The sequence below is a fragment of the Rhodococcus sp. 14-2470-1b genome (assembly GCF_002259415.1).
Taxonomy (GTDB): domain Bacteria; phylum Actinomycetota; class Actinomycetes; order Mycobacteriales; family Mycobacteriaceae; genus Rhodococcoides.
Map to the genome: position 1 here is coordinate 227,504 of NZ_NPFY01000016.1, position 115,343 is coordinate 342,846.

At 64.7% G+C, this 115,343-nt stretch carries 105 protein-coding genes and 2 tRNA genes (2 of these 107 running past the window's edge); 66 read left to right on the plus strand and 41 right to left on the minus strand.

Annotation, left to right across the window (positions count from 1 at the left end; genetic code table 11):
* The 5 genes in view from CH293_RS13195 to CH293_RS13215 are tightly spaced (at most 46 nt apart) and all read right to left on the minus strand, a layout consistent with a single transcriptional unit that may run on beyond the window.
* Positions 1-364: the beginning of an ABC transporter ATP-binding protein gene (locus tag CH293_RS13195; RefSeq protein ID WP_037143211.1), read on the minus strand. 662 nt of this gene lie to the left of the window's left edge; only the first 364 of its 1,026 coding nucleotides appear in the window; it begins with the start codon at positions 362-364; the stop codon falls past the left edge of the window.
* Positions 361-1,461, minus strand: coding sequence for an ABC transporter ATP-binding protein (locus tag CH293_RS13200; RefSeq protein ID WP_052068026.1), 1,101 nt, complete (start codon positions 1,459-1,461; stop codon positions 361-363). The genes CH293_RS13195 and CH293_RS13200 overlap by 4 nt, the downstream gene beginning before the upstream one ends.
* A complete protein-coding gene (locus CH293_RS13205) occupies positions 1,458-2,390 on the minus strand; it encodes an ABC transporter permease (protein WP_037143212.1) in 933 nt (310 codons plus the stop codon). The genes CH293_RS13200 and CH293_RS13205 overlap by 4 nt, the downstream gene beginning before the upstream one ends.
* Positions 2,387-3,319, minus strand: coding sequence for an ABC transporter permease (locus CH293_RS13210; protein ID WP_020111006.1), 933 nt, complete (start codon positions 3,317-3,319; stop codon positions 2,387-2,389). The genes CH293_RS13205 and CH293_RS13210 overlap by 4 nt, the downstream gene beginning before the upstream one ends.
* Positions 3,320-3,365: 46 nt before the next feature.
* Positions 3,366-4,919: an ABC transporter substrate-binding protein gene (locus tag CH293_RS13215; RefSeq protein ID WP_052060071.1), complete on the minus strand. Its 1,554-nt coding sequence runs from the start codon at positions 4,917-4,919 to the stop codon at positions 3,366-3,368.
* Positions 4,920-5,227: 308 nt separating this feature from the next.
* Between CH293_RS13215 and CH293_RS13220 the strand changes: the two genes are divergently transcribed.
* From CH293_RS13220 to CH293_RS13265, 10 genes are all read left to right on the plus strand, one after another.
* A complete protein-coding gene (locus tag CH293_RS13220) occupies positions 5,228-6,400 on the plus strand; it encodes an acyl-CoA dehydrogenase family protein (RefSeq protein WP_094720466.1) in 1,173 nt (390 codons plus the stop codon).
* A gap of 52 nt (positions 6,401-6,452) precedes the next feature.
* Positions 6,453-8,618 (plus strand): acetate--CoA ligase family protein, encoded by a 2,166-nt coding sequence (locus CH293_RS13225; protein ID WP_094720467.1) that lies wholly within the window; start codon positions 6,453-6,455, stop codon positions 8,616-8,618.
* Complete coding sequence (locus tag CH293_RS13230) at positions 8,615-9,544, plus strand: SDR family oxidoreductase (RefSeq protein WP_033190088.1); 930 nt, start codon at positions 8,615-8,617, stop codon at positions 9,542-9,544. Before CH293_RS13225 ends, CH293_RS13230 begins: the two co-directional genes overlap by 4 nt.
* Positions 9,544-10,389 (plus strand): MaoC family dehydratase, encoded by an 846-nt coding sequence (locus CH293_RS13235; RefSeq protein WP_094720468.1) that lies wholly within the window; start codon positions 9,544-9,546, stop codon positions 10,387-10,389. The genes CH293_RS13230 and CH293_RS13235 overlap by 1 nt, the downstream gene beginning before the upstream one ends.
* Positions 10,386-11,192, plus strand: a complete 807-nt coding sequence (locus tag CH293_RS13240) for an acyl-CoA thioesterase domain-containing protein (RefSeq protein ID WP_052068027.1) — start codon at positions 10,386-10,388, stop codon at positions 11,190-11,192. Before CH293_RS13235 ends, CH293_RS13240 begins: the two co-directional genes overlap by 4 nt.
* Positions 11,193-11,229: 37 nt before the next feature.
* Positions 11,230-11,694: a Zn-ribbon domain-containing OB-fold protein gene (locus CH293_RS13245; protein WP_217900762.1), complete on the plus strand. Its 465-nt coding sequence runs from the start codon at positions 11,230-11,232 to the stop codon at positions 11,692-11,694.
* The gene (locus CH293_RS13250; protein WP_037143219.1) at positions 11,691-12,827 is read left to right on the plus strand and encodes a thiolase; all 1,137 of its coding nucleotides are present in this window, start codon (positions 11,691-11,693) and stop codon (positions 12,825-12,827) included. The genes CH293_RS13245 and CH293_RS13250 overlap by 4 nt, the downstream gene beginning before the upstream one ends.
* A 91-nt stretch (positions 12,828-12,918) precedes the next feature.
* Complete coding sequence (locus tag CH293_RS13255) at positions 12,919-13,527, plus strand: TetR/AcrR family transcriptional regulator (RefSeq protein ID WP_020110997.1); 609 nt, start codon at positions 12,919-12,921, stop codon at positions 13,525-13,527.
* Positions 13,528-13,694: 167 nt separating this feature from the next.
* On the plus strand, positions 13,695-14,549 hold the full coding sequence (locus tag CH293_RS13260) for an MBL fold metallo-hydrolase (RefSeq protein WP_052068028.1): 855 nt from the start codon (positions 13,695-13,697) through the stop codon (positions 14,547-14,549).
* Complete coding sequence (locus CH293_RS13265; RefSeq protein ID WP_037143222.1) at positions 14,546-16,048, plus strand: DHA2 family efflux MFS transporter permease subunit; 1,503 nt, start codon at positions 14,546-14,548, stop codon at positions 16,046-16,048. The genes CH293_RS13260 and CH293_RS13265 overlap by 4 nt, the downstream gene beginning before the upstream one ends.
* 19 nt (positions 16,049-16,067) lie before the next feature.
* Here CH293_RS13265 and leuA read toward each other — a convergent pair whose 3' ends face one another.
* The 3 genes from leuA to CH293_RS13280 form a co-directional block, all read right to left on the minus strand.
* Complete coding sequence (gene leuA, locus CH293_RS13270; RefSeq protein WP_037108420.1) at positions 16,068-17,879, minus strand: 2-isopropylmalate synthase; 1,812 nt, start codon at positions 17,877-17,879, stop codon at positions 16,068-16,070.
* A 179-nt stretch (positions 17,880-18,058) separates the two neighbouring features.
* On the minus strand, positions 18,059-18,292 hold the full coding sequence (locus tag CH293_RS13275) for a hypothetical protein (RefSeq protein ID WP_037108810.1): 234 nt from the start codon (positions 18,290-18,292) through the stop codon (positions 18,059-18,061).
* A 108-nt stretch (positions 18,293-18,400) separates the two neighbouring features.
* Positions 18,401-21,055: a LuxR C-terminal-related transcriptional regulator gene (locus CH293_RS13280; RefSeq protein WP_255122840.1), complete on the minus strand. Its 2,655-nt coding sequence runs from the start codon at positions 21,053-21,055 to the stop codon at positions 18,401-18,403.
* 446 nt (positions 21,056-21,501) lie between these two features.
* On the opposite strand from CH293_RS13280, the gene CH293_RS13285 reads away from it, so the two are divergent.
* The 13 genes from CH293_RS13285 to CH293_RS13345 all read left to right on the plus strand — a co-directional run bounded on the left by CH293_RS13285 (position 21,502) and on the right by CH293_RS13345 (position 36,762).
* Positions 21,502-22,767 carry an aspartate kinase gene (locus CH293_RS13285; protein WP_019662923.1) on the plus strand — a complete coding sequence of 422 codons (1,266 nt, stop codon included), beginning with the start codon at positions 21,502-21,504 and terminating at the stop codon, positions 22,765-22,767.
* Positions 22,764-23,786, plus strand: a complete 1,023-nt coding sequence (locus CH293_RS13290) for an aspartate-semialdehyde dehydrogenase (RefSeq protein WP_037108425.1) — start codon at positions 22,764-22,766, stop codon at positions 23,784-23,786. The genes CH293_RS13285 and CH293_RS13290 overlap by 4 nt, the downstream gene beginning before the upstream one ends.
* A 115-nt stretch (positions 23,787-23,901) precedes the next feature.
* The gene (locus tag CH293_RS13295; RefSeq protein WP_255122841.1) at positions 23,902-25,671 is read left to right on the plus strand and encodes a multicopper oxidase family protein; all 1,770 of its coding nucleotides are present in this window, start codon (positions 23,902-23,904) and stop codon (positions 25,669-25,671) included.
* A gap of 90 nt (positions 25,672-25,761) precedes the next feature.
* Complete coding sequence (locus CH293_RS13300) at positions 25,762-26,343, plus strand: TetR/AcrR family transcriptional regulator (protein ID WP_019662926.1); 582 nt, start codon at positions 25,762-25,764, stop codon at positions 26,341-26,343.
* Positions 26,337-27,812 (plus strand): NAD(P)/FAD-dependent oxidoreductase, encoded by a 1,476-nt coding sequence (locus tag CH293_RS13305; RefSeq protein WP_094720471.1) that lies wholly within the window; start codon positions 26,337-26,339, stop codon positions 27,810-27,812. Before CH293_RS13300 ends, CH293_RS13305 begins: the two co-directional genes overlap by 7 nt.
* On the plus strand, positions 27,809-29,497 hold the full coding sequence (locus tag CH293_RS13310) for a GMC oxidoreductase (protein WP_037143227.1): 1,689 nt from the start codon (positions 27,809-27,811) through the stop codon (positions 29,495-29,497). The genes CH293_RS13305 and CH293_RS13310 overlap by 4 nt, the downstream gene beginning before the upstream one ends.
* Before the next feature lie 5 nt (positions 29,498-29,502).
* The gene (locus tag CH293_RS13315) at positions 29,503-30,159 is read left to right on the plus strand and encodes a hypothetical protein (RefSeq protein WP_037108435.1); all 657 of its coding nucleotides are present in this window, start codon (positions 29,503-29,505) and stop codon (positions 30,157-30,159) included.
* Between the two features lie 190 nt (positions 30,160-30,349).
* The gene (locus CH293_RS13320; RefSeq protein WP_037143229.1) at positions 30,350-31,867 is read left to right on the plus strand and encodes a catalase; all 1,518 of its coding nucleotides are present in this window, start codon (positions 30,350-30,352) and stop codon (positions 31,865-31,867) included.
* A 75-nt stretch (positions 31,868-31,942) separates the two neighbouring features.
* On the plus strand, positions 31,943-32,416 hold the full coding sequence (locus tag CH293_RS13325) for a Dps family protein (RefSeq protein ID WP_019662931.1): 474 nt from the start codon (positions 31,943-31,945) through the stop codon (positions 32,414-32,416).
* An 87-nt stretch (positions 32,417-32,503) separates the two neighbouring features.
* Complete coding sequence (locus tag CH293_RS13330; protein ID WP_094720472.1) at positions 32,504-33,181, plus strand: HAD family hydrolase; 678 nt, start codon at positions 32,504-32,506, stop codon at positions 33,179-33,181.
* The gene (locus CH293_RS13335; RefSeq protein WP_094720473.1) at positions 33,178-34,956 is read left to right on the plus strand and encodes a glycoside hydrolase family 15 protein; all 1,779 of its coding nucleotides are present in this window, start codon (positions 33,178-33,180) and stop codon (positions 34,954-34,956) included. The genes CH293_RS13330 and CH293_RS13335 overlap by 4 nt, the downstream gene beginning before the upstream one ends.
* 23 nt (positions 34,957-34,979) lie before the next feature.
* The gene (locus tag CH293_RS13340; protein WP_094720474.1) at positions 34,980-35,780 is read left to right on the plus strand and encodes an SDR family NAD(P)-dependent oxidoreductase; all 801 of its coding nucleotides are present in this window, start codon (positions 34,980-34,982) and stop codon (positions 35,778-35,780) included.
* A 10-nt stretch (positions 35,781-35,790) separates the two neighbouring features.
* The gene (locus CH293_RS13345) at positions 35,791-36,762 is read left to right on the plus strand and encodes an LLM class F420-dependent oxidoreductase (protein WP_037108449.1); all 972 of its coding nucleotides are present in this window, start codon (positions 35,791-35,793) and stop codon (positions 36,760-36,762) included.
* 210 nt (positions 36,763-36,972) lie between these two features.
* Here the strand turns inward: CH293_RS13345 and CH293_RS13350 are convergent.
* Positions 36,973-37,046 (minus strand) — tRNA-Pro (locus CH293_RS13350).
* Between the two features lie 18 nt (positions 37,047-37,064).
* Positions 37,065-38,003, minus strand: a complete 939-nt coding sequence (locus CH293_RS13355) for a metallophosphoesterase (protein ID WP_176460004.1) — start codon at positions 38,001-38,003, stop codon at positions 37,065-37,067.
* 185 nt (positions 38,004-38,188) lie between these two features.
* On the opposite strand from CH293_RS13355, the gene CH293_RS13360 reads away from it, so the two are divergent.
* Complete coding sequence (locus CH293_RS13360) at positions 38,189-38,653, plus strand: GatB/YqeY domain-containing protein (RefSeq protein ID WP_037108454.1); 465 nt, start codon at positions 38,189-38,191, stop codon at positions 38,651-38,653.
* Between the two features lie 131 nt (positions 38,654-38,784).
* On the opposite strand, the gene CH293_RS13365 is transcribed toward CH293_RS13360, so the two are convergent.
* Positions 38,785-41,145 carry a transglycosylase domain-containing protein gene (locus CH293_RS13365; protein WP_037108457.1) on the minus strand — a complete coding sequence of 787 codons (2,361 nt, stop codon included), beginning with the start codon at positions 41,143-41,145 and terminating at the stop codon, positions 38,785-38,787.
* Positions 41,146-41,514: 369 nt separating this feature from the next.
* On the opposite strand from CH293_RS13365, the gene CH293_RS13370 reads away from it, so the two are divergent.
* On the plus strand, positions 41,515-41,838 hold the full coding sequence (locus tag CH293_RS13370; protein WP_026347399.1) for a WhiB family transcriptional regulator: 324 nt from the start codon (positions 41,515-41,517) through the stop codon (positions 41,836-41,838).
* Positions 41,839-41,844: 6 nt separating this feature from the next.
* Here the strand turns inward: CH293_RS13370 and CH293_RS13375 are convergent, their stop codons facing one another.
* The 3 genes from CH293_RS13375 to CH293_RS13385 all read right to left on the minus strand — a co-directional run bounded on the left by CH293_RS13375 (position 41,845) and on the right by CH293_RS13385 (position 45,400).
* Complete coding sequence (locus CH293_RS13375) at positions 41,845-42,969, minus strand: ArsA family ATPase (protein WP_037108459.1); 1,125 nt, start codon at positions 42,967-42,969, stop codon at positions 41,845-41,847.
* Entirely contained in the window at positions 42,966-43,973 is a 1,008-nt protein-coding gene (locus CH293_RS13380) for an ArsA-related P-loop ATPase (protein WP_037108460.1), read from the minus strand. The genes CH293_RS13375 and CH293_RS13380 overlap by 4 nt, the downstream gene beginning before the upstream one ends.
* Positions 43,974-44,038: 65 nt before the next feature.
* Positions 44,039-45,400, minus strand: a complete 1,362-nt coding sequence (locus CH293_RS13385; RefSeq protein ID WP_094720475.1) for a wax ester/triacylglycerol synthase domain-containing protein — start codon at positions 45,398-45,400, stop codon at positions 44,039-44,041.
* 93 nt (positions 45,401-45,493) lie between these two features.
* Between CH293_RS13385 and CH293_RS13390 the strand changes: the two genes are divergently transcribed.
* Together CH293_RS13390 and CH293_RS13395 are read left to right on the plus strand one after the other, a co-directional pair.
* Complete coding sequence (locus tag CH293_RS13390; protein ID WP_094620701.1) at positions 45,494-45,661, plus strand: DUF4177 domain-containing protein; 168 nt, start codon at positions 45,494-45,496, stop codon at positions 45,659-45,661.
* Positions 45,662-45,663: 2 nt separating this feature from the next.
* The gene (locus CH293_RS13395) at positions 45,664-46,116 is read left to right on the plus strand and encodes a RidA family protein (protein WP_037108464.1); all 453 of its coding nucleotides are present in this window, start codon (positions 45,664-45,666) and stop codon (positions 46,114-46,116) included.
* Between the two features lie 4 nt (positions 46,117-46,120).
* Here the strand turns inward: CH293_RS13395 and CH293_RS13400 are convergent, their stop codons facing one another.
* Positions 46,121-46,966 (minus strand): Gfo/Idh/MocA family protein, encoded by an 846-nt coding sequence (locus CH293_RS13400; protein WP_094720476.1) that lies wholly within the window; start codon positions 46,964-46,966, stop codon positions 46,121-46,123.
* A gap of 17 nt (positions 46,967-46,983) precedes the next feature.
* On the opposite strand from CH293_RS13400, the gene CH293_RS13405 reads away from it, so the two are divergent.
* A complete protein-coding gene (locus tag CH293_RS13405) occupies positions 46,984-47,763 on the plus strand; it encodes an MBL fold metallo-hydrolase (RefSeq protein ID WP_094720477.1) in 780 nt (259 codons plus the stop codon).
* On the opposite strand, the gene CH293_RS13410 is transcribed toward CH293_RS13405, so the two are convergent.
* Positions 47,760-48,434 carry a Crp/Fnr family transcriptional regulator gene (locus CH293_RS13410; RefSeq protein ID WP_019662947.1) on the minus strand — a complete coding sequence of 225 codons (675 nt, stop codon included), beginning with the start codon at positions 48,432-48,434 and terminating at the stop codon, positions 47,760-47,762. The two genes, CH293_RS13405 and CH293_RS13410, sit on opposite strands and share 4 nt — an antisense overlap.
* Before the next feature lie 246 nt (positions 48,435-48,680).
* On the minus strand, positions 48,681-48,932 hold the full coding sequence (locus CH293_RS13415; RefSeq protein ID WP_019662949.1) for a hypothetical protein: 252 nt from the start codon (positions 48,930-48,932) through the stop codon (positions 48,681-48,683).
* 80 nt (positions 48,933-49,012) lie between these two features.
* On the opposite strand from CH293_RS13415, the gene nth reads away from it, so the two are divergent.
* The 4 genes from nth to marP are packed head-to-tail and all read left to right on the plus strand — an operon-like array spanning position 49,013 to position 52,396.
* A complete protein-coding gene (gene nth, locus CH293_RS13420; protein ID WP_094720478.1) occupies positions 49,013-49,846 on the plus strand; it encodes an endonuclease III in 834 nt (277 codons plus the stop codon).
* A complete protein-coding gene (locus CH293_RS13425; RefSeq protein WP_037108473.1) occupies positions 49,843-50,502 on the plus strand; it encodes a TlpA disulfide reductase family protein in 660 nt (219 codons plus the stop codon). Before nth ends, CH293_RS13425 begins: the two co-directional genes overlap by 4 nt.
* Entirely contained in the window at positions 50,499-51,209 is a 711-nt protein-coding gene (locus CH293_RS13430; RefSeq protein ID WP_094720479.1) for a CoA pyrophosphatase, read from the plus strand. Before CH293_RS13425 ends, CH293_RS13430 begins: the two co-directional genes overlap by 4 nt.
* Positions 51,206-52,396: an acid resistance serine protease MarP gene (marP, locus tag CH293_RS13435; RefSeq protein WP_037108478.1), complete on the plus strand. Its 1,191-nt coding sequence runs from the start codon at positions 51,206-51,208 to the stop codon at positions 52,394-52,396. Before CH293_RS13430 ends, marP begins: the two co-directional genes overlap by 4 nt.
* Positions 52,397-52,443: 47 nt before the next feature.
* Here marP and CH293_RS13440 read toward each other — a convergent pair whose 3' ends face one another.
* Together CH293_RS13440 and CH293_RS13445 are read right to left on the minus strand one after the other, a co-directional pair.
* Positions 52,444-53,385 (minus strand): alpha/beta fold hydrolase, encoded by a 942-nt coding sequence (locus tag CH293_RS13440; protein WP_094720480.1) that lies wholly within the window; start codon positions 53,383-53,385, stop codon positions 52,444-52,446.
* An 18-nt stretch (positions 53,386-53,403) separates the two neighbouring features.
* The gene (locus CH293_RS13445; protein WP_019662955.1) at positions 53,404-53,925 is read right to left on the minus strand and encodes a phage holin family protein; all 522 of its coding nucleotides are present in this window, start codon (positions 53,923-53,925) and stop codon (positions 53,404-53,406) included.
* A 187-nt stretch (positions 53,926-54,112) separates the two neighbouring features.
* Here CH293_RS13445 and CH293_RS13450 point away from each other — a divergent pair, with 187 nt between their 5' ends.
* Complete coding sequence (locus tag CH293_RS13450; protein WP_176459998.1) at positions 54,113-55,486, plus strand: MFS transporter; 1,374 nt, start codon at positions 54,113-54,115, stop codon at positions 55,484-55,486.
* A 117-nt stretch (positions 55,487-55,603) separates the two neighbouring features.
* Here CH293_RS13450 and acs read toward each other — a convergent pair whose 3' ends face one another.
* Positions 55,604-57,562, minus strand: a complete 1,959-nt coding sequence (acs, locus tag CH293_RS13455; protein ID WP_037108486.1) for an acetate--CoA ligase — start codon at positions 57,560-57,562, stop codon at positions 55,604-55,606.
* Positions 57,563-58,003: 441 nt separating this feature from the next.
* On the opposite strand from acs, the gene CH293_RS13460 reads away from it, so the two are divergent.
* The 5 genes from CH293_RS13460 to CH293_RS13480 all read left to right on the plus strand — a co-directional run bounded on the left by CH293_RS13460 (position 58,004) and on the right by CH293_RS13480 (position 64,254).
* A complete protein-coding gene (locus CH293_RS13460; RefSeq protein WP_037108488.1) occupies positions 58,004-59,632 on the plus strand; it encodes an ABC transporter substrate-binding protein in 1,629 nt (542 codons plus the stop codon).
* A 142-nt stretch (positions 59,633-59,774) separates the two neighbouring features.
* Positions 59,775-60,701, plus strand: a complete 927-nt coding sequence (locus tag CH293_RS13465) for an ABC transporter permease (RefSeq protein WP_019662959.1) — start codon at positions 59,775-59,777, stop codon at positions 60,699-60,701.
* Positions 60,694-61,653, plus strand: coding sequence for an ABC transporter permease (locus CH293_RS13470; protein WP_019662960.1), 960 nt, complete (start codon positions 60,694-60,696; stop codon positions 61,651-61,653). Before CH293_RS13465 ends, CH293_RS13470 begins: the two co-directional genes overlap by 8 nt.
* Positions 61,650-63,395 (plus strand): ABC transporter ATP-binding protein, encoded by a 1,746-nt coding sequence (locus CH293_RS13475; protein ID WP_094720481.1) that lies wholly within the window; start codon positions 61,650-61,652, stop codon positions 63,393-63,395. The genes CH293_RS13470 and CH293_RS13475 overlap by 4 nt, the downstream gene beginning before the upstream one ends.
* Positions 63,396-63,501: 106 nt before the next feature.
* The gene (locus CH293_RS13480) at positions 63,502-64,254 is read left to right on the plus strand and encodes an oxidoreductase (RefSeq protein WP_094720549.1); all 753 of its coding nucleotides are present in this window, start codon (positions 63,502-63,504) and stop codon (positions 64,252-64,254) included.
* 364 nt (positions 64,255-64,618) lie between these two features.
* Here CH293_RS13480 and CH293_RS13485 read toward each other — a convergent pair whose 3' ends face one another.
* The gene (locus tag CH293_RS13485) at positions 64,619-65,452 is read right to left on the minus strand and encodes an HAD-IB family hydrolase (protein ID WP_019662963.1); all 834 of its coding nucleotides are present in this window, start codon (positions 65,450-65,452) and stop codon (positions 64,619-64,621) included.
* Between the two features lie 412 nt (positions 65,453-65,864).
* Here CH293_RS13485 and ssd point away from each other — a divergent pair, with 412 nt between their 5' ends.
* Genes ssd through CH293_RS13520 form a run of 7 tightly spaced genes read left to right on the plus strand, consistent with a single transcriptional unit; the run spans position 65,865 to position 70,434 of the window.
* Positions 65,865-66,980 (plus strand): septum site-determining protein Ssd, encoded by a 1,116-nt coding sequence (gene ssd, locus CH293_RS13490; protein WP_094720482.1) that lies wholly within the window; start codon positions 65,865-65,867, stop codon positions 66,978-66,980.
* A complete protein-coding gene (locus CH293_RS13495) occupies positions 66,977-68,155 on the plus strand; it encodes a TadA family conjugal transfer-associated ATPase (protein WP_094720483.1) in 1,179 nt (392 codons plus the stop codon). The genes ssd and CH293_RS13495 overlap by 4 nt, the downstream gene beginning before the upstream one ends.
* Positions 68,152-68,940 carry a type II secretion system F family protein gene (locus tag CH293_RS13500; protein WP_094720484.1) on the plus strand — a complete coding sequence of 263 codons (789 nt, stop codon included), beginning with the start codon at positions 68,152-68,154 and terminating at the stop codon, positions 68,938-68,940. The genes CH293_RS13495 and CH293_RS13500 overlap by 4 nt, the downstream gene beginning before the upstream one ends.
* On the plus strand, positions 68,931-69,509 hold the full coding sequence (locus CH293_RS13505) for a type II secretion system F family protein (protein ID WP_094720485.1): 579 nt from the start codon (positions 68,931-68,933) through the stop codon (positions 69,507-69,509). The genes CH293_RS13500 and CH293_RS13505 overlap by 10 nt, the downstream gene beginning before the upstream one ends.
* A gap of 60 nt (positions 69,510-69,569) precedes the next feature.
* Complete coding sequence (locus tag CH293_RS13510; protein WP_037108504.1) at positions 69,570-69,770, plus strand: DUF4244 domain-containing protein; 201 nt, start codon at positions 69,570-69,572, stop codon at positions 69,768-69,770.
* A 20-nt stretch (positions 69,771-69,790) separates the two neighbouring features.
* Complete coding sequence (locus CH293_RS13515; RefSeq protein ID WP_094720486.1) at positions 69,791-70,078, plus strand: TadE family type IV pilus minor pilin; 288 nt, start codon at positions 69,791-69,793, stop codon at positions 70,076-70,078.
* Complete coding sequence (locus tag CH293_RS13520; RefSeq protein ID WP_094720487.1) at positions 70,075-70,434, plus strand: Rv3654c family TadE-like protein; 360 nt, start codon at positions 70,075-70,077, stop codon at positions 70,432-70,434. The genes CH293_RS13515 and CH293_RS13520 overlap by 4 nt, the downstream gene beginning before the upstream one ends.
* Positions 70,435-70,462: 28 nt before the next feature.
* Here the strand turns inward: CH293_RS13520 and CH293_RS13525 are convergent, their stop codons facing one another.
* Positions 70,463-71,023, minus strand: coding sequence for a MaoC family dehydratase N-terminal domain-containing protein (locus CH293_RS13525; protein ID WP_255122843.1), 561 nt, complete (start codon positions 71,021-71,023; stop codon positions 70,463-70,465).
* 114 nt (positions 71,024-71,137) lie between these two features.
* Positions 71,138-73,504, minus strand: coding sequence for a DEAD/DEAH box helicase (locus tag CH293_RS13530; protein WP_094720489.1), 2,367 nt, complete (start codon positions 73,502-73,504; stop codon positions 71,138-71,140).
* Between the two features lie 446 nt (positions 73,505-73,950).
* Here CH293_RS13530 and CH293_RS13535 point away from each other — a divergent pair, with 446 nt between their 5' ends.
* From CH293_RS13535 to CH293_RS13560, 6 genes are all read left to right on the plus strand, one after another.
* The gene (locus CH293_RS13535) at positions 73,951-74,154 is read left to right on the plus strand and encodes a cold-shock protein (RefSeq protein ID WP_005248460.1); all 204 of its coding nucleotides are present in this window, start codon (positions 73,951-73,953) and stop codon (positions 74,152-74,154) included.
* Between the two features lie 206 nt (positions 74,155-74,360).
* A complete protein-coding gene (locus CH293_RS13540; RefSeq protein WP_037108517.1) occupies positions 74,361-74,948 on the plus strand; it encodes a hypothetical protein in 588 nt (195 codons plus the stop codon).
* 144 nt (positions 74,949-75,092) lie between these two features.
* On the plus strand, positions 75,093-78,086 hold the full coding sequence (gene topA / locus CH293_RS13545; protein ID WP_094720490.1) for a type I DNA topoisomerase: 2,994 nt from the start codon (positions 75,093-75,095) through the stop codon (positions 78,084-78,086).
* A 204-nt stretch (positions 78,087-78,290) separates the two neighbouring features.
* A complete protein-coding gene (locus CH293_RS13550; RefSeq protein WP_094720491.1) occupies positions 78,291-78,839 on the plus strand; it encodes a hypothetical protein in 549 nt (182 codons plus the stop codon).
* Entirely contained in the window at positions 78,840-79,382 is a 543-nt protein-coding gene (locus tag CH293_RS13555; RefSeq protein ID WP_094720492.1) for a DUF3558 family protein, read from the plus strand.
* 51 nt (positions 79,383-79,433) lie between these two features.
* Positions 79,434-80,621 (plus strand): DNA polymerase III subunit delta', encoded by a 1,188-nt coding sequence (locus CH293_RS13560; protein ID WP_033190109.1) that lies wholly within the window; start codon positions 79,434-79,436, stop codon positions 80,619-80,621.
* Between the two features lie 9 nt (positions 80,622-80,630).
* Here CH293_RS13560 and CH293_RS13565 read toward each other — a convergent pair whose 3' ends face one another.
* Complete coding sequence (locus CH293_RS13565; RefSeq protein ID WP_094720493.1) at positions 80,631-81,149, minus strand: CGNR zinc finger domain-containing protein; 519 nt, start codon at positions 81,147-81,149, stop codon at positions 80,631-80,633.
* An 86-nt stretch (positions 81,150-81,235) separates the two neighbouring features.
* On the opposite strand from CH293_RS13565, the gene CH293_RS13570 reads away from it, so the two are divergent.
* Together CH293_RS13570 and CH293_RS13575 are read left to right on the plus strand one after the other, a co-directional pair.
* The gene (locus CH293_RS13570) at positions 81,236-81,937 is read left to right on the plus strand and encodes an SDR family oxidoreductase (protein ID WP_094720494.1); all 702 of its coding nucleotides are present in this window, start codon (positions 81,236-81,238) and stop codon (positions 81,935-81,937) included.
* A 60-nt stretch (positions 81,938-81,997) separates the two neighbouring features.
* A tRNA-Thr gene (locus CH293_RS13575) sits at positions 81,998-82,070 on the plus strand.
* 64 nt (positions 82,071-82,134) lie between these two features.
* Here the strand turns inward: CH293_RS13575 and CH293_RS13580 are convergent.
* Positions 82,135-82,608, minus strand: coding sequence for a flavodoxin family protein (locus CH293_RS13580; RefSeq protein ID WP_094720495.1), 474 nt, complete (start codon positions 82,606-82,608; stop codon positions 82,135-82,137).
* A gap of 278 nt (positions 82,609-82,886) precedes the next feature.
* Between CH293_RS13580 and CH293_RS13585 the strand changes: the two genes are divergently transcribed.
* From CH293_RS13585 to CH293_RS13600, 4 genes are all read left to right on the plus strand, one after another.
* A complete protein-coding gene (locus tag CH293_RS13585) occupies positions 82,887-83,852 on the plus strand; it encodes a LacI family DNA-binding transcriptional regulator (protein WP_094720496.1) in 966 nt (321 codons plus the stop codon).
* 82 nt (positions 83,853-83,934) lie between these two features.
* Positions 83,935-84,777 carry a class I SAM-dependent methyltransferase gene (locus CH293_RS13590; protein WP_094720497.1) on the plus strand — a complete coding sequence of 281 codons (843 nt, stop codon included), beginning with the start codon at positions 83,935-83,937 and terminating at the stop codon, positions 84,775-84,777.
* A gap of 123 nt (positions 84,778-84,900) precedes the next feature.
* Entirely contained in the window at positions 84,901-86,832 is a 1,932-nt protein-coding gene (locus CH293_RS13595) for a S16 family serine protease (RefSeq protein WP_255122844.1), read from the plus strand.
* Positions 86,833-86,889: 57 nt separating this feature from the next.
* Positions 86,890-87,591, plus strand: coding sequence for a type 1 glutamine amidotransferase domain-containing protein (locus tag CH293_RS13600; protein WP_094720498.1), 702 nt, complete (start codon positions 86,890-86,892; stop codon positions 87,589-87,591).
* A gap of 9 nt (positions 87,592-87,600) precedes the next feature.
* Here CH293_RS13600 and CH293_RS13605 read toward each other — a convergent pair whose 3' ends face one another.
* The 3 genes from CH293_RS13605 to CH293_RS13615 are packed head-to-tail and all read right to left on the minus strand — an operon-like array spanning position 87,601 to position 91,155.
* Positions 87,601-89,025, minus strand: a complete 1,425-nt coding sequence (locus CH293_RS13605; RefSeq protein WP_094720499.1) for a GGDEF domain-containing protein — start codon at positions 89,023-89,025, stop codon at positions 87,601-87,603.
* A gap of 50 nt (positions 89,026-89,075) precedes the next feature.
* A complete protein-coding gene (locus tag CH293_RS13610) occupies positions 89,076-90,746 on the minus strand; it encodes a phospholipase D-like domain-containing protein (protein ID WP_037108557.1) in 1,671 nt (556 codons plus the stop codon).
* A gap of 37 nt (positions 90,747-90,783) precedes the next feature.
* On the minus strand, positions 90,784-91,155 hold the full coding sequence (locus tag CH293_RS13615; RefSeq protein WP_255122845.1) for a nuclear transport factor 2 family protein: 372 nt from the start codon (positions 91,153-91,155) through the stop codon (positions 90,784-90,786).
* Positions 91,156-91,225: 70 nt separating this feature from the next.
* Between CH293_RS13615 and CH293_RS13620 the strand changes: the two genes are divergently transcribed.
* Positions 91,226-92,143: a LysR family transcriptional regulator gene (locus tag CH293_RS13620; RefSeq protein WP_094720500.1), complete on the plus strand. Its 918-nt coding sequence runs from the start codon at positions 91,226-91,228 to the stop codon at positions 92,141-92,143.
* Here the strand turns inward: CH293_RS13620 and CH293_RS13625 are convergent.
* Positions 92,140-93,285, minus strand: coding sequence for an NADH:flavin oxidoreductase (locus tag CH293_RS13625; RefSeq protein ID WP_094653403.1), 1,146 nt, complete (start codon positions 93,283-93,285; stop codon positions 92,140-92,142). The two genes, CH293_RS13620 and CH293_RS13625, sit on opposite strands and share 4 nt — an antisense overlap.
* A gap of 81 nt (positions 93,286-93,366) precedes the next feature.
* On the opposite strand from CH293_RS13625, the gene CH293_RS13630 reads away from it, so the two are divergent.
* Genes CH293_RS13630 through CH293_RS13640 form a run of 3 tightly spaced genes read left to right on the plus strand, consistent with a single transcriptional unit; the run spans position 93,367 to position 96,416 of the window.
* A complete protein-coding gene (locus CH293_RS13630) occupies positions 93,367-94,179 on the plus strand; it encodes an SDR family oxidoreductase (RefSeq protein ID WP_094720501.1) in 813 nt (270 codons plus the stop codon).
* A gap of 8 nt (positions 94,180-94,187) precedes the next feature.
* The gene (locus CH293_RS13635) at positions 94,188-95,393 is read left to right on the plus strand and encodes an acyl-CoA dehydrogenase family protein (RefSeq protein WP_094720502.1); all 1,206 of its coding nucleotides are present in this window, start codon (positions 94,188-94,190) and stop codon (positions 95,391-95,393) included.
* A 33-nt stretch (positions 95,394-95,426) separates the two neighbouring features.
* Positions 95,427-96,416, plus strand: coding sequence for an ABC transporter substrate-binding protein (locus CH293_RS13640; RefSeq protein WP_255122847.1), 990 nt, complete (start codon positions 95,427-95,429; stop codon positions 96,414-96,416).
* Positions 96,417-96,472: 56 nt separating this feature from the next.
* Here the strand turns inward: CH293_RS13640 and CH293_RS13645 are convergent, their stop codons facing one another.
* The 3 genes from CH293_RS13645 to CH293_RS13655 all read right to left on the minus strand — a co-directional run bounded on the left by CH293_RS13645 (position 96,473) and on the right by CH293_RS13655 (position 100,684).
* Positions 96,473-97,582: an NDMA-dependent alcohol dehydrogenase gene (locus tag CH293_RS13645; protein WP_094720504.1), complete on the minus strand. Its 1,110-nt coding sequence runs from the start codon at positions 97,580-97,582 to the stop codon at positions 96,473-96,475.
* Positions 97,583-97,592: 10 nt separating this feature from the next.
* A complete protein-coding gene (locus CH293_RS13650; protein WP_094720505.1) occupies positions 97,593-99,050 on the minus strand; it encodes an aldehyde dehydrogenase in 1,458 nt (485 codons plus the stop codon).
* A gap of 65 nt (positions 99,051-99,115) precedes the next feature.
* Positions 99,116-100,684: a sigma-54-dependent Fis family transcriptional regulator gene (locus tag CH293_RS13655; RefSeq protein ID WP_255122848.1), complete on the minus strand. Its 1,569-nt coding sequence runs from the start codon at positions 100,682-100,684 to the stop codon at positions 99,116-99,118.
* A gap of 75 nt (positions 100,685-100,759) precedes the next feature.
* Between CH293_RS13655 and CH293_RS13660 the strand changes: the two genes are divergently transcribed.
* Entirely contained in the window at positions 100,760-101,764 is a 1,005-nt protein-coding gene (locus tag CH293_RS13660) for an aldo/keto reductase family protein (RefSeq protein WP_037108571.1), read from the plus strand.
* Between the two features lie 5 nt (positions 101,765-101,769).
* Here the strand turns inward: CH293_RS13660 and CH293_RS13665 are convergent, their stop codons facing one another.
* From CH293_RS13665 to CH293_RS13690, 6 genes are read right to left on the minus strand one after another with little or no spacing between them, the layout of a single operon-like run.
* Entirely contained in the window at positions 101,770-102,198 is a 429-nt protein-coding gene (locus tag CH293_RS13665; protein WP_094720507.1) for a nucleoside deaminase, read from the minus strand.
* Positions 102,195-103,172 carry an ornithine cyclodeaminase family protein gene (locus CH293_RS13670; protein ID WP_094720508.1) on the minus strand — a complete coding sequence of 326 codons (978 nt, stop codon included), beginning with the start codon at positions 103,170-103,172 and terminating at the stop codon, positions 102,195-102,197. The genes CH293_RS13665 and CH293_RS13670 overlap by 4 nt, the downstream gene beginning before the upstream one ends.
* A gap of 9 nt (positions 103,173-103,181) precedes the next feature.
* Entirely contained in the window at positions 103,182-104,105 is a 924-nt protein-coding gene (locus CH293_RS13675; RefSeq protein WP_094720509.1) for an ABC transporter permease, read from the minus strand.
* Positions 104,102-105,163: an ABC transporter permease gene (locus tag CH293_RS13680; RefSeq protein WP_094720510.1), complete on the minus strand. Its 1,062-nt coding sequence runs from the start codon at positions 105,161-105,163 to the stop codon at positions 104,102-104,104. The genes CH293_RS13675 and CH293_RS13680 overlap by 4 nt, the downstream gene beginning before the upstream one ends.
* Positions 105,160-106,656, minus strand: a complete 1,497-nt coding sequence (locus CH293_RS13685; protein ID WP_094720511.1) for an ABC transporter ATP-binding protein — start codon at positions 106,654-106,656, stop codon at positions 105,160-105,162. Before CH293_RS13685 ends, CH293_RS13680 begins: the two co-directional genes overlap by 4 nt.
* A 1-nt stretch (position 106,657) precedes the next feature.
* Positions 106,658-107,635: a BMP family protein gene (locus CH293_RS13690; RefSeq protein ID WP_094720512.1), complete on the minus strand. Its 978-nt coding sequence runs from the start codon at positions 107,633-107,635 to the stop codon at positions 106,658-106,660.
* A 149-nt stretch (positions 107,636-107,784) separates the two neighbouring features.
* Between CH293_RS13690 and CH293_RS13695 the strand changes: the two genes are divergently transcribed.
* Entirely contained in the window at positions 107,785-108,498 is a 714-nt protein-coding gene (locus CH293_RS13695; RefSeq protein WP_037108586.1) for a GntR family transcriptional regulator, read from the plus strand.
* Between the two features lie 74 nt (positions 108,499-108,572).
* Here the strand turns inward: CH293_RS13695 and CH293_RS13700 are convergent, their stop codons facing one another.
* Positions 108,573-110,390 (minus strand): NAD(P)-binding domain-containing protein, encoded by a 1,818-nt coding sequence (locus CH293_RS13700; protein ID WP_094720552.1) that lies wholly within the window; start codon positions 110,388-110,390, stop codon positions 108,573-108,575.
* 50 nt (positions 110,391-110,440) lie between these two features.
* Entirely contained in the window at positions 110,441-111,334 is an 894-nt protein-coding gene (locus CH293_RS13705) for an alpha/beta fold hydrolase (RefSeq protein WP_176459999.1), read from the minus strand.
* Positions 111,335-111,373: 39 nt separating this feature from the next.
* Here CH293_RS13705 and CH293_RS13710 point away from each other — a divergent pair, with 39 nt between their 5' ends.
* The 3 genes from CH293_RS13710 to CH293_RS13720 all read left to right on the plus strand — a co-directional run bounded on the left by CH293_RS13710 (position 111,374) and on the right by CH293_RS13720 (position 114,384).
* Positions 111,374-112,162, plus strand: coding sequence for a helix-turn-helix domain-containing protein (locus CH293_RS13710; protein ID WP_176460000.1), 789 nt, complete (start codon positions 111,374-111,376; stop codon positions 112,160-112,162).
* A 94-nt stretch (positions 112,163-112,256) separates the two neighbouring features.
* A complete protein-coding gene (locus tag CH293_RS13715) occupies positions 112,257-113,087 on the plus strand; it encodes an LLM class flavin-dependent oxidoreductase (protein WP_255122849.1) in 831 nt (276 codons plus the stop codon).
* A 19-nt stretch (positions 113,088-113,106) separates the two neighbouring features.
* Complete coding sequence (locus CH293_RS13720; RefSeq protein WP_037108591.1) at positions 113,107-114,384, plus strand: LLM class flavin-dependent oxidoreductase; 1,278 nt, start codon at positions 113,107-113,109, stop codon at positions 114,382-114,384.
* Here CH293_RS13720 and CH293_RS13725 read toward each other — a convergent pair.
* Positions 114,381-115,343: the 3' portion of an acyl-CoA dehydrogenase family protein gene (locus CH293_RS13725; RefSeq protein ID WP_094720516.1), read on the minus strand. Its footprint extends 249 nt past the window's final position; the window shows 963 of its 1,212 coding nt (coding positions 250-1,212); its start codon lies beyond the right edge, outside the window; its stop codon occupies positions 114,381-114,383. The two genes, CH293_RS13720 and CH293_RS13725, sit on opposite strands and share 4 nt — an antisense overlap.

Genomic DNA, 115,343 nt, shown 5'->3' on the forward strand with positions numbered 1-115,343 from the left:
CTGCGATCGCGTTGCCGACGGTCTTGGTCGGGTCCAGCGACGCATACGGGTCCTGGAAGATCATCTGCAGTTCTCGGCGCTTGCGACGTAGTGCTCCGCGTCGGAGGTCGAGAAGGTTCTCACCCTGGTAGAGCACTTCGCCCTGTTCGGGTTCTTCCAAGCGCAGGATCGACCTACCGAGTGTGGATTTGCCGGAGCCCGATTCGCCGACGATGCCGAGTGTCTCACCCGTCCGAACGCTGACGCTGATGTTGCGCACGGCCTGGACCGTCTCGCGTGGCCGGCCGAAGACGTCCCGCGAACGAACGAACGACTTGGACAGGTTTCGCACGTCCAGTAGGACCTGCTTCTCGGGTGCGGTCATCGGATCTCCTCCAGATCGCCGGGGTCGATGGCGGTGGCCGCCGGGACGGCTTCGATAGGAAGTGCAGGCAGGAGGTCTCCGATCTCACCGTCGACGACCCGCACGCACCGTGTGCTTCTTCCGTCGCGGATCTCGATCGACTCCGGATGCATGCTGTCGCATTTTCCTGCCCGAGAATGGCTGCAACGAGGAGCGAAACGGCACCCGGCGGGCATGTTTTCCGGGCGCGGCACCATGCCGGGAATGGCAACGAGGTCGTCGCCGGGTTTGATTCGCTGCGGCAGTGACGCCAACAGTCCCGCGGTATAGGGATGCAGTGGTTCGTCGAACACATCGTCCGCGTGACCGGTTTCCACGGGTTCACCCGCGTACATCACGGTCACCTCGTCGCAGAAGTCCGCCACCACGCCGAGGTCGTGCGTGACCAACAGCACTGCGGTACCGAGGTCGGCCTGCAGCCGTCGGAGAAGTTGGAGAACGCCGGCCTGGACCGTGACGTCCAGCGCCGTCGTCGGCTCGTCGGCGATCAGGAGTTTGGGATCGCAGGCGATGGACATCGCGATCATGGCCCGTTGACGCATGCCGCCGCTGAAGCTGTGCGGATAGTCCTTCGCACGGCGTGCGGCAGCGGGGATGCCTACGAGGTCCAGAACCTCGACTGCTCGTGCCCATGCCTGTTTGCGTGATTTGCCCATGTGCGCGCGAACTGTCTCGGCGATCTGCTCGCCGACGGTGAAGACGGGGTTGAGGCTCGTCATCGGCTCCTGGAAGATCATCGCGATCTCGCGGCCCCTGATGCGGCGCATCTGAGATTCGGTCTTGCCCAGCAGGTCGGTACCGTCGAATTCGATTGCTCCGCCGGTGATCCGGCTGTTGTGCTTGGGGAGCAGTCCGAGCACCGACAACGCGGTGACCGTCTTGCCGGAGCCTGATTCACCGACGAGCGCCCGCGTACCGCCTGGCTCCAGATCGAGCTGAGCTCCGGTGACGACGGGCGTCCACCCGGAGTCCGTTCTGAACTCCACCTGGAGGTCTCGGATGCTGAGCAACCCGTGGCCGGTCCGCTCGGGCTTTCGTAGCGTGTGGGAAGAGGTCATGACTTCCTCCGTTCCTGGCCGACGGCATCGCGGATTCCGTCGCCGAGCATGTTCAGGGACAAGATGGTGAGCATGATCGCGAGACCGGGGGGAACGACCATCCATGGGCTTTGAAAGCGGTTGTCGAATGCGCTGCGCAGCATGGAACCCCAACTTGCAGTCGGCGGTTGAACACCGAGGCCGAGGAAGCTCAGGCCGGCTTCCGCGAGCAACGCCAGCGAGAGCATCAGCGTGATCTGAACCAACAGCGGGCTCCTGACGTTAGGCAGTACGTGCATCAGAACCGTTCGAGGAGTGGAACATCCGACGACCTTGCTCGCCTCGATGTAGGTTTCCTCGCGTACGTTGATGGTGGAACCACGCACCACACGGAACAGTCGGGGCGCCGATGCGGCGCCGACCGCGAGCATCGCGTTGACCAGGCCTGGACCGAAGATGGCAATGATGGCCAGTGCGAGGACCAGTGCGGGAAGAGCGATGAGCGCGTCGGCGATGCGGCCGGTGATCCAATCGAACTTTCCGCCGAGGTAGCCCGCGAGCAGCCCGAGGGGCAGGCCGGTGGCGGCGGCGAACCCGACGGCGATGAGCGGAGCGACCAGCGAGATCTGGGTTGCGTAGATGAGCCGACTCAAGGTGTCGCGTCCCAACTGATCCGTCCCGAGAATGTGACCGTCGGAGAACAGCGGCAGAAATGCCGAAGCCAACTTCTGATAAGCCGGGTCGTACGGGGCGATCCACGGCGCTGCCACGGCGATCACACCGAGAAGGCCGAGGAACGCCAGGCAGACGACGTTCGTACGCGAACGCAGGATTCGACGGACGAAGATCCTGCCCGGCGAGGGGGGTGCGGGCCTCGATTTCGTGCCGGCCGACGAACCGAGACGCCGTCGTGCACCGCTCAGGGGCGCGGAGAGTGGTGTGCTCGTCATGATTGCCTGGCTTTCGGGTTGAAGTACGCGTACGAGATGTCGACGGCGAGGTTGATGACGAGCACGAACAGGGTGATCACGACGACGAACGCTTGGATCACGGGGAAGTCGCGCTCGAGAATGGCCTTCAGTGCCACGGATCCGAGGCCGGGCATCCCGAACACCTGCTCGATGATGACGGCGCCTCCGATGAGGGCGGCCGCCTGAAGCCCGAACACGGTGACGACAGGAACCGCAGCGTTCTTGGACGTGTGCTTGACGATGACCTTCCACCTGGGCAGCCCTTTGGCCGTGGCGGTACGGATGTAGTCCCGTTCGAGCACATCGATGACGCCGGCGCGGGCCTGTCGTGCGATCTCCGCGGCGGTGACGGTTCCCAAGGCGAACGCCGGCAGCGCGAGGTGGGAGAACCATGCCACCACACCTTCGCTGAGCGGTGCGTATCCGGTCGCGGGGAAGAGTCGCAACTGCAGGGAGAAGAAAGTGACGAACAGAAGGCCGAGCCAGAAGCTGGGCATGGAGATTCCCAACGTCGTCAGTCCGGTCAGTGTGCGGTCGATCCACGTCCCTCGGCGCAACCCCGCCATGACACCCGCGAGTACACCGACGACCAGCGACCATGACAGGGCGACGAACGCGAGAGACAGCGTCACGGGCAGTGCTTCGAGTATCGCGTCGATGTTCTTGTGGCTGCTCAGCAGTGACGTTCCGAAGTCGCCGGACATCAGGTTGCCGACCCAGCTGAAGTACTGCACCACGATGTTCTGGTCGAGGCCGAGTTGAGCTCTGGTCTCGGCGATCTGTTCTGCCGTGGCGTTCTCGCCCGCCGCGACCACTGCGGCGTCGCCAGGAATGAGGTGAATCATCGAGAAGCTCAGAACGGTCACGAGAATCAGCACGGGAATCGCGGCGAGTAGTCGTTTGATCATGAATATCAACACAATTGGAACACCTCGTTCGGATCGAAGGTGGATGTCACTTGCTTACGTCCAGGGTCCGCAGACCGGTGCCACCGGTCTTGTAGAACACGTAGTTTCCGATGTTGCCCTGGCTGGCGACCGATGCCACCGAGTGGCAGAGAACGATCTGCGCCGGCCCCATGTCGAATGCCTCGGCAAGAAGGTCTTCGTATGCGGATTTGCGCTCGTCGACGTCGGTGGAGCGGGCCGTTGCGTCGTACAGCTCCGCCATCCGGTCGGTAGTGAGCCTGCCGGGATTGTCACCGCCACCGGGGAGGTACGCCGACTGTGCGTAGAGGCCGGGATCGGTCCCTCCGCCGTACTGGCCGACGAGTGCATCCGCCTCGCCCGTGACGAACCGGGCACGTGCCTGCGTCGCGTCCATCACCTCGATCCGCATGTCGATACCGACATCGGCCAGGTTCTGCTGGACCACCTGGGCGTTGTTCTGGTAGATGGACAAGCTCGGCACCGCTGCGGTGAAGGTGAATCCGTCGGGCAGTCCGGCGTCGTCGAGAAGAGCTCGGGCACGGTCGGGGTCGTAGGAGGACCAGCCGCTGTCGTCCAGTGCGTCGCTGTGCGCGAAGTATCCTTCGGGGTACGGCTGGGCGCCGGGAATGCAGTCGCCGGAGTACAGAACTCGCGAGATGGCTGCGCGGTCGATCGCCAGATTCATCGCTTGTCGCACCTGTTTGTTGCCGAACTCGCTCCTGGCGGAGTTCAGGGAGATCCGGGCCATGCTGGTGCTCGCGCCCTCGGAGGTGAAGACCTGCAGTCCGCCGGCCTTCGCTTCCTCCTTCTGCGGGCCCACCACTCCTGTCATCGTGGACTCTCCCGCCTGGAGCGAGTTCATGCGAGTCGCGGTGTCGAGTTGGATGAGAAAGGTGAGCTTGCTGTACCGATAGGCGTCGTCGTCCCAGTAGTCGGGGCGGCGCTCGAAGTGGTAAGCGGTGCCGGGAATGCTGCTCGTCATCCTGAAAGCGCCTGCGCCGACAGGATTCTGATCCAGGTCGGTGTTTCCGAGCGCCGCGGGTGAGATGAGCATTCCGGGTCGTGACGCCAGAAGCGTCGGCAATGCTCCACCCGGGCCCACCAGGTCGAAGCGGACCGTCGAATCGTCGACGACATCGACGGATCCGATCGTCTTGTCGATCTGTCCCTTGATGGTGGTCTGGGGATCGTTCAGGATTCGGTCGATGTTGACCTTCACGGCTGCAGCATCTACCGGCGTACCGTCCGAGAATGTAGCTCCCGCACGCATTTTCAGGGTGAAAGTAGCGTTCTCCTCGTCCAACTCCCAACTCTCGGCCAGCATGGGTACCGGGTTGCCGTCGGTGTCGACGTCGGTGATCCGATCGTAGATGACGGCAAGTAACGGTAGGTCGTTTTCAGTAACTCCGCGATGTGGATCGAGACTGCTCGGGACGACGATCTGTCCGTACACGACGGTGGCGTCGCGGTCGAGCGCGTTCGCGTCGAATGTCCGCTGGTCGATACCGGCGCATGCCGTCGACACTGCGCACACGGTGAGTATCGCGAGGGCTCGACCGAGAATCGATCTGCGCGACATGTGGAACCTCCGTTTTTCGTAGAGGTGGCCATTCCCCCGGGCTGGGGAGGAAGTGTTCTCGGAAGTTCAGATCGACTGCGAGCCTGAGCTGCCGGGTACTTCGTCGATGTGCCACGCCCCGGGCTGCAGGGCGATTTCTAGAAGGATGTTCTAAAACCTACCCAGTGTCAAGGCTTGGCTCGATCAAGCGATTCGGTCTTGACAAACCGGGCGTGGATACTCCAGGGTCGCACTAGATCGAAGTTCTAGAATGAGATTCGATCCTCCTACGAATCGTAGCTCCGAACTCCTGGAAGGGAAGTCAGGTCATGGTCGATTTCGCCCTGAACGAAGAAGAAGAATTGATGCGCAAGTCGGTGCGCGCATTCCTCGAGAAGGAGGTCATTCCGCTCGAGAGCGAAGTGCTGCGCAACGAGCGCGAAGGTAGGCCGGGCCTAGAGGACGGCGTCGTGAAGGAGCTACGCGCGAAGGCCAAGAAGTCAGGATTCTGGGGGATCAACACACCCGAGGAGTACGGCGGAGCGAACCTCGGCCCGGTGATGAGCGCCATCATCGCTGCCGAGGCAGGCAGGACCTTCGTGCCGTTCTCGTTCGGTGGTTCCGCCGACAACATTCTGTACGGCGCGAACGACGATCAGAAGCAGCGGTATCTGATCCCGACGATCGAAGGCGAACGGCGATCGTGTTTCGCGATAACCGAGCCAGGCGCCGGCTCCGATGCACGAAACATCAAGACCCGCGCGGTCAAGGTCGGATCCGACTGGATCATCAACGGTGAGAAGATCTTCATCACCGGAGGTAACGAGGCCGACTTCGTCATGGTGTTCGCGGTGACCGACAAGGAGAAGGGCGCGAACGGGGGAGTCACGTGTTTCATCGTCGATCGCGACATGGGATGGACGTCTACTCCTATCCCGACGATGGGGCAGTGGGGACCGGCTGCATTGTCCTTCGTCGATGTGCGTGTGCCGGAATCGAACGTCCTCGGCGAGGTCGGCAAAGGATTCGACCTTGCGATGAGTTGGATCGGGCAGGGGCGGTACATGATCCCCGCCCGTGCCATCGGTTCGGCGGAACGGCTTCTCCAGATGGCGATCGAGCACTCGAAGAATCGAGTGTCGATGGGGCACCCGATCGCCGAGTACCAGGCAATCCAGTGGCAGATCGCAGACTCTCACGTCGAGATCGAGTCCACGAAACTGCTCACGCTTCGCGCAGCGTGGGCAGTGGCGCAGGGCGTCGATGCACGTCATGTCTCGTCGGTCGCGAAACTTCACGGGTCGATCACCGCCAACAACGTCGTCGACCGCGTGCTGCAGATCCACGGCGGGATGGGTTACACGAAGGAACTCCCCATCGAACGGTGGTATCGCGAACTGAGGTTGCTTCGAATCTTCGAAGGAACGGACGAGATTCAGCGCCGGACGATCGCGCGGAATCTCATCAAGGGATATGTCAATTCCGACGGCTTCGGGCACTGACGCCGGTGATGCTGGTAATCGAACGCCTCAGTCGAAGACAGGAACTCGTCACATGACCAACCCGACCATCGAAGGCATCGACCTGCGTGCGCTCTTCGAACCCCGATCAATTGCGCTGATCGGGGCGACGGACAAGTCGCCGTGGTCCCTCAACACCTTTCGAAACATCAAGGACAGCGAGTTCGAGGGGAACGTGTACCTCGTCAATCGCCGCAGTGCCGTCGTGCACGGCGAGAAGACCTACTCCGCGCTCGCAGAGTTGCCGGAGGTGGTCGACCTCGTCTTCGTCATGGTTCCCACGACGGTGGTGCTGCCGACGCTGCGCGACGCCGTCGACCAGGGCGTGCGCGCGGCAGTGATCCTGACGTCGGGATTCGGCGAAACGGGCCAGGAAGGCAAAGCGCTCGAAGACGAGATAGTGGCGTTCTCGCGGGCGAGCGGGTTGACGGTGCTGGGTCCGAACGGGAACGGTTTCATCAACGCGGCCGAGGGAATCACTCCCTACGGTCTGCCCATCGGACGCCCGCTCCTGACCGGGTCCGTCGGGTTCGTCCTGCAGAGCGGTGCATTGGCCAGCTCGGTTCTACAGTTCGCGCAGACCAGGAACGTCGGCTTGAGCTTCCTGACCGCCATGGGCAACGAGTCGATGATGTCCGTGACCGACGTGATGGAGTATCTCGTCGACGATCCGGCCACCTCCGTCATCGCGTTGTTCCTGGAATCTGTACGGGATCCGGTCGAGTTCCGTCGGATAGCGCACCGGGCCCTGCAGGCAGGCAAGCCCATCGTCGCACTGAAGATCGGCCGAAGCGCACTGGGCGCGCGGGCTGCACTCGCGCACACCGGGGCACTCGTCGGGGACAACTCCGTCATCGACGCCGCGTTCGAGCAGATGGGCGTCATTCGGGTCAGGTCGTTGGAAGATCTCATCCTCACGGCCGGTCTGATGGCAAGTCTCGGCGGTGGACTGCCCGGACCGCGAATGGGGGTCGTCACGCCCTCCGGTGGGGCCTCGGAAATCATCGCCGATCGCGCCGAGGACGAGGGACTGCAACTACCGACGTTCTCGGCCGACACCACTCACAGGCTGCACGAGATCGTGCCGGACTTCGCCACCGTGCAGAATCCGCTCGATGTGACCGGTTACGTCGTGATCGACCGGACGTTGATGCGCCGCTCGCTCGCGGTGGTCGCGGAGGACGACGACGTCGACTTCGCCGTTCTCCTGTCGGAACTGCCGCGAGTTCCCGGTCCGGACCCGGATGCGGCGTTGACCGCATACGGTGAGTCCGCGAAGAACATTCGCACTACGGCCGTGCCGACGGTCGTGCTCAGCACTGTTCTCACCGACGTCACCGATTACGGCCGGTCGGTGTCGAACTCCGTCGACTTTCCGCATGTGCTCGGCGGCATAGAACACGGTATGACTGCGCTGAGCAACGCTGTTCGCTGGGGGGCGTTGCATCGGGCGACGGTGGCCGAGAACGCCGACGTGGCAGTCGATCCCGTGCCGCTGACGTTCGATCGTGAACCGACGGGCATGTGGACCGAGTATTCGGCAGGCAGACTACTTGCCGAGCAGGGAGTTCCGGTAGTCCCGACGACGCTGGCGTCGACGGCGGAGGAGGCCGTGACTGCGGCAGCCGAGTTCGGTTATCCCGTCGTGCTCAAGGCCGTGGCCGACGGTCTGGGTCACAAGAGCGACATCGGCGGAGTCCGGCTGAACCTGCACGGTCCGGACGCGGTGCGCGACGCTTTCGACTCGGTGACGTCGGCCTTGACCGAACTGGGCTCCCGCGGCGTCGCAACCGTCGTCCAACCCCAACGCAGTATGGACGGAATCGAGATGCTCGTGGGTGTCGTCAGGGACCCGGTGTGGGGGTTGACGCTCGCCGTCGGATTGGGCGGCGTGTGGGTCGAAGTACTTGCGGACGCCGCGGTCAAGGTACTGCCGGTAACGGAGAACGACGTTCGTCAGGCCATCGAGGGCCTACGCGGAATCACCCTGCTGAAGGGTGCACGCGGCACGACCCCGGTCGACCTCGATGCACTCGCTCGCACGGTCAAGACGGTCGCCGACGTCGCGGCCGGGCTCGGCGACCGACTGCAGGCGCTCGAGATCAATCCGCTGATGGTGAACGGTTCGCACTGCGAGGCGCTCGATGCACTCATCACCTGGACGGCGACAGACGAAGAGAAGGACGAGGAGTTTCGATGACAGGGATCTGTGAAGGCAGAGTAGTGATCGTCACCGGGGCCGGACGTGGCATCGGCCGCGGGCATGCGCTCGAGTTCGCGCGTGAAGGGGCGACTGTCGTCGTCAACGACATCGGAGCCGACGTCGACGGAACCGGCAGTGCGGACGGTCCCGCGGGCGACGTGGTCGAGATGATTCGAGCCGAGGGTGGTCGCGCCCGCGTCGACGGTTCCGACGTGTCGGACGAGGAAGGCGCTCGCCGGCTGATAACCGACACCATCGAGGAATACGGTGACCTCCACGTACTCGTCAACAATGCAGGCATCTTGCGAGATCGAATGTTGACCAACATGACTGCGGCGGAGTGGGACGACGTCATCCGGGTGCATCTGCGCGGAACGTTTCTGCCCCTCCACCATGCCGCTCAGTACTGGAAGCGGCAGTCCAAATCGGGCGCGGCAGTGGATGCTCGGGTGATCAACACCTCGTCGTCGTCCGGGATATACGGGAACGTCGGGCAGGGCAACTACGGGGCGGCCAAGGCCGGTATTGCCAGCTTGTCGATCATCGCTTCGATGGAGCTGGCCCGGTACGGCGTCACCGTCAATGCCATCGCACCCGCGGCGCTCACTCGCATGACCGAGAACCTCGGAGGAAATGCCCGACGCGAGAAGCCCGCACCCGGTGAATTCGATCCGTCCGCGGCGGACAACATCGCTCCCCTCGTCGTCTGGTTGGGCAGCGAGCAGTCGAGTGGCATCACCGGGCGAGTGTTCAACGTTCGAGGCGGCCACATCAGCGTCGCCGAAGGCTGGCATGCGGGACCGAGCGAGGACAAGGGCGCGAAGTGGCAACCAGGCGAACTCGGCGAGGTGATTCCTCGGTTGGTCGCCGAGGCCGCGCCGAACGCGGGCATGAACGGGTCGATACCCGAAGGAGTGCGCTGATGCCGCTCGACGAATCCCTTGTCGGCGTACCGAGCGATCCGGCACGTAGGACCTGGGGATCCAAGGATGCCCTCCTGTACGCCGTGGGCGTCGGCGCCGGGCAGGACCACACCCTGCACGAGCTGCCGTTCGTCACCGAGAACTCGGCCCAGGTCGACCAACGCGTGCTCCCCACGTTCGCGGTCCTGGCTACACAGGCCCCGTCCGGACGCAAGCTGGGGAACTTCGATCCCGCCATGCTGGTCCACGCCGAACAGTCGTTCCACATCGACGGGTTGCTACCGGTCGACGGGGACGTACAGGTCACCTCGCGGGTGGTATCCATGCAGGACAAGGGGAGCGGCGCGCTCGTCGTGGTCGAAGCAGATGCCGTCGACGGCGTGACGGGCGCCCCCGTCGCGTCCACTCGCTCGTCGATGTTCATCAGAGGCGAGACGGTCGGCGGTGGACGGGCCCCGAGTCCGGAGGTGGCGCCCATGCCGTCGGGTGCGCCCGACGCGAAGGTGACCTACGCGACGCGGCCGGAACAAGCGCTCGTCTACCGCCTTTCGGGCGATCGAAATCCGCTGCATTCCGATCCGTCGTTCGCGGCACGCGCCGGATTCGACCGGCCGATCCTGCACGGGTTGTGCACGTACGGAATCACCGGTCGTGCCCTGTTGCACGAACTCTGCGGATCCGATCCAGCCAGGCTGCGCTCGATGGAGGGCCGCTTCACCAAGCCGGTTCGCCCCGGTCAGGATCTGATGGTGTCGATCTGGAACACCGCCGACGGCACGCGCTTTCGAACCGAACTGTCGGACGGAACGGTCGTGATCGACCGGGGAACGGTAGTGGTCGCATGACTGCCGGAACCGACGCGGGCCCGACGCCGGCGCCCGCACCGGAACACGATGTCGGCGACGGCGCCGCATTCTTCGACGGCGACGAGGGACGGTACGTGCCGCGACCACATGCGCGTAGTCCCTGGTCGAAGAACCTCGTGCACGGACGACTCGTGTCGGGTCTGATGGCGAGGGAAGTGGAACGTTCGGATCTGGCCGGCCTGCATCCCGCGCGCATGACCACCGACCTGTTTCGGCCGATTCCGATGCAGCCGATAGACATCACCACCTCGGTCCGCCGATCGGGACGACGGGTGCGCATCGTCGAGGTGCTGGCGTCCGTGGACGGAACGCCGGTGGCGCTCGCCAGCGTGCAAGCGCTGCGGTCCGGAGGTGAGGCAGCCCAGGTGGCGTGGGTGCCGGAGCTGTACAAGGCACCGGCGCCCGACTTGCTGCCACCTCCCGAGCGTCGGGCACCACGGCACTTCGGTGAAGTTCGCCGAGGCGGCGACGGTGCACCTACACGGAAGTTCTCGTGGTTCCGCGAGACATGCCCGCTGCTGGAGGGTTCGGCGGATTCTCCGTTCGAGATCGCCGCGATGGCGGCGGACTGGGTCAGTCCGTTCACCAACATGGGTACCGACAGCCTGCAGTTCATCAATGCCGACGTGACGTTGTATCTCAGCCGCCTTCCGATCGGGCCGTGGATCGGTTTCGAGAACCTGGACCACAAGGCGGACAACGGTATAGCGGTGTCGGTGTGCGCTCTCCACGACGTGCACGGCCGCATCGGTACGGCGGCGTCGGCTGCAGTTCCTTACTAACCTCACGAACGTACGACGACCGAGAAAAGAGAAACCGATGACCAGTTCCACGGTCCATGCTCGGCGCATCTCCGCACCCGCTGCGGCCGCGCGCCCCAAAATGGCGCCGAAACCGACGCCCGAGACCGCCCACTTCTGGGCGTGCGCCACCGAGGAACGACTCGTGGTGCAGCGCTGCTCGAAGTGCCACACGACGTACTTCTATCCGCGCGATCTGTGCCCGTCGTGCAGTTCGGAACGGGTCGAGTGGATCGACTGTTCGGGCCGCGCGACCCTGCACACGTACGTCATCGAACACCGGCCGGGACCGGGGTTCGAGAACGATGGTCCGTACGTCGTGGCCGTCGTCGAACTGGAGGAAGGTCCCCGGATGATGACCAACATCGTCGGCGTGGACCCGGACCCGGATTTGCTGCCGCTCGACCTGCCTCTCGTCGTGCAGTTCGAGGACCGCGGCGACGTCAAGGTACCGGTGTTCCGGCCCGAAGGGAGCAACGAATGAGCTCGGGAACGGTCATAGTCGGCGCCGCCGAAACCGATGAAATCGGTGTTCTACCGGACCATTCGACGCTGAAGCTGCATACCGAGGCTGCCCGGAACGCGCTCGCGGACTGCGGCCTGACGATCGACGATGTCGACGGCATCGCTGGAGTGTCCATGCCGGGGCCGTTGTCTGTCGCGCACAGCCTGGGCATCACGCCGCGCTGGATGGACACGACCAGTGTGGGCGGTACGTCCTTTCTGACGCATGTTCGCCATGCGGTGGCCGCGCTCGAATCGGGTCAGTGTTCGGTCGTGCTGATCACCCACGGCGAATCGGGGCGGTCACGAGTCGGTGCACCCGCGTACGCACCGGACCCCGCGTCGCTACCGGGACAGTTCGAGGCGCCCTACGGCGTGACCGGGCCGCCGAGTCGGTTCACCCTCCCCTTCCTGCGTTTCATGAAGGAGACGGGTACCGAGGCGCGTCATCTCGCAGATGTGGCAGTGGCACAACGGAAATGGGCAGGCTTGAACCCCCGTGCGAAGTTCCGTGACCCCATCACCGTCGACGACGTCCAGAATTCTCCGGTCATCGCCTGGCCGTTCCACCTCCTCGAGTGTTGCTTGGTCACCGACGGCGGCGGTGCTCTGGTGTTGACGACCGCGGAGAGAGCGAGGGATCTCGAGGTACGACCCGTGCACGTCCTCGGAACCGGTGAGGGGTACGAAGGACCGGGTATCTCGATGATGGAGGATTTCACGTCGTTCAAGGGCTTCAAGAACTCCGGAGCCGACGCGTTCCGATCCGCCGGCCTGTCGACGTCCGACATAGACCACGTCATGATCTACGACGCCTTCGCCCATCTACCGCTCTACGGGCTCGAGGACCTGGGATTCGTAGGGCGTGGGGATGCCGGAGAATTCGTGCGAGAGGGGAACACCGCTCCCGGAGGAACGTTGCCCGTCAACACCAATGGCGGAGGACTGTCCTACACGCACACCGGAATGTACGGGATGTTCGCGATTCTGGAGTCCGTGCGTCAGTTGCGAGGAACCGCCGCTGCCCAGGTCGACGGCGTACGGACGTCGCTCGTGCAGGGCAACGGAGGTATGTTCGCGGCCGGTGCCACTCTGATACTGGGGGCCGCCTGAGGACATGATCAGGCCGCCTCGACTTGACCGTCCGCCAATTCTAGAATTACGCTCTCCTGACGCAGAAGCGGGACGACGCTGGGGGGACACGATGACCGACAGGGCGGCTTCGGCGACGACGTGGCAGTGGAGCAAGACCGGGGAGACCCAGCGCAAGCTTCTCGACGCCGCGCTGGACGTCTTCGCCGAAGCAGGATTTCTCAACGCCAACATCTCCGACATCGTCGAGCGTGCAGGATCGAGTACCGGCAGTTTGTACCATCACTTCGGCGGTAAGGCCGAGCTGTTCAGTGCCCTGTGGGACAGGCACAATTCGGCGCATCTGGAGCAGGTTCGCTCGTCGGTGCTGGCCGAGCGCAGATCGGGTACGGCAGATCCGTTGGAGCTGTTCTGTATCGGCGCTCGCGCATTCCTCGCGGGAAGTTGGCAACGCCGGGATGTCGCGCTGGTCTTCCTCGATACCGATGGGCCCCCCGGGTTCGAAAAATTGAGGCGTGACAGGAGGATCGAGTGGATTCGACAGAACTCGGCACTTCTCGGCCCGGGCGACGACAGTGAGCACAGGATCGCCCTGGGGGTGTTGACCGACATTATCGTGGAGTCTTCTCGCGAAGTGGTGTTGAACTGCAAAACCAAGAAGCAGGCGAACGCAGTGGCGGACATCATGTGCGACATGATTCGAAGGATTGCCGCACCCTGACACAGCTCGACAACCAGTACGGCCGGCTTGCCTGTTTTCAGGCGGGCCGGCCGTATTCGTGTATGTCGTGAATTCTCTTTCGCTGTAGCAATTTTGGCTATCGTGGCGCTCGAATTCGGATAGATTTTCGAGTACGATTCTAGAAGTTACTTCTGAAAGAGGCCGCGATGTGGATCTCGAACGATGCAGTGTCGAAAGAATCGGTATCGAAGAATGCCGTGCCGGTTCCTGGTGTGGCAACACGGGTGGCGCCGAGGGTCGAGTGGCTTCTCGCCCCGAATGCGGGAGCATGGACCTTCGAGGGCACCAATACGTGGATAGTCGGCGAACCGGACGCCGATGCCTGTGCGGTGATCGACCCCGGACCGAAGGATGCAGACCACATCGAGTCGTTACTTCGGGTCATCGGACGCCGCTCGGTGTCCTACGTGGTGCTGACACACGGTCACAACGATCACGAGGGTGCCGCGAGCGGCATCGTGGATGCCACGGGCGCTCGAATCGTGAGAGCCAGAAAAGAGATGTCTCACAGCAACTTTCCCGACGAACTGGATGACGGAATCGAAGTCCGGTTGCTTCCGACGCCCGGCCACACACGGGATTCACTGTGCGTCTACTTGCCTGCCGACAGAATAGTGTTCACCGGAGACACCCTGCTGGGCAGCGGATCCCCTGTGGTGCACCCGGAACTGCTGCGAGAGATGCTCGACAGTCTGCGAACGTTGCGAGCGCTCGGAGCGTCGACCGCCGTGACCGCACTACCCGGGCACGGTCCCGTTGTCGCGGACTTGGCTGCGTCGGCAGATCGCCGACTGAACGCGCGCAACAGGAGGATTCGACAGGTGCGTGACCTGTTGTCCGAGCGGGAGATGTCCATCGACGAGCTCGTTACCCGGATGTACCCGGAGGTCGAGCACCCCGACGTCCTCTCGGCTGCCCGCAGCTCGATCCTCGCCATGGTCAACTATCTGAACGAGGAATCGGCGCTCGGCCGTACCGTCCTGCAGGACGATGCCCGATGACGGCACGTTCCGATACCGGCGAGGCCGACGCTCGGTGTGAAGCGGAGCAGGACACGCGCCCGGAACGTGAGGTCATGCGCGATGCATGGCGGACGTTGAGTGTGGTCGCCTTCGCGAGCATGGTGATAGGAATGTCCGGTAGCGCACTGAACGTCGCTCTCCCCACGGTCGCACGACATTTCGATGCCAGTAGTCTTGCCGCCAGCTGGATACTCCTCGCCTACATGCTCACCAACACGGTGTTGCTCGTGGCGTTCGGTCGCATGGCGGACATGTTCGGTCGTAGAACGATGTATCTCACCGGGCTCGCGTTCTACACCGTCGGAAGCATCGCGTGCGGGCTCGCTCCCAATGCCTGGTGGTTGGTGGGTTTCCGGGTGATTCAGGCTGCGGGCGGCGCAATGCTGTTGACCAACAGCGCAGCTCTTGTCACTGCGGCCTTTCCGCGCCGTCGACTCGGCGAGGGAATGGGCATCTATCTCGCATCGTTTTCCATCGCTCAGCTCTGCGGACCGACGCTCGGCGGACTGCTCGCTCAACAGGCAGGCTGGCAATGGGTCTTCTGGTTCAACGTTCCGATCGGGATTCTCTGCTTGCTGTGGGGATTCATCGCCCTGAAGCCGTCACCGCGGACCGGTCGTTCGTACTCGCTCGATCTGCGAGGCAACGCCATGATCCTCGTGGCACTGACGTGCGGTCTTGCGGCGCTGTCGCAGGCCACATCGCTCGGATGGTCGCACCCTCTCGTCATCGGCGGGCTGATCGTCAGCGCTGCAATCGTTCCCCTGTTCCTGTGGTTCGAGAAGTCCGTCGACGATCCCTTGATCGATATCCAGTTGTTCAAGCACTGGCCGTTCGGATTCGGACTGCTTGCGTCGTTTCTCAATTCGATTTCGCAGAGTGGCGTCGTACTGCTGATGGCGTTGTACTTCCAAGCGGTTTCGGGGGTCACACCGCTCGTCGCTGGAGTGATGGTGCTGCCGGTGGCCATCGCAGCACTGACGGCATCGCTCAGTTCGGGTCCGTTGCAGCGGATCGTGTCGCCGTCGACCCTCGCCGTGACGGGCAATGTCGTGACAGTCGTGGCGCTCGTTGTTCTGTTCGTGGGAACAACTGGCCGAATGCCGCTCTGGGTACTTCTGGTGGGGTTGGCCATCGCCGGTTTCGGTTCGGGTCTGTTCATGCCGTCCAACGCGACAGCGATCATGGGCGACCTGCCCGACGAAAGACTGGGGATCGCCAACGCGATGCGCCTGTTGCTGCAGACAAGTGGATTCGTCGTCGGCACTGCTGTGATTCTGTCGGTCGTGACGAGTGCGCTACCGCTCGACCTGCGCAAGTTCGTGTTCGCGGGCACGATCAGCGAGATCTCGGACTCGGCTGTCGAGCAACTACTGACCGGATACGGGCGAACAATTATCGCGATGATCGCGGTGGCAATCCTGACAGTCGGAGTCTCACTCTTCGCACGACACTCGCGCACCGCCGGTCGACGATGACCGGCGGTGCAGCGGAGTCCTACTTCAGCGCCCGGTTGACGGCCGAGACGACGGCGCGCAGGGATGCTGTGGTGATCGAGGTCGCGATGCCTGCACCCCAGACGGTGACGGCGGTGCCGTTCGGTCCGGTGACGGAGGCTTCGACGTACGCAGCGGCCTGAGCGTCGTCGCCCGCGGACATGGCGTGCTCGGAGTAATCGAGGACGCTGACGTCGTAACCGACGGTCGACAGGGCGTCGACGAAGGCTGCGAGCGGCCCGTTGCCGGAGCCGGTGATGTCCTGTTCGACACCGTCGAGCTTGACCGTCGCGACGATGTTGTCGGTGCCGCCGTCTGTCTCGGCGGCGATGACGCGCTGCTTGATGCGTTCGAGCGGGCGGATCGGTGACAGGTACTCCTGCGCGAAGACGTCCCACATCTCCTTGGGTGAGACTTCGCCGCCTTCGCCGTCGGTGATGCGCTGCACCGCCTGAGAGAACTCGATCTGCAGTCGACGCGGCAGCGCCAGGCCGTGATCGGACTTCATGATGTACGCGACGCCACCCTTGCCGGACTGCGAGTTGACTCGGATGACGGCCTCGTAGGTGCGACCGACGTCCTTCGGGTCGACGGGCAGGTACGGAACCTGCCAGGTGATCTCGCCGATATCCGAACCCTGCTCGTCCGCAGTGGCTTTCATCGCGTCGAGGCCCTTGTTGATGGCGTCCTGATGGCTTCCGGAGAACGCGGTGTACACCAGGTCGCCGCCGTACGGGTGACGCTCGTGCACGGGCAGCTGGTTGCAGTACTCGACGGTGCGGCGTACCTCGTCGATGTTGGAGAAGTCGATCTGAGGGTCGACGCCACGGGTGAACATGTTGAGCCCCAACGTGACCAGGCAGACGTTGCCGGTGCGCTCACCGTTACCGAACAGGCATCCCTCGATGCGGTCGGCTCCGGCTTGGTAGCCCAATTCGGCTGCAGCGACGCCGGTTCCGCGGTCGTTGTGGGGGTGCAGCGACAAGATGATGCTGTCGCGCCGATCGAGATTGCGGCTCATCCACTCGATGGAGTCGGCGTAGACGTTGGGCGTCGCCATCTCCACCGTTGCGGGCAGGTTCAGGATGATCGGCTTCTCGGGCGTCGGGTCGATGATGTCGACGACGGCGTCGCACACCTCCTTGGCGTACGCGAGCTCGGTTCCGGTGTAGGACTCCGGCGAGTACTCGTACCGCCAGTCGGTGTCCGGGTAGTTCGCGGCGACCTCGAGGCATTTGCGGGCACCGTCGGTGGCGATCTTCTTGATCACGTCACGGTCGGCGCGGAAGACGACGCGCCGCTGCAGAATGGACGTCGAGTTGTAGAAATGGACGATCACGTTCTTCGCGCCCTCGCAGGCGAGGTACGTGCGCTCGATCAGTTCCGGCCTGCACTGGGTCAGGACCTGGATGGTCACGTCGTCGGGAATCGCGCCGTCTTCGATGATCTCGCGAACGAAGTCGAAGTCGGTCTGACTCGCGGAGGGGAACCCGACCTCGATCTGCTTGTAACCCATACGAACCAGCAGATCGAACATACGACGCTTGCGTGCTGGGCTCATCGGGTCGATGAGAGCCTGATTGCCGTCACGCAGGTCGACGGCACACCACTGCGGTGTTCGGTCGATGACCTTGTCCGGCCACGTGCGGTCGGGGAGCGTGATGGGCTCGACTTCTTCGGCGAACGGGCGGTACCGGTACGTCGGCATCGACGAGTTCTTCTGGGTGTTCCATACGGGCTGATCGCTGGGAGCGGGCCGCGACGGAGGAGTGATGGTGCGCGATCCGGATGTGAAAGCGTCGGCTGGTGACATTGGTGTGATCTCCGAGGTTACTGGCTGTACTTGGATATCGACCGGCGCGATGAAACCCCGCGACGGGAAGCCAGTCTGGATCAGACCCCGTCGCGGCGATCGAGGAGAAGCGCGCGCTGCATGAATGCGAGTGTACTACCGCACCTCCACCTCTCACGGCCGGGTTCACCGATCTCGGGTCAGTCGGGTAGACGACGCAATTCGACGACGGTCAGGCCCAGGGCATCGAAGCGGGCCAACATGCCGCGCAGGGCCGTGTCGTCGTCGATCGGTCCGAACATGCGAGTGAACGTAGCGGGGACACGTGTGATCGACAGATCGGGGAACGCAGCTTTCGCACGGTCGGACAGGTCGCCTTCGACGACGAACTCGTACCGGATTCCGTGCGTTACGCCGCCAGCGGGTTGAGCCATGTGTCCTCGCTCCACGAAGAGAAATCGATGCTTCTCCACCAGCGTCCGCGCCCGGGTGACCCACTGCATCACCCGTAGCAGATGAATGAATCGCAAGGGGAGTTCCGGTCAGAGCAGCCCGAGTTCGTGGGCGGCGGCGATGGCGTCACGACGGGAGCGGACTTCGAGCTTGCGGTAGATGCCGCGCAGATGTGTCTTGATGGTGTTGACGGAGACGAAGTGGTCCGCGGCTATCTGCTCGGCCGTCCGCCATGACGGGAGTTCGCGCAGCAGTTCCAGCTCGCGGCGGGTCAGTGCGGCATTCGGTGATCGGTCGGCGCCCGCTCCGGCATGTGGAACGGAGGCGCGGGCGAGGTCCGCGAAGGGCTCGAGCAGCCCGAACCTGCCGTGGTTGTGTGTCAGAACGTCGCGCACCGGGGCGCCCGCTTCTGCGAACGGAAGCAGTATCGACTCCGGTTGCGCGGCGGTGAGGGCTGCGACGATGGAGTCGAAGGCGCGTACCGGATTCTTCCGTTCGACGGCGACAGCGGCGGCTGCGAGCAGGGCGCGGATCGAGTTCACCGGGTTCAGGCAGCGCTTGGTGCCGTCGACGACACGGGTCAGTTCGGTGTCGGCGGCGTCGAGGCGTCCGGCTCGTCGGTGCAGTTCGGCCGCCAGGAGGTGGACTTCGCCGATCGGACCGAGCCTTCGGGCTGTGAGGTCGACGAACTCCGCGGCGCGATGAAGTTCTCCCTGTGCGAGGTATCGACGTTGGATCATCGGGGCGAGCAAGGCTTCGAATCCGGGTAGCGCGGGCCGTTCCAGTTCGGCCCGATCGCGCTCGTTCGGTGCGGAACGGCCCGGGTCGTCGGATGCGCCGAGGGCCCATCGCGCTCGGCGTCCGTAGCTCGCGATGGCCAGGTCAGGTGAGGTGCAGATCGCGCGCCAGACGTCATCGGGTGCGGCCTCGGACGGCGTGAGCCGCACGATGCCGACGAGCAACTCGACCGACTGCGCGATTGCATGCACGGGCGATTCGGTCAGTCCGTGCGTCGTCGAGTAGCGGAGGGCATCCTGCGCGGCATCCTGCGCGTCGGTCAATTGTGTTGCGAGGAAGTGACTTCCGGCGATCGTGGCCAGGCATGTGAGCGCTGTGAGATGCAGATTCCCGGCCTGTGCGTGCGCGACGGCATCGGACAGATGGATGTTTGCGGCGGCCCGTCGTCCGACATGAAGTTCGGCGAGGCCTGCGACCATCGACGCGTAGGCGTCGAGATCCGGTGATCCGGATTGCCCGATTCCGACGCGCAGGGCCCGGTCCAGCGGAGTCGCCACAATTCCCGTGTAGAGCGAAGCGTGCAGATCGAGTGCCCTGCGCAGTACCTCGGCGCGGGGGTCGCCCGGGTCGTCGCCCGATCGTCGGAGTGCGGACAGGATGCTCACTGCGGGTGCGATCCGACCGGTTGCCAGGAGAGCGGCCGCGCTGACCAGTCCTGCCCGAACATCGCGTCGAACATCTGCCGGGCTGTGCTCGACGGCGTCGAGCACCTGGGGGCCGTCACCGCGCAACACCATGCCCAGGCCGGACTCGGACAGAATGTCGAGGATTCGCGTGCAGTCGGCGGCGTGCACGCTGTGCTGGAGTGCGAACAACGGGTGGCGTGAGTCGGTGAACCACGAGGACGTGACGCGCTCGAGGTTCCTGATCTGCTCGGCCCCGAGGCGCGCGATCTCCGCGCGGAGATAACCACGCATGAGCGGGTGGTACCGGTAGCCGGTCTCGGGCCCGGGAATGCGATCGACGAGGAAATTCTGTGCGAGGAGACCGTCGATGATGTCCTGGCAGCGACGTTCACCGGTGAGCTTCTCCGCGAGGTCGGCCGTGAACCAGTCGGGGACGGACGTCTCGATCAGGAACGTCCGGACGTGAGGCGGAAGGCTGGAAAGGACCTCGCCGACGAGGTAATCCGCGACGGTGTGCTGTGTTCCGGTGAATGCGTCGATGACCTCGGACGGCGACCGCGTGCCCGTCAGAGTCATTCCGGCAAGCCGCAGGCCGGCCGCCCATCCCTCGGTCCGAACCATCAGCTTGGACAGATCGTCCTCTGCGAGAACGGTCCCGGTGCGTGCCAACATCGCGGCCGCTTCGTCCGCGGTGAACGCGATGGCAGCCTGGGAGATGTCGTGCACTCGACCGTCCAGGCGCAACTTCTGCAGCGCCAGGGGTGGTTCGAACCGTCCGGCGAGAACCGTGCGGACAGTGCGCGGCGGCCAACGCAGGAAATTACCGAGCAACGACAGTGCGTCGTCGTCGTGGAGTAGATGCGCGTCGTCCAGAATCAGCGTCACCGGACGATCCACCGATTCGAGTGCCTCCACGAGCCGGGCACCGAAGCTGCCCGACGAGTCCGTCGGTGACGGCACCCTCGCCATCGCATTGCTCAGCGCGTGCGAACCCGCATGCTCGAACGCCGACACGACCGAGGATCGCAGATGCGCGACGTCGTTGTCGGACTCCTCGACGGTCAGCCAGGCCACCGACCCGGTACGCGCCCGTTCGTCGGCGACGATCCAGTCGACCAGCAGTGTCGTCTTTCCGGACCCCGCCGGTGCGGTCACCAGGGTCACCACCGACGGATCGGCGTCGTCGGCGAGCATCGTGAGCAGGCGGGGACGGCTGATCGTGGTTCGAGGACGAAGGGGAATTCTGCTGCGCAGCTCGGGCGGCGTCACCGCGGGCTGCCGAGACGGCGTCGAGAGTGAAGACAGGGGCAACGTGGTCATACACGACCCTCTCCCGACGAAAAAGGCGCATGTGATGCGATGGACCGGCCAATAGTATTCCGGTTCTTGCGATTTCGGGAAGTAACGCTCGATTCGGACACCGTTCGGTTTGCTTCGGCGGGGTGCGGGCGATGGGCCGTCCGCTGAGGGCCGACAACCGGTACCCGACCGCCGAAACTGCCTGTTTATCCGGACGGACTCCACGTTTCACGATCGTCGCATCGGAGTGACCCGAGCGTGGGCGTCGGGCAGATTTCCTGGATTCGGGGCCGGGCTGGGGCGTGAGCGGCCGGGGGAGACGCTCCCGGTGCCCGTCGGCGGACGGAAGATGCAGGTCAGGGGCGCTGTTGCCGTACCACCAGCGCAAGGAGAGGCTGGACCTCGGTAAGGTAGCTCCGGCAAGTTACACCAATCGAGACGCACCCAAGCAGCGGAGGTACACACGCGTGGCTCTCATCGTCCAGAAGTACGGTGGATCGTCGGTGGCTACCGCCGAACGTATCCGACGCGTTGCTGAACGAATCGTCGAGACCAAGAAGGCGGGCAACGACGTGGTCGTCGTCGTGTCCGCAATGGGTGATACCACCGACGAGCTCCTCGACCTGGCCGAGCAGGTCTGCCCAGCGCCACCCGCGCGCGAGATGGACATGCTGCTGACGTCGGGCGAGCGCATCTCCAACGCCCTCGTCGCGATGGCCATTCATTCTCTCGGAGCCGAGGCACGCTCCTTCACCGGATCGCAGGCAGGCGTCGTCACGACGAGCGTGCACGGCAACGCCAAGATCATCGACGTCACCCCCGGCCGCGTGCGCGACGCCCTCGACGAGGGCTCGATCGTCCTCGTCGCCGGCTTTCAGGGCGTCAGCCAGGACAGCAAGGACGTCACGACGCTCGGACGCGGTGGCTCGGACACCACGGCAGTCGCGTTGGCGGCGGCACTGAACGCCGACGTCTGCGAGATCTACACCGACGTCGACGGCATCTTCACCGCCGACCCCCGCATCGTTCCGAATGCGCGCCACCTCGACACGGTCTCGTTCGAGGAAATGCTCGAGATGGCGGCCTGCGGAGCCAAGGTGCTCATGCTGCGCTGCGTCGAGTACGCACGTCGCTACAACGTTCCCGTACACGTTCGGTCGTCGTACACCACGAAACCCGGAACCATCGTCTCCGGATCTATGGAGGACATTCCTGTGGAAGAAGCCATTCTCACCGGCGTCGCACACGATCGCAGCGAAGCCAAGGTCACCGTGGTCGGTATCCCCGACTCCCCGGGGTACGCGGCGAAGATCTTCCGCGCCGTCGCGGACGCGGAGATCAACATCGACATGGTGCTGCAGGGAGTGTCGAAGGTCGACACCGGCAAGACCGACATCACGTTCACCTGCCCCAAGTCCGACGGCCCGACGGCAGTGGAGAAGCTCACCAAGCTGCAGTCCGAGATCGGTTTCGCGCAGGTTCTCTACGACGACCACATCGGCAAGGTCTCTCTCGTCGGTGCCGGAATGAAGAGCCACCCGGGCGTCACGGCTACGTTCTGCGAGTCCCTCGCGGACGCAGGCGTCAACATCGACCTGATCAGCACGTCGGAGATCCGTATCTCCGTTCTGGTCAACGACAATCAGCTCGACGAGGCCGTGCGTGTACTGCACGAGGCATTCGATCTCGGCGGCGACGAAGAAGCCGTCGTACACGGAGGTACAGGACGATGACCGTAGTTGCAGTCGTAGGAGCCACCGGTCAGGTCGGCGCCGTCATGCGAACCCTGTTGGAAGAGCGCAACTTTCCGGCCGACACGGTTCGATTCTTCGCGTCGGCGCGGTCGGCGGGCAAGAAGCTGCCGTTCCGCGGCGAGGAGATCATCGTCGAGGATGCGTCGACCGCGGACCTCGCCGGGATCGACATCGCGTTGTTCTCCGCCGGTGCGACGCTCTCTCGCGAGCAGGCCCCGCGCTTCGCTGCGGCGGGTGCCGTCGTCATCGACAACTCGTCTGCGTTCCGCAAGGACCCCGACGTTCCGCTCGTGGTCAGCGAGGTCAACCCCGACGCGGCGAAGAACCCGCCCAAGGGCATCATCGCCAACCCCAACTGCACCACGATGGCCGCAATGCCGGTCCTGAAGGTGCTGCACGACGAGGCTGGCCTGCAGCGGCTCATCGTCTCCAGCTACCAGGCGGTCTCGGGCAGCGGCCTGGCCGGTGTCGAAGAACTCGCCACCCAGGCGCGCGCCGTCATCGACGACGCGGAAAAGCTCGTGCACGACGGTTCGGCGGTCGACTTCCCGGCGCCGAACAAGTACGTCGCACCCATCGCCTTCAACGTGCTTCCGCTGGCGGGATCGCTGGTCGACGACGGTTCCGGTGAGACGGACGAGGATCAGAAGCTCCGTAACGAGTCGCGCAAGATCCTCGGACTGCCGGACCTGCTGGTCAGCGGCACGTGCGTCCGTGTCCCCGTCTTCACCGGTCACTCGCTGTCGATCAACGCCGAGTTCGCGTCGCCGTTGTCGGTGGAGCGTGCACGGGAACTGTTGGCCTCGGCACCGGGCGTCGAGCTCGTCGACGTTCCGACCCCGCTGCAGGCTGCGGGCAAGGATGCATCGCTGGTCGGTCGGATCCGTCAGGACCCGGGTGCTCCCGAGGGCCGCGGACTCGCGCTCTTCGTGTCCGGCGACAACCTGCGCAAGGGTGCAGCTCTGAACACGATCCAGATCGCAGAACTGCTCGTTTAGGCGCCTTCGGCGCACGTGAGTGGAACTGTAGGCTGCGGGGCAGGAGCGGAGCCGGCGGAGCGACCAGAATGCACCGAATTTCCACTCACAGCAGGGGGGGTGTCGTGTGAACGAGATGTCACGGCGATCTGCGTTTCGCCTGGCCGCCTTCGGTGTCGTCGCCGCGGCGCTACCGGCGTCGTCGGCCGTGCGCCGCGCGACCGCGGACGACATCTTCGGCGGCCACAGTCCACTGCTGTTCCACTCGCCGCCCCTGCAACCGTTCCGCGACGAGCTCCCTCGTCTGCCCGTCGTCTCCGGCACTGCCGTCGAGCTGAGGGCGCGGAGCGGATCGCATTCCTTCCACGCGGATCTCGCGCCCGGTCCGACGTTCGGTTACGGCGATCTCGACTACCTCGGGCCGACGATCGAGAGCGTCCAAGGTCAGCCCTGGACGTTGCGCTACAGCAACGACACGGACGGTAATCCGTTGGCCGCCGACGTCGACACCTCCCTGCACGGCATGAGCGAACACGACCGGCACATGACGCCGACCTCGCTGCATCTGCACGGGGCGATCACGCAGCCCGATTCCGACGGGCACTCCGAGATGCTGGTCCGTCCCGGCGAGTCGCTGACCCACAGTTTTTCCGGCCTGAACGACGCGGCCGGGTTGTGGTACCACGATCACGCGATGTCCATGACGCGCATCAACGTCTACGCGGGGCTCGTCGGTGTCAATATCGTTCGTGATCAGCATGACTCGGGGGCAGCGGACAATTCGCTCGGACTCCCGTCCGGCGAGTTCGAGATCCCGCTGGTGCTGCAGGAGAAGATCATGAATCCCGACGGATCCATGAGTATCCGGTCCAACATCACTGTGCCGCAGGGTAAGTGGGAGGGCGGCGGAACCGGCGACGTCGGCGTCGTCAACGGAAAGATATGGCCGACGATGGAAGTCGCGCGCGGCCTCTACCGCTTCCGTATCGTCAACGCGGGTTCGTACTCGGTGTGGAATCTGTTCATGTCGGGCCAACGGAGTGCACAGCGGCTGCAGTTCTGGGTCATCGGGAACGACGGCGGCCTGCTCGACGCGCCGGTTCGCACCGACAGTGTTCGTCTGGCGCCGGCGGAGAGAATCGACGTGCTGGTCGACTTCGGCGTGTTGGAACCCGGCGAGCTGATCGAGTTGCGCAACGACGAGCCGCCACCGGCGCAGGCCGCGTCGCTGGGAGCGATACCGATGCCGTTGTTCTGCCAGTTCAGGGTGGCGTCGGGCCGCGGGTTCACCGGCGATGTCATGACCATGTACCGAGGCGGGAAGGGGCAGCCTCCACTTCTGCCTGCGCTGCCTCAGGTTCAGGTGCAGCGCACCGTCACCGTGAATCAACCGTCGGCGGGCCTGTCCTTGGCGCCGCCCATGATGACGCTCAACAATCTGCGGTACAGCGACCCGGATATCGAGATGCCCGCGCAGGGAGCCGTCGAGCAGTGGAACATCGTCAACACCACGCTCGAACCGCACCCGATTCACCTGCACCTGGTGCACTTTCGGACTCTCGGTCGCGCGCCGATCGATCTCGCCGCCTACCAGCGCGACAACCCGCGACCCGACGTCGGGATCAAATGGGCTCCCGACGTCGAACGGTACGTCAGCGGGCCGGTTGCTCCGCCTGCGCTTTGGGAAGCCGGTACGAAGGACACCGTCAACACCTACCCGGGAACGGTCACGCGAATTCTGGTCCGGTTCCCGCGCGCCGACGAGCTCGGGTTCGACCCGGACGCGACGTTTTCCGTCGGTTCGGGCGGGCATCACGGATCTGCTGAATTGCAGGGCTACATGTGGCATTGCCACATGCTCGACCACGAGGACCACGAGATGATGCTCCGCTACCGCCTGGTGTGAGGCCTGCGGTGTGATGGTCGTTGGCCGATCTCACTGCCAAACTAAAAAGCAGTCTGGACTGTTTGTTGATTTTCCGTTACGGTCAGCAGTGTGACCCAGAGCACCGAACTGACCGAACGCCGCACGCAAGCGGAACGCACGGCGGGCACGCAGGCCAAACTTCTCGACGCGGCGATCGAGTGCCTCGTCGAGCTCGGCTTCGCGCGGACCAGCACGCAGGAGATCGCTCGACGTGCCGGCGTGTCCCGTGGAGCGCAGCTGCATCATTTTCCGACGAAGGAGGCGCTGGTTACCGCCGCCGTCGGCCATCTCGTGGACAAGCGACTCGCAGAAATCCTGGCCGCGAAGCCCGATCCCGAGCGCGGTGTCGAGGTGTTGAGCGAGGCCTTTTCCGGCCCGCTCTTCTACGCAGCGCTCGAATTGTGGGTCGCCGCCAGGACAGACGCAGCCCTGCACGAGGCGATGCTACCGCTCGAACGCAAGGTGTCCGAGGCGCTGATGGGAGGTGCGTCCATCGTCATGGGTAGCCGAATGTCCACCGAGAGCATAGAACTCAGCATAGAACTGGCACGTGGACTGGCCGTGTCGGCCTTGTTCCGTAGCCCCGACGCCGACGCCGCACTCCGGTCGCGGTTGTTGCCCGCATGGGAGCAGAAGGTGATGGAATGGTGATCCCCAGTTCGGTCGATGTACTGGTCGTCGGTGCAGGATTTGCCGGAATAGCCGCAGCCACCAAGGTTCTCGACGCAGACCCGTCGGCGGACGTGCTCGTCATCGAGCGTGCAGCCGACGTCGGTGGGACGTGGCGAGACAACACCTACCCCGGGTGTGCGTGTGACGTGCCGACGTCGCTCTACTCGTTCTCGTTCGCACAGAGCCCCGAGTGGACGCACACGTTCGCCCGGCAGCCGGAGATCTACGCATACCTCAGGGGAGTCGTGGAGCGGACGGGTCTGCGCGAGCGCATCGTCACCGAAACCGAGTTGCTCGGCGCCACATGGGATTCCGCGTCCTCCCGGTGGAACGTGCAGACGTCGTCCGGCCCGGTGTCGACGCGTGTGCTCGTCGCGGCGACGGGTGCTCTGTCGACTCCGAAACTTCCCGAGGTGCCCGGTATCGAGACGTTCACCGGCGAGATGTTCCACTCCGCGACGTGGAACCACGATCACGACCTGACGGGTAAACGCGTCGCCGTCATCGGCACGGGCGCATCCGCCGTGCAGTTCGTGCCCGAGATCGCCGACCGCACCGAGCGACTCACAGTGTTCCAACGAACTCCCGCGTGGGTCATTCCTCGGTTGGACCGCACCCTCGGCCGCGTCGAGAAGGCCATGTACCGACGTTTCCCTTTGTCGCAGAAAGCGGTTCGGGCTGCCATCTACAGCTACCGGGAGGCATACGTCCTCGGTCTGGCGCGCTTTCCGAAGGTACTGCCGCTGGTGTCGATCGTAGCGAGGGCGCACCTGCGTCGACAGGTGAAGAACCCGGCGAAGCGGGCGGCTCTCACGCCGAACTTCGTCATCGGATGCAAGCGGATCCTGCTGTCCAACGACTGGTTGAAGACCCTCGACCGAAGCGACGTCGACCTGGTGGCAAGCCGGCTCGCCTCGATCGGGGAGGACTCGGTCAGCGCGGCCGACGGCACGTCCTACTTGGTGGACACGATCATCTTCGCCACCGGATTCACCCCGACGGAACCACCGGTCTCGCACCTGCTCGTCGGCGACAGCGGGGAGACGCTCGCTCAGAAGTGGGGTGGCAGCCCCAACGCATTCCGAGGCACCACCGTCAGCGGATTCCCGAACCTGTTCCTGATGTACGGGCCGAACACCAACCTCGGCCACAGCTCCATCGTCTACATGCTGGAATCCCAGGCCGAGTACGTGGTGTCCGCGTTGGCGCAGATGCGTGAGCGGGGGATCGGCTCCGTCGACGTCACGGAAACCGCCCAGAAGGAATACAACACGTGGATCCACGACTCGCTGGCCGGAACGGTGTGGAACTCCGGCGGTTGCTCGAGTTGGTACCTGGACTCCGAAGGGAAGAATCCGGTGATGTGGCCGACCTACACGTTCACGTTCCGTAACTCGACCCGGACGTTCGACCTGGACAAATACGAAACGAAAGGTTCTGCGAGATGACCCATTTCGACGTTCTTGTCATCGGATCAGGGTTCGGCGGGAGCGTCAGCGCGCTGCGCGCCGTCGAGAAGGGATACAGCGTCGGCGTGCTGGAATCCGGACGGCGCTTCGCTGACGATCAGCTGCCGAAGACCAGTTGGCGACTGAGAAAATACCTGTGGGCACCCGCCCTCGGGTGCTACGGAGTACAGCGCATTCATCTGCTCCCCGACGTACTCGTCATGGCGGGCGCAGGCGTCGGCGGTGGATCGCTGAACTACGCGAACACGCTCTACCAGCCACCCAAGCGATTCTTCGAGGATCCGCAGTGGGCAGGTATCACTGACTGGCACCGTGAATTGGGCCCCTACTACGACCAGGCGAAACGCATGCTGGGCGTCGAGACCAACCCCACGATCACCCCGTCGGACAAGGTCATGAAGGAAGTGGCCGAGGACATGGGGGTGGGGGAGACGTTCACCAGCACACCCGTCGGTGTGTTCTTCGGTCAGCCGGGAAGGACCGATCCGGACCCGTTCTTCGGCGGCGTCGGGCCGGCACGGACCGGCTGCACCGAATGCGGATCCTGCATGACGGGATGCCGCGTCGGGGCGAAGAACACACTCGTCAAGAACTACCTGCATCTCGCGGAACACGCCGGTGCACAGATCTTCCCACTGACGACGGTCACCTCCGTCCGACCACGCGCAGGGGGAGGCTACGAGGTGGTGACTCGTCGCACGGGCGCAAAACTGCGCCGGGCCGACACCGTCATGACGGCCGACCAGGTGGTCTTCGCGGCTGGTACCTACGGCACCCAGAAGCTGCTGCTGGCGATGAAGGAGACCGGGCAGTTGCCCAAGCTGTCCGACCGGATCGGCGGCCTCGTCCGCACGAACTCCGAGGCCGTCCTCGCCGCGACTGCGCGGGGCCGCGAGATCGACTACACACAGGGCGTCGCGATCACGTCGTCGTTCCATCCCGACGATCACACGCACATCGAACCCGTTCGATACGGCAAGGGCAGCAACGCCATCGGCCTCCTGCAGACAGTGCTGAGCGACGGAGGGGGCCGCACGCCTCGGGTGCTGAAGACTCTCGGCGTCGCGCTGCGACACCCCGGTGCTGCACTGCGCAGCCTGTCCGTCCGTCGCTGGTCCGAGCGCACCGTCATCGCGCTCGTCATGCAGACCGACGACAATTCGCTGGAACTCGGCTCGAAGAAGGGATTGTTCGGCAGGCGTCTGACCAGCCGTCCGGGCCAGGGCGACCCACCACCGCAGTGGATCCCGCAGGGGCACGAGGCGATACGGATGCTCGCGGACAAGATCGGCGGTGATCCGGGTGGCTCCATCGCCGAGATCGTCAACATCCCGATGACTGCCCACTTCCTCGGAGGGTGTGCGATCGGCGAGAACGCCGAGCGCGGCGTCGTCGACGCCTACCACCGGGTGTACGGATACGACGGACTCCACGTCGTCGACGGTTCGGCGGTGAGCGCCAACCTGGGTGTCAATCCGTCTCTGACGATCACCGCCCAGGCCGAGCGAGCCCTGGCGCTCTGGCCCAACAAAGGCGAGGCCGACCAGCGACCGTCGCAAGAAGAGCCCTACCGAGAGATCAAGCCCACGCAGCCTCGCTCGCCGGTCGTGCCCGCCTCTGCCCCAGGTGCCCTGCGCCTTCCCCTGACCGTGAAAGGAGCGTGACGGGTATGTGGAGTGTCAGTGAATCCGAGTCACCCAGAACCGAGTGGCCGACGAGCCCACCGCCGCCCTGGCCTGCGTCGGTACGCGCCACGATCTGGTGGCATCGGGCGACCGGAGAGGGACGCGCCCTGCTTCCGCAGAAAGACCTCCCGGTGACCGTTGCCATGGTCGTCGACTATCTGGATTCGCCGGTCGGCCCGTACCGAGAGATCCTCGCCAGCCCGGTCCTGCGGAGGCCGGGGAAGCTCATCGGCGCGATGCCTCGCATGGCCGTGCCGTTCATCGCCGTCGACTCCGAGACGTCGGTGCACGGGGGACGCACCCATTGGAACCTGCCCAAAGTGCTCGCACACTTCGGCGGCGACGTGCTGGGGACATCGACGGCAAGCGGCGACGGATGGGCCGTGAATGTCGCGTCACGAAGCGTCGGACCGCGGTTTCCCATGCGGGGTGGGATCGGCTTCGCGCAGCCCGTGGACGAGGAGGTCTCCCTTGCGGGCGCCTCCCTGAAGGGCAAGGCGAGACTGTGCCGTGTGCAGGTGGATGCGGAAGGGCCGTCGCTGGGTGAGTGGCTGCGTTCCGGCTCCCACTTCGGCCTCCAGATCGTGTCCGGGACCATGTCGACGGGTGCATCGCGGCTGGTGGGTGACGTCGAAGTCTGAGGACCGGTTTCATCTGGTCGTTCCTGCTGGCTCAACTCCCGTCTTTTGACTGATTCAAAAAAATGGCCGTATCAGGTTCGAAAACGCGCAGATTGGTTATACGAGCGTGATAGACGTTCCGAGTACAGCCATGGCAGTCGGAGCCAGCCCCTCCGACTGTCCTCAGTGAATCTTTCAGGAGGCAGCCCGAATGACAGAACCGGCCACCACCAGTAACTCCGGAATCCCCGTGCCCAGTGACGACCAGTCGTTGACGGCGGGGACGCAAGGCCCGATCCTTCTTCAGGACCACTACCTCATCGAGAAGATGGCTCAGTTCAATCGTGAGCGTGTCCCGGAGCGCGTGGTGCACGCCAAGGGCGCGGGTGCGTTCGGCGTCCTCGAGATCACCGAGGACATCTCGAAGTACACCAAGGCTGCTGCCCTTCAGAAGGGTGTCAAGACCGAAGCGCTCGCGCGGTTCTCCACCGTCGCCGGTGAACAGGGAAGCCCGGACACCTGGCGGGACCCTCGCGGCTTCGCGCTGAAGTTCTACACCACCGAAGGCAACTGGGACCTCGTCGGAAACAACACCCCGGTGTTCTTCGTCAAGGACCCCATCAAGTTCCAGGACTTCATCCGTAGCCAGAAGCGCATGCCGGACTCCGGTCTGCGCGACCACAACATGCAGTGGGACTTCTGGACGCTGTCACCCGAGTCCGCGCACCAGGTCACCTGGCTCATGGGTGACCGCGGCATCCCGAAGAGCTACCGGCACATGGACGGCTTCGGCTCGCACACCTACCAGTTCATCAACGACGCCGGTGAGCGCTCCTGGGTCAAGTTCCACTTCAAGACCAACCAGGGCATCGACTTCCTGACGCAGGAGAAGGCCGACGAGCTCGCGGGCACGTCGCCCGATCATCACCGCCAGGATCTGTTCGGTGCGATCTCCGAGGGCGACTTCCCGAGCTGGGACTTCTACATCCAGGTCATGCCGTACGACGAGGCCGAGGGGTACAAGTACAACCCGTTCGACCTCACGAAGGTGTGGTCGCAGAAGGACTACCCGAAGATCAAGGTCGGCAAGCTGACGTTGAACCGCAACCCGGAGAACTTCTTCGCGCAGATCGAGCAGAGCTCGTTCGAACCGTCGAACCTGGTACCCGGCATCGCCGCCAGCCCGGACAAGATGCTGCTCGGACGCATCTTCTCCTACGCCGACGCGCACCGCTACCGCATCGGAACCAACTACGCGCAGCTCCCGGTCAACGCACCGAAGGCTCAGGTCAACTCCTATTCCAAGGAAGGGTCGATGCGGTACTCGTTCAACTCCGCCGACACTCCCGTGTACGCACCCAACTCGTACGGCGGCCCGCACGCGGACACTGCGAAGTACGGCGACGACGGGTCGTGGGACTTCGAGCCCCGTTTCGTCCGAACCGGATACATCGAGCATCCCGAGGACACCGACTTCGCCCAGGCCGGCATTCTCGTCCGCGAGGTCATGGACGACGATCAGCGTGAGCGATTGGCAGGCAACATCGTCGGCCACGCACTCAACGGTGTCACCGAGCCCGTCCTGCAACGCGTCTTCGAGTACTGGACCAACGTCGACCCCGACCTCGGGAAGAAGGTCGAGGAAGGTGTGCGCGCAGGCCAGAGCGACACGGCGCCGACGACCAGCCAGTCGCCGACCACTCCCGGCGACGAGGCAGAGAAGGTCTGACGCGTCACAACCGGGAACATCGCCCGCGGTCGGACCGTTGAGCTGAGCGAACGAAAGAACGTAGGAGGCGCACTCATGACCAACCCCATCAGCAGCACTCTCGATGCAGGTCAGCAGAAGATTGCCGGAGATGCCCTGCAAGGCACCGTCGTCGATCTGATCGACCTGTCCCTCATCGCGAAGCAGGCGCACTGGAACGTCATCGGCAAGAACTTTCGTTCGGTGCACCTCGCGTTGGACGAGCTCGTCACTGCAGCACGGGATTTCACCGACGAGGCAGCCGAACGTGCAACGGCGATCGGTGTCAGCCCGGACGGACGCTCGGCCACGGTGTCGGCCACAGCGGGCACCAAGGGGTTCGGTGAAGGCTGGACCAAGGACGAGCAGGTGATCGCCGCCGTGGTGGACAACCTTGCCGCAGTGGTGGATCGGCTACGCGGGCGCATCGCGGACACCGAGGCCGCTGATCCCGTGACGCAGGATCTGCTCATCGCCATCACCGCCCGACTGGAGCAATTGCACTGGATGTGGCAAGCGCAGGTCGACTGACCTCAGCACTGTGAGCAGGCCCTCTTCCCTCCCGGGAAGGGGGCCTGCTCACGTTTCACCCCGGTACGGCGCGGGTAGCCGTGGGCAATGACTTCGACTTCAGGCGCAGTCCTGTTCGACATAGACGGCACCCTGGTGGACTCCAACTACGTTCACGTGGACGCATGGTCCAGGGCATTCGCCGACGCCGGAGTGACCGTCCCGTCGTGGAGGATCCACCGCTGCATCGGCATGGACGGCGACAAGCTGCTCGAATCGCTCGTCGGATCCTCCGACAGTGCCGCAGCACTCGAAGCAAAGGATCTGCACACCAGCTACTACCAGCAAGCGATTGCGCGGCTGCAAATTCTGCCCGGTGCACGAGAGTTGCTGCAGCGCATCGACGATGCAGGCCTGACCGTCGTACTGGCCACGTCGGCACCCGAGAACGAACTCGCCCACCTCCGTGACCTCCTCGACGTCGAGGACATCGTGTCCGTCGTGACGTCGTCCGAGGACGCTGACGTGGCCAAGCCGAGCCCCGAGATCGTCGACGTCGCGCTGCAACGCGCGGGCGTCGAAGCCCGCGGGGCGGTCATGATCGGCGACAGCGTGTGGGACATGAAGGCATCCAGACGCGTCGGAGTGGCAGGAATCGGAGTCAGGTGCGGAGGTGTATCCGACGCCGAATTACGCGCTGCCGGCGCAGAAGCGGTCTACGAGGACCCAGCGGATCTCGTCGAACATCTGACCGACAGCCCCATCGCGAGGTTGACCGCCGTATGAGTCGTCAGGACGGCTACGCAGCAATCGAAGACTACGCAGCGATCGGAGACGGACGGACGGTCGCCCTGATCGCCGACGACGGCCGAATCGACTGGTTACCCATCCCCAACCTCGATTCTCCGCCCCCGTTCGCCGCCGTCCTGGACGCCGAGCACGGCGGCACCTTTGCGCTCGCCCCCGTCGAATCCTTCACCGCAGAGCGTGAATTCGTCGAGGGAACAAACGTGCTGACGACGTTGTACACGACGGATACGGGAATTGTCCGCGTCACCGACTCGCTCAACACCGGAGTGGCCGGCCGGTTGCCCTGGGTGGAACTCGGACGCCGCATCGACGGTGTCGAGGGAACCGTCGACATGGCATGGAAGGTTGCTCCGGGGACCATGCTCGGTATCGCGTCCCCGTGGGCGTACGACACTCAGCACGGCACCGTGCTCCGCGCCGACGGTCTGACGATGGCCGTCCGCACCCTCGAGGCGGACGACGTGACCGTCGGCGACCAGATCATCGACGGCACGTTCACCACGTCGCCCGGATCTCGTCACCTGATCGGTCTCGTCGGTACCGAGAACGAGCCGCTCCACCTGCCCGAGCCGATCAAGGTCGACGAGGGGATCGATCGTACTGTCGGCAACTGGAGGATGTGGTCCGACGAATTTCACTACGACGGCCCCTGGAAGGAGCATGTGGCACGCAGCGCTCTCGCGTTGAAACTGCTGCTGCACAGTCCTTCCGGCGCCATCGCGGCAGCCGCCACGACGTCTCTGCCCGAGAATCGCACCGGTGGAAAGAACTGGGACTACCGCTACGCGTGGGTCCGCGACACCGCGTACACGATCCGCGCGCTCATCAGGTTCGGTCTGCGTGAAGAAGTGCACGCCGCAGTGGCGTGGCTTCTGAAGGTCATCAGGCTCAACGATCCTCTCGTCAACGTGTTCTACACGCTCGGTGGTGAACTCCCCGGAGGCACCGAGCAACCCGACGTACCGGGATGGCGCGGTGTCGGACCCGTCGTCAACGGCAATGCCGCCGCAGATCAGTTACAGCTGGGAATCTTCGGAGACCTGTTCGCCATCGTGAGGTTGTACGTGGATGCCGGCAACGTACTCGACGCGGAAACGGGACGACTTCTGGCCACCATCGCCGACGAAGCCTGCGACTCCTGGCAGCGCCGCGACGCCGGAATCTGGGAACTCGAGGACGAACAGCACTACACCAGTTCCAAGTTGGGCTGCTGGCAGGCGCTCGACTGTGCAGTCCACCTCGCCGAAGAGGGCCAGATCCCCGGCGTTGCAGACAGATGGCGTGCCGAACGCGGGCGTATCAGGCAGTACGTCGAAGAAAAATGCTGGTCCGAGGAGCGTCAGGCCTACCTCGCCTATCCGGGGGCGGACGGTCTCGACGCATCGGTGTTGCTCGCCGCGGAAATGGACTTCGATCGTGGAGAACGACTTTCGTCCACCATCGACGCACTGGGGCGCGAACTCGGCGCCGGGCCACACCTCTACCGTTACAGCGGCGTCGACAAAGAAGAGGCGACGTTCGTCGCATGCGGGTTCTGGCGTGTCTCGGCGCTCGCCTGCGTCGGACGCGACGACGAGGCATCCGAGCTGATGGACCAACTCGTCGAGACGTCCAACGACGTCGGCCTCTACAGCGAGATGATCGATGCTTCGGACGGATCGTTTCTGGGTAACTTCCCGCAGGGCTTGAGCCACCTGGCCCTGGTGAACGCAGCGCTGACGATCGCGCATTCGCACGACGCAACGAACTGACTCGTAGGAACGAGGATGCACACATGGATCTGGGAATCGAAGGCCGCGTTGCGGTCGTGACAGGGGCGGACTCCGGCATCGGTTGGCACACAGCTCGATTGCTTCTCCAAGAAGGAGTGACGGTCGTGGTCACCGACCGGGACGAAGAGGCGCTCACGAAAGCAGCAGCCGAACTGGACGCCGCTCCGGACAAGTTGTTCGCCTTCGCCGCCGACGTTACCGACGCCGACAGTGTCGCCGAACTGGCAGAGAAGACCTCAGCGGCAGTCGGGGACATCGACATACTCGTTCAATCCGCGGGAGTGACCGGCGCGCAAGGACTCTTCCACGAAATAGACGACGAAGGATGGGCCAGCACCGTCGAAACCGATCTGCTGGGCCCGGTGCGCGTGGTCCGAGCCTTCCTGCCCGCACTGCGTCGCGGCGGGTGGGGACGCATCGTTCTGCTCGCATCGGAGGACGCCGAACAGCCGTACGTCGACGAACTGCCGTACTGCGCATCGAAAGCAGGCATCCTGTCGCTGACCAAAGGATTGTCGAAAACCTATGCATCCGAGGGCATCCTGGTCAACGCCGTATCGCCCGCCTTCATCCACACGCCGATGACGGACAAGATGATGGACAAACGCGCCGACGAGCGCGGTACCGACCGCGACGAAGCAATCGAGACCTTCCTCGACGAGGAACGCCCCTTCATGGAACTGAAGCGCCGCGGCGAACCCGACGAGGTCGCATCCGTCGTCGTGTTCCTGTGCTCGGAACGCGCATCGTTCGTCAACGGCACCAACTACCGCGTGGACTCCGGGTCCGTCGCAACCATCTAGAGGAGGCACCATGACCAACTTCGGCTACACCCTCATGACCGAACAGAGCGGGCCGAAAGAGCTCGTCAAGTACGCCGTCGGCGCCGAGAACGTCGGCTTCGACTTCGAGGTGGCAAGTGACCACTATTCGCCATGGCTGTCCTCCATGGGCCACGCACCGTACGCCTGGACCACGCTGGGCGCCGTCGCGCAGGCCACCGAACGCGTCGAGCTGATGACCTACGTGACGTGCCCCATCATCCGGTACCACCCCGCGGTCGTTGCACAGAAAGCAGCAACACTCCAGATCCTCGCCGACGGACGCTTCACCCTCGGCCTCGGCAGCGGCGAAAACCTCAACGAACACGTCGTCGGCGAAGGCTGGCCGTCCATCGACAAGCGCCAGGACATGTTCGCCGAAGCACTCGACATCATCGGCAAACTCCACGCAGGCGGCTTGGTGACCTACGAAGGCAAGCACTTCCGCGTCGACTCCGCACGCATCTGGGACCTACCCGAAGGCGGCGTACCCATCGGCGTCGCCGTGTCCGGTGAAAAATCCATCGCCCGATTCGCGCCCTACGCCGACCACCTGATCGCCGTCGAACCCAACGCAGACCTCGTCAAAGGCTGGGTCGACCATCACGACGGACCATCACGCACCATCGGCCAGATCCCCATCTCCTGGGACCCGGACAAGGACGCCGCCATCGACCGCGCCCACGACCGATTCCGCTGGTTCGCCGGAGGCTGGGCCGTCAACGCAGACCTCCCCACCACCGCAGGGTTCGCAGGCGCAACACAATTCGTCCGCAAAGAAGACGTAGCCGAGACCATCCCCTGCGGCCCCGACCTCGACGCCATCGTCGAGGCCGTCAAGCCGTACTGGGAAGCAGGCTTCACCGACATCGCCCTCGTCCAGGTCGGCGACGAAACCCAGGAACAATTCCTCGCCGAAGCCGCCGGACCGTTGCTCGACAAACTCCGCGCCGCATCGAGCTAGGTTCACCCTCTCTTCCGAGCCCTTTCTTCCGAGCCCTTTCGTCCGAGCCCTTTCGTCCGAGCCCTTTCGTCCGAGCCCTTTCTTCCGAGCGAAAGTGGGGTTCGGTCAGTCAGACTGATCGAACCCCACTTTCGCTCCATGTGTGGGGCCGCGGGGGCACGCAGACACGAAAAAGACCCTGATTCGTGAACCGAATCAGGGTCTTTGCTGTCGGGGTGGCGGGATTCGAACCCACGACCTCTTCGTCCCGAACGAAGCGCGCTACCAAGCTGCGCCACACCCCGTGTACCGCACGCAGAAGTCTAGCTTACGACTGCCTCGGAACGCGAAACGCCCTCGTCGGAGCCCTCTTTTGGGCCCTTTCTGGGTGCTGCAGTGAGGGTCAGCAGCGTTGCTTCGGGGCGGCAGCAGAATCGTGCGGGCGCGTACGGTGACGTGCCGATGCCGGCCGAGACGTGCAGCTGCGTGTGAGCACCCCACTTCGACGGGCCCTTCACTCGTGAGCGGTCGATCTCGCAGTTGGTGACCAGAGCGCCGTAGAACGGAAGGCACAGCTGACCACCGTGAGTGTGCCCAGCGAGAACGAGGTCGTAGCCGTCCTCGGCGAACTTGTCGAGAACCCGTGGTTCGGGCGAGTGTGTGATGCCGAGTCGTAGATCCGCGAGCGGATTGGGTTGGCCGGCGATGGTCTCGTAGCGGTCCCGCTTGAGATGAGGATCGTCGACGCCGGCAGACGCGATGCGCACACCCGCGATCTCGAGTTCGCGACGGACGTGGGTGACGTCGTGCCAGCCGCGCTCGGAGAACGCGGCTCGGAGGTCGCGCCAGGGGAGTGATTCACCCAGAACGCGCTTGTGGTTCTTCTTGAAGTACTTCAACGGGTTCTTCGGCTTGGGTGCGAAGTAGTCGTTGCTGCCGAAGACGAACAGGCCGGGCCTGGACAGGAGCGGTCCGAGAGCCTGTACGACGGCCGGGACGGACTTGGAATGCGACAGGTTGTCACCGGTATTGACGACCAGGTCCGGCTCGAGCCGGTCGAGCTCCCGCAGCCAGTTCTGCTTGAGACGCTGATTCGGCATCATGTGCAGATCGCTGATGTGCAGAACCCGGAGTGACGCCGATCCTGGCTCGAGGACGGCCATCGTGGCTTCCCGAAGAGCGAAGGCGTTGCGCTCGACGAGCGTCGCGTACCCGAGGCCTAGCGCTGCGGCACCGGCCGTAGCCAGGGCTGCCGTCTGCAACGGCGCCTGCTCCGCACTGGCACGTGCGCGCGTCGCGGCGGCGCGGAGAGCGTCTGATGCAAGCTGCGATTGCGGGGCGAACGGGAGGGTCCAAGCGTTGTTTTTCACGGACACGTTCCCCACGATACGTCAGTACAGGTAATCGACGTGCGGATGCGAACGGAGCCCGCGTAGCGTTCTGGTACATGTCCGAACTGAAATCCCAGCTCCGAGCCGACCTGACCACATCCATGAAGGCCAAGGACAAGCTGCGCACGGCCACCATCCGTATGCTCCTCGCCGCGATCCAGACCGAGGAGGTCTCCGGCAAGGAAGCGCACGATCTGACCGACGAGCAGGTACTGAAAGTCCTTGCCAAGGAGTCGAAGAAGCGCGGCGAATCCGCAGAAATCTACACCGAGAACGGCCGCGGAGAGCTCGCAGCGAACGAGCGCGCTGAAGCGCAGATCATCGACGAATACCTGCCGACCCCGCTCACGGACGCCGAGCTGGCCGACGTCGCCGATACCGCCATCGCCCAGGTCGCCGAAGAGATCGGCGAACGGCCGGCAATGAAGCAGATGGGCCAGGTCATGAAGGTCGCCTCGGCTCTGGCTGCAGGTAAGGCCGACGGCTCGCGCGTGTCGAAGGCCGTCAAAGACCGTCTCTGACGCTTCTGCCTTATGTGAGTGGAAATGTCGCGTCTTCTGGTCGCTCCGCAGGCTCCGCTCCTGGCCCCTGGCCTACATTTCCACTCACACGCGGCGGAGCCGCGGAGTTCACCTACATGCGGCGGAGCCTCTTATCGCGGTGCGGTGATGCCCGGGATGGCGGGAATCTGCAGCCCCGGCGGGATGGCCGGTAGTTCGATGCCCGGCGGCAGTTCCGGCAGAGCCGGAGCCGGCGGGGCCTCCCGTACCGACCCGTCGCTGACGTAGATCGTGATGGTCGATCCCGGGATTGCCGAACCCGACGGGGACACACCCGTCACGGTGCCGCGTGACGCCGAGTTGGCCGTCGTCGCGACCGTCACCTGGAAGCCGGCGCCCTGGAGCGTCGAGGTTGCCGAGCTCTGGCTCTGGCCGGTCACGTCGGGAACCTGACCGTTGGCCGAACCACGCACGTACTTCTGGTCGACGGGTGGCAGCTCGACGGGGCCGAAGTTGTTCGCAACGGGGTCGATGGCGTCGTACCAGGTGCGCGCAGGTTCGTTGCCGCCGTACAAGTTGCCCGAGCCGCAGGGGCGAAGCGGGAACGAGCAGATCTCACCAGGGGTCGGCGAGTCGCCGTAGGTGTACACAGCCGCGGCGTAGCGGTTGGTGAAGCCGAGGAAGCCCGACGACATGTGCGACTCCGTCGTACCGGTCTTGCCGGACATCGGGAGCGTCCAGCCGACGGATCCCGCAGCCGACGCCGACGTGCCGCCTGCCTGATCGTCCTTGCTCATCGCGTTGGCGAGCGTGTTCGCCAGACCGGGCTCGACGACCTGCTCGCAGGCCTGCTGAGTCACCGGAACCGGCTTGCCCTCACGGTCGAACACCGAGTCGATCGGAGTGGGTGGGCACCACTTGCCACCTGACGCCAGCGTCGCGGCCACGTTGGACAGCTCCAATGGGTTCACCCAGGTGGGGCCGAGGGTGTAGGAACCGAGGTTCTGGTTCTTCTGGAAGTCGGCCATGCTCTGCTCGTCGAAGCCCGAGGTGTTCGGGTCCGCGTAGGACCGCAGCCCGAGACGAACGGACATGTCGACGACGGGTGCGACTCCGACGGATTCGATCAGCTTCACGAACGCGGTGTTAGGCGACTGGGCGAGTGCATCGGTGATGGAGAGCGACGCGGGGTAGTTGCCTGCGTTCTCGACGCAGTACGTGTTGGCCGGGCAGCCGCGAGCTCCACCGTCGCCTAGTCCGCGGACCTCGGCTCGGCGGGGCACCTGCAGGGTGGCGCTGGTTCCGAGCCCCCGTTCCATCGCTGCGGCGGTGGTGAAGACCTTGAAGATCGAGCCTGCGCCGTGACCGACGAGCGAATAGGGCTGCGGCTGAACTGTCTCGTCGGTATCGGCGTCGAGACCGTACGTGCGGCTGCTTCCCATTGCCAGAATGCGGTGTGAGTCCTGGCCGGGCGCGATGACGTTCATGACCGTGGCGACGCCGTCGAGAGTCGGGCTGGAATTCGACGAGAGCGATGCCTTGGTGGAGTTCTGCACAGCCGGATCGAGAGTGGTGCGGATGAGGTAGCCGCCCTTGTCGATCTGCTCTCGGCTGATCCCCGCGTTCGCGAGGTATTGAAGTGCGTAGTCGCAGAAGAATCCGCGGTCACCGGCGGCGATGCATCCTCGCGGCAGAGTCTGCGGCACCGGGAGAACACCGAGAGGCTCGGTTTTGGCCTGCCGGAACTCCTCGGCCCGATCCGGAATGTTCTGGATCATCGTGTCCAGCACGATGTTGCGGCGTTCGGTGACACCCTGCTCGTTGGTGTACGGATTGAGGGCCGAGCTGGACTGCACCATGCCCGCGAGCATCGCGGACTGCTTCGCGTCGAGCTGGCTGGCGTCGATGCCGAAGTATGTCTGCGCAGCGTCCTGGATGCCGAACGACGAATTACCGAACGGCACCAGGTTGAGGTAGCGGGTGAGGATCTCGTCCTTCGTGAGTTCCTTGTCCAGCGTCAACGCCATACGGATCTCGCGGATCTTTCGGGCGGGCGTCGTCTCGATCGCGGCGCGGCGCTCGGCGTCGGTCTTGGCGACGACTAGGAGCTGGTAGTTCTTCACGTACTGCTGATCCAACGTCGACGCGCCCTGTTCGACCTGGCCGCTCGTGGTGTTGGTGAGGAACGCACGCAACGTGCCCTGCCAGTCGACGCCCTGGTGCTCGGCGAACCGCTTGTCCTCGATGGAGACGATCGCGAGCTTCATCTCGTTGGAGATCTTGTCGCTCGGTACCTCGAATCGCCGCTGCTCGTACAGCCATGCGATCGGGTTGCCTGCGGCGTCGACCATCGTGGACACCGCAGGGACCGCGCCTTCGACCAACTCGGCGGACACATTGTCCACAGTGTCCGCAGCCCGATTCGACGCATAGCCGAACCCGCCTGCCAACGGGAACATGACTCCGGCCAACAGCGCACCCGCGAGTGCGGAACATCCGGCGAGCTTCGCCACGGTTTTTCCAACTGACACGAGCACAGCGTACGTGGACTAGTGCAGCTGGCCCAGAAACGCAGATGATCCGGCCGGTTCCGGGAGGCGTCGTCGCGTCGTTACGTTGCGCGACTTCTTGTAATGGATCACTGGTCGCGCGAGGAACCGCAGGTCGGGACGGTCGTACCAGAAAGTTGCTTCTCTCGTCTTGCGTTCGTCGCCGGATTTACCTAAATTATGAGCACGGTGTGATTCACATAACACTTGTATATGAATGTGGGGCAGCTCCTAGATCGATGTGCTTCGAGCGATGGAAACCAGCTCGATGCAGCACCGCAGGAGCTTCTGGAACGTTCAGCAAGGACGTTCGAACTGCAAAGGGGATCCGCAATGCACACGACAGCAGCACCGACGCGGCTAGATGTGGAAGAAGCAGAAGCACGCATTGCGTGGGTAGCGCAGGCGCGGTGCAAGGGCACCGATCCTGACCAGCTGTTCGTACGGGGAGCAGCGCAGCGCAAAGCAGCGACCATCTGCCGGCACTGCCCGGTGTTGATGCAGTGCGGTGCGGACGCGCTCGACAACCGCGTGGAGTTCGGTGTCTGGGGCGGTATGACCGAGCGTCAGCGTCGCGCATTGCTCAAGCAGCACCCCGAGGTCGACTCCTGGTCGGACTTCTTCGAGACGCAGCGCCAGCAGCAGGCCGCGATCTGAGCGGGCCTACGCGGACCGGGTGAGTTGATCCGCCACCGCGCGGAGAGCATGCAGGTCCGACACCTCGAACGGGAGGGAGGGCACGCCGACGATCGGGACCCGTGGGTGTGCCGAGGTGAACCGTCGGAGCAGGCGCAGTTCGCGAGCGGCCGTCACTGCCCGGGCGGCGTGAATGCGCAGTACCGCGGCGGCGAGTTCCCCGTCCTCCGAACCGTCCAACTGATCCGCAGCCGTGACAGCGTGATCGGCAGGGAGTGACAACAGCGTCGGGTGCGTCCGGTTGAGGATCAGGCCGGCCAACGGCATTCCCTCACCACTCAATCGATCCACGAAGTACGCCGCTTCGCGTAACGCATCCGGTTCGGCCGCTGCAACGACGACGAAGCTGGTGCCGTCCTCGCGAAGCAGCTGGTAGGTGCGCGTCGCCCGCTCGCGGAAGCCGCCGAACATCGAGTCGAGTGACTGCACGAATGCAGACGCATCGGTGAGCATCTGACTACCGATCACCGTCGACACGCCGCGGAGGGCCAGGCTCATCGCGCTGGTCACCATCCGCGTGAGGCCGCGTCCCGGCGCCATCAACAACCTGATGAACCGGCCGTCGAGGAATGAGCCGAGACGTTGCGGCGCATCGAGAAAATCCAGAGCATTGCGCGACGGTGGGGTGTCCACGACGATCAGATCCCACGTCGAGTCGGACGCGAGCTGGCCGAGTTTCTCCATCGCCATGTACTCCTGCGTTCCGGAGAACGACGAGGCCACCGTCTGATAGAACGGGTTGGCCAGCACCTGCTCGGCCTTCTCCGGCGTCGAATGCTCGATCACCATCTCGTCGAACGTCCGACGCATGTTCAACATCATGGCGTGCAGCTCGCCCGTGGCCCCGGCCGGAAGCTTGACCGGTTGCGGCGAATTGTCGAGCTCGTCGACACCGAGGGCTTGGGCCAGGCGCCGAGCTGGATCGATCGTCAACACCACGACCTTGCGGCCCTGCTCCGCAGCTCGAAGCGCCATCGACGCCGCCGTTGTCGTCTTCCCCACGCCACCTGCACCGCACACCACGACGATGCGGGACTTCGCGCCCCGAAGAATCTTCTCGATATCGAGTACGGGCGCTGCAGCCTTGCTCATTTCACACCCTGTTCCTTGAGTTCTGCCGCCAGTTCGTACAACCCGCCGAGGTCGACGCCGTCCGCCAGCATCGGCAGTCGCAGTCTCGCGGAATCCAACTCGTCGAGTTGACGGCCGCTGTCCACTTGAGCGGCCAGCGTCGACGCGTGCTCGATCGTTTCCGTCAGCAAGCCTGCGAAATCGTCGTCCGACAACGATATTCCTGTCTTCTCCAGCCCGGTTCTGAGCGCAGCGACGTCGACTGTCCCGTGCGCCGCGTCGTCGAGCGACTCCTCCGGCAGGTACGTCGGCTCGGTGCGGTTGACGATGACGGTGCCCAACTGCAGATCGGCTGCTTCCAGCTCCTTCACGGCATCAGCCGTCTCCTGCACCGGCAAGGCCTCGAGCAACGTCACGAGATGCACGACGGTGTCCGCGGAATGCAGCAACCGCACCACGCCCTCGCTCTGCGAGCGGACCGGACCGCCCTTGGCCAGATCGGCCATCGCCTTGGTGACATCGAGGAAGTTGCCGATACGGCCCGTCGGGGGCGAATCGACAACCACCTCGTCGTACACGCGTTTCCCGGCTTTGTCGGTGCGGACCACGCACTCCTTGACCTTGCCGGTCAGCAGGACGTCACGCAGACCGGGCGCGATCGTGGTCGCGAACTCGATCGCGCCGATCTTGCGCATCGCGCGCCCGGCGAAACCCAGGTTGTAGAACATGTCGAGGTACTCGAGAAATGCGGTCTCGATGTCGATGGCAAGCGCGTAGACCTCGCCACCGCCGTCCGCGGACGCGACTCGCGTCTCGACCGGAGGAAGCGGTGGAACGTCGAACAACTGGGCAATCCCTTGCCTGCCTTCGACCTCCACCAGCAACACTCGTCGACCGTCGGCCGCGAGTGCCAACGCAAGCGCAGCAGCAACCGTCGACTTACCGGTGCCGCCTTTGCCGGAGACGAAGTGCAACCGCGCAGTGTCGGCCTTCTCCGGCCAACCTTCGAAACTCGATGTGACCACAACACGACCATATAGACGAATCGGATGTCACCTCGGTGGAACCGTGCGGTCCGACGTCGCGGCGACTATGTCTCGTCTGTTGTCACGGCGACTACGTCGTTGATGGCCTGCTTCAGAATGTCGACGTAGCGAGCGTGGTCGGGGAACGTGTCGGGGCACGCTGTCACGCAGACCGTGACCGTGTCGCCCAGGCCGTAGAAGCCGTGCGTGAGGGAGCGGGCGGGGCCGAGCATCGGGAAGCCGCCGGAGAACAGGCCGGGCGCCCCGCACAGTTCGAGACGTGCATCCCCCCGATTCACACTGACGACAGTCAAGTTGCTCGTGACTTCGTCGTGGACGGTGCGCTCTCGAAGTGCATGTTTGCGTGCGCGTCTGTCCAGAGCGAGAAAGACCGGAGCGGGTACGAGATTCTCGGCTCTGATCCACCGCAGGAGCAGCGGGTCGAGCAGCTTCTCGCGGGCCTCGGCCAATGACGCCGCGGTTCGTCGCGCGCGCTCGGCGATGTCGGAGACATCGACGTGAAGGTCGACGTCACCGTTCACGATGCGGTTCTCGGCGGGCCACTTCACGTCCTCGGGAAGTCCCATGGGAACAAGCGCGTTCAGTGTGACCGGGACTGCATCGCCGACGGTCTCGAGGTAGCGCTCGGCAGCGAGGCCGACCGCGGTCAATGCCGTGGTCGTGACGCTGAACCGGGTCTTGGTGAGTCGATGTGGAGCGCAGGGAATCACGTGGGCCACGCGGTTGCCGGTGGGCTCGACGTTGCTCGAAATGGAGGGTCGAAGGACGTTTCGATCGGTGATGGATCCGCGCTCACGTTCGAAAGTGCGGCGTGTACGACGAGCGGCAAGACGCGCGGCGGCCAGACGAAACGGAAGCGCGGCAAGGGCTCCCACTGCCACCGGAACACGCAGGTGGGGCTTGAACAGGCGTGCCTGCGACTGGGAAGGTTCGGGCGGATCCACCGAGAACAGGGCACGCGCGAGCCGCGTCGCTCCTCGTCCGTCGGTCAGCGCGTGGCTGACCTGAACGACCACGACGAGTGCGCGTCCCACGGCGTGCGGTACGTCCTCGACGTCGCGTGCCACGTGGACCTGCCAGGCGGCTCGAGTTGCATCGACGGACTTCTGCACCAGCAGACCGAGCTCTTCGACGACACCTTCCCATGTGCGAGAACCGAATTCGACGACCGGCGGGAGTCCGACGCTTCGTGACCAGTACGGATACTCGAGGTTTCCGGGGATCTCGACGAGACGCTTGTTCAGATCCGGTATCGATCGGGCGCGTGCGTCGATGAAGTCCGTGATCTCGTCGAGTGTCGGGGACGAAAGGTCACCTGCGTCGAAGGTCAACAGCACGTATTGGTCGCGGGGTGCACTTTTCGAGGCGTAGTGGAACGACGCGTCGAGTATGTCCAGACGGCTCACGATTTCGACCCTCTCACATGACGCTCGGCCGTCACATCGTCGAAGCGTCCGGTCGATCGGACTGCAGTATCCCCGCCGACTAGGCTCACCCCCATGAGCGAAAAGATCATCTGGGAGTACTTCACTGCGCCGGTACTGATTCACGCGACCAAGCAGATTCTGGACAACTACGGTGCCGAGGGCTGGGAGCTCGTGACCATCATGTCCGGTCCCAACGGTGGCGACACGTTGGTGGCCTACTTCAAGCGCCCGAAGGCCTAGCGATGGCGTGGAGTGAGCGCCTGACCGAACTCGGGATCGAGCTGCCGCCGGTCGTACCGCCGCTGGCCGCATACATCCCCGCGGTGCAGACCGGATCGCTGGTCTACACGTCGGGTCAGCTGCCGTTGGTCTCCGGTGAGCTGACGGCCACGGGCAAGGTCGGTGCGGACGTATCAGCCGAGGACGCCGCCGACGCTGCGCGAGTCTGTGCACTGAACGCGTTGGCAGCGATCAACTCGCTCGTCGGTGTCGATTCGATCAAGCGGATCGTGAAGGTCGTCGGCTTCGTCGCCTCGGCCCCCGGATTCAACGGTCAGCCTGCCGTCGTCAACGGCGCGTCGAACGTGATCGGCGAGATCTTCGGCGACGCCGGAAAGCACGCCAGGTCCGCCGTCGGCGTCGCCGAACTCCCGATCGATGCCCCCGTCGAGGTCGAGCTGATCGTGGAGGTCTAGTGCCTCACACGGCGTCCAGTGCTCGCTGAAGATGGAGCCCGCGGCGAACCGAACAGGGATGCTCGACGCCGCCGGCGACCGATTCGAGAAATTCGTCGAGAAGAACTCGGAAGCAGTCGGTCGCCGGCGTCGAACGGTCTTGCAGTGACAGCACACCGTCGCTGCCGCTGACCTCCACCCGGAAGACCGACGGTTGCACCGGCGTCGCGAGTGACAGGCGTGACGTGCTCAGCTTGCCGCCCTCGTGCTCGAGCACCACGGTCCAGGTGTCCGAAGATTCGTCCCGACGGCTCAGCGCCACGCCGGTGATGGTCCCGAGAGTCAGGTCCAGCAGGTCGAAGACATGCGGCCCGACGTCGAAGAGGGCACCGTCGCGTCGACGCCACGGTGAATTCGAATACTCGCCTCCGAGCACTGCCCCGGACAGCCAGGTCCCGGATGCAGAACTCCAATCCCGTCCGTCGGCCTCTGCCAGAAACGCACGTGTCTCCGGAGCGAACCGCCTCGTCAACGCGACGATCGACCCGACGCCCGCGCCGGAGACGGCCTCGGCAAGACGCGTGGCGTCGTCCAGGTTGGACGCGATGGGCTTGTCGAGTACGACGTGCTTTCCGGCCTCGGCTGCGGCGATCGCCATTCCGGCCTGCACTTGCGGAGGTACCGCGAACGCGACGGCGTCCACGTCGGCCATCAGTGTCTCGACGCTGTCGTAGACCGGGGCACCCATGCCCTCAGCAGCATCGGGTCGACGGGCCCACACGCCGACGAAGTCGACGTCCGGGTGCGCGGCAAGGGACGGGGCGTGTGTCGCGCGAGCCCAAGGACCCGCACCGACCAATCCGATTCTCATGCTCTTAAAGTACGACTATGACTCTCGCGCATCCGGCATACGGTCAGCTTCGACAGGTCACACCGACGGCGGCGGTTCTGCTCGCCGACAATCCGGGAAAGATGACGCTCGACGGCACCAACACCTGGATTCTGCGCGCACCCGGCAGCGACGAGGTGGTCGTGGTCGATCCGGGACCGAAGGACAAGAAGCATCTCGACGCGGTGGCCGCGTCGGGCACTGTGGTTCTTGTCCTGGTGACGCATCGGCACGGCGATCACACGGACGGATTGAAGCGGTTCCACAAGAAGACGGGCGCGCCGATCCGCGCGTTCTCCGACGAGTTCGTCCACGGCAGCACAGCGTTGGTCGACGGCGAGGTCATCGACGCGGCAGGGTTGAAGATCACCGTCCTCGCGACTCCCGGGCACACAGCGGATTCGTTGAGCTTCGAACTCGACGACGCGATTCTCACCGGGGACACGATCCTCGGTCGGGGTACGACGGTACTTGATCCCAAGGACGGGACTCTCGCGGATTACCTGGCGTCGCTGGATCGGCTCGAAGCCGCAGGGGCAGGCAAGATCGCGCTACCCGGGCACGGAGCCGAGGTGGCCGACACAGCGGAGGTTGCGCGGATGTACCGAAAGCATCGGTTCGAACGACTCGAGCAGATCAAAGCTGCGCTGTGGGTACTCGGCCAGGACGCAAAGCCGATGAAGGTGGTCAAGCACGTCTACGCGGACGTGGACAAGAAGTTGTGGCCAGCTGCGCGCATGTCCGTCAAGGCGCAGCTGACCTACCTTCGAGAGAGCTAGCGAGCCCGGCGAGCCAGACGCTCGGAGTCGGAGATCAGCACGCTCTTGCCTTCGAGCCGCAGCCAACCGCGGTGCGCGAAGTCCGCGAGTGCCTTGTTGACGGTCTCACGCGACGCGCCGACGAGCTGAGCGATCTCTTCCTGCGTCAGGTCGTGCGTGACGCGGAGCGATCCGGCTTCCTGAGTGCCGAAGCGCTGTGCCAGCTGGAGAAGCGCTTTGGCGACACGGCCGGGGACGTCGGTGAAGATCAGATCCGCGAGGTTGTTGTTGGTGCGACGCAACCGGCGAGCCAACACGCGGAGAAGCTGCTCGGCGATCTCGGGACGCTGGTCGATCCACGCCTTCAGAGCGTCGCGGTCCATGCTGACCGCGCGGACCTCGGTGACCGTCGTCGCGGTGGACGTGCGGGGACCCGGGTCGAAGATGGACAGCTCGCCGAACATGTCCGACGGACCCATGATGGTCAGCAGGTTCTCGCGGCCATCGGGAGAGCGGCGTCCGAGCTTGATCTTGCCGGAGACGATGATGTACAGCCGGTCACCGGGCTCGCCCTCGTTGAAGACCACATGTCCACGAGGAAAATCGACCGGCTGCAGCTGCTTCGTCAGCGCTGCTACCGCAGAGGGTTCGACTCCTTGGAAGATGCCGGCCCGTGCCAGGACGTCGTCCACTTGCGCTCCTTTTGGGATGTCGCCGGCGTGGTCACCCGCGTCGACGATAGGCGTTTCTCGCTTACGTGCGCTCGGCGAGCCTGGGGCTCTCGAAGCTCACGTCAGTAATCAAACATGACAATTATCTCGGTGAAGTCTACTTCGCCGAGGCGCAATACGAGTGATCGGCACCACCGACGTGCCGTGAAGGTTGTGAACTAAACGATCCGTTGGGCTGTTGTCCACCCAAAATGCGACAATTCGGACTCAGCTCGCGCGCTGGTCCGCGAGTTCCTCGGAAGCGGGGGTACGGCGCTTGCGGCTGTTGAAACGAGCGAGAGCGTGCGGCATGCCCTCGTTGGCGAGGGTCGCGACCTCGGAGGTGCTGGCCTGATCGAGGAACTCCTGCACCTCTTGTTCGCGGACACCGAGCTTGCTCAAGCGGAACTCCACGCGCTCCATGGCGAGGGCGAACAACATCAGGAGCACAGGGAAGAGCACTACGGCGAGTCCTTGCATACCGAGCAGTAAACACCGAAAAGGTCTCGATAAGAACACAGGGCCGATTCGTTGCAGATTCTTGTCCGTACAGTTGTGGAGTGAAATCGACAGCCCCGTCGGCGCTCGACGTGCGCAAACGCGAAGAGACCGCATTGGGGCTCAAACGCCGAGCGCGACGAATGAACAGAGAGCTCGCCGTTGCGTTTCCGCACGTCTACTGCGAACTCGACTTCACCAACCCCCTCGAACTGGCCGTCGCCACCATTCTGTCGGCGCAATGCACCGACAAACGCGTCAACATGGTCACGCCGGCGCTTTTCGTGAGATATCGCACTGCCAAGGATTACGCCGAAGCGGACAGAACGGAACTAGAGGAGTACATCCGTACCACCGGCTTCTACCGGAACAAGGCGAACTCGCTGATCGGGCTCGGATCCGCCCTGCTGGAGAAGTTCGACGGCGAGGTCCCGCCCCGGCTGAAAGACCTCGTCACGCTCCCCGGAATCGGACGAAAGACCGCAAACGTCGTGTTGGGGAACGCGTTCGACGTACCAGGAATCACCGTCGACACCCACTTCGGTCGACTCGTCCGACGGTGGCAGTGGACGGACGAGGAAGATCCGGTGAAGGTCGAGCACGCCGTCGGCGCGCTGATCGAGCGCAAGGAATGGACACTGCTCAGCCACCGCGTGATCTTCCACGGACGCCGCGTGTGCCACGCCCGCAAGCCGGCGTGCGGTGTCTGCGTCCTCGCCAAGGACTGTCCTTCCTACGGACTCGGCCCGACCGACAAGGTGGAGGCTGCGGCGCTCGTGAAGGGCCCGGAAACGGATCACCTCCTACGCCTGGCAGGAGTGGAGCCTGCGGAACGACCCCATGAAGCAGGAGTGGAGCCAGAGCCCGCGGAACGATCTGGTGGGGGACCTCGGTGACGGGGTCTGCGGCGAGGTGGTCGCTGGCGGCGTTGCTGGTTGTCGTGGCGTTGGTGTACGCGATCTGGCCGCGAGGCGACGATCCGGAGCCGGTGACGGGGATGCCCGGGCAGGGCGCGCCGGTTGTCGAGGAGCGTCGGTCCGCGGACACTGCCGAGGCGCTCGCCCCGCTGCGGGAACGCGCCGGGCTGCAGAGTTGCCCGGCGCCGTCCGCCGAGACCGACTCGTCCGGTCCGTTGGCCGGGATCGTGCTCGAGTGCATCGGTGACGGTTCGCAGGTGGATCTGGGCCGCGCTCTCGCGGGCACTCCGACGTTGATCAACCTGTGGGCGTATTGGTGCGGTCCGTGCGCGCAGGAGTTGCCGCATCTGCAGGAGTACGCGTCGCAGATGCAGGGACGGGTCGCGGTGTTGACCGTGCACCAGGACCGGAACGAGTCGAACGGGCTGACGAAGCTTGCCGATTACGGGGTGACGCTGCCGGGTGTGCAGGACGGAGCGGGTCGCATAGCAGCAGCCGTCGGCGCGCCGAATGTGCTCCCCGTGTCGATTCTCGTGGGCGCGGATGGCAATGTCGCCGAGGTGCTGCCACAACCGTTCGACAGTGTTCAGGAGATCGACGACGCCGTGTCCGCGGGGCTCGGAATCAGCCGATGACTCCGCAGTGGTTGAGGCAGGTCGTCGACGCCGCGAGTGGCGAACGGGGCTTGATCGACACGACGGGTACCAATCCGGTGCTCGAACGTACGGCTCCCGACGGGGCGATCGTGCGTGCAGCGTCGGTACTGGTGCTGTTCGGTGGTTCGGAGGATGCGGACCCGACAGCGCAGGGCGGAGTGCCCGCCGACGCGGACGTGCTTCTGACTCAGCGAGCAGCGACGCTGCGTCAACACAGCGGTCAGGTGGCTTTCCCCGGAGGCGCCACGGATCCCGAGGACGATTCGCCGGTCGCGACGGCCCTGCGCGAGGCGGTCGAGGAGACCGGCCTCGACCCGGGAGGCGTCGAGCCGCTCGCCACGCTGCCTGGCATCTACGTGCCGCCGTCCAGGTTCGACGTCGTGCCGGTCCTCGCGTACTGGCGTAACCCCAGTGAGGTCGGAGTCGTCGACACCGCCGAGGCCGCGCGGGTGGTGCGAGTTCCCATCCGGGCGTTACTCGACCCCAACAACCGATTCCAGGTCAGACACCCGGCGGGCTATCAGGGCCCAGCATTCGCAGTCGACGGGATGCTCGTGTGGGGCTTCACCGGCGGTATTCTGGCAGGCCTGCTCGCGGTTTCCGGGTGGGAACTGGAATGGGACACCGACGACATCCGTGATCTGGAGACGAGTTTGGCCACAGTAGGGGAGGGTCTGGACCAGTGACCGGTTCGACATGGGTCGACATCATCGTCCTCGGTGTCGCCCTGTTGGCGGCATCCTCGGGGTGGCGGCAGGGCGCGGTGGCGTCGGCGATGGCGTTTCTGGGTGTGGTGCTCGGTGCGGTCGCAGGCATCCTGATCGCCCCACACGTATTGGTTCACGTGGACGGTTCACGCATGCGTGTTCTCGTCGGAATCGGGCTGATCGTCGCGCTGGTGATCATCGGTGAAGTATCGGGGATGGTCTTGGGCCGGGCGTTGCGCAGCGGAATGCATTCGCGCAGTGCACGTTCGGTGGACAGTGTCATCGGCGCTGGACTCCAGGCTGTTGCGGTGCTCGCCGCGGCGTGGTTGCTCGCCATTCCTCTGACGTCGTCGTCGCAACCCGACGTGGCCAGTGCCGTTCGCGGATCGACGGTGCTCGGAAAGGTCGACGACGTCGCGCCCGGGTGGCTTCGCGAGGTCCCCAAGGAGTTCTCCGCACTGCTCGACACATCGGGTCTGCCGGACGTCATCGGACCGTTCGGCCGCACCCCGGTGGCGAATGTCGATGTACCCGACCCGGCTCTGCAGGCCAGCCCCGTTGTGGACCAGCTGCACGAGAGCGTGTTGAAGATCAGCGGCGTCGCGCCGAGCTGCCAGAAGGCGCTCGAAGGATCGGGATTCGTCGTCGCACCGGAGTTGGTGATGACCAACGCTCACGTGGTCGCAGGCACCGACGGAGTCACCGTCGATTCGCTCGGCACCGTTCTGGATGCCGACGTCGTTCTGTTCGATCCGGAGGAGGACGTGGCGATCCTTCGCGTGCCCGGGCTGCAGGCGCCGGTTCTGAACTTCGCTCCCGATCCGGCGGTGTCCGGCGAGAGCGCGATCGTTCTGGGTTACCCGGGCGGCGGCCCGTACACGGCAAGCCCGGCGCGCGTACGTGAAGTACTGAACCTCAACGGCCCGGACATCTACCGCACGGGAACGGTCGAGCGCCAGGTGTACACGGTCCGCGGGACGGTGCGGCAGGGAAACTCGGGTGGCCCACTCGTCACCGAGAACGGCCAGGTACTGGGCTTGGTCTTCGGTGCAGCGGTGGACGACCCCGACACGGGCTTCGTGTTGACCGCAGCCGAGATCGCCGACGAACTCGCGCAGAGTATGAACGCCCCGGTGCCGGTGGGCACGGGAGCGTGCATCGTCTGATGCGGCTCCGCCGCATGTGAGTACTTATATATGTACTCACAGAGGGGTCAGAGGACGCCGGACGACTCCAGAAGCTCCTTCAGCTGATCGGTGACCTCATCGGGCGACTCCTGATGCGCATAGTGACCGGCACCGAGAACCGTGTGCAGGCGCCGCTCCGGGGCCCACCCGACGTCACCGTGAACGGTGCGAGCGAGGACGTACGGGTCCAGTTCGCCGCGGACCTGCAGCGCGGGGATGTCCAGCGACGTGTCCATCGCCTTCATGAAACGACGGCCGTCGCCGCGGAACTGGCTGCGGAACGCCCAACGCTGATATTCCAGCGCACAGTGCGCAGCACCGGCGATGCGGATGGCGGACCGCAATTGGGTCACGGCGTCGGTGCATTCCTCGGTGCCCTGCCAGGCAGGGCTGGTACGCGACCTGAACAGCTGCTCGACGGCCTCGCCGTTCTTTTTCGTCAGGGAGCGCTCCGGCAGGAGAGGCACCTGATAGCGCAGAAAGAACGGCAGAAGAGCTCGCCGCTGTGCCTTGTCGCGGAGAACCGACCGGCGTAGCGCGATCGGGTGCGGCGATCCGACCAGGCCGATAGCGCTCACCATCCGTGGGTGCAACGCGGCCGTCGCCCAGCACACGAGACCTCCGTCGGCGTGCCCGACGAGAGCAGCGCGCGAGTGACCGAGGGCCCTGATCAGGCCGACGACATCGCCCGCCAATGTCCATCCGTCGTATCCGCGAGGTGGCTTGTCGCTGTCCCCGTAACCGCGCAGATCGACGGCGACTGCGCGGTAGCCGGCCTCGGTCAGCGCGGTGAGTTGATGACGCCAGGACCACCAGAAATCGGCGAAACCGTGCAGCAAGACCACGAGAGGACCGTCGGCAGGTGAGTCGGCCGCCTCGACGACGTGGAAGCGGATGCCGTTGGCATGTACGTCCCGGTGCGTCCAGGGGCCGGCGAAACGCACCGTCGACGGGTCGGGCTGGCTCATGTTCGGTGCGTGCCGCCGCTACTTCTTGTAACCGGGGATGCCGGGAGTGCTCTCGTGCTGGTTCGGCAGCACCGTCGACGCCTGCTTGAGCGAGTCGATGGTCTTCTCGGGTTTGCGCAGCTTCTTGACGCGTAGGTAGCCGAGGAAGCCGAACAGTGCGGCGACGAGCAGCATGAACACGAAGACGATCAGGAAAGCGGCCCACCTGGGCAGCCAGATGTCGAGTGTCTCCGCGGCGAAGAAGAAGAAGAAGAACGCGCTGAAGATCAGAACCGCGAGCGCGAGCAGGAAGAACAGGCTGCCCTGCAGTCCCTTCTTGATCTCACCGGTGACCTCGGCCTTGGCCAGCTCGACTTCGGCGCGCACCAGCGTCGAGACCTGCGTCGTCGCGTCCTTGACCAGGTTGCCGATGCTGCCGGTGCCGGGCGCGCGGTAGTCGACGTCCGACAACGGGATGGACGAGATGGTGTTCGGCACCCCGTCCGGGTAGCCGTTCTTGCCGTTGGCAATGGTGCCTTGGCCGCGATTGGTATCGCTCAACTTCTCGACCCCTCCACTTGCTGGTGCATCGTTTGGTTCTTGCGGCCCTAACACTAGTGCCGACCCATGGTCGTACGCGTCGTGGCTGCAGGAACGACGCATCCGCTGAAATTCTCAGGTTGCTGTCAGGTAACTTCCCAGTTGTACATACCCCCATATACCGAGTGCAATCGCAGGAGCGCAGGCAGTGAGTACTACCCCGGCCGTCCCAGGTGACGGCTCTGTAGCGGCGGCCCCGGAGGTACCACGGTCTCGTATCGTCGTGGCTTCGATGGTCGGAACGTCGATCGAGTTCTTCGACTTCTACATCTACGCGACCGCCGCGGTTCTCGTTTTCCCCAAGCTGTTCTTCCCGGCCGGGAACGACACGACGGCGTTGCTCGCGTCGTTCGCGACGTTCGGGCTCGCGTTCGTCGCGCGTCCCATCGGGTCCATTCTGTTCGGCCATTTCGGTGACCGCATCGGACGGAAGGCAACCCTCGTCGGCTCGCTGCTGACGATGGGTGTCGCGACGTTCCTGATCGGTTTGCTGCCGACGTACGACTCCGTCGGCATCATCGCGCCTGCTCTGCTGGCCTTGATGCGTTTCGCGCAGGGTGTCGGTCTGGGCGGTGAGTGGAGCGGCGCAGCACTGCTCGCGACGGAGACGGCGAAGCCGGGCAAGCGCGCCTGGGCTGCGATGTACCCGCAGTTGGGTGCGCCGATCGGTTTCTTCTTCGCCAACGGCATCTTCTTGCTGATCGTCATCCTCACCGGGTACGACGCCGCGGTGTCCGGCAGCGACCACGCCTTCCTGACGTGGGGCTGGCGAATCCCGTTCCTGCTGAGCGCGATCATGGTCATCATCGGCCTGTACGTGCGGCTGAAGCTGGAGGAGACTCCGGTGTTCAAGCTCGCCGTCGAGCGCGGACAGAAGGTCAAGACTCCGCTGGCCGAGGTGTTCAAGACGAGCTGGCGTCAGCTGATCATCGGCACGTTCGTGATGCTGGCGACGTACACGCTGTTCTACATCATGACCACGTGGGTGGTCAGTTACGGAACCGGCAAGGTCTCCGACGTGAACGGTCCGAAGATCACCATCGCCTACACCGATTTCCTCGAGCTGCAGCTGATCGCGGTGTTGTTCTTCGCGGCCCTTATTCCGGTGGCAGGCATCCTCGCCGACAAGTACGGCCGTCGACCCACCCTGATCGTCATCACCTCGGCGATCGTCGTGTTCGGTCTGTCGTTCCACTGGTTCGCGGCGCCGGAGAACGCGTCGGCCGGACGCATGCTGGTCTTCATGTGCGTCGGTCTCGGACTGATGGGCCTCACCTTCGGCCCGATGAGTGCTGTTCTGCCTGAGCTGTTCCCGACGAACGTGCGGTACACCGGCTCGGGAATCTCGTACAACACCAGCTCGATCCTCGGTGCCGCAGTGGCACCGTTCATCGCCACTTGGCTGGTCTCGAGCTACGGCGTCGGATGGGTCGGGGTGTACCTGGCCATCGTCGCTGCACTGACCCTGATCTCGCTGATCGTGATGAAGGAAACCAGGGATCAGCAGCTCGAGAACGTGTAACGCTCGACTGACGAAAATACCCCCGAGATGCGCGGCTCCAGGAGTCCTGGACGCACAACTCGGGGGTATTTTGGCAGGAGCGGAGCCTGCGGAGTGACCCATTTGGAAGCGAAAGTGTCAGCGGCCCTTCTTGATTGCCTCGAAGACCTTGGGGTCGACGAGGGTGGAGGTGTCGCCCAGGTCGCGGCCTTCGGCGACGTCGCGCAGGAGGCGTCGCATGATCTTGCCGGAGCGGGTCTTCGGCAGTTCGGGGACGATGGAGATCTCGCGTGGCTTGGCGATCGGTGAGATCTCCTTGGAAACCTGTGCTTTGAGCTCGGCGATGAGGTCGTCGCCGGTGTTGTCCACTCCGGCACGCAGGATGACGAACGCGACGATGCCCTGGCCGGTGGTGTCGTCGGCGGCCCCGACGACAGCTGCTTCGGCGACGCCGTGGTGGCTGACGAGTGCCGATTCGACTTCGCTGGTGGAGATACGGTGACCGGAGACGTTCATGACGTCGTCGACGCGGCCGAGGACCCACAGGGCGCCGTCGTCGTCGTACTTGGCGCCGTCGCCGGCGAAGTACCAGCCTTCTTCGGCGTAGCGCGACCAGTAGGTGTCCTTGTAGCGCTCCATGTCGCCCCAGATGCCGCGGAGCATCGACGGCCACGGCTTGTCGAGGACGAGATATCCGTTGCCGCCGTTGCCCAGTGGCTTGGCGTCGTCGTCGACGATCATGGCGGAGATTCCCGGCAGCGGGGTCATCGCCGAACCCGGCTTGGTGGAGGTGACGCCGGGCAGCGGGGAGATCATGATCGAGCCGGTCTCGGTCTGCCACCACGTGTCGACGATGGGGGCGGTGCCGCCGCCGACGACGTCGCGGAACCATCGCCATGCTTCGGGGTTGATGGGTTCGCCGACGGATCCGAGCAGACGAACGCTCGTCAGGTCGTGTGCTTCGGGGATTTCCTTGCCCCACTTCATGAACGTGCGCACGAGGGTGGGGGAGGTGTAGTAGATCGAGACCTTGTACTTCTCGATGACGTTCCAATGCCGGTGCTCGTCGGGGGAATTGGGGGTTCCCTCGTAGACGACCTGGGTGGCGCGGTTGGAGAGCGGGCCGTAGACGATGTAGGAATGCCCGGTGACCCAACCGATGTCGGCGGTGCACCAGTAGACGTCCGTGCCTGCCTTGTGGTCGAAGACATTGTGGTGGGTGTACGAAGTCTGCGTCAGGTATCCGCCGGAGGTGTGGATGATGCCCTTCGGCTTACCCGTGGTGCCGGAGGTGTAGAGGATGAACAGTGGGTGCTCGGCCGGGAACGGCTGCGCCTCGTGCTCTGTCGATGCCTGCGCGACGGTCTCGTGCCACCACAGGTCGCGGCCTTCGGTCCAGTCCACCTCGGAGTCGGTGCGCTTGACGACGAGCACGTTCTGAATCGAGGCTGCCCCGTCGACGGCGTGGTCGACGGTTTCCTTGATGGGCGCGGGCTTGCCGCGTCGCCACTGGCCGTCGGTGGTGATGACGAGTTTGGCTTCGGCGTCGTCGATGCGTGACCGCAGCGCGGTGGCAGAGAATCCGGCGAAGACGACGGAGTGGGTCAGGCCGAGGCGTGCGCACGCGAGGATGGAGACGATGGCCTCGGGGATCATCGGCATGTAGATCGCGACGCGGTCGCCGGCGACGAGACCGAGGTCGGTGAGGGTGTTCGCGGCCTGGGAGACCTCGGCGAGGAGGTCGGCGTAGGTGACGTCGCGGCTGTCGCCCGGTTCGCCTTCCCAGTGGATGGCGACCTGGTCACCGTGGCCGTCGATCACGTGGCGGTCGACGCAGTTGTAGGCGACGTTGAGTTCGCCGTCGCCGAACCACTTGGCGACCGGTGCGTCGGACCAGTCGAGTACCTCGGTGAACGGGGTGTGCCAGTGCAACCGGCGCGCTTGTTCGGCCCAGAACGCCAGGCGGTCCTTCTCGGCTTCGTCGTAGAGGTCGGCCGTCGCGTTCGCCTGAGCCGCGAATTCGGCCGAAGGCGGGTACGTCTCCGCTGCGGTCTCCCCGGCCCCGTTCTCCGTCGCTTCAGGGGTGCTGGTCGTCATCTTAAGAATGCTCGCTTTCGTCGTCCGCGTAAGGCGCTCAATGCCATCACAGGAAGCCCTTGTGAGGGTAGTCACATGTGAGGGCGGTCGCATCGTTGCAGCGGCGTGCAACCCTCTGATCTGCGGTGATCGGTCGGTTCTGCGCGACGGACGGTATTCAGGACTGATCCGACGGAGTGGCCCGGACGGACGGGTGCCGTCATCGAGACAAATGACTTGCCGAAACGTTTCGATCATGTTTCGTGCCTACTCGGCGGTCAGCAAAAACTGGGGGAGTTCACATGTTCGTTTCAGGATGTGTCTAAAGTCTGCGGTATTGAGATCGTTGCCACCCCGCACTAAAGGGTGTGGCCGGCGGTCGCCCCACAGAACCCCGTGGGCGTGACGCCCGTGGGGAGACGATCACGGCGAACCCGTGATCGACCGAAGAGAGGATTTGTCTTGCGTAGAACACGCATTGCGACAGCTGCGGTAGCAGTCGTCGTATCGGCGGCGCTGGTCACGGCGTGCTCGTCCGGTGACTCGACGAGTGGCGGAGGGTCGGGAGACGGCTCCGCGATCATCAACGCCTGGAGTGGCGAGCCCCAGAACCCGCTTGTTCCTACGAATACCAGCGAGAACACCGGTGGCCGAGTCGTCGACTCGATCTTCGCCGGCCTGGTCTCGTACACGCCCGAGGGTGGTGTGCAGAACGAGGTGGCCGAGTCCATCGACACCACCGACGGCCAGAACTACACCATCACGTTGAAGGACGGATGGACGTTCACCGACGGGACCCCCGTCACCTCCAACTCCTTCGTCGACGCCTGGAACTACGGCGCGCTGTCCACCAACGCGCAGCTGCAGGGATCGTTCTTCGACCCGATCCAGGGCTACGACGAGGTCGCCGCCGAGAACCCGACAGTCCAGACCATGTCCGGACTGAAGGTCGTCGACGACAAGACGTTCACCATCGAGCTCAAGCAGCCCGAGGCAGCGTTCCCCGATCGTCTCGGATTCGCCGCGTACTACCCGCTGCCCGAGGTCGCATACGACGACATCGCGGCATTCGGCGAGAACCCCATCGGCAACGGACCGTACAAGTTCGCGTCCGAAGGTGCGTGGCAGCACAACGTCCGCATCGACCTGATCACCAACCCGGATTACGACGGAAACCGTAAGCCCGCCAACGGTGGCGTCAGCTTCATCCTCTACAGCAACCTGGACACCGCGTACACGGATCTGCTGTCGAACAACGTCGACGTTCTCGACAACGTGCCGTCCTCGGCCGTCACCACGTTCGAGACCGATCTGCCCGGCCGCACGGTCAACCAGCCGTCTGCCAGCATCGAGACGTTCACCATCCCGTCGCGTCTCGCGCACTTCGGCGGCGAGGAAGGCGTTCTGCGTCGTCAGGCGATCTCCAAGGCGATCAACCGCGACCAGATCACCGAGCAGATCTTCAACAACACGCGTACCCCGGCCAAGGACTACACCAGTCCGGCCATCGAGGGCTGGACGGATTCGCTCGAGAACGAGTCCAACGTGGAGTACGACCCCGAGGCCGCGAAGGCTCTGTGGGCTCAGGCCGACGCCATCGCACCGTGGACCGGCACCTTCGCCATCGCGTACAACTCCGATGGTGGACACCAGGAATGGGTCGACGCTGTCACCAACAGCATCCGCAACACGCTCGGCATCGAGGCGCAGGGTGCTCCGTACCCGACCTTCGCGCAGCTGCGCACCGAGGCCACCAACCGCACCATCCCGACGGCGTTCCGCTCGGGCTGGCAGGGTGACTACCCGCAGCAGTACGGCTTCCTTGCGCAGAACTACCAGACCGGCGGCAGCTCCAACGACGGTGACTACTCCAACCCCGAGTTCGACCGTCTGCTCCGCGAGTCCGCAGGTGAGACGGACAAGGCCGCAGCGCAGGAATTGGTCAACCAGGCTCAGTCGATCCTGCTGAACGACCTTCCCGCAGTGCCGAACTGGTACCGCAACGCAGCCAGCGGATGGTCCGAGAACGTGACCAACGTGAAGATCGGCTGGGACGGAATCCCGATCTACAACGAGATCGAGAAGAACTGATCTTCTCTTCTTCATCTCCATGAGACCGAGCAGGGCGGTAGGTCTTTCACCTACCGCCCTGCTCGTGTGCTTGCCCCCTCACTACTTTTCGACGCCCCGGCCTTCTCGGTGACGTCCACCTTCCTCCAAAGGAGGTGATCCGATGCTCTGGTACATCGGACGCCGATTACTTCAGATGATCCCCGTTTTCATCGGGGCGACATTCCTGATCTACGCCATGGTCTTCCTGCTTCCAGGAGACCCCATTGCCGCACTCGCAGGTGACAAGGCCATCAGCCCCGCCGTCGCCGATCAGCTGCGGGCTCGCTACAATCTCGACCAGCCGTTCATCGTGCAGTACCTGCTGTACCTGAAGGGCATCTTCACCTTCGACTTCGGAATGTCGTTCTCCGGCCGTCCCGTCAGCGAAGTTCTCGTGCAGGCATTTCCGATCACCGCCAAGCTCGCCGCGATGGCTCTCGTCATCGAGGGCGTCTTCGGTATCGGTTTCGGTCTGATCGCCGGTCTTCGCAAGGGCAAGCTGTTCGACTCGACCGTGCTGATCGTCAGCCTCGTCATCATCGCCGTCCCGATCTTCGTCATCGGCTTCCTGGCACAGTTCTTCATCGGTATCAAATGGGGCATCGTCCCGCCGACGGTCGGTGGCAACACCAGTTTCAAGAATTTGTTGCTCCCGGCATTCGTTCTCGGTGCCGTGTCCTTCGCGTACGTGGTGCGCCTGACGCGGACCTCGGTCGCGGAGAACCTGAGCGCGGACTTCGTGCGCACGTCGACAGCCAAGGGCCTGTCCCGCAGTCGCGTCGTGAACGTGCACGTCTTGCGTAACTCGCTCATCCCGGTCGTCACGTTCCTCGGCGCGGACCTCGCTGCACTGATGGGCGGCGCGATCATCACCGAGGGAATCTTCAACATCAACGGCGTCGGCGGCACGATCTACCAGGCGGTCATCCGAGGTGAGGCGCCGACGGTGGTGTCCTTCGTGACCGTCCTGATCGTCGTCTACCTGATCGCGAACCTCGTCGTCGATCTCCTCTACGCAGCGCTCGACCCAAGGATCCGTTATGCCTGAGTCCACATCTTCGAACGACCGCTCCGTGCGGCAAGCGCGATTCGTCGAACAAGACGAGGTCATCGACGTCAGTCAGACCGATGCCGTGAACATCGACGAGGCGCCCGCCAGCATCTGGAAGGACGCGTGGGTCAGCCTGCGCAAGCGTCCGATCTTCATCGTCTCGGCGCTCATCATTCTGGCCGTCATCGTCGTCGCTGCGTTCCCGTCGCTGTTCACCAGCGCCGACCCCAGGTACTGCAACCTGGACTTCAGCATGCAGGGACCGCAGTCCGGCCACATCTTCGGATTCGACCGTCAGGGCTGTGACATCTACGCACGCACCATCTACGGTGCACGCGCGTCGGTGCTGACCGGTGTCGGAGTCACCTTCCTCGTTCTGGTCATCGGCGTGCTGTTCGGTGCGTTCGCGGGCTTCTACGGCGGCTGGGCGGATTCGTTGCTGTCTCGTCTGACCGACATCTTCTTCGGTGTCCCGCTGATCCTCGCTGCCATCGTGCTCATGCAGCTCTTCACCGATCGCACCATCTGGACCGTGATTCTCGTTCTCGCACTGTTCGGTTGGCCGCAGATGGCGCGCATCACGCGTGGGGCCGTACTGTCGGCGAAGAACAACGATTACGTCATGGCCTCCCGTGCATTGGGAGTCTCGAAGGTGCGCACCCTGATTCGGCACGTCCTCCCGAACTCGATGGCTCCGATCATCGTCATCACGACGATTTCGCTCGGTACCTTCATCGTTGCCGAAGCCACGCTGTCCTTCCTGGGTATCGGGCTTCCCCCGACCGAGGTGTCGTGGGGCGGCGACATCAGCGCCGCGCAGGTCACCCTGCGTCAGGGATCGACGATTCTGTTCTATCCCGCAGCGGCACTGGCAATCACCGTGCTGGGCTTCATCATGATGGGCGACGCGTTGCGCGACGCTCTCGACCCGAAGGCCCGTAAGCGATGAGCGAACGTACGAAAGACGACGCGATGACCACTGATCCAGGCAAGGCAGAGCAGCCTCTGCTCGACATCAAGAACCTCGAGGTGTCCTTCCAGTCGAATTCCGGTCCGGTACCGGCAGTTCGAGGCGTCAGCTTGACGGTGTATCCCGGCCAGACCGTGGCCATCGTCGGCGAATCCGGGTCCGGTAAGTCGACGACGGCGCACGCCATCATCAATCTGCTGCCCGGCACCGGCAAGGTGACCGGCGGCGAGATCCTCTTCGACGGCAAGGACCTGGCCACGGCCAAGGAGAAGGACTTCGTCGAGGTTCGCGGCAGTCAGATCGGGCTGGTTCCTCAGGACCCGATGTCCAACCTCAACCCGGTGTGGAAGATCGGTTTCCAGATCGAGGAGGCGTTGGCGGCCAACAACATTGCCAAGGGCAAGGCCGCGAAGGCTCGGGCGATCGAACTGCTCGACGAAGCAGGCCTGACGGACTCGGCGAAGCGTGTCAATCAGTATCCGCACGAGTTCTCCGGCGGTATGCGTCAGCGTGCACTCATCGCGATCGGATTGTCCGCCCGGCCGAAACTGCTCATCGCCGACGAGCCGACGTCCGCGCTCGACGTCACCGTGCAGCGTCAGATTCTCGATCATCTGGAAGGTCTGACGAAGGAACTCGGAACTGCGGTTCTGCTCATCACCCACGATCTCGGTCTTGCTGCCGAGCGCGCCGAGCACCTGGTGGTCATGAGCAAGGGGCGGATCGTCGAATCCGGTCCGGCACTGGAGATTCTGCAGAACCCGCAGCACCCGTACACGAAGAAGCTGGTCGCGGCGGCGCCGTCGCTGGCGTCGCAGCGGCTGAAGTCGTCGGCGGTGCGCAAGGAGATCGTCGAGCAAGCCAAGGAGGTTGCCGAGGAGGTCGTCGCCGAGGAGCACGACAGTGCCTTCGAGCCCGCCGAGGACACCGTACTGGTGGTCGATCGTTTGACCAAGCAGTTCAAGCTGCGCGGCGGCAGCCCGTTCAAATCGACGCTCTTCACCGCCGTCAAGGATGTGTCCTTCACGGTCGAGCGCGGTACGACGACGGCCATCGTCGGCGAGTCCGGGTCCGGTAAATCAACCGTGGCGCAGATGGTTCTCGGTCTGCTCGAGCCGACGGAGGGAACGGTGAAGTTCGACGGCCGCGACGTCGCCGGGCTGTCCAACAAGGACGCATTCGCGTTCCGGCGTCGAGTCCAGCCGATCTTTCAGAACCCCTACGGCTCACTGGATCCGATGTACTCGATCTTCCGCACCATCGAGGAGCCGCTGCGCACCCACAGCGTCGGCACCAAGAAGGAGCGCGAAGCTCGGGTGCGGGATCTGCTGGACAAGGTGTCGCTGCCGGCCTCGGTCATGCGGCGGTTCCCCAACGAGTTGTCCGGTGGTCAGCGTCAACGTGTGGCCATCGCCCGTGCGCTCGCGCTTCAGCCCGAGGTGGTCATCTGCGACGAGGCGGTATCGGCCCTCGACGTACTCGTCCAGGCTCAGATTCTGTCCCTGTTGAACGATCTGCAGGCAGAACTGGGACTGACGTACCTGTTCATCACGCACGACCTCGCCGTCGTCCGGCAGATCGCCGACGACGTCCTCGTCATGCGCTCGGGTGAAATCGTCGAGGCAGCGAAGACCGACGAAGTCTTCGACAATCCCAAGGAGGAGTACACGCAGCGGCTGCTGGCCGCTATTCCGGGTGGATCCATTCAGCTCGGAGCCTGACGCTCCTGGTCACTCGCACCACCGTGCGTCCACCGCCGACATCCCGGTCGTGAGCGCACGGTGGTGCGGTGCCGGTGAGAAGAGCACGCGGGTACCGTCGTCACTCGTGACCGATCCACTTGCACCGCTGCTCGAGCTACCGGGAATCGTCGACGCCGCCGAGCGCGCGCGTGATGCTCTCGGCGCTGTTCACCGACACAAGGCGAACCGTCGGGGTTGGCCGGCGACCGCGGCGGAGGCCGCTGTCCGCGCCGCTCGGTCGTCGTCCGTGCTCGAAGGGGGCACGATGGACTTCCCTCGTGCAGGCGAGGACGGCGATCCGATTCTGGCCGGGTGCCTGCGCGTCGGGTCCGCGCTCGACGGCGACGCGCTGCAGAACATGCTGCCCGTGTGGAAGCGGGCACCGCTACAAGCACTTGCACGGCTGCATCTGCTCGCTGCGGCCGACCTCGTCGACGACGACACACTGCTCGGACGGCCACGCGACGGCGTCGGGAATCGGTTGGATCTTCTCGCCCAGCTCGTCACCGGGGGCACGTCCGCTCCTGCGCCCGTCGTCGCCGCCATAGTGCACGGTGAGCTGCTGACGTTGAAGCCGTTCGGAACCGCCGATGGTGTGGTCGCCCGAGCGGCGTCGAGATTGGTCGCGGCGTCGTCCGGTCTCGATCCGCACAACCTCGGTGTGCCCGAGGTCAGCTGGATGCGACGTTCGCAGGCGTATCGCGACGGCGCCGACGGTTTCGCGTCCGGCTCGGCGACGGGTGTCGGGAGCTGGATCATCTACTGCTGCGGCGCTCTCGAAGCAGGCGCGGCGGAGGCGACGTCGATTGCGGAGGCGGCCGGCTCCGCAAGCCAGTAGAAACCCCAAAAGGGCGGCGTCATCGACCGAAGTCGACTTCGCCGCCCCTTAGCACGGACTAACCGGTTACCAAGCGTGCAAAGGTGGGCTGTGGCGATTCTGTGATCGCGAGGCCTCGGCGACGATCCGGTGAAGTAGGAGGTCATCCCTGCAACCGGTGCAGGGTTCTTGCTGCTGCTTCCCGAAACTCGCAGGCCCACAGCGCTTCTGCCCTGTCAGCGGCGCGCTCCGCGTGGGTGCCTGATGTCCGTGCTGGGAATCGCGGTCGGGAGAAACGAACCTTCTCTTCCGGTTCGAACTTGGCCTTCCGTTCTTCCGTACGTCATTTGTACCCTGTGGCGCCGCTCACATCAAGGGGTAGAGGTCATCGTTTTCTGCGGAGTAGTCCGTAGGTGATCGCGCCGGCGGCCAGGGCGCTGAAACCTACTGCGGCACTTGCCGCTACGGTTGTTCCGGATGGTTTCTGGATGCGTGATCGCAGGGACACCGGGTTGGAGAACGTCAGAATCGGCCATCCCGCGGCTGCGGCTTCCTTGCGTAGCGCTCGGTCCGGGTTGACTGCCGTCGGGTGTCCGACGGCGCCGAGCATCGGCAGGTCCGTGATGGAGTCCGAATACGCGAAACACTGTGACAGATCGTAGTTTCGGGATTCGGCGAGAGACTCCATCGCCTCCACCTTGCCCTCGCCGTAGCAGTAGAACTCGACGGTCCCGTTGTAGCGGCCGTCCTCGACTTCCATCTTGGTCGCCGTGGAGATGTCCGCGCCGAGTGCCTCGGCGATCGGCCTGACGATCTCCTCGCCGGAAGCGGACACGACGACGACGTCGTGTCCGCGCAGTTTGTGGTCCGCGATGAGATCGGCGGCTTCGGCGAACACGAGCGGATCGACTATGTCGTGCAACGTCTCTGCAACGATCGAACGGACTTGTTCCACGTCCCAACCCGCGCACATCGCTGCGATATGGGCGCGCATCCGTTCCATTTGATCGTGGTCGGCACCGGAGAGCAGGAAGAGAAACTGCGCGTAGCTGCTCTTCAGTACGGCGCGTCTGTTTATCAGTCCCTGATCGAAGAACGGTTTGCTGAACGCAAGCGTGCTGGACTTGGCGATAATTGTCTTGTCCAAATCGAAGAACGCGGCAATTCTTCCGGCGGGACGAGTGGATTCGGCGTCGTCGATACGGGCGCTGGTGGTCACACTGTGAAGGATAGAGGGCGCAGGTGACGGGAGTGGAGCCTGCGGGAACGACCCAGGTGACGGGAGTGGAGCCTGCAGGAACGACCCAGGTGACGCGAGTGGAGTGTGTAGTGGTCGGGTGGGGGTCAGGGCTACTGGTCGGTACCGGATTTCGTCGAATGTTGAACTTGCAAACGGCACGTGATGCGGGTGTAGTATCGGTGCAGTCCGACTAGTTCGGACGTGTTCAGCCCGACCCCCCGGGGCTGAACCCGACGACCCTCGCCTCCTCCCCCCCTGGCGAGGGTCGTCCTCTGTTCGGGGGAAAAAATCTGGTACGGATGTCCAGTAATTCATCCACAGCCCCCCGATCCATCCACAATGTCGCAGACCCCCCTGGTGGCGAGCCGATTCCGCATCCAAGCTTCTGGCCATGGACACCGACCGAATCGGGACGAGGCGCGATCGCCCCTGCTTGCTGTTGACCGACGACGCTGCCCTGCGAGCAGAGGTTCTGCGGGTAGCGGCCGCGGCGGATTGTGTTGTGGTGGAACGGGACCTACCAGTCGGTAAGATTTCGCCTTCGATGCGACTCGAATGGGAGGACGCCGGTGTCGTCCTGGTCGACGGCAGGGCAGGCGGGCTGTCCCTACCGCGACGAGCAAGAGTTGCCGTCGTCGTTCCCGGTGCTGCGAGCGTCGATCATTGGCGTCTGGCCACTGTCCTCGGCGCGTCCGACGTCATGGAACTGCCGAGCGACGACAGCGCGCTCGTCGCGTTGCTCAGCGCCGAGCCGGGCGACTCGGCGGGAGACGGCGGGGTCATCACGGTGACGGGTGCGACCGGCGGAGCGGGGGCGTCCACCCTCGCTGCGGCGATAGCCCTCACCGCGTCCTCACGGGACATCCGAACGTTGTTGGTGGACGGAGACGAGTACGGCGCCGGAATGGACCTGCTCCTCGGCTGGGAGTCCAGCCCTGGGCTCCGATGGCCGGGGCTGATCGTCGAAGCCGGTCGAATCTCCGGTGACGCGCTCCGGGGTGCGCTCCCCACCGTCGGGCATCTGTCGGTGCTGTCCGCCGGCAGCGTGGCGAGCAGAACGCCCGGGGCGGGCCACGGCGAGGCGTCGACGTCCGCTGTCGTCGACGCCGGACGACGCATCGGTGATCTGGTGGTCTGCGACGCACCGCGCACCATCGGATCGCATTCCGACATCTATCACGACGCTGCGGATCTCGTGGTGCTGGTGGTGACCGCGACGTTGGCGTCGGTGTCGGCGGCGGAGAACGCGTCGGCGTACCTGAGTGCCAGGAATTCGAACGTCGGGCTCGTCGTCCGCGGGCCGGCGCCCGGTGGGCTCCGCAGCACCGACATCGCCGACGCGTTGAGCTTGCCGTTGCTTGCGAGCATGCGTCCCGAACCGGGCCTCGCCCGACGCGTCGAGCGTGGTGGATTGACGTTGTCGGCGCGATCGCCGCTTCGTCGTGCGGCGTCGGACATTCTGGAGACGTTCGCACGTAAGCCTCGGCAGGGACGGCGGGCGGCATGAGCGCCGTCGTGACGGGGGAACTGCTCGATCGGGTGCGGGGCAGGCTTGCCGGCGCGGGAGAGGAACCGACACCGACGACCGTGGCCGCAGCCATCAGGATCGAGGCCGGCGGTGTGCTCAGCGACACCGACCTGTTGGCTGCACTGCGGACTCTGCAGACGGAATTCACCGGCGCTGGACCGTTGGAGCCGCTGCTGCGAGACCCGGCTGTCGCGGACGTCCTCGTGACCGCGCCGGACGAGGTGTGGGTGGACCGGGGAGTCGGCCTGGAGCGCAGCAGAATCCGTTTCGCCGACGAGACGGCTGTGCGGCGACTCTGCCAACGGCTCGCGTTGTCGGCGGGCCGACGCCTCGACGATGCTCAACCGTGGGTCGACGGTCAGCTGCCCGGGGTCGGTGACGGTTCCTTCGGGGTTCGGCTGCACGCCGTGCTGGCACCTGTCGCGCGCGGCGGCACGTGCCTGTCGTTGCGGGTGCTTCGGCCGGCGACTCAAGGGTTGGGAGCACTTGCCGAGCGCGGGGCCGTCGATCCGGAGGCGCTCGACCTGCTGCGCGCCATCGTCCGGGCCAGACTGGCGTTCCTCGTGATCGGCGGCACGGGCGCGGGAAAAACTACGTTGCTCGCCGCGCTTCTCGGTGAGGTCGACGCCACCGAGCGGATCGTGTGTGTCGAGGACGCCGCCGAGCTCGCCCCGTCTCATCCTCATGTCGTGCGGATGGTGGCGCGTGCGCCGAATGTCGAGGGTGTCGGCGAGGTGACCGTGCGCCAGCTCGTGCGTCAGGCACTGCGTATGAGGCCGGATCGTCTCGTGGTAGGTGAGGTACGCGGAGCCGAGGTCGTCGACCTGCTGACGGCGCTCAATACCGGACACGACGGGGGCGCGGGCACCATTCACGCCAACTCTCCCGCCGAGGTACCCGCGAGGTTGGAGGCGCTCGCGGCGCTCGGCGGCATGGGTCGAGACGCGCTGCACAGTCAACTCGGCGCTGCGGTTCAGGTGGTGCTACACGTGCACAGATCGTCCAACGGTCGCAGGCGATTGAGGGAGATCGCCGTGCTCGTTCCCGACGTGACGGGCCGAGTAGGGGTCGTGCCCGCGTGGTCGATCGACGGTACCGCCGGCGGCAGAGCCGAACTCGACGACATGATTCGCCGTCGGATGGACTCGCTGTGACCGCGATGGGCGTACTGCTCTGCGCAGCTGCGCTTCTCGCTGTTCCCGGTCCGCAGGCTCGCCTTCGAGTGCTCCGCACTCCAACAGTGACGGTCCTGCGGTGTCGGGCCGCGATCGTTCCGGTTTCGGCGGTTGTCGGTGCGATCGCCCTCGTGTGGTTCGCGGGAGTTCATGCACTGTTCGCCGCTGTGATCGTCGGGGCCACAGTGTGGAAGCGTCGACGATCCGCACGCGAGAAGAGGACGTTCCGTACCGAATCCGCAAGTTTGATCGCTGCACTGGACACCGTCATCGGAGAACTCGGAGTCGGATCGCATCCTGCGTCCGCGTCGGCTGTCGCGGCTGCGGAAAGTTCCGGCACCGTGGGGATCGCGTTCGAGCGCGCCTCCGGACACGCGCGCATGGGTGGGCGCGCGCACGATGGGCTGTCGGTACCGGACACTGCGATCTCCGACCCGCTGTCCATCGTCGCCTCCGCATGGCGAATCGCCGACGAACACGGTCTCGCCCTGGCCCGGTTGCTCGGCGCCGCTCGCAGAGACATGCAGGCACGCAATCGGTTCCGTGACCGCACTCAGGCTTCGCTGGCAGGTGCCCGGGCCACCGGAACCGTCCTCGCGTGTCTGCCCATCGTGGGCGTCGGCCTCGGTCAGGCAATGGGAGCGGCCCCGCTGTCGGTGCTCCTCGGAGGAGGGCTCGGGGGCGTTCTCCTCGTGATCGGGACGGCCCTCGTCTGCGGCGGACTTCTGTGGACGGATGCCATCACCGACAAGGTATGCCGATGATCGGGATTGCGATGCTGTGTGCCGCAGCCGCTCTGATCACCGCACCTGCGGACAGGAGTGGACTCGGGAGGGTAGTGGGGGAGGGCCGCGTCGTCGACGAACGCGAGACCGCCCCCGTCGCCGATCGGCACGCGGTGGCAACGTGTTTCGACATGATGGCGGCGTGCCTAGCCGGTGGACTGTCCGCAGGGGCCGCGGCTCGCGCGGTGTCGACGATGGCTCCGCCCCACGTGTCCAACGCGCTACGGACCACAGCGGACCTGCTGAGTCTTGGCGCCGATCCGGACGATGCGTGGAGGGCAGTCGGTGCGCTACCCGAGGTGGAAGCGTTGGCGCGCATGGCTCGTCGATCCTCTCGATCGGGTGCGTCGTTCGCGGACGCCGTCGCGGAGTTGGCAGACTCCGAGCGCGCGAGCGCCGAGGACGCCGCGGCAGCCGAAGCCGAACGAGCGGGAGTGCTCGTCAGTGGGCCACTGGGACTGTGTTTCCTACCTGCCTTCGTCTGTCTCGGCATCGTCCCTGTGGTGATCGGACTGGCGAGCACGGTGCTCGGAGGTGGTGTGCTGTGACATCACGACTGGAATTCCGGACCGGGTTCGCCGGTCCGGACGTCAATAAGGGGGAAGATCATGAAAGCTGTGATGCGACAGGCCAGGACGCGATTGATTCTCGCCGCGGTGAACGACGACGGGATGTCCACCGCGGAATACGCCATCGGCACGATCGCCGCGGCGGCGTTCGGTGCGATTCTCTACACGGTGGTCACGGGATCGTCCATCGTCGACGCGTTGACCGGGATCATCGATCGCGCGCTCGCCACTTCGGTGTAGCCGACGACGGTTCGGCGACGGTGGAGGCGGCTATCGCGCTTGCCTCCATCGTCGCCGTCGTCATCACCTGCATCGGTGCGATCACCGCAGTGTCGCAGCATGTCCGGTGCGTCGATGCAGCCAGGGAGGCTGCTCGGCTCGTGGCCCGAGGTGACGACGTGTCGGAATCGCTGTTGCCTGCGAGAGCCACGATGTCGGTGGACACCGAGGACGGAATGGTGACCGTTCGAGTCCAATCGTCCACGCTGCTGCCCGGGCTCACCGTCTCGGCCGATGCGGTGGCGGTCATGGAGTCGGTGCCCGAATGAACGCCTTTGCTCGATTCGAATCACAGGACAAAGGCAGCGTGACGGTGACCGCGGCGTTCGCGTTGACCGCGTTGCTGGTGGTGGTGATAGCCGTCGTGCACGTCGGATCCGCCGTCGGCGCGCGCCACCGAGCGCAATCGGCTGCGGATCTCGCGGCCCTGGCCGCGGCCGGTGCGCTCGATCGAGGTGTCGTGGACGCGTGCGCCACGGGCCTAGACGTCGTCGAGCGCGTCGGCGGATCCGTGTCGACCTGCACTGTCGAGGGGTGGGACGTCGTCGTCGAAGTCACTGTCTCGGTGACGCTGGGACGCTTGGGTATCCGCGACGCAGTGGCCTCGGCCCGCGCAGGCCCCTGACCGTCGCTCCGCAGGCTCCACTCGTGCCTTACCCGCCTCTGCGCATGATCCCGTCGAGCAGGCTGCCGATGCCGTCATCGGCAGCCGTGACGCCGTTGTCGCGGCGCTCGTCGGTCCGGGCGACGAACGTGGTTCTGGTGGTGACGACGGGTTCGCCTGCCGAGTCGCAGATTTCGTTCCTGGTGACCATGATGTCGCTGCCACCAGCCTGGCGGAACGATTCGAGGCACAGGTCGCTGCCCAGGACATCACCGGTTCGTATCGTTCTGTGCAGCACGATCTGCTGGTCGGAGTGCAGAATGTCCTTCAGCCCGTACCCGAGGAGGAGGTTCTCGAACAGTTCCGGCAACACGGCTGCGCCGATGACGGCGACGAACGTGACGGGCGCGATGATGCCGTCGTGCCCCAGTTCGTGGCCGGCCGCATCGTCGACGTGCGCGGGGTGGTCGTCGTGGACCGCACGGGTGAATTCGCGGATCTTCTCGCGTCCGACTTCGTAGGTGAATGTCACGAAGTGGTGTGCGCCCACCATGTCCCGTATGGATCGGGGCTCGGACACTTCGTGATCGATCAGCGACATCGTCGACATGGTCACCTCTCCTCGTCTACTGAATGGAAGTCCACCAGTCGACGGAGAGATGTGCAGCGAAGCGGTCGAACTCGCCCACAACTTACAAAAGTTGCGGCGCCGTGGTGTGGCCGATCACGACGGGCGAATCGCGGCCACCACGACATCCAGGACGGTCACGGCGCCGTCCTTGTCGAGGGGATCGTTTCCGTTCCCGCATTTCGGTGACTGCACGCACGACGGGCACCCCGACGGGCACTCGCAGGAGGTGATCGCCTCTCTCGTCGCTTCCAGCCAGTCGACGATCGCTCGATGTCCGCGGTCCGCGAAGCCGGCACCGCCGTCGTATCCGTCGTAGACGAACACCGTCGGAAGTCCGGTGTCCGGGTGCAGCGCCGTCGAGACCCCGCCGATGTCCCATCGGTCGCAGGTCGCGACCAGCGGGAGCAGACCGATGGCTGCGTGTTCGGCCGCGTGGAGAGAGCCGGGGAAACGTTCGGCGGTGATTCCGCTGTCCTCCAGCAGCTCCGGGGTGATCGTGTACATCACGGCGCGGGTGTCGAGCGTCTGCTCCGGCATGTCGAGCTCGATCGAATCGAGAATCTCGCCCGAGTGCAGCCGACGCAGATAGCCGACGACCTGGTGCGTCACGTTCACCTGAACGAGTGCGACGGTGACCTGACCGTGGTCACGTCGGGAGTGGACGTCGGTGACGGCGATGTCGGTGGTTTCGCGTGCGGACGTGCTCCAGTCGGGCTGTTCGGGATGAACGAGCGCCAGACCGTCCTCCAGGTTCAGATCGTCGACGACGAAGCTCTCACCCTGATGAATGTGCACTGCTCCGGGATGCACTGTTGCCGGCGCTTTTCCGGAGTCGACCGTTCCGAGCATCCGCCCCGATCCGCCGTCGACGATGGCCACCTGGGTGCCGGTTCCACCGCGGATGTTCACCGACGCGTGCGGGGCGTACTGCTGGCCGTCCGGCGTGATGAACCAGCCGTGCGGTCGCTTGCGCACCAACCCGTCCGTGGCGAGGCCGTCGAGCACCGCCTCTGCTCCGAACTCGGCGGCCTCGTCGGTCGTGATGGGTAGTTCGGCTGCCGCGCAGAGCATCTGAGGTGCCAGGAGATACGGGTTCGACGGATCGGTGACGGTCGCCTCGATCGGTTTGTCCAACAGGGCGGCCGGATGGTGAACGAGGTAGGTGTCCAGTGGATCGTCTCGGGCGACGAGGGCGACGAGCGACCCCTCGCCTCGTCGACCGGACCGACCCGCCTGCTGCCAGAACGAGGACACCGTGCCGGGGAAGCCGGCCACCACCACGGCGTCGAGTCCGGCGATGTCGACACCCAACTCCAGTGCGTTGGTGGTCGCGACACCGAGCAGGGTGCCGTCGGACAGATCGGATTCGAGCTTGCGTCGATCCTCGGCGAGGTACCCCGCGCGGTAGGCCGCGACGCGGCCGGGAAGGTCGCGATCGATGTCGGCCAGCAGGCGTTGAGTGCCGAGCGCGGTCACCTCGGCGCCACGACGGGAACGGACGAACGTGAGTGTGCGCGCGCCCTCGACCATCAGGTCGGCCATGATGCGGGACGCCTCCGCACCCGCGGATCGCCGGACGGGCGCACCGTTCTCACCGGTGATCTCCTTCATGAGCGGGGGCTCCCACAACGCGACGGTTCGTGGGCCGTGCGGTGATCCGTCCTCGGTCACCTCCTCGCAGACAGCGCCGACGAGCCTGGACGCGGCCGTGCCTGGATTGGACGTGGTGGCGCTGGCGAGGACGAAGGTCGGGGTCGCGCCGTAGCGGGCGCAGATTCGGCGGAGACGCCTCAGGATCAAGGCGACGTTGGAGCCGAACACGCCACGGTAATAGTGACATTCGTCGACCACGACGTAGCGGAGGTTGCGCAGAAATCGTGCCCAACGCTCGTGTGCGCCGAGTATCCCGATGTGGATCATGTCGGGGTTGGTGAAGAGCCACCTGGCGTTCGCGCGCGCCCACTGGCGGATCTCGATCGGTGTGTCCCCGTCGTAGGCGCTCGGAAATACCTCGGCCAGTTCCGGTGCATCAGCGCGCAACTCGTCGGTGACGGCGATGGTGCTGCGCAGTTGATCGGCACCGAGCGCTTTCGTCGGTGCCAGATAGAGCGCGGTGCCTCGTGAATCGCCGAGAAGTGTGGACAGGATGGGCATCTGGTATGCCAGTGACTTCCCGGATGCTGTGCCGGTTGACAGGACAACATGATGACCATTGTGGGCCAGAGTTGCCGCGTGCGCCTGGTGTGTCCACGGACGTGCGATACCGCGAGATCGGAAGACGGCGGCTACTTCGGGCTTCAACCATGTTGGCCAGTCCGTGAATTGGGCCTCGCGACCCGGTAACTCCGCGACATGGGTGAGGGGCTGCTCTCCGGACGGCGTACCCGCCAGCACGCGGTCGAGAAGCGCCCTGCCGTAGCTGTTCGAATGACCCGTCGGCGATGGATCTGGTTGGGTCACTACTGCTCTCCATGTTTCGGTTCTGTTGCAGGTGCGTCGCGATGACGTCGTGACCTGCGGGTTTCATGCTATCGGTCGGTCATTCGAACGACGACGGCGCCTCGGTATACGTGCTGGTGAGAGGGGTCGGGCGACGCAAATCTGCCGGTGATGAGCGTCAAGATCAACAAAATGTGCGAAAACTGACTTTTTCGACTGTTGGAAACGCGAAAAGCGTGGTTGACTTGAACCGGTCGCAGCTTCTGTGTTCGTTTTCACGCTCGCAGGATCTTATGTTGCGGGCGGTGTGCTTTTGGAGCGTTTCCTGAAGGGGTCTGTGGTTCGGCAACGCTTGTCGGACGCGGGTTCCGCCTGAGGGGGAATTCAGGAAGTACAACGGTCGGAACCGGCCCGGTGGACTGTAAGTGCTGCCCACCGCATCCGGTGTTAGAAAGAGAAGGAAAAGCATGGCACAGGGAACTGTGAAGTGGTTCAACGCCGAAAAAGGCTTTGGATTCATCGCACCAGAAGACGGCTCCGCTGACGTTTTCGTCCACTACTCCGAGATCCAGGGCAGCGGCTTCCGCACCCTCGAGGAGAACCAGCGCGTCGAGTTCGAGGTCGGCCAGGGAACCAAGGGACCCCAGGCAACCGGAGTTCGCGCAGTCTGATCGACACCCCGCTCCCCGCGAGCGGAATCGACACCTCTCATCCCCCTATCGCTTTCGGCGCATGCCGAAGCGAAGGGGGATGAGTTGTATCCATGGCCACTGCAACTGCCGACACTGTCTCCTCGGATCGTTCCTGCAGGCTCCACTCTCGCCCTTCGGGTCGTTCCTGCAGGCTCCACTCCCGCTTTTGTTCTACTGTCCACACTGTGAACCAGTTGTCCTTCTTCTCCGCCGAGTCGCTGCCGCCGTCGGTGACCGACTTGAGTGGACTTCTCGCGTCCACCGGGCAGGTGGTTCTGTCGGCGGCCGGTGCTCGCATCTCGGTCGTCGTCGATTCGTCCTGGCGCGCGGAGGCCATCGCGGACCTGATGGCGCAGTGCGGGCTCGTGTCCGAACTCGGCCGGTCCGAGGAGGACAGGCCGCTCGTGCGGACGGCGTCGGTGCCCGAGTTGTCGGCACTCGCGTCGTTGTGGACGAAGGGCGCGGTCAAGTCGATGCCGCCGGGTTGGGTGCCCGGCGCCCGCGAGCTCCGCGCGTGGGTGCTCGCAGGCGGCCGACCGGAAGCCGAGGGCGAACGGTATGTTCTGGGACTGGATCCGCACGCGCCCGACACGCACGCCCCGTTGGCTCAGTCGCTGATGAGAGCAGGCATAGCTCCCACTCTCATCGGCACCCGAGGCTCCAATCCAGGGCTGCGCATCACCGGGCGCAGGCGAATGCTGAGGCTGGTCGAGAACGTCGGACCTGCGCCGGAAAATCCGGACGCACGTACCAGTTGGCCGACCGCCGAGTAAGAAGATGTAGAGCTGATCTGCGAGTATTTTGACGTCGTATGCCACTCTGTTACCAGGCGGACCGGCAAAATTGTCGGTTTCGACAGGTAGAAACTACTCACGGAGTGGCTCTACAGGACGCAACGAGGAAGGTTCGGCAGCAAGGTGGCAGCACGCAAGAACGGCACGGGGGATACCACCACCGGCGGTGCCCAGCCGCGCCGCCTTGTCATCGTGGAGTCTCCGACCAAGGCCAAGAAGATCGCCCCCTACCTGGGTAGCAACTACGTGGTCGAGGCGTCGGTCGGCCATATCCGCGACCTTCCACGCGGTGCCGCGGACGTCCCCGCGAAGTACAAGGGTGAGCCGTGGGCCCGCCTCGGTGTCGACGTCGACCACGACTTCGAAGCGCTCTACGTCGTCTCCCCGGAGAAGAAGGGCAAGGTCGCCGAGCTCAAGAGCCTGCTCAAGGACGCCGACGAACTCTTCCTCGCCACCGACCCCGACCGCGAGGGCGAGGCCATCGCCTGGCATCTCCTCGAGACCCTGAACCCCAAGATCCCTGTTCGACGCATGGTCTTCCACGAGATCACCAAGCCGGCCATCCTCGCGGCCGCCGCCGATACCCGTGAGCTGGACCAGGACCTCGTCGACGCGCAGGAAACCAGGCGCATCCTCGACCGGCTCTACGGCTACGAAGTGTCGCCGGTGCTGTGGAAGAAGGTCATGCCGAAGCTGTCGGCGGGCCGTGTGCAGTCCGTCGCCACCAGGATCATCGTTCAGCGCGAGCGCGACCGAATGGCGTTCCGCAGTGCGGAGTACTGGGACATCTCGGCCACCCTCGACGCCGGGGCGGAAGCGTCGCCGCGGAGCTTCGGTGCGCGGCTGGTCAACGTCGACGGTTCACGCGTGGCCGCGGGTCGTGATTTCGGTGCCGACGGAAAGCTGAAGTCCGACGGTGTGACCGTTCTGGACGAACCGCGTGCCCGACGCCTCGCCGAGGCCCTTCAGGGTGTGGACCTCACCGTCGCGTCCGCTGAGGACAAGCCGTACACCCGTAAGCCGTATCCGCCGTTCATGACATCGACGCTGCAGCAGGAAGCAGGCCGCAAGCTGCGGTTCTCCTCCGAACGCACCATGCGCGTCGCGCAGCGGTTGTACGAGAACGGCTACATCACCTACATGCGTACCGACTCGACGACGCTGTCGGAGTCGGCTATCTCGGCAGCCAGGTCGCAGGCGACCGAGCTGTACGGCGCGGAGTACGTGCATCCGTCGCCGCGTCAGTACACGCGCAAGGTCAAGAACGCCCAGGAGGCGCACGAGGCAATCAGGCCTGCCGGCGATGTGTTCCAGACGCCCGGCCAGTTGCATTCCGCGCTGCAGACCGACGAGTTCCGGTTGTACGAGCTGATCTGGCAGCGGACCGTCGCTTCCCAGATGGCCGACGTGCGGGGCACGACGCTCACGCTGCGCATCACCGGTACCGCGGGCACCGGCGAACAGTGCACGTTCTCGTCGTCCGGCCGTACCATCACTTTCGCGGGCTTCCTGAAGGCCTACGTGGAAAGCGTCGACGACGAGGCAGGCGGCCAGTCCGACGACGCCGAGTCTCGCCTCCCTGCGCTGAAGGAAGGCGCTGCGGTCACCGCGACCCAGCTCGATCCGGACGGCCACACCACCAACCCACCCGCTCGGTACACCGAGGCGTCGCTCATCAAGACCCTCGAAGAGCTGGGTATCGGCCGGCCGTCGACGTACGCGTCGATCATCAAGACAATCCTCGACCGCGGATACGTCTACAAACGCGGCAGCGCACTCGTGCCGTCGTGGGTGGCGTTCTCGGTGGTCGCGCTGCTGGAGGCTCACTTCGGCCGCCTCGTCGACTTCGATTTCACGGCGGGCATGGAGGACGACCTCGACGCCATCGCCGGTGGTCGTGAACGCCGCGGCGACTGGTTGACGAGCTTCTACTTCGGTGGGGACACCGGGGCCGAGGGCTCCGTCGCGAGGTCCGGTGGCCTGAAGAAGATGGTCGGCACCAACCTCGAGGACATCGACGCTCGCGTCATCAACTCCATCAGGTTGTTCGACGACGATCAGGGCCGCGAGATCCATGTACGCGTCGGGCGCTACGGCCCGTACCTCGAGCGGATGGTGAAAAACGACGACGATCCCGATGGGGATCCGATCTCGCAGCGCGCCAACCTGCCCGACGATCTGCCGCCGGACGAGTTGACCATCGACTTCGCCGAGAAGCTGTTCGCGACCCCGCAGGAAGGGCGCAAGCTCGGAGCCGACCCGCTGACGGGTCACGAGATCGTAGCCAAGGAAGGACGTTTCGGTCCGTACGTGACCGAAATCCTGCCCGAGCCGGAGCCTGAATCGACTCCTCCCGAGCCGGACATCGTGCCGATTCCGCAGGACTCGGACGGCGGTGGCGGCACCAAGACCGCGGTGAAGAAAGCTGCGGCGAAGAAGGCTCCGGCCAAGAAGGCGGCAAAGAAGGCCACCGGACCCAAGCCCCGCACCGGTTCGCTGCTGAAGTCGATGGACCTGGCGACAATCACGCTCGAGGACGCCCTCAAGCTCCTGTCGTTGCCACGGATCGTGGGCGTGGACCCGGAATCGAAGGAAGAGATCACCGCTCAGAACGGTCGCTACGGCCCGTACCTGAAGAAGGGCACGGACTCTCGGTCGCTGACCGACGAGGAGCAGCTCTTCACCGTCACCTTGGACGAGGCGCTGAAAATCTACTCCGAGCCGAAGCGACGCGGACGGCAAGGTGAAGCGAAGCCACCTCTGCGTGAGCTCGGCACCGACCCTGTCAGCGAGAAGCCGATGGTGATCAAGGACGGCCGTTTCGGTCCCTACGTCACCGACGGCGAGACCAACGCGAGCCTCCGCAAGGACGACGACGTTGCCACCATCACCGACGATCGCGCCTCGGAGCTGTTGGCGGACAGGCGTGCCCGCGGACCGGTGAAGAAGAAGGCAACCAAAAAGGCTGCTACCAAGAAGGCTGCTACCAAGACCGCAGCCAAGAAGACCCCGGCGAAGAAAGCCGCAGCCAAGAAAACTGCTGCCAAGAAAACGCCTGCCAAGAAGACACCGGCGAAGAAAACTGCAGCGAAGAAAGCTCCTCCAGCGGACTCCTGATCGCTTCCAACGCTCGGGTGATGCGCCGATCACCGCCGACCTCCGCTTGAATGCGCCATTCATGTTGTCTGTCAACATGAATGGCGCATTCAAACGATGGGGTGCCTGTCGGTCTGCTCGCCTCCATCTGTTCGTAAGAACGAACCTTTCGAGCGCTGAGGGTGGCGACGGAACCAACCGCGGTCTCGGTGCGTCCAAGTGGGTGTGGGGAAGAAACTGGTAGTCCTGTTGTGCGTGTTGTTGTCGTTGGCCGCGTGTACTCGGACCTCGCCCGGCAGAGCCGTCGGCCAGGATGCGTGGCGAGGGCAAGGTCTTGCCGCTGGTGGGTCTACGGGCGGCCAGGCGCCGTCGTCGTCCCCGGCAGCGACCCCGTCGGCGAGGCCGTCATCCTTCGATCCGTGTGTCCTCGAGGATCTTCAGCTGAGTATCTACGCGGGCGTGGACCCGGCAACCAAGGAACCCTTGCCGAGTGTGGACGGGTGTAGCTGGACGGGCCAGTCCGGGCGTTTCTCGGTCGGGTACAGCGAAGGAGTCGATCGGACTCGGCTGGCGACCACACCCGGAGTCACCGAGTTGAGCGAGTTCGAGGCGGACGGTCAGATGGTGGACAGTTTCGTGTTCGAGGGCAACAGATGCATCTCGTTGGCCGAGATCGACGGCCGAACAGTGCAGTTCACGCTCGCGGAAACGGATTTCGATTCCTTCTGCATTCGGCTGAAGGTCGCGACGACACTGATCCTGGAGGAGATCTAGGTGCGACGACCGGCAGTGCTGACCACGCTGGCAAGTGCGTTCGTGGTGTCCGTCGCGGCGTGCGGTTCCGGTGTCGACGGGACGGCCACGGCGTCGGACGAGGTCCTCGATTCATCCGAAACAGAGTACGCGGCAACGACTTCAGTCGAACCGTCTTCCGACTTCGACCCCTGCGCCTTGCCCGATGCGTTGCTGCGAGATCTCGATCTGACGGAGGCTCAGCCGACCGCGGTGGGAGAGCTCGGGTGTATCTGGGGAAACGACCGTATCGCGGTGTCGGTTCTGGTGTTCGAGGACACGTTGACGCTTCCCGACCCGTACACGAGTCCCTCGACCACCGAGGTTCGTACGCTGACCGACGGCGGGTACACCACCTACGCCTTCCTGCTCGACGGCGACACGTACACCACTCAGACGATGACGGCGTCGGGTGCAGTGATGCTGAGCGCGAATCGACTCGGTGTGTCGTCCGCCGAGGAGGTGCGTGCCGGCTCGGTCGACGTTTTCCGCGTGGTGCTGCCGTATCTCCCGCCGCCTGCGTGATGCGCCGGGCGCGAGGCGTTCGTGTCGCACCGAGCGACTAGGCTCGCTGGCATGGCGGGAGTTTTCGATCGGCTGATCGGCCAAGAGGACGTAGAGGCAGAGTTGACCGCCGCGGCCGTCGGGGCTCGTACCGGGGACCCGGGTTCCGCGATGACGCACTCCTGGTTGTTCACCGGCCCTCCCGGATCCGGTCGATCCATCGCTGCTCTGTGCTTCGCGGCGGCCCTGCAATGCACCACCGAGGGGTCACCAGGCTGCGGTACCTGTCACCCGTGCACCACGACGATGGCCGGCACCCACGGCGATGTCCGACGGATCATCCCGCAGGGCTTGAGCATCAGCGTCAAGGAGATGCGGGAGATCGTGCAGATCGCTGCGCGTCGGCCCAGCACCGGGCGCTGGCAGATCGTCGTCATCGAAGATGCGGATCGGCTCAGCGAGGCGGCCGCCAACGCGTTGCTGAAGGTCGTCGAGGAGCCGCCGGAGCGGACGGTCATGTTGCTGTGCGCACCGTCGACCGATCCGGAGGACATGTCCGTCACCCTCCGCTCGCGCTGCCGCCATGTGCATCTCGTGACGCCTACGACGCCGGCGATCGCTCAGGTTCTGCAGACTCGCGACAAGCTCGACGCGGAGACGGCCCAGTGGGCGGCGTCGATCAGCGGTGGACACGTGGGCCGCGCCCGGCGACTGGCGAAGGACGAGGACGCTCGTGCCAGGCGCAAGCGTGCCCTCGGTCTCGCGTCGGCTGCAGCGCGGCCCAACCAGGCCTATCTCGCGGCCGAGGAGATGGTGAAGGCCGCGGAGACGGAAGCCGCGGAGATCAGTGCGGCCCTCGACGACGTCGAGATGGAGGAGCTGCGCACTGCGCTCGGCGCAGGCGGCACCGGTAAGGGCGCGGCGGGCGCGCTGCGGGGGTCCGCCGGCGTCATCAAGGAGCTCGAGGCGCGGCAGAAATCGCGTCGTACCCGTAATCTTCGAGACGCTTTCGACCGAGCTCTGATCGATCTCGCCGGTTTGTATCGCGATGCGTTGACCCGCTCTTACGGATCCACCGCTGTGCTCAACCATCCGGACATGTCGGAACAGATCGAACGTATGGCCAGGGGTGCGTCGCCGGAGGCTCTGTTGAAGAGTATCGAGGCAATCCTCGAATGCCGTGAAGCCTTGGCGCTCAACTCCAAGCCCAAGTTCGCCGTCTACGCCATGGTCGCGCAATTGGGTGCAGCGCTGCGCTGAGGCGTGAGATCAGGCCTTCCGTCGCGCCCGCGAAGCCCGAAGATTGGCAATGTTCCCGCAGGTCTTGACGTCGTGCCAGACGCCGCTGTTGTTGCGGGAACGGTCGTAGAACGCAGAGCCGCACGCTTTGTTCTTGCAACGCTTGAGGCGCCGCCAGGTGTCCGCGCGTTGAGCCAGCAGAACCTCGGCCCAGATGCGCGACGTCACGTACTCGTGGCCGGTTCCCGACGGTCCCAACTGGACGGTTCCCGATGCATCGAGGGTGAGGACAGCGTCGGCGCGCGTGGCTGTCGGAGCCGTGCCTGCAATGAGTAGTTCGATCGTCGTGCGCAGTTCGCGTAGTGCCGCGGCGTCGTCGTCGCCGAGGTCGTGTCCCATCGCGGTGGATGCCACCGCGCCGTCGGCGAGCAGGTCGGGCAGTCCCTTTGCGTCGATCGCTCGGGTGTTGAGCAGGTTCTGGACGTAAGCGAGGCCGTCGGGGGCGGGGTCGAGGCGGAATCGCTCCGTCGGTGTCGGCGTCGATGACATAACTCAACAGTATTTGACTATGTCGATCCAGGCAAGTAGTACTGACAGAGTCAAAAGCATTTAAGTTATGTCGAAGGGTGGGTCCGATGGTGGCAATCGAAGGCGCGGTCGTAGTGGTGACCGGCGGGCAGCGTGGGTTGGGCAAATCGATCGTCGACGAGTTTCTGGCGCGTGGCGCGGCGAAGATCTACGCGACGGCCAGGGTGCCCAAGCCCACAGACGATCCGCGCGTCGCCGCGAAGGCTCTCGATGTCACCGACCCGGATTCTGTTGCAGCACTGGCTCGGGAGCTGACCGATGTCACCATCGTCGTCAACAATGCGGGCGCCCCGGGGTCGGGTCCGTTGCTGGGATCGACACTCGAGGACGTGCGGACCGTGTTCGAGACCAACTTCTTCGGTGCTGTGCGGGTCGCGCAGTCCTTCGCACCGATTCTCGCGAGCAACGGCGGCGGTGCGCTGGTCGACGTGCATTCGGTTCTGTCCTGGGTGGGTGGCGCCGGAGCGTACGGCGCATCGAAGGCCGCACTGTGGTCGGCGACCAACTCCCTTCGGGTCGAACTCGGCCCGCAAGGGACCCTCGTGACGGGAGTGCATCTGGGTTACACCGACACGGACATGATCGCGGACCTGGACGTGCCGAAGAACGATCCGAAGGATGTGGCGAAAGCCATCGTCGACGGTGTCGCGAACGGGGACACCGAGGTGCTTGCCGACGACGTGACCAGGTACTTCAAGTCCGTTCTCGCCGGCCCGGTCGAGGGTCTCGCCATCCCCGCGGGGTCCTGAGGGGAGGCGATTTCAGTTTCGGGCGGATGCTCCGTTAGACTCACCAACGCCGAAAGGCACGCCGCCTTAGCTCAGTCGGTAGAGCATTTCACTCGTAATGAAAAGGTCAAGAGTTCGATTCTCTTAGGCGGCTCGTAGGAGCGAAAACCCCTTCCCAGCGTCAGCTGGGGAGGGGTTTCGTCGTGCGGGGCGGGGTCTCATCGAGCGTTGTCGCGCAGGTGCTCGGCGAAGGCGCGGGCGGAGGCGAGGTCGGTGCTGTTCGGTCGCCCGCGTCGGATGCCGCCGACGAGCTTGAACGGCATGAATGTGTCGAATCCGCGGCAGGAGAAACCTCCGACGACGTCGAAGCCTTTGTGTTCGAGCCGTTCGACGAGAGATGCGGAGAAGCGAAGCCAGCGGGATTCGGCGAGGCCGCTGGTGGCGAAGAGGAACGCGGGTGTGCCGTCCTGGGGTGGCAGTGCGTCGATGTAGGCAACCAGGTCGGAGTGGAACGAGCCGTAGTAGATGCCTGAACCGAAGCCGACGAGGTCGTGCCCGTCGAGGTCGCGGCCGGTCGGGTCGGCCGATTCGGGTGAGATCACCGAGGCGCCGAGGACCCCGGCGATGGCGTCGGCGACCCGTCTGGTGTTTCCGTGGGAGACGGACGCGCAGACAAGGATCGGTTCGCTCATGCAACTGAGCTTAGCGACGGTCGATCCACAGCCTTCTCACGCAAGTTACTCACAGGCGTGTAATTCAGGTACACACCCTCTGAACAGCAAAAACCTGGCGCCGGCCCACGTTCATCCACACGCCATCCACAGATCGGAAGTGTTGGTCCTCGAGATTTCCACAGGTTTGTCCACAGCCTGTTAGTGCATATGTTCGAATGGGCGTCGGCACGGTGTTCTGTCTACTGTTGCTCTCGAGGCGGAAACGACGGAAAGGTACTTCTGTGGCTCGACCGACCATGGCCGACGTGGCAAAAGCTGCCGGGGTGTCACCTGCGCTCGTCTCGATCGTCATGCGGGGAGTGGAGGGGGCTTCGGAGGAGACTCGTACGCGAATCAAATCGATTGCCGACGAGATCGGTTACGTCCCGGACCGGCGCGCGCAGAAACTACGTCAGACCAGTTCCCGACTGTTGGGTGTCACGTTCGATCTGCAGCAACCGTTCCACGGCGATCTCGTCGAGCAGATCTACGGCGTCGCCGAACGGGCCGGGTACGACGTGATGCTCGGAGCCGTAGCGCCCACGCGGGACGAGGCCAGTGCGGTCAGGACGCTCGTGCACGAGCGATGCGAAGCAGCGCTGCTGCTCGGGTCTCGAATGGATGCAACCGAACTCGGCTCGGTCGACCGTGCGGTGCCGGTCGTGTCGCTGCTGCGCACCAGCGGCGTCGACGGTATCGGATCGGTGCGCGGTGACGATGTGGCCGGTGTCGGGTCGGCGGTGGAACATCTGATGTCGTTGGGACACAATAGAATTGCTCACATCGACGGCGGCAGTTCGGCGGGTGCGCAGGACAGGCGTCAAGGATTCGTCGACGCCATGGCAAGACATGGTTTGTCTGCCCCCGTCGTCGACGGTGGTATCACCGAAACCGAAGGCGCACAGGGAATGCGACTACTGCTCGACTCGACCGATCCTCCTACGGCCGTGGTGGCGTTCAATGACAACTCCGCCACCGGAGTGCTGGATCACCTGCTTCGTCGCGGTATCGACGTACCGGGGGACATCTCGGTCGTCGGATACGACGATTCCCGCTTGGCGCGCATCGCTCACATCCAGCTGACGTCGATCTCTCAGGATGTGGCCGCGCTCGCCGAGGCGGCAGTGCAGGAAGCGCTCGCGCGCATAGCGGGTGAGAGTGCGCGCGATGTGGTGCTGGCGCCCACGCTCGTCCGGCGACGGACGACGGGACGGCCGCGGTGAGCTCGGTCTGATCGTTACTTATCGGACATTCAGGTTGACTCCGTACGCTTGTTGAAACTGCAAGCGTTCAGGGGGCCATCTGATGGATCGAGCCGACCACAACCAGCACGTGTTCGACGACGCCCACGTCGCAGCGGTGTACGAGTCCTACGCTGCGCCGACGACCGGGTTCCTCGACGGCGGCGAGGCCGCTGCGCTCGCGCTCGCCGCACCCCACGTTCGAGGCCGCCCGGTGCTCGACATCGGTGTGGGAGGTGGCCGAACGACACCGTTGCTGCGACTGCTTTCCGACGACTACACCGCAGTGGACTACTCACCCAACATGATCGACGCGTTCCGGCGTAGTTTTCCGCAGTTCCCGGCCTACGTCGCCGACGCCCGCGACATGTATCGGATCGCCGATGGTCGCTACGGTCTGGTGCTCTTCAGCAACAACGGAATGGACACCGTCGACCACTACGACAGAGTGGCGGTGTTGCGTGAGTGCCGCCGTGTCGTCGCCGACGACGGCATCGTCGTGGTGGCGACGCTCAACAAGGACGGTCCCGGATTCGGCGAGTCACCGTTCCAACTCTCCCGCCCCAACCGTCCGATGACGTTCTCGCCGCGCAAGATCGTCGTGTCCGTCGGACGTCGTGTTCTGGATCCGGCGGGTTCGGTACGCAGAGTAGTGAACTGGCGACGGCATCGGCGTCTGACGGTCGACCACGGTTCGTGGGCAGTCGGTCCGCTCGCTGCACACGACTTCGGGCCGGTCATGCACTTCACGTCGTTGACGGACCTGCGCAGTCTCGTCGTCGGCGCAGGGTTCGACATTCTGTCGATTCTCGGCGACGACGGCGCCGCGATCCCGCCCGAGGTGACCGAGTCCACGGTGGACAACGTCACCGTCGTGCTGCGCCCTGCTGGTCGCTCGGGCGGGTAGTCGCAGCGATTTCCACCCAGTCGGCTCGAGTGGATCTACTCATGGCCTGACGGGCTCCCATCTCCTACATTGAACGGGCGATTGTTCTATTTGTCCGATTCGGTGTGTTCGGGGAGGGTTGTCATGGCAAGACGGAGAGTTCTCGTGACCAGGTCGGTCGCCGTGGGGGTGGCCGCGGTACTCGCGGTCGGCTGCGCATCGACGACGCAGGGGACGGCACTGTCCGAGGGGATGGGTGCGGTATCGACAGAGAGCCGGTCGATGACCATCGCGCCGCTCTTCACCACCGGAAGCGGCGATGGTGGAGTCGGTGAGGAAATCGTCACGAGATCGGCGACCACGGACTCGTCGTTTCGCGTCGACTTCTCCGAGGACGAGGTGTCCGGCCTGGGCGACGCCTCGAGGGCGGCGTCGTGGAACGCCGCGATCGTCTCGACGCTGATCATGTCGCAGCCGATGTCCGGTCGCTTCGAGTTCGAGATCAGCGGGCAGATCGACGGTCCCAGTGCGGGCGCGTTGAAGACCGCCGCGCTCATCGCGTTGCAGCGCGACGAACAGATCTCCGACACCGCGACGATGACCGGGACGATCAACGCAACCGGCACCATCGGTCCCGTCGGCGGTATCCCCGAGAAGGTCCAGGCGGCGGGTGCCGCCGGGTACGACACGGTGCTGATTCCACTCGGGCAACGCAACAGTACGGACCGCAACGGAGACAGTGTCGACGTCGTGCGGATCGGGGACCGAGCCGGGGTGAACGTCGTCGAGGTCGGTGATATCTACGAGGCGTACGGACTGCTCACCGGCTCCGAGTTGGAGGCACCGAGGCTGGAACCGGACACGCGGCTCGACAACCGGGCGTACGACAAGGTCGACGCGCAGTACACCGCCGCGATGGGCCGGTACGACAATGCGCTGACGATGCTGGACACGCTCGACGTGAACATCCTGCGGACGATGATGAACACCGGGCTCCCGGAGACTGCTGCGAAGGCCGCCGACCGGGCTCGGAATCTGCATCGGCAGGGGTCGATAGCCGGCGCGTTGGTCACCGCGCTCGAAGCCGCCGCCGTCATGGAAGCGTCCTATTCGGTGGGTAACTCGTTGACACCGTTGATCTCTCAGGGCCCGGCGGGTCTGGGCGCATTCGTTGCGCAGGCCACCAACACCGGTCCGGCGGAAGCCGCGTTCTTCTCGTTTCTCGATTCCATCGCCACGTTCGAACCCGTGACGTTGCCCGACGTCGAAGCGGTGGTCAACGCGTACGCAGGTGCCTTCGACGCGCTGACGATCTTCGACTACGCCGCAAGCGAGATCGAGGCGATCGACGGTCGGATCGATACACAACCCATCGACATCGTCGAATTCGTCGATTATCTCTCGACACCGTTGATCTTCCTCGAAGCAGCGAAATCCCAACTGGCAGGAACGAAAGCAGTGTGGGAGGTCGGCCGCGACAACCCCGGTGCCGACATCGACTCGGGCGTCGACCTCGCTCAGGTCGGCGACTTCTTCCGCCGCGGCGCCGACGCCAACCTCGCCGCGTTTCGGACCGGAATGCCCGCCCAGGTGGCGGATCGTACGGGGCGCTCACTGGATTCGGTGATCGGCCAACTGTCCTACATGGACATCGACGTCGCGGCAGCCGTGCACCAACGGAACGCGCAGCCCGCGATCGAGAAGTATCTGGGGGAAGGAAAACCCAACGGGCAGTACGCGACCATCGGCTACGGCGTCAGCAACTACGTCCGCAATCAGCAACTGGTCGAGAAGTACTACAACAACGCGATCACCGACGACAACCTCCGGGTCACCGGGTTCATGTACGAGAACGCGCTGTCGAACGCGTTCGACCTCGCCCGTGCGCAGTTGTCCTCCGACATCGCGTCTCTGCAGGCAGGCGGTACACAACCGGTCATCACCGTCGGGCAGTTCGAGAGCGCAGGCGTCAGGCGTGCGGGCACCCCGCTGGAGCAGTTCAACGCCCTCGGCGCCTACAACAGCGGATACGTGACGACGAGGCTGATGACATACCTGTCCTCACCTGGAAAGTGACGATGACCGGAGTGCGCGACTGATTCGGAAGTGGCGCCAGCGGGCATGCCAGGACGCATGACGAAACTATTGTTCGCTGTGACCGCTGCCGACCACTGGACCCTGAACGACGGAACCAAGCATCCGACGGGCTTCTGGGCCGAGGAACTCGTCGAATCGCACCGCACGTTCGTCGACGCCGGCTGGGATGTCGTCGTCGCGACGCCGGGTGGCAGGGCGCCCGTCGTCGACGAAGGATCGCTCGCGATCGATGCCAACGGAGGAGACGAGGCGAAGGTCGCCGACCAGAAGAAGTATCTGGAATCGATCGAGTCGATTCTGCAGAACCCGGCTTCGCTGGAGGATCAGCAGGCATCCGACTTCGATGCCGTCTTCGTGCCGGGAGGTCACGGGCCGATGGAGGACCTCGCGGTGTCGAGCGATTTCGGGGCGCTCGTGACCGACTTCCTGAGCACGGGCAAGATCGTCTCGGCAGTGTGCCACGCACCGGCTGCGTTGCTGCCTGCCACGACGCCGGACGGGAAATGGGTGTTCGACGGCTACCAGCTGACCGGTTTCACCGACGAGGAGGAAACCCAGGCAGGGCTGGCGGACAAGGCACCGTGGCTTCTCGAATCCAGGTTGAGAGAGCGCGGCGCACAGTTCGAGAATTCCGATCCCTGGTCGCCGCACGTCGTCGTCGATCGCACGCTCTACACCGGGCAGAATCCGGCGTCGACGAAACCGTTGGCGGACAGAGTGGTTCAAGCCCTGTCCTGACAGTGTCCGTCAGCTCGACCGGTGGACGTCGCTCGCGGGTGTCGCTGTGACGATGCGATTGCGGCCCTGTCGCTTCGCGTCGTACAGCGCCCGGTCGGCGGCGTCGAACAACATCTCGAGACTGTCGGATCCGTGTGCGAGCCCGATGCTGACGGTGACGCCGTGGCCGGCGAACTGCTCGGTTGCGCGCTCGAACTGGCCGAGGCGAATGGTGTCGGCGATCGCGTAGGCGTCGAGCTCGGTGGTATCGGTGCAGAACACGGCGAACTCTTCTCCGCCGAGACGGGCGAACAGGTGATGGCGGTCGAGGCGGGATCTGACGTCGTCGGCGAATCTTTCCAACGCGCTGTCACCGGCGCTGTGCCCGTACGTGTCGTTGAGGGTCTTGAAGTGATCGAGATCCATCATCAGCACCGTCGCGACGCCATCCGTTGCGTCGCGGGTCAACCGATGAGCGCGGCGGAAGAACTCGTCCCGACGTAGGGCACCGGTCAGGTCGTCGTGTGCGACGGCGTGGCGTAGCGCGGTGATGGCCGCGCGGCGCTCGTTGGTCACGCAGGCCACGGCGATCGGGGCGATCGCGAGGAACGACAATCCAATGCTCACCGACAGTTCCACCGGCATCGCACCGAGATTCGGAACCCCGATGTGTCCGTCGGCGGTGAGGACGAGCATCCACATCGTCGTCGTCCAGATGAACAGCGACGTGACGAAGACCCCCGTCGTCAACGCGGCGACGACGAGGGCGGGCATGGCGAACGTGATCGCGCCCGAGCCTCCGACCGCCCAGACGAGGATCAGGCAGAGCACCAGCAACGCAGCTGCCGGGGCGACCCGGCGGGCGAGTGCAACGACCTCGCCGCGCCGACGGAATCGGCGGAGATCCGCCGTCGTGGGCGCGGTGAGAACCGCAGGCATGACGGCCATGTAGTTGAGAAACTCCCCGGAGAACCAGCGCGCCCATCCGCTCTGCCACGGAGTCGACTCGATGGCAGAGTTCGCGAATCCGCCGGCAACGCCCGCGACCGACGACGCGACGAGAATGACTGCGGCCACCAGGGCGAGCGACTGGACACGCGTCAACCAGGGCCGTTGCTGGCCGATGAACCGGAAGATCATGAAGCCGGCCGCGACGCCGGCGATATTGCACAGGTTGAAGGCGACGTTGGAGAACAACGGGGCACCGGTCACCGTATCGGCGGCGAAGTACCCGAGCGATGCACCCACCCATGTGGCAGGCGTTGCCGATCGAGGCGAGCGAAGCAGAATTCCCAGCAGCACGGCGTTGGCGGGCCAGAACACGGCCAGAGTGCCCGGCAAGCGGGTCGCGATACCGAAGAGGCAGGCCAGAAACACCACTGCGCCGATGAGCGCTGCGCGGCGAGTCACGTCGGCGGCGCTGCCGACACGTGGACTGACGCGCTGCAAATCCATCGCAAGGCCCGTTTCTGAACGATTAAAAGGGAGGATGAACGTTCAGTGTGTCAGAAACGGCGTCGGAACCTCATGCCGAGGGGTCTGCCGTCGGGATCGACGAACAAGCGATACGCGACCGCAGCCAGCCGCTGTTGCCACTGCGGTGGTACATCGATCTCATGACGGCGGAGTCTTCCCGCCGGTCGGGGCGACGCCGACGGTGCCGTGTGCCACGCATCGAGACGCGTCGCGCTGCTGCTCACCGCGTCGAAGAACGAAGCAGGGTCGACGAGGTCTCCGTCGTCGCCCGGCGCGCGGCCCAGGTGCTCGCGGATGAGTTCCAGCCGTAGTTCGCGAGCGAAGACCCGCGCTCCGTCGCCGAGACCGGCCGGGTCGGCGGGTTCACGACCATCGCGTTCGTCGTCGACGATCGCGGCCGTCAGCTCGGAGTCGTGAGTCCAGGACCGCCGGTTGAAGTTGTCCGAACCGACGGCGGCCCACACGTCGTCGACGATGCACACCTTCGAGTGCACGTAGACGGGGATGCCGCGGTCGTTCTCGAGGTCGAGGACGAGCACGCGGTCACCCCCCGCATCGCGAATCACGTCGAGTGCCGCGGAGTGGCCGAGCAGAGCCGACGGAATGGTGATGGCGCTGTCGTCGTCGAGATGCTTCGGGACGACGATGACCAGGCGCAGATCCTGTGAGCGTCGCAAGGCGGCGGCGAACACTCGCGCCACGTCCACCGACCACAGGTACTGATCCTCGACGTAGACCAGTTCGCGGGCGCGCCGCAGAACTTTCGCGTACGCGCGGGCAGCGCTGAACTCACCCTGAGTCGCGAACGGGTACGCCGGGCGCCTGCGCGGATACGTACGGAGAAGTTGGACGCTGCAGGTGCCCGCGGCCGCGGGTGCGTCGTGCTGCTCCGGCAGTTCCGACACCTCACGGGTGACTCCGCGAAGTATGTCGGGGATGGCGTGCCACGGCAGCCGGGACAACGCGGCAGGATCCTCCCACCGCTCACGGAAGACGTGCTCGATGTCGCGGACCGCGGGCCCCTCCACCTGAACCTGCATGTCGTGCCACGCGGGTAGCTCGCCGTATTCGGGCGGAAACGGCCTGCTCACCGGATCGCCGAAATGATCGGCGTCGTCGCGTCGGGCACGGGCGAGATCGATGCCGCCGACGAACGCGAGATCGACCGTGTCGGGATCTCGATACCGGACGACGACGAACTTCTGGTGATGACTTCCCAGCGTCAGGACCCGCTGGTCGAGAATCACCTCTCCGCCTGCCTCCTCGAGACGCAGCGCCAACTTCCGGTTCTTGGGTCCGGTGAAGCCGAGGGTCTCGATGTGCGAGCGCCACACCATGCCCTTGACGATGCCGCCACGCTGCGCAACCGCCGCGAGCGCGTCCTCGACGGTCGTGTCGTCGGTCAGCAGCTGTTCCGGGTCACCGCGCCAATCGGTGAACAGCACCAGGTCGCCCTCGCCCGCGGCGTCCAGCGCGCTCGCCAGAGCCGCGAAATAGGGTTTGCCGTGCACGAGCGGGGTGACCCGGTTGCCGTCCGTCCAGGCCGCGATGCGGGTGTCGGGGTTGCCGCGCTCCTCGGAGCTGAGGAACCAAGGGTGTTCGGAGTCGAACTTCTGGACCTGCTCGTTCAGTGCGGCACTACTGCGGCCGAGTCGCCGAGCGAGCGCATCGATCGTTCGGCGTAGCGGCTGCGGTATCACGAGGGGAAATACTGTCAGAGCAGTCCGACGGGGCGTGTCACGAGGTCGGGTTGAACTCCGGCTGATCGATGATGCGCAGCCACGAACCGTCCGGTTGACGCTGCACGACCTGGGCGCGGGCGCCTGCATTGTCCTTCGGTGCCGTCGAGGTGAGCGCGATGTCGCCGTACACCAGCGTCGGCAGTCCCTCCTCCAGTTCGAACCGAGGCCCGTGCGCGAGCACCGACGCCCACAGTTCACGAATTGCCGCTCGGCCCGTCGTCGTCTGTCCTGCGGGGTAGGCCATGACGGCGTTGTCGGCGTAGAGCGCGGCGACACCGTCGGCGTCCCCTGCGTTGGATCGTTCGACGAACAGGCGGGTGATGTCTTCCGGTGTCATTGCTTTGTCGGTCGTTGCTTTGTTTGTCATGGTTCCATCGTCATCACACCGGTACGAGAAGTCCAACAGATAGTTGTGATGAAAGCTAGAATTACAGCTTATGGAACTGAGGCAGCTCGAGTACTTCGTCGCCGTCACGGAGGAAGCCAACTTCACCCGTGCGGCCGAGCGGGTGAACATCAGCCAGTCCGGCATCAGTGCCCAGATCAAAGCGCTGGAGAAGGAGGTCGGGGCCGAGCTGATCGACCGCAGCAGCAGGGTGGCGCGGTTGACGGTAGCAGGGACAGCTGCCCTGGTACACGCGCGCCGCGCACTGGAATCATCTGCAGCCCTTCGCCATTCCGTCGACGAGGTGCTCTCCCTCGTGCGCGGGAAGGTCGCCGTCGGAATGGTCACCGCGTGCACCGTCACACCGTTGTTCGACGCGTTGGCTGCGTTCCACTCCGCGTACCCGGGCGTGGACATCACGTTGGCGGAGGCAAATTCGGACGAATTGATCGCGCGCGTCCGGTCGGGCGCGCTCGATGTCGCCCTCGTCGGCACCGCTCACGGTCCGCCCGAGGGGCTCGAATCGCTGGTCATGATCACGGAAGGACTGGCGGCGTGTGTGCCGCCCGGGCATCCGTTGTCGACGGCATCGGCGGTGACACTCGGCGAGGTGTGCGCCCACCGGGTGGTGTGCTTGCCGGCGGGTACTGGGATCAGATCCGTGTTCGACGACGCCTGTGCCGCAGCGGATATCACCACCGACGTCGCGTTGGCCGCCAGCGCGCCGGGAGCTGTCGCCGACTTGGCGGCGAGGGGTTTGGGCGTCGCCATCCTGAGTCGTTCCATGGCAACGGATTTCGAGGATCTGCTGGTCTCGGTACCGATCTCGGATGTGCCTGCCGACGCTGTTCTCGCCTTGACCTGGTCGCCCAGGGCGAGCACGGCGGCGAAAAAGCTCACCACCTATGTGAGTGGTCATGTAGGCCCTGGCCTACATGACCACTCACATAACCATTCACATGGGAACTAGACGAGTTCGGTGATGTGATCGCGCGAGAACGGGATTCGCTCGTCCAATCGTCCGGCCGCTACTTTGTTCACCCATTCGGGGTCCGACAACAGTGCGCGGCCTACGGCGACGATGTCGAATTCTTCGCGTGCGAACTGCTCGAGCAACGGGTTCAGATCGGTGGTGCCTGCCGTGGACCCGGGGTTCCAGGCGCCGGTGAAGACGGCGTCGAGACCGACGGACCCGACCGTGATCGTCGGCAGGCCGGTGATGGTCTTGGTCCACCCGGCGAGCCCGCGTGCACCTTCTACGCCCGACAGTTCCGGGAAGGCTGGTTCCCAGTGTCTGCGCGTCGACGGGTGGAGAATGTCCACGCCCGCGCTGACCAGCGGAGTGAGAACGTGTTCGAGTTGCTGCGGCGTCGCTGCGATACGAGCGTCGTAATGATCGGCCTTCCACTGCGAGAACCGATACACGATGGGGAAGTCCGGACCGACCGCAGCACGAATCGCGGCGACGACCTCTGCCGGAAACCTGGTGCGTGCTTCCAGCGAACCGCCGTACCCGTCTTCGCGAACATTGGTTTGCTCCCACAGGAACTCGTCGAGCAGGTATCCATGCGCGCCGTGGAGTTCGACGCCGTCGAAACCGGTCTTCTGGGCATTGACCGCTGCGTCGACCCAGAACTGCTTCAGCTCTTCGAGGTCGGTGTCGGTGAACGCGCGTCCGACGGGTGCGCCGTCCAGGCCGAGACCGGACGGGCTCACCGAGGGGACGTCGGGGTTCATTCTCGGTTCCGCACCGCGCGCAGCGCCGAGGTGCCATAGCTGCGGGATGATCGAACTGCCCTCGGCGTGGACAGCGTCGACGACGCCCTTCCAGCCGTCGAGGCTGTCGTCACCGTAGATGAGGGGCACGCGGGTGTCGGGGCCGGCCGCAGGGTCGGGGATGAGTGTGCCTTCGGTGATGATCAGGCTCGTCCCGCCGGCAGCACGCTTGCGGTAATACTCCGCCACGTTGTCGCGGGGTACGCCGCCGGGTGAGAATTGCCGCGTCATCGGCGCCATCGCGAATCTGTTGCGCAGCCTCAGTGACTTCACCTCGATGGGTGTGAAGAGTCCGGCGGTGTCGAGGTCTTGGTTGCTCACTACGGTTTCGGTCACGTCGAGGACGAACCCCCGCGTCGTCACCGCTATTCCAAAGGCGTGAAGAACAGGGCAACTTCGGCGTGCTATACCTGGGTGATGAAGGTTACAGGCAAGGTTGCCGTCGTCACCGGAGGAGGCGGCGGAATCGGGGGAGCGCTTGCCGAACGTCTCGTCGCCGAAGGAGCCAAGGTCGTCGTATCCGACCTCGACCCGGCGTCGGCGTCGAAGGTGGTGGAACGCCTCGAACCCGGTTCGGCAGTGTCCCTCGGAGGTGACGCGTCGAAGACCGAGGACATCACCGCGCTCGTCGCGCTCGCCGAGGACACATTCGGTCCGGTGGATCTGTACTTCGCGAACGCCGGTATAGGTGGTGCGCCCGGCCTGGACGCATCGGAAGCCGATTGGGACCTGTCGATCGATGTGAACCTGCGCGCACATATCAGAGCGGCGCAGTTGCTTGTTCCCAGGTGGCTGGAGCGAGGCGAGGGCTATTTCGTCAGCACGGCGTCTGCGGCCGGTCTGCTGACTCAAATCGGTTCTGCCACTTACTCGGTCACAAAACACGCCGCCGTGGGATTCGCCGAATGGTTGAACGTCACCTACGGCGATCGTGGCGTCCGCGTGAGCTGTCTGTGCCCGATGGGCGTGAACACCAAGCTTCTCTACGAGGGCCAGGAGTCCGGCAGTTCCCTCGGTGCGGCGGCGACGAAGGCCGTGTTGTCGGCAGGCGACGTGCTGGAACCTGCGGATGTCGCCGAGGTCGTCCTCGCCGCGATGGACGCCGAACAGTTCCTGATCCTCCCGCACCCGAATGTTCTCGACATGTACCGAAACAAGGGCGCCGACTACGACCGATGGCTACGCGGCATGCGTCGCTACCAGAAAGCCCTTCTGGGCGAAACCGATTGAGGAGACACGTGTCGTTCTTCGAAACCACCGAACGCGGACGCAAGTATCAGACCGATCTGCTCGACTTCATGGATTCGCACGTCTACCCGGCAGAGTCGGTGTACGACGAGCAGATGCGCGAGCTGGGCGATCCGCATGCGCAACCGCAGATCATCGAGGATTTGAAGAAGGAAGCGCGATCTCGCGGGCTGTGGAATCTGTTTCACCCACATCCCGAGTGGGGACCAGGTCTGACCAACCTCGAATACGCGCCTCTCGCGGAGATCATGGGGCGCAGTCTCCTCGCCCCGGAAGCGTGCAACTGCAACGCGCCCGACACGGGCAACATGGAAGTGTTCACGCTCTTCGGTAGCGACGAGCACAAGGAGAAGTACCTGAAGCCGTTGCTGGACGGCACTATTCGCTCCGCGTTCGCGATGACCGAACCCGACGTGGCAAGCTCCGACGCCACCAACATCGCCATGAAGATGGAACGCGACGGCGACGATTACATCCTCAATGGGCGTAAGTGGTGGACGTCGAACGCGATGCACAAGAACTGCAAAGTCCTCATCGTCATGGGCAAGACGGAACCCGACGCGGCAACCCACCGGCAGCAGTCGATGCTCGTCGTTCCGATAGACGCGCCGGGTGTGACGGTACTGCGTAACCTGCCGGTGTTCGGTTACGTGGATCGTGAAGGTCACGCAGAGGTGCTCTTCGAGGACGTGCGCGTGCCGTCGAAGGACGTGTTGAAGGGACCGGGTGAGGGTTTCGCGATCAGTCAGGCACGGTTGGGCCCCGGGCGGATCCATCACGCCATGCGGACCATCGGTGTCGCCGAGCGGGCATTGGAATTGCTGTGTCGCCGTGCAGTGTCGAGGGTGACCTTCGGCAAGCCCGTCGCTATGCGCGCCAACATTCAGGACTGGATCGCCGAGGCGCGGATCGAGATCGAGAAGACACGGCTGCTCACGCTCAAAGCGGCGTACCTGATGGACACCGTCGGGAACAAGGAAGCTCGCACCGAGATCGCGGCCATCAAGGTCGCCGCGCCGGAGATGGCGTTGAAGATCATCGACCGGGCCATTCAGGTCCACGGCGGCGGCGGTGTCAGCAACGATTTCCCGTTGGCCATGATGTACGCGCACGTGCGGACACTGCGGCTGGCGGACGGCCCGGACGAGGTGCACAAGCTGTCGATCGCGCGAATGGAGTTGAAGAAATACCTCTAGTGACTTAGGCGAGGCTGTGCTAATTTCACGCGCATGAAGCGGACCGTGATGCGCATGATCATCGCCTCGGTGGCACTTGTCGGCCTCGTCGCGTGCAGCAGTGACTCGGGGGACAGTAGCTCTGCTGGGTCGAACGACAGGTCGGTGACCATCGACCACGTCGTCGGCTCGACGACCATACAGGGAACGCCCGAGCGCATCGTCGCCCTCGGGCAACAGTGGGTGGACGCGCTCGCGGAGTTCGACATCTCCCCGGTCGGCTACATCTCCGCAGGATCTCAGGGAGACGAGCGGAAGCTGTTCCCCTGGCAGACGGGCCTGACCGAGGATTCCGTGATGCTCGATTCGACGTCGGTCGACACGATGAACGCGACCCCGCCCGTGGAGGAGATCGCGGCATTGGATCCGGATCTCATTCTGGTGGCGGGGATCGCATCTCCCGATCCGTACCAGACGCTCAGTGAGGTCGCGCCCACGGTGTTCCCCGAGAAGAGCACGGTGGACAGTTGGCAGTGGCAGATCGAGACGCTCGGAAAAATCTTCGACCGTGAGGACGACGCGCAGGCGATCATCGCCGAGGGCGAAGGCTTCACCGACGGCATTGCCGCCGAGTACCCAGGCTTGGACGGCAAGACCGCGGTGCTCGCCCAGTACATCGTCGCCACACAGCAACTCGTCGCCGTCGTCGATCCCGACGACGGTGCCGCGCAGGTCTTCGGCAGCATCGGTCTCGGTGTTCCTGCGGACCTCGCAGCCTCGCCTGAGGCGACGAGCGGCCGGTTGGTATTCAGTCCTGAACGGATCAACGAACTCACTGCCGACCTGGTCGTCATGCTGCCCAACGGTGGAACCGCCGCCGACCTCGAGGCCCTGCCTGGCTTCGATTCCCTGCCCGCCGTGGCGAGCGGTGGCGTCTCGGTGCAGGACTACGCCACGGTCGTCGGATTCAACCTGCCGTCCAAGGCGTCGATCGAGTACTCGGTGGACAAGATTCGCCCCCAGCTCGAGGCGGTAGGCGGCTAGCTCCCCCCTCGTGAGTACTTGTGTAGGTCAGGACCTACACAAGTACTCACAGGGCTCTAGAGGTGAATCACCCCTCGCATGTTCTTGCCGTCTCGCAGATCCTGGTACCCCTCGTTCACCTGCTCGAGTGAGTACGTGTTGGTGATCAGCTCGTCGAGTTTGAGCTGGCCGGCGTCGTAGAGGCGCAGCAGACGGACGATGTCGTACTGAGGGTTCGCGGAGCCGAACAGTGTGCCCTTGATCGTCTTCTGGTTGAGCGTCAGGTCCGTACCGGAGACGTGAACGGTCAGCGCCTCGGGGTCGGCGAGTCCGGTGATGACGACGGTGCCTCCCTTGCCGATGGCGGTCGTCGCTGCCTGGACCACTTCTTCGTCGACGGTGCCCACGAGTATCAGCGCCTGGTCCGCGCCCTGGCCCCAGGTGAGCTCGGTGAGCTTCTCCTGCGCGGAGGCGTAGTCCGCGAAGGCATGTGTCGCACCGAACTTCAACGCCTGGTTCCGCTTGAATTCCAACGGATCGACGACGAGGACGTGCTTGGCGCCCGCGTGCACCGCGCCCTGCACCGCGTTGATGCCGAGACCGCCGATGCCGTAGATGATCACCGAGTCTCCGGCCCGCACGCCACCCGCGTACACGGAGGTGCCCCAGCCCGACGGCACGCCGCATCCGACGAGAACCGCTGTCTCCAAGGGCAACCAGTCGTCGATCTTCACGACGGAGTGTTGCGAGATCGTGGCGCGTTCGGCGAAGGTTCCCAGCATGCACATCGCGCCGAACTCGGTTCCCTTGCTGTCGCGACGCCGGAAGGAGCCGTCGGGCATGCAGCCTTCGAGAATCGTTGCGCCCATGTCGCACAAGTTCTGTCGGCCCGTCGAACAGTAGCGACAGGTACCGCAGTTGGGGATGAACGAACAGACGACGTGATCGCCGGGCTTGACCTTGGTCACGCCGGGCCCCACTTCCTCGATGATGCCGGAGCCTTCGTGGCCGCCGACGATGGGAAAGCGCGGCGGGAGGTCACCGTCGAGCAGATGGAGGTCCGAGTGGCACAGTCCGGCAGCGACGTACTTGATCAGGACTTCACCCGGGCCGGGACCGTCCAGCTCGAGTTCGAGGATCTCGAACGGTTTGTGTGCTTCGAAAAGAACTGCAGCTTTGGTCTTCACGAAAGATCTCCTAGCGGTAGATGGACTTGAACTGCTGGAAGTTGCCGAGGGCGTCAGGGCCGAGTTCGCGGCCGATGCCGCTGTCCTTGACGCCACCGAAGGGCGAACCCGGGTCGACCATGTAACGGTTGATGCCGATGGTTCCGGTGCGAATCTGCTTGGCGACGCCGTACCCTCGTTCGTCGTCGGAGGTCCAGACGGTGCCACCGAGCCCGAAGTCGGTGTCGTTGGCGATGCGGATGGCGTCCGCTTCGTCGCCGTACGGGATCACCGACAGCACAGGCCCGAAAATTTCCTCCTGCGCGATGGCGTGATCGTTCTCGACGTCGGCGAACACCGTCGGCGACACGAACCACCCGCGATCGAGATCGGCCGGCCGGACACCTCCGGTGACCAGCCGGGCACCGTCGCCGCTGCCCTTCGCGATGTAGCCCTCGACTCGATCTCGTTGCCTCTCGCTGGCCATCGGACCGATCTGCGTCGCCGGATCCAGTGCATCGCCGACGGCGAGTGATTGTGCGAATGCTTCGAGCACGCCGACCACCTCGTCGTATCGACTGCGTGGCGCGAGCACTCGGGTGCCGAGGAAACACGTCTGACCGTTGTTGAGAAACGTTGCACCGAAGAGGTCTTCGCCGATTTTCGCAAGATCGAGTTCGGCGTCGTCGAGGACGATCGCCGCGGACTTGCCGCCCAGTTCCAGCGTGACGGGCCGCAGCAGTCGTCCGCAGGTCTCGGCGATCGACCGCCCGGCGGCAGTGGATCCGGTGAACGCAACCTTGTCGATACCCGGGTGCGATACGAGGTAGGCGCCTACCTCGCGCCCGCCGGGGACGATGTTGACCACTCCGGGCGGAATGCCCGCCGCCATGACGGCTTCGGCGAACGGAACCGAGTCGAGGACGGTTTCCGGTGACGGCTTGATGACGATGGTGCACCCGGCCGCCAGAGCGGGTGCGTGCTTGAACGCCGCGAGAGTCTGGGGGAAGTTCCACGGCGCGATGGCGCCGACGACGCCGATGGGTTCCCGACGCACCGTCGTCGTGCCGCCGAGTAGGTGCGGGTGCGATTCCTCGAACGTCGCCGTCCTCGCAAGCCCGGCGTAATACCTGACGACCGCGACGGGAAATCCTGCTTCTAGTTGCAGTGCGATCGAAATCGGCATCCCGTTCTGCGCCGAGACCGTGCGGGCTATCTGCTCACCGCGCGCTTCGAGTTCGTCGGCGAGCCGGTCCAGAGCGTCAGCGCGGTCCGACGGCGCCCACTGACTCCAGCCGCTGGGATCCTCGAACGCGCGACGGGCGGCCGCGACGGCTGCGTCGACGTCTGCCTCCTGCGCCTCCGGAACCGAGCCGATGATCTGTTCGGTACTGGCCGACCGGACGTCGATCCTCGCCGACGAACTCGGGGGTGCCCACTCGCCGCCGATGAACAGCGACGTCGCGTGTATTGCCGTATCTGTACTCATGCATTGATCGTGACCCGCATCACGCCGGGTGAGTGTTCAAAAACTGGACGTTCTCCACGCGGTGCTCAGTGGATGCCGAGTTCCTTCATTCGCTTGTACAGCGTGGTGCGGCTGATTCCGAGGCTGTCCGCGGTGGCGGCTTTGTTGCCCCCGCATCGAGCGAGTTCGTGCACGATGGCATCGCGCATCGCTGCGTCGAGAGCCGTCAGGCGACTCGACGCACCCCGCGCACCGGGCCTGACAAGGTCGTGTTCGCTGATGTCGCCGACGGACCTGCGAGCTGCTGCACCCATGACCTCGTCGCGTAGTTCGCCGATGTTGCCGGGCCAATCGTGATCGATGAGAGCGCGCATTGCGTCCGGGGTGAACCGGGCACGGGAGCCGATTTCCGCGAGCATTCCGCGGACCAGGTCGGGAATTTCGTGACGCCTGGACCTGAGCGGAGCGAGCTCGACGGTGTCCGTGCACAGCGACAGCAGTTGGCGGTGCTCCGCCGTGGACGTGTCCCGGATGGAGCTGGACAGTGCGAACCATCCACGCGCCGACTTCAACAGCGCGTGCAGTCGGTGCGCGATGGGCGCGTCGGCCAGGTGAATGTTCTTCACCACGACGTCGGCACCAGCCGTCACCTGTGTTTCGACGGATGCGAGCCACGCCGCGGGTGTCGTCGTGACGAGGTCGGCGGCGTCGAACCATCGTGGCGCGCGGGCGGCGGTGAGCCTGGCCAGTGTCGTCGACTTGCCCGTTCCCGGTTCGCCGACGACACACAGGGGCTGGGACGTGGCCGCTGCCGACGTACGGCGCGCGGGCTCGTCGAGCACATCGATCTCGAGGACGACGCCGGTGCCGGACACCGGCCTCTCCCATCGCACCAGTGCCCGGGCTCCGGAGTTCAGGACGACGGAGTCGATGACTCCGCTGCGACGGATCGACTCGTCCGTCAGTGACCGCAGCGCGGCGTGGTCGACGGTGTCGATCACGGCGGCGGCGGACGTGTTCTCGAGCAGAAGTTCGTCACCGATCGCGACGACGGGTGCGCCGCGTCGCCGGGCCGACGCATGTTGGAATGCCTGGAAGAGGCGTTGCTCGCCGCTGCGCGTCTCTTCCAGCAACCGGCCCTGGATGTCCTGCGCGGAGTGGGCGAGCATCGGCTGGAGCAGAGGGTTGTCCTCGGATTCGAGGAACGTGATGTCGAGGACGCCCTCGATGCGTTTGGTGATCGGATGGATCAGCGGGTGGCCGTAGCAGCTGAAGCCCTTCATCGACTCCATGTAGTGCTCGCTGCCCCGAACGGCCAGGGGTTTACGGAGTTCGAACGACGTGGAGATCGAGTTGGTGCCCGACGCCTCCTCGGTGAAGGATCGGCCGACGACGGCGCCGACGCCGAACACGACGTCGCGCAGTGTTCGCGTGCCGAAGCGGAGATCGACGAGCCGGGCGTCGCGGTCGGCGAGCAGTACGCAGTAGCCGGAACCGTCGAGCATGCTTTCCATGCGGTCGAGGATCGGATCGGCGGCGGCGAGGAGGCGACTGCGCCGGTCCACGTCACGTAGAGCGGATTGTTCGAGCGAGTGGGCGGGTTCCAGCCCGCTGGAGGCAGAGCGTTGCCACGACAATGCGATCTGCTCACGCACCACACCGTGCTCCTCGTTGTCCCTCGTGACACGAGGCTAGCGCAGAGGCACCGCCCCGCGGGTAGCGTTTTCGGCATGGCTTACAGATACCTCGGCAACAGTGGACTCAAGATCTCGGAGATCACCTACGGAAACTGGCTCACTCACGGTTCGCAGGTCGAGAACGATGTCGCGACGCAGTGCGTGCATGCCGCCCTCGATGCGGGGATCACGACGTTCGACACCGCGGACGTCTACGCGAACGGCGCCGCCGAAACCGTGCTCGGCGAGGCGCTGAAGGGTGTTCGGCGTGAATCGTTGGAGATCTTCACCAAGGTGTACTTCCCGGTCGGGCCGAAGGGTCCCAACGACACCGGACTGTCCCGCAAGCACATCTTCGAGGGCATCGACGCGTCCCTCCGACGGCTGAGCACCGACTACGTCGACCTCTACCAGGCTCATCGTTTCGACTTCGAGACTCCGCTCGAGGAGACCATCGCCGCGTTCGGGGACGTCGTCCGTCAGGGCAAGGCCCTGTACATCGGGGTCTCGGAGTGGACGGCCGATCAGCTGCGTCGCGGCCAGGCGCTGGCCCGCGAGAACGGTTTCTCCATCGTCTCCAACCAGCCGCAGTACTCGGCGTTGTGGCGAGTCATCGAATCCGAGGTGATCCCGACGTCGAAGGAACTGGGCATCTCCCAGATCGTGTGGTCGCCGATCGCTCAGGGTGTTCTCACCGGCAAGTACCTGCCGGGTCAGCCGCTGCCCGAGGGCTCGCGCGCGACCGACGACAAGGGCGGCGACAAGATGATTCAGCGCTACCTCAACGACGAAACACTCACTCGCGTTCAGGAATTGAAGCCGATCGCCGAGTCGCTCGGCATCACGATGGCTCAGCTCGCGGTCGCCTGGGTACTCGCGAACGACAACATCGCCGCCGCACTGGTCGGTGCGTCACGCCCCGAGCAGATCGCGGAGAACATCAAGGCGTCGGAAGTCACCTTGGACGCGGACGTGCTGAAGAAGATCGACGACGCCCTCGCCGGATCGATCGAAACCGACCCGGCGAAGACGCAGTCACCCGAGACGCGCCTGGTGTAGAGCGCTCACGAACGGAAGACGTTCAACGCGTCGGCCTCGTCGACCGGACCCTCGACGGTGATGTCCACGTCCGCTGCGCCGACGACCTCGGCGCAGCGCAGCGAGAACCGTGGACCGCCGTCGAGGATCTTCGAGAACTCGGGTTCCGAGGCCCCGAACACGATGCGCGTGACGCCGGCCCACACCATGGCGGCACTGCACATGGGACACGGCTCGCCGCTGGCGTACATGGTTGCGTTCTCGGCCGTCGCGGCGCCGCGGATCGCGACCAACTCCGCGTGCGCGGTGACATCGCCGGCCGACGCGACTTCGTTGCGACCCTCGGCCAGCACGGTGCCGTCGGCGCCGACGAGTACCGCCCCGAACGGTCGGTTGCCTGCCTCGCCCGCCTCGACGGCCAGCGCGATCGCTCGGCTCAGATGTGCGTCGCTCATGACGAAAGATCCACGGTAGTACCTACTCCCAATTCGTATGCCCTGGCGATCAGTGTGCGCGCCGAGACCAGATCCTGTAGACCGATTCCGACGGAATCGAACAACGTCACCTCGTCGTCGGACGTCCTTCCCGGCTTCGAGCCTACGACGACATGGCCCAGCTCGATCGTCAGATCGGCCTCCGAGATGGTGCCGTCGGAGATGGCCAGCAGGGCGTCCCCGGACTTGGCGAGCGTCGTGGAGATGGCGTCGACGAACACCGTCGCCACCTTCATGCCGCCGGAGTCGATTTCACGATGATCGGGACGCGGGGGAGCGCCGACGGCATTGACGTGCAGGCCCGGATGAAACCAATCACCCTGAACTATCGGTTCTTTCGACGGCGTCAGCGTGCACAGTACGTCGGCCCGTGTCGTCGCCTCGCGCGGTGACCCGGCAGGCTCGACGGCCAGACCCAGGTCCGCGACGGCAGCGGCGTATCTGTCGACGGTCGACACCGAGCGCGACCACACGAGGACCTTCTCGATGTCGCGGATACGTGCGATGGCGCGGGTGTGTTCGATCGCGAGGGTGCCTGCCCCGACGAGCCCGAGCACCGTGCTGTTCTCCCGCGACAGGTGAGCGGTGGCGACGGCGCTCACCGCGGCGGTCCGGATCGCCGTGATGGCCCGGCCGTCGAGAATCGCTTCGCATTCCCCGGTGTCTGCTGAGTTGACGACGATGGTGGATCTCTGGGTGGGGAGTCCGCGGGACGCGTTGAACGGCATGTCGGACAACAGCTTCACCGAGCTGGACCCGAACCCTGCGGCGACCATCGGAAGTGCACTTCCGCTGTGGGGGAGTGGCATCGACACCGGACCCGGATTCTGCGCCTGCCCGGTCGCGAGTGCTGCGTGGGCGCGTTCGACGGCGTCGTAGATTTCCGTCCGGTCGATCAGCGTCGTGATGTCGGAATGAGTGAGTATCAGTGTCATCGAAAAGTCCTATCGTCCCGCGTAGGGGACCGTGAGGTTGGTCGGTGCGCTTCGTCCACCCACGAAGCCGGTGATGGCGACGATGGCGATGACGTAGGGCAGCATGACGAGCAGAGCGAAGGGGATATCGACGCCGAGCGCGGGGAGCGCGAACTGCAGTGCCTGGGCGATCCCGAAGAAGATGCAGGCGTAGACGATGCCGAGAATTCTCCATCGACCTGCGATCACCGCGACGACGGCAAGATAGCCGAGTCCGCCGGTCATGTTGTCGCTGAACGAATGTACTTCGGACAGGGCGAGTTGTGAACCGGCAAGGCCTCCGGTTGCCGCGGCCAACAGGACGCAGAGGTACCGAACTCGTCTGACGGGCAATCCGGTCCACTGTGCTGAGACGGCGTCCTCACCGACGGCGTCGATCGTCAGGCCCGGTGTGCTGCGTTTGGAGAGGATGACGGCGAGCGCGACGACGATTGCGATGCACGCGTAGCCGAGGACGGTTTGGCCGAAGATCGCGGGACCGATCACGGGGATGTCGCTGAGCAGAGGAATGTTCAGCGATTGGAATCCGGGCACGGACTGCCCTTTCCCGTCCGACAGCAGCGTGCGGGAGAAGAACGTCGTCAGTCCGAGAGCAAGTGCGTTGCTCGCGATGCCGATGACGATCTGGTCAGCGCGGAACCGAACGCTCAACGCGGCCTGGGCGACGCCGAAGATCGTGGCGGCGACGATGCCGGCGAGGACACCGAGGATCGGTGACCCTGTGTCCGCGGTGGCCAGAATGCTGGCGAAGGCACCGGTCAGCATCATGCCTTCCATGCTGAGGTTCAGTACTCCTGCGCGTTCGCTGATGGACTCACCGCTCGCGGCGACGAGAAGCGGGATGGCGAAACCGACTCCACTGGAGACGACTTCGGTGACGATTGCTGTACTCATACCAGGACCGCTTCCTTCGTGCGGGCACGAACTGTGGTGGTGGTCCATATCGACGCACCGGCGATCAGAATGATCAGCACCGATTCGACGACCGAGACCGTGGAGGCGGGTACACCGACTGCCAGCTGCAAATTGATCCCGCCCGACACGAGGAATCCGAGCAGAAGTGACACGCAGGCCACGGCCGTCATGGAACCGCGGGCGAGGAGCCCGACGACCAGGCCGGTGAACCCGAAGCCCGACGAGAATCCCTCGGCGAGAACGAAGGGTGCCGTCGCGACTATCAGGCCGCCGGCGACACCGGAGAATGCGCCGGCTACGGTGAGGCTCCCGAAGCGATACGCCTGCACCGAGATTCCGAGCCGACGCGATGCCGTAGGTGACAACCCGACCGACTGCAGTTTCAGTCCTGTCGCCGTGCGCTGGAGCAGCACTCCCACCGCGACGACGGCGACGAGTGCAATGATCAGTGCGATGGTCGCCGGCGATTTGTGCAATCCCAGCAACGCCACCTGGCCCGGTTCGCGGAGCGCCTCGGACTGCGGGAGGGTCTCCGACGAGGTCATCGGCTGACGCAGCAAGGCGGGCTCGTGGACGACGAGTACGACGGCAGCGAGACCGACGAAATTGAGCAGCAGGGTTGTGATGATCTCGCTGGTTCCACGCCGGACCTTCAGGTACGCCGCGATGGACGCCCAGGCCGCGCCCCCGAGCGCGGCAGCGATCAGGACTGCGGACACACCGAGGACGGAAGGAAACGACTCCGGCAGCGAGACGCCGACGGCGGTGGCGCAGATACCGCCGAGGCACATCTGGCCCTCACCACCGACGTTCACCAGGCCTGCCCGGTACGCGATGGTGAATCCGGCGGCGATCAGCATGAGCAGCGCCGCATTGTTCAGTGACGTACCGATGGCGAACGGTGACCCGAACATGCCGTCGAACAGTGCTTCCGACGTCTCGGCCGGTCCAGCGCCCGCGGTGAACGCCAGTGCCAGTCCGACGACGGCGGCGACGACGAGGGCAGCGAACCCGACGACGAGTGGATGACGTGTCATGCCGCCACCCCCATCATCAACTCGGTGATCTCGTCCTGCGCGGTGGCGGAATCGACGTCGATGGGGCCGAGCAGACGTCCACGGTATGCGACGAGGATCCGATTGCACACGGCCATGAGTTCGTCCATTTCGCTGGAGATCACGAGTACGCCTACGCCGTCGTTCGCTACCTCGCGAAGCCGGTCCAGGACGAACCCGACGGAGCCGATGTCGAGTCCGCGGGTCGGTTGAGCGGCAATCACGGCCGAGAGTCCGTCGATCGACAGTTCGCGTGCAAGAACGACTTTCTGCTGGTTTCCTCCCGACAGCGACCGGATCGGTGCATCGGGACCCGACGTGCGGATCGAGTACTCGTCGATCGCAGCAGTCGACGCCGTCTGCATGGCCGCACGGTTCAACAGACCGAACCGGCGGAACTCACGGGTCCGCGGCAGAAGCAGGTTCTCGGTGATCGTGAGATCTCCGACGATGCCCTCCGCATGCCGGTCCTCCGGGACGACGCCGAGGCCCGCCCGGGTCCTACCGGCTGGGTTCACTGCCGTGATGTCCCGTTCGTTCAACGTGATTCGGCCGGTATGCGAAATCTCGGCTCCGGAAAGAATCGATGCGAGCTCGGACTGCCCGTTGCCCTCGACGCCTGCGATACCGACGATCTCGCCGCGCCGTACGGACAGGTCGACCCCGTCGAGTGCGATGCTTCCGTCGCTCCGCGCGCACGAGACCTGTTCGACACGCATGGCAACCTCACGTGACGGCGCGGGGCCGAGGCGTCGGGCATGGGTCGTGGCTGTCTCGGTTCCGACCATGTCGGTGAGCAGGGCGCCGACCGTGGTCTGGGCCATGACTCCGCCGCCGGTGACACGCCCGCCTCGCAGGACGGTGGCCTCGTCGGCGACTCGGCTGACCTCGCCGAGCTTGTGTGTGATCATGACGACGGACTTGCCGTCGTCGGCGAGCGCGCGGCACGTCTCGATCAGCGAGTCGATCTCACCGGGGTCGAGGACGGCCGTCGGCTCGTCGAGCAGTATCAACGACGGTTGCCGCAGAAGCGCTTTGACGATCTCGACCTTCTGGCGCGCTCCGACGGGGAGGTCGGCGGTGGGAGCGTCGAGATCGACGGACAGGCCGTAGGAGTCGTCGATTCGGCGCAGGTCCGCGTCCAAGCGATCCAGCGGAAGTCGGTACCCGCGGTGTCCGAGCAGCAGGTTCTCGCGGACGGTCATGGTGTTCACGAGGCTGAAGTGCTGGTGCACCATGGCGATTCCCGACGCTATGGCATCGGCGGGCGAGGTCGGGGAGTAAGGCTTGTCCTGGAGTGTCATGGTGCCGATGGATGCGGCGGTGGTTCCGAAGACGATGTTGCAGAGTGTCGACTTGCCCGCACCGTTCTCGCCGAGAATGCAATGCACGGTTCCCGGGGCGACGGTCATCGACACGTCGGTGAGTGCATCGACGTCGCCGTAGCGTTTTCCGATCGCGTTGAGTGTCAACATGTCACTGGGATCCTGCGGTTCCGTCGGTCAATGCTGCCTTGGCGTTCTCCAGCGCCAGGGTTGCTGCGTCGTCGGTCCCGCACAGGAGGTAGTCGGTGCCGCCCTTGTCCGAGGTCAAGCCGAAGGGGACCTGCTCGGCGACCCACGTTCCGTCGAGAGTCGAGGACACTGCGTACTCGATCTCGGTGCCGATGTCGGTGCGGACGTAGCCGACGTAGGCCGGGTCGGAGCAGTCACCGGGGATGGGTCCGCCGCTGAGCCGCGCACCGGATTCCCGTGCGGCTTGCTGGAGGCCCTGCTTACCGAGGTTCACGATCTGGCCGAGAACGTCGGCACCACCGGCGAATTCGGCACTTGCTGCCTGCTTTGCCTTGGCAGGATCGTTGAAGTCCCCCACGTATTGCGGGCTCAGCACCCGAATGTCCGGGCGGGTGAACTTTGCACCTTCCTCGAACGACGCGGCGGCGTTGACGATCGCAGGCAGTTCGACGCCGCCGACGAACGCGACCGCGCCGGTGGTGGACACGCTGGCAGCAACTGCGCCCGAGAGGAACTCGGCCTCGGCCTGCTGCGGGTCGTAGTAGGCGAGGTTGTCGAGTGGCTCGGCGTCCGCGGGCCCACCGATCTCGACGAACTTCACGTCCGGGAACTGGGGTGCAACCTTGCGGACGTCTGCGTCGGTCTGTCCGCCGACGGAGATGACGAGATCGTTCTCGGATGCGAATCGCTGCAATGCCTGCTGGTAGTCAGGGGCGGCGACCTGCTCGACATAGCTGGCGTCGACTTTGTCCCCGTAGGCGTCGAGAATCCGCTGGTAGCCGAGGTAACCGGATTCCATGAACCCGGTGTCGGAGATCGAGCCGGGGAAGAAAACGCCGACCGACAAGGTGTCCCCGGAGGAGCTGGAGTCGTCGGAACTGCAGGCGCCGAGGGTCAGGGTGGTCGCAGCGACGGCGACGAGTGCAAGCGTGCGTTTCATGGGATCGAGCTCCTACTGGTTAGTGGTATACCGTTAAGTAGAAGCCTGAAGGGTTCGTGTTGCGCCCGTGTTACAACCCCGTAAGAGAATTCTCACCCCGGCTCGGCCGTCTAGGCTCGAAGTGGGAGACGATGAGACGAAGGAGCCGGATGGTGCAGGTCGAAGAGCGAAAGTCGTTGCGAGAGATCGCATACGACGCCATTCGAGAGCGCATCGTCGACCTGTCGTTGTCCCCGGGCTCCCGATTGGTCGAGCGCGACCTCGCCACCGAATTGAACGTGTCACGCATTCCGCTGCGTGAGGCGATGCAGCAGCTGCAGCAGGACGGCCTCGTCGTACTGGTTCCGCGGCAGGGTGCCATCGTGTCGCCGTTCACCGTCGACGACGTCCGGGACCTGTTCGACGTTCGTGAAAGCCTCGAAGTGCTGGCGGCGCGGTTGGCTGCGGAACGCGCCGACGACGACTCGTTGGCTGCATTGGCGTCGCAACTCGATGCCGCGCGGGCGGCGACCAAGGCCGACGACAAACCGGCCATCGCCGCCGCGAACGCCAAGTTCCACTCGATGATCGTCGACATGTCCGCGAACCCGCTGCTCGAGTCGCTGCTGCGTCCTCTGGAAGCTCGGGTGCAGTGGCTTTTTCACCTGACGAAGGATCGCGACCCCGGTCAGCAATGCCTCGAACACGAGCACCTCTACGCAGCAATCGCGGGCCGTGACCCGGACCGGGCTGCTGCGTCGGCGTTCTCGCACGTGCACTCCGGTCGAGAGATGAGCCTTCGTCTGGCGGCCACGTGGGCCGACGACGGGATCGACCCGGTAGCGGCGACGAAGGGGCGTCGGCGCGGGCGATCCGCAGGCTGAGGCACTGAACGCAGGCACACCGCTGTGAGTGGAAATGCGCCTTGGGGTGCGCATTTCCACTCACGTAGGGAGCGTCAGCGTAGGTGATGCACTTCCTGTAGGCCGTATACCGGGGTGTCGATGCCCTCGTACCTGGCCTTGATCTGCAGGGCCAGGTACAGCGAGTAGTGCCGTGACTGATGCAGGTTGCCGCCGTGGAACCACAGGTTCTCCTGCTGCGTCGGCTTCCACATGTTGCGCTGCTCGCCCTCCCACGGACCCGGATCCTTGGTGGTGTCCGAGCCCAGGCCCCACACCTTGCCGACCTTGTCGGCCGTAGCCTGGTCGATGAGGTCGGCGACCCAGCCGTTCATCGAGCCGTAGCCGGTGGCGTAGACGATCACGTCGGCCGGCAGTTCCGACCCGTCCGCCAACACGACGCCGTTCTTGCCGATCCGTTCGACCTGTCCGGCAACAAGTTTGATCTTGCCGTCCGCGACGAGCTCCGATGCGCCGACGTCGATGTAGTAGCCCGATCCGCGGCGCAGGTACTTCATGAACAGGCCCGAGCCGTCGTCACCGAAATCGTGCTGGAACCCTGCCTTCTCCAACCGGTCGTAGAAGTCCTTGTCCTTCTCGGCGATCTGTTGGTACACCGGGATCTGGAACTCGTGCATGATCCGGTACGGCAGCGACGCGAACGTCAGATCGGCCTTGCCCGTTGTCATTCCGGATTCCACAGCCCGCTCGGAGTACAGATCGCCCAAGGCGATCTCGCACAGTGAATCCGATTTGACGATGTGCGTCGAACTGCGCTGCAGCATCGTCACGTCCACGCCGGTCTCGTACAGCGCTTTGCAGATGTCGTGCGCCGAGTTGTTGGAGCCGACGACGACGACCTTCTTGCCGACGTAGGCGTCGGGACCCGGGTGCTCGCTCGAATGGTGTTGTTCGCCTTCGAAATCCTCCATCCCCGGGAAGTTGGGTACGTTCTTCTTGCCGGACATGCCGGTGGCCATGATCAGCTGCTTGGGATGCAGAGTCACCTCTTCGCCGTCGCGGTCGAGGACGACCGTCCATTCCTTCGCCGTCTCGTCGTACGTGGCGGTCTTGGCGGTGGTGCGGCTCCAGTACGGAACCTCCATGACCTTGGTGTACATCTCGAGCCAGTCGCCGATCTTGTCCTTCGGTGCGAACACCGGCCAGTTCGGCGGGAACGGCAGGTACGGGAGGTGGTCGTACCAGACCGGGTCGTGCAGACAGAGGCTCTTGTAGCGTCCGCGCCACTGGTCTCCCGGCCGGTTCGCCCGATCGACGACGATGGCAGGGACGCCCAGCTGGCGGAACCGGGCGCCGAGAGCGATACCGCCCTGGCCGCCACCGACGATCAGCGCATACGGCTGCACGGTGTAGCCGAGCTCCTTCTCCTCGATCTCCTTCTTCTCCGCCCAGTTCTGGGTGTCGGCGTTGGAACCGTGGACTGCTCCCTTGATGCGGGTGTGCCCTTGACGCTCCTCGTGGCCCTTGAGCTCCTGCATCGTCGTGAGCAGGGTCCACCCTTCATCGCCTTTCAGACGGAGGTGCCCCTTGCCGCGGCTGGTGGCGGTCTCGAATTCGATCCACGCAGACGTCACCCCGTCGGCCTCGTCGGGCGTCTCGGTGGTGTGGAACCCGGACGGATCGGTGTCCTCGAGACGTTCGGCGAGCATCCCCTTGATTCCGTCGCGGCCCTCGACGGTCTTGAGGTTCCAGGTGAACGTCACCAGATCACGCCAGAAGCTTTCGACGGCGAACTTGGCCGCGACGCGATCCAGGTCACGGGCCTGCAGCGCGGCTTCGAAATCCGCGAGCCACGCGTCGACCCGCTGCTGCGGTGTCTGCGAGAGAACGGGCGGTTCGATGGTCTGGGTCATGGAGACTCCCTTGTCGTTCGTTCGTGTGCTGTGACCCAGCACACTCCCCGCTACGGCGAGCGGTCGAGAGTTGCAGTGGGTTGCACCTGATCGGCGTCACCGACGAAGCGCGTGATCTCAGAAGCCAATTCCTCCGGCCGGTCCTCGGACACCCACGTACGAGACCCCTCGATCACGGCGAGCGTCGAGTTCGGGAAGTCCAGTGCCAGGCGCTCCGCGTGCTCGAACGGAAAGAACTTGTCATCCGACGCCCACGCCACCAGGACGGGTTGCTCGACGTCGCCGAACCGTCGGGCAGCGTCGAGCGTGTACGTCGTGTCGACGGATCGGAGGAACGTCGCGATGTCGCGGCGGACACCGGCGTCGAGGATGGGCGTCGCGAAGTGATCGAGGAGCTCGTCATCCAGTCTCGCGTGGCTCAGCCAGCCGAAGCCGATCGGTGAGCGTCCGTACAGCCTTCGCACCCACGACACCCTGAGTGCGAAGGCGACGAGGTCGAGGGTCATCGGGACCCGCGCCAGCCGGCACAGGTAGGCGAAGAGCGGCGGCGGAAAGTTCTCGTAGGCGTCGCAGGGCGTGAGGACGACGCGACCGATGCGCTCCGGACGTCGCGTGATCACCAGCTGTGTCAGCATTCCGCCGCCGTCGTTTCCGACGAGAGTCACATCGCGCAGATCGAGTCGCTCGATGACGTCGGCGACGACGTCGGCAATACCTGTGGCCGTCATGTCACCCCCGGAACCTACCGGGATCGTGTGACTGCCGAAGGGCCAGTCGGCGGTGATGCACCGGTGGTTCTCGGCGAGCAACGGAACGACCTTCCGCCAGATCGCGGCGTTGGCGAACAATCCGTGGACGAACACGATCGGGGATCCGCTCCCTTGCTCGTACACGTGGACTCCGTCGACGATTCTCGAATCACCCAAAGCGGAAACGATGCTCATGTTCCAGACCTCTTCCCTGTTGCCGGATGTGGTGCAAGCATGTCCGGCATGCGAGACGCGGCGCTTCCAGAAATGTGCTGTACCGAGCCGACGCTGTGGCTGTGGGCCGGCAAAGCCGTGTACGTCGGGCCGTCTCTGAACATCGACTACCACTCCGGTTCGATCCTGTGCTTCGCGGTCGGGGCGGACGCGCCGTTCACGCTGCGCGACGACCACGGCGAGCAGTGGAGTGTGCGTAGTGCAGCCGTCGCACCTCGGACGGTCCATCGTGTGGAAGCGCACGGTGAACGAATGGTGTTCGCCTACAGCGATCCTGGCGTATCCAGATCCGACCGTATCCTGGATGCGGCGAGTACCCGTACCGGCGGATTCGGCCTTCGACTTCCCTCCGAATCAGCACTGTTGGAACTCGCGGCCGCGGGCTCGCCCGACCCGCGGGCACTCGTCGAGACGCTGTGCGGCCCCGAGCCGCGGCAAGTCGACGAGCGCATCCGTGCGGCCGTACGCATCGTCCGCGAGAAACCGGGCGCCGTTGTCGCAGCAGCCGACCTCGCCGCTGCCGTCAACCTGTCGACGTCCCGATTTCTGCATCTGTTCTCCGCCGAAGCGGGTACGAGCTTCCGGCGGTACCGCCTGTGGGCTCGGATGCTGCACGTCGGCGAAGCCGTGGCGCGAGGAAGCGATCTCACGACCGCATCGGTCGAAGCCGGATTCTCGTCACCCTCCCACTTCAGCGATTCCTTCCACTCGATGTTCGGCCTGTCGGCCGCAGCGCTTCTGGCCATGGGAACGCGCATCGAGATCCTGGACAGCGAACCCGCACCCTGACACTCGAATCGTGCTGATCGAAAGGGTTTCCCGCAGGCCCGAGTCCTCCTAGTCTTGCGAGGCAACGACGTCGGACAGAAAGTGACTCACTGCTGTGCCAGTATCGAGAACCGTTCCTGTGGGAGTGCGTCTGCGCGACGTACCGTCCGGCGGGGTAGCAGAACTCGCGCGGGCTGCATCCGCTCTCGACGCGTCGGGCACCGGGTTCGTGGTCCTCGGCACGCAGGTGGGCGGACTCGATCCCAGCACGGTCGCAAGCTTTCTCGCACGACGCACGTCCGGACTGGGGCTGGTCGTCGAGGCCGCACCGCAACGCGACCACCCGTACAACATCGCCCGCCGTGTCGCGTCACTCGATCATCTGACCCGGGGGCGTGCGGGCTGGTGGGTGTTGTCCGACGACGATTCCACCGAACTCGGACTGGGGGTGCGTAGTTCGTGGGTCGATGCACCACGGTCGACGCGGAATCCGGACGCCGTGACGGCGGTACGAGCACTGTGGCGGACGTGGCCGGCGGCCGCGGTCGTCGGTGATGTCGAGTCGAACATCTTCACTCGTGCCGAGGACATTCGGTACGCCGACCACCGGGGGGTCTTCGCCACGGCCGGTCCGCTCACCGTGCCGACCACCCCGCAGGGGGAGCCGGTGATCTTCGGACCGGGCACGTCGGACATCGCCGTCGAGGGAGACACCGCCTTCGCCTCGGTGTCCGTGGACGCGATCGGCGGTGCACTCGACGCCGGCGCATCGGGCGTCGTCGTCGACGTGCACGACCTCGATGCTTGGTTGCACGACGTCCTCCCCGGTCTGATCCAGGACGGCGTCGTACGTCCCCGGCCATCGACGACGACGCTGCGTGGCTATCTGAGCATCGGACTACCCGCGGAACCGGACCTGTCCGCGAACAGGCCCGTCTACACCTGACGACAGGGAGCAATGACACATGTCAGCGGAACACGTCGTTCTCAACGTGAACGTCCTCGATATCGGCATTCACCTCGCCGCGTGGCAGAATTCCGGGTTGGCGCCCACGGCGTTCGTCGACCCGGACTACTTCGCGGACATGGCGCGTCTGGCAGAGCACGGAACGCTCGACGCCTTGTTCCTCGCCGACGGCCCTGCATTACGAGAAGACCCACGGCTCAAGCCGTCCCGTGCGCTGGAACCGTCCGCAATTCTGGCTCTGGTCGCCGCGGAAACCGAGTACCTGGGCGTCATCGGAACCCTGTCGACCACGTTCAACGATCCCGTCGAACTAGCACACAGGTTGTTGTCGCTCGACCACCTCAGCAACGGACGAGCCGCGTGGAACGTCGTGACCACGTATTCACCACAGGCCGGCCACAACTTCGGCCTGAACGACTATCCCGAAAGGAGTGTGCGGTACCGCCGCGCCGCCGAGTTCGTCGACGTCGTACTCCAGTTGTGGAGTGCGGCAGGCACTGCTGTGCCCGTCGCGCATCACGGCGAGTTCTTCGACGTCGAGGGTCTTCTGCCGCTCGGGGCGTCGCCGCAGCGGCATCCGTTGATCGTGCAGGCAGGTGGATCACCACAAGGCCGCGCACTGGCCGCACGTTCGGCGAACGCGGTGTTCAGTGCCGAGTTGACGCTCGATGCAGGACGCCACCACTATCGTCAGGTCAAGGACGACGCGCGGGGGCAGGGGCGCAGACCGGACGACGTTGCCATTCTTCCCGGCCTGATCACGGTGTTGGGCAAGACCCGAGAGGAAGCGGTTCGCCGCTTCGAGCATCTCGAAAGCTATCTGCCCGAGTACTATTCGCTCGATCGCTTGTCCACCGTGTTGGGCTACGACCTGCGCGGTCACGACCTGGATGCTGCGGTGCCCGACGAAGCGTTGGCCGACGTCGACCCGGACAACTTCACCGCCTCGTTGGGGTTTCGCGAGTCCATCGTGCGTTCGATCCAGGAGAGCGGTGCCACCGTCCGCGACGCAGTTCGCGAGTTCAGCGGTGGAGGTCACCGCATCGCCGTCGGTTCCGCCGAGGACGTGGCCGACACCATCGAGACCTGGTTTCGCGCAGGCGCCGCAGACGGTTTCAACCTGATGCCCGACGTGTTTCCCTCCGGTCTGGAGGATTTCGTCGAACATGTCGTGCCGATTCTGCGCGATCGGGGCCTGTTCCGGCGGGAGTACGCCGAAACGACACTACGAGAGCGGTTCTCGTCGGTGAACAGCCTCGATCGCGCAGTCGGCTAGAAGAAGCCGGCTTCGGGGAGTTCCGCGTCGTTGACGACGATGTCGCCCAGGACCCGAGCTTTGTACGACGTCGGGTTGTGCGAGAACAGTGTGCGCAGATTTCTCCAGTGCACGTCGAGCGCGCGACCCTGCCGTGTGGCCGATGCGCCGCCGACCTCGAACAGTCGACCCGCAGCCGACAGTGCAAGCTCTTCGACGGCTACTTTCGTCTTGGCGGCAGCGATGGATGCTCGCTCCTCCAGCGTTCGGTCGACGCCGGTGGTCCGAGCAGCGTCGGCCGCGAGATCCTGTGCCGACGCGGCGGCGGCGACCGCCGATTCGACGACGAACGCAACCGAACTCAACCTGCCGACGACCTCCAGCAACTGTGGATCGTGCCGGGGCGACTCGGCGGCCGCGTAGGTGAACGTGCGCTTCCTGCTCCGCAGCAGTTCGGCGGCGTCGTCGGTCACCGACCGGAGAATACCCGCGGCAATGGCGTGCAGGAACAGTTGGACGAGCGCCTGGCGAGGTCTGCGCTCGATGGGTTCGTTCCGGAACGGCAACGTGTCACCTTCGGCCACGGCCACGGCCGAGAACACAGTGGTACCGCTGCCGGTGTGACGCTGACCGATGCCGTCCCAGTCGTCACGGTGTTCCACACCGGGGCCGTACGACTCGACGATCGCCGAGAGCACGTCACCGTCCGGCGTGTTCGCCGAGACCCTGATGAAGTCCGAGTAGATCGAGCCGGTGCTGTAGAACTTCACACCGTCGACCACGTAGCCGTCGTCGGCGGGTGTGAGAGTGGTGTCGAAGGTCCCTCCGCCGACGTTGTGTGAGCTCAGCTCGGAGTTGGCTCCGCCGAACAGCTTTCCGTCGACCACGTGCGGTAGCCATTTCAGTTTCGTCTCGGACGACGGAACGCGCAGAATGTCTTCCACGAAGGCGAAATGGACACGCAGGATGTGCGGCACGTC

What these genes read in the sequence shown, in the direction of transcription:
- CH293_RS13605 (WP_094720499.1), bottom strand. Translation starts at nt 89,025, where the DNA reads ATGGATTTGCAGCGCGTCAGTCCACGTGTCGGCAGCGCCGCCGACGTG.
- CH293_RS13295 (WP_255122841.1), top strand. Translation starts at nt 23,902, where the DNA reads ATGTCACGGCGATCTGCGTTTCGCCTGGCCGCCTTCGGTGTCGTCGCC.
- CH293_RS13700 (WP_094720552.1), bottom strand. Translation starts at nt 110,390, where the DNA reads ATGACCCAGACCATCGAACCGCCCGTTCTCTCGCAGACACCGCAGCAG.
- CH293_RS13665 (WP_094720507.1), bottom strand. Translation starts at nt 102,198, where the DNA reads ATGAGCGACGCACATCTGAGCCGAGCGATCGCGCTGGCCGTCGAGGCG.
- CH293_RS13620 (WP_094720500.1), top strand. Translation starts at nt 91,226, where the DNA reads ATGGAACTGAGGCAGCTCGAGTACTTCGTCGCCGTCACGGAGGAAGCC.
- CH293_RS13640 (WP_255122847.1), top strand. Translation starts at nt 95,427, where the DNA reads ATGAAGCGGACCGTGATGCGCATGATCATCGCCTCGGTGGCACTTGTC.
- CH293_RS13695 (WP_037108586.1), top strand. Translation starts at nt 107,785, where the DNA reads ATGGTGCAGGTCGAAGAGCGAAAGTCGTTGCGAGAGATCGCATACGAC.
- CH293_RS13615 (WP_255122845.1), bottom strand. Translation starts at nt 91,155, where the DNA reads ATGACAAACAAAGCAACGACCGACAAAGCAATGACACCGGAAGACATC.
- CH293_RS13470 (WP_019662960.1), top strand. Translation starts at nt 60,694, where the DNA reads ATGCCTGAGTCCACATCTTCGAACGACCGCTCCGTGCGGCAAGCGCGA.
- CH293_RS13340 (WP_094720474.1), top strand. Translation starts at nt 34,980, where the DNA reads ATGGATCTGGGAATCGAAGGCCGCGTTGCGGTCGTGACAGGGGCGGAC.
- CH293_RS13720 (WP_037108591.1), top strand. Translation starts at nt 113,107, where the DNA reads ATGTCAGCGGAACACGTCGTTCTCAACGTGAACGTCCTCGATATCGGC.
- CH293_RS13375 (WP_037108459.1), bottom strand. Translation starts at nt 42,969, where the DNA reads ATGAGCAAGGCTGCAGCGCCCGTACTCGATATCGAGAAGATTCTTCGG.
- CH293_RS13330 (WP_094720472.1), top strand. Translation starts at nt 32,504, where the DNA reads ATGACTTCGACTTCAGGCGCAGTCCTGTTCGACATAGACGGCACCCTG.
- CH293_RS13660 (WP_037108571.1), top strand. Translation starts at nt 100,760, where the DNA reads ATGGCTTACAGATACCTCGGCAACAGTGGACTCAAGATCTCGGAGATC.
- CH293_RS13235 (WP_094720468.1), top strand. Translation starts at nt 9,544, where the DNA reads ATGCCGCTCGACGAATCCCTTGTCGGCGTACCGAGCGATCCGGCACGT.
- CH293_RS13510 (WP_037108504.1), top strand. Translation starts at nt 69,570, where the DNA reads ATGAAAGCTGTGATGCGACAGGCCAGGACGCGATTGATTCTCGCCGCG.
- CH293_RS13475 (WP_094720481.1), top strand. Translation starts at nt 61,650, where the DNA reads ATGAGCGAACGTACGAAAGACGACGCGATGACCACTGATCCAGGCAAG.
- CH293_RS13440 (WP_094720480.1), bottom strand. Translation starts at nt 53,385, where the DNA reads ATGAGCCAGCCCGACCCGTCGACGGTGCGTTTCGCCGGCCCCTGGACG.
- CH293_RS13565 (WP_094720493.1), bottom strand. Translation starts at nt 81,149, where the DNA reads ATGTCATCGACGCCGACACCGACGGAGCGATTCCGCCTCGACCCCGCC.
- CH293_RS13525 (WP_255122843.1), bottom strand. Translation starts at nt 71,023, where the DNA reads ATGTCGACGATGTCGCTGATCGATCACGAAGTGTCCGAGCCCCGATCC.
- CH293_RS13280 (WP_255122840.1), bottom strand. Translation starts at nt 21,055, where the DNA reads ATGACCACGTTGCCCCTGTCTTCACTCTCGACGCCGTCTCGGCAGCCC.
- CH293_RS13305 (WP_094720471.1), top strand. Translation starts at nt 26,337, where the DNA reads ATGGTGATCCCCAGTTCGGTCGATGTACTGGTCGTCGGTGCAGGATTT.
- CH293_RS13225 (WP_094720467.1), top strand. Translation starts at nt 6,453, where the DNA reads ATGACCAACCCGACCATCGAAGGCATCGACCTGCGTGCGCTCTTCGAA.
- CH293_RS13590 (WP_094720497.1), top strand. Translation starts at nt 83,935, where the DNA reads ATGGATCGAGCCGACCACAACCAGCACGTGTTCGACGACGCCCACGTC.
- CH293_RS13205 (WP_037143212.1), bottom strand. Translation starts at nt 2,390, where the DNA reads ATGACGAGCACACCACTCTCCGCGCCCCTGAGCGGTGCACGACGGCGT.
- CH293_RS13255 (WP_020110997.1), top strand. Translation starts at nt 12,919, where the DNA reads ATGACCGACAGGGCGGCTTCGGCGACGACGTGGCAGTGGAGCAAGACC.
- CH293_RS13390 (WP_094620701.1), top strand. Translation starts at nt 45,494, where the DNA reads ATGAGCGAAAAGATCATCTGGGAGTACTTCACTGCGCCGGTACTGATT.
- acs (WP_037108486.1), bottom strand. Translation starts at nt 57,562, where the DNA reads ATGACGACCAGCACCCCTGAAGCGACGGAGAACGGGGCCGGGGAGACC.
- CH293_RS13415 (WP_019662949.1), bottom strand. Translation starts at nt 48,932, where the DNA reads ATGCAAGGACTCGCCGTAGTGCTCTTCCCTGTGCTCCTGATGTTGTTC.
- CH293_RS13650 (WP_094720505.1), bottom strand. Translation starts at nt 99,050, where the DNA reads ATGAGTACAGATACGGCAATACACGCGACGTCGCTGTTCATCGGCGGC.
- CH293_RS13395 (WP_037108464.1), top strand. Translation starts at nt 45,664, where the DNA reads ATGGCGTGGAGTGAGCGCCTGACCGAACTCGGGATCGAGCTGCCGCCG.
- CH293_RS13685 (WP_094720511.1), bottom strand. Translation starts at nt 106,656, where the DNA reads ATGTTGACACTCAACGCGATCGGAAAACGCTACGGCGACGTCGATGCA.
- CH293_RS13315 (WP_037108435.1), top strand. Translation starts at nt 29,503, where the DNA reads ATGTGGAGTGTCAGTGAATCCGAGTCACCCAGAACCGAGTGGCCGACG.
- CH293_RS13360 (WP_037108454.1), top strand. Translation starts at nt 38,189, where the DNA reads ATGTCCGAACTGAAATCCCAGCTCCGAGCCGACCTGACCACATCCATG.
- CH293_RS13275 (WP_037108810.1), bottom strand. Translation starts at nt 18,292, where the DNA reads ATGGCTCAACCCGCTGGCGGCGTAACGCACGGAATCCGGTACGAGTTC.
- CH293_RS13560 (WP_033190109.1), top strand. Translation starts at nt 79,434, where the DNA reads ATGGCGGGAGTTTTCGATCGGCTGATCGGCCAAGAGGACGTAGAGGCA.
- CH293_RS13465 (WP_019662959.1), top strand. Translation starts at nt 59,775, where the DNA reads ATGCTCTGGTACATCGGACGCCGATTACTTCAGATGATCCCCGTTTTC.
- CH293_RS13200 (WP_052068026.1), bottom strand. Translation starts at nt 1,461, where the DNA reads ATGACCTCTTCCCACACGCTACGAAAGCCCGAGCGGACCGGCCACGGG.
- CH293_RS13345 (WP_037108449.1), top strand. Translation starts at nt 35,791, where the DNA reads ATGACCAACTTCGGCTACACCCTCATGACCGAACAGAGCGGGCCGAAA.
- CH293_RS13630 (WP_094720501.1), top strand. Translation starts at nt 93,367, where the DNA reads ATGAAGGTTACAGGCAAGGTTGCCGTCGTCACCGGAGGAGGCGGCGGA.
- CH293_RS13505 (WP_094720485.1), top strand. Translation starts at nt 68,931, where the DNA reads ATGCCGATGATCGGGATTGCGATGCTGTGTGCCGCAGCCGCTCTGATC.
- CH293_RS13290 (WP_037108425.1), top strand. Translation starts at nt 22,764, where the DNA reads ATGACCGTAGTTGCAGTCGTAGGAGCCACCGGTCAGGTCGGCGCCGTC.
- CH293_RS13400 (WP_094720476.1), bottom strand. Translation starts at nt 46,966, where the DNA reads ATGAGAATCGGATTGGTCGGTGCGGGTCCTTGGGCTCGCGCGACACAC.
- ssd (WP_094720482.1), top strand. Translation starts at nt 65,865, where the DNA reads ATGGACACCGACCGAATCGGGACGAGGCGCGATCGCCCCTGCTTGCTG.
- CH293_RS13325 (WP_019662931.1), top strand. Translation starts at nt 31,943, where the DNA reads ATGACCAACCCCATCAGCAGCACTCTCGATGCAGGTCAGCAGAAGATT.
- CH293_RS13430 (WP_094720479.1), top strand. Translation starts at nt 50,499, where the DNA reads ATGACTCCGCAGTGGTTGAGGCAGGTCGTCGACGCCGCGAGTGGCGAA.
- CH293_RS13535 (WP_005248460.1), top strand. Translation starts at nt 73,951, where the DNA reads ATGGCACAGGGAACTGTGAAGTGGTTCAACGCCGAAAAAGGCTTTGGA.
- CH293_RS13245 (WP_217900762.1), top strand. Translation starts at nt 11,230, where the DNA reads ATGACCAGTTCCACGGTCCATGCTCGGCGCATCTCCGCACCCGCTGCG.
- CH293_RS13260 (WP_052068028.1), top strand. Translation starts at nt 13,695, where the DNA reads ATGTGGATCTCGAACGATGCAGTGTCGAAAGAATCGGTATCGAAGAAT.
- CH293_RS13690 (WP_094720512.1), bottom strand. Translation starts at nt 107,635, where the DNA reads ATGAAACGCACGCTTGCACTCGTCGCCGTCGCTGCGACCACCCTGACC.
- CH293_RS13370 (WP_026347399.1), top strand. Translation starts at nt 41,515, where the DNA reads ATGCACACGACAGCAGCACCGACGCGGCTAGATGTGGAAGAAGCAGAA.
- CH293_RS13265 (WP_037143222.1), top strand. Translation starts at nt 14,546, where the DNA reads ATGACGGCACGTTCCGATACCGGCGAGGCCGACGCTCGGTGTGAAGCG.
- CH293_RS13335 (WP_094720473.1), top strand. Translation starts at nt 33,178, where the DNA reads ATGAGTCGTCAGGACGGCTACGCAGCAATCGAAGACTACGCAGCGATC.
- CH293_RS13230 (WP_033190088.1), top strand. Translation starts at nt 8,615, where the DNA reads ATGACAGGGATCTGTGAAGGCAGAGTAGTGATCGTCACCGGGGCCGGA.
- CH293_RS13705 (WP_176459999.1), bottom strand. Translation starts at nt 111,334, where the DNA reads ATGAGCATCGTTTCCGCTTTGGGTGATTCGAGAATCGTCGACGGAGTC.
- CH293_RS13320 (WP_037143229.1), top strand. Translation starts at nt 30,350, where the DNA reads ATGACAGAACCGGCCACCACCAGTAACTCCGGAATCCCCGTGCCCAGT.
- CH293_RS13405 (WP_094720477.1), top strand. Translation starts at nt 46,984, where the DNA reads ATGACTCTCGCGCATCCGGCATACGGTCAGCTTCGACAGGTCACACCG.
- CH293_RS13585 (WP_094720496.1), top strand. Translation starts at nt 82,887, where the DNA reads ATGGCCGACGTGGCAAAAGCTGCCGGGGTGTCACCTGCGCTCGTCTCG.
- leuA (WP_037108420.1), bottom strand. Translation starts at nt 17,879, where the DNA reads ATGTCACCAGCCGACGCTTTCACATCCGGATCGCGCACCATCACTCCT.
- CH293_RS13670 (WP_094720508.1), bottom strand. Translation starts at nt 103,172, where the DNA reads ATGACACTGATACTCACTCATTCCGACATCACGACGCTGATCGACCGG.
- CH293_RS13495 (WP_094720483.1), top strand. Translation starts at nt 66,977, where the DNA reads ATGAGCGCCGTCGTGACGGGGGAACTGCTCGATCGGGTGCGGGGCAGG.
- CH293_RS13680 (WP_094720510.1), bottom strand. Translation starts at nt 105,163, where the DNA reads ATGACACGTCATCCACTCGTCGTCGGGTTCGCTGCCCTCGTCGTCGCC.
- CH293_RS13595 (WP_255122844.1), top strand. Translation starts at nt 84,901, where the DNA reads ATGGCAAGACGGAGAGTTCTCGTGACCAGGTCGGTCGCCGTGGGGGTG.
- CH293_RS13580 (WP_094720495.1), bottom strand. Translation starts at nt 82,608, where the DNA reads ATGAGCGAACCGATCCTTGTCTGCGCGTCCGTCTCCCACGGAAACACC.
- CH293_RS13520 (WP_094720487.1), top strand. Translation starts at nt 70,075, where the DNA reads ATGAACGCCTTTGCTCGATTCGAATCACAGGACAAAGGCAGCGTGACG.
- CH293_RS13240 (WP_052068027.1), top strand. Translation starts at nt 10,386, where the DNA reads ATGACTGCCGGAACCGACGCGGGCCCGACGCCGGCGCCCGCACCGGAA.
- CH293_RS13250 (WP_037143219.1), top strand. Translation starts at nt 11,691, where the DNA reads ATGAGCTCGGGAACGGTCATAGTCGGCGCCGCCGAAACCGATGAAATC.
- CH293_RS13675 (WP_094720509.1), bottom strand. Translation starts at nt 104,105, where the DNA reads ATGAGTACAGCAATCGTCACCGAAGTCGTCTCCAGTGGAGTCGGTTTC.
- CH293_RS13210 (WP_020111006.1), bottom strand. Translation starts at nt 3,319, where the DNA reads ATGATCAAACGACTACTCGCCGCGATTCCCGTGCTGATTCTCGTGACC.
- CH293_RS13310 (WP_037143227.1), top strand. Translation starts at nt 27,809, where the DNA reads ATGACCCATTTCGACGTTCTTGTCATCGGATCAGGGTTCGGCGGGAGC.
- CH293_RS13710 (WP_176460000.1), top strand. Translation starts at nt 111,374, where the DNA reads ATGTCCGGCATGCGAGACGCGGCGCTTCCAGAAATGTGCTGTACCGAG.
- CH293_RS13220 (WP_094720466.1), top strand. Translation starts at nt 5,228, where the DNA reads ATGGTCGATTTCGCCCTGAACGAAGAAGAAGAATTGATGCGCAAGTCG.
- CH293_RS13570 (WP_094720494.1), top strand. Translation starts at nt 81,236, where the DNA reads ATGGTGGCAATCGAAGGCGCGGTCGTAGTGGTGACCGGCGGGCAGCGT.
- CH293_RS13215 (WP_052060071.1), bottom strand. Translation starts at nt 4,919, where the DNA reads ATGTCGCGCAGATCGATTCTCGGTCGAGCCCTCGCGATACTCACCGTG.
- CH293_RS13600 (WP_094720498.1), top strand. Translation starts at nt 86,890, where the DNA reads ATGACGAAACTATTGTTCGCTGTGACCGCTGCCGACCACTGGACCCTG.